Source organism: Alkalibacter saccharofermentans DSM 14828, from assembly GCF_900128885.1.
Taxonomy (GTDB): Bacteria; Bacillota; Clostridia; order Eubacteriales; family Alkalibacteraceae; genus Alkalibacter; species Alkalibacter saccharofermentans.
Genome location: NZ_FQTU01000001.1, coordinates 115344 through 230686, shown reverse-complemented (window position 1 = coordinate 230686; position 115343 = coordinate 115344). Strand labels below are relative to the sequence as shown.

105 protein-coding genes and 1 tRNA gene (2 of these 106 cut by a window edge) are annotated in these 115343 nt (G+C 41.2%); 30 read left to right on the top strand and 76 right to left on the bottom strand.

Annotation, left to right across the window (positions count from 1 at the left end; all coding sequences use genetic code 11):
• From rimO to purB, 9 genes are all read left to right on the top strand, one after another.
• Window positions 1–702 carry the 3' portion of a 30S ribosomal protein S12 methylthiotransferase RimO gene (rimO, locus tag BUB93_RS01125; RefSeq protein ID WP_242945267.1) on the top strand. Its footprint begins 669 nt before the window's first position, so only the last 702 of its 1371 coding nucleotides appear in the window; its start codon lies beyond the left edge, outside the window; its stop codon occupies window positions 700–702.
• Window positions 689–1231, top strand: a complete 543-nt coding sequence (gene pgsA, locus BUB93_RS01120) for a CDP-diacylglycerol--glycerol-3-phosphate 3-phosphatidyltransferase (RefSeq protein ID WP_073269217.1) — start codon at window positions 689–691, stop codon at window positions 1229–1231. The genes rimO and pgsA overlap by 14 nt, the downstream gene beginning before the upstream one ends.
• Before the next feature lie 11 nt (window positions 1232–1242).
• Window positions 1243–2478: a competence/damage-inducible protein A gene (locus BUB93_RS01115; protein WP_073269216.1), complete on the top strand. Its 1236-nt coding sequence runs from the start codon at window positions 1243–1245 to the stop codon at window positions 2476–2478.
• Window positions 2479–2586: 108 nt separating this feature from the next.
• Window positions 2587–3609 carry a recombinase RecA gene (recA, locus tag BUB93_RS01110; protein ID WP_073269215.1) on the top strand — a complete coding sequence of 341 codons (1023 nt, stop codon included), beginning with the start codon at window positions 2587–2589 and terminating at the stop codon, window positions 3607–3609.
• 217 nt (window positions 3610–3826) lie between these two features.
• Window positions 3827–5377: a ribonuclease Y gene (gene rny / locus BUB93_RS01105; RefSeq protein WP_073269214.1), complete on the top strand. Its 1551-nt coding sequence runs from the start codon at window positions 3827–3829 to the stop codon at window positions 5375–5377.
• Window positions 5378–5478: 101 nt separating this feature from the next.
• The gene (locus tag BUB93_RS01100) at window positions 5479–6255 is read left to right on the top strand and encodes a TIGR00282 family metallophosphoesterase (RefSeq protein ID WP_073269213.1); all 777 of its coding nucleotides are present in this window, start codon (window positions 5479–5481) and stop codon (window positions 6253–6255) included.
• A gap of 95 nt (window positions 6256–6350) precedes the next feature.
• Window positions 6351–7172: a PHP domain-containing protein gene (locus BUB93_RS01095; protein ID WP_073269212.1), complete on the top strand. Its 822-nt coding sequence runs from the start codon at window positions 6351–6353 to the stop codon at window positions 7170–7172.
• Window positions 7173–7207: 35 nt separating this feature from the next.
• Entirely contained in the window at window positions 7208–8407 is a 1200-nt protein-coding gene (locus tag BUB93_RS01090) for a pyridoxal phosphate-dependent aminotransferase (RefSeq protein ID WP_084116788.1), read from the top strand.
• Between the two features lie 4 nt (window positions 8408–8411).
• The gene (gene purB / locus BUB93_RS01085) at window positions 8412–9842 is read left to right on the top strand and encodes an adenylosuccinate lyase (RefSeq protein WP_073269353.1); all 1431 of its coding nucleotides are present in this window, start codon (window positions 8412–8414) and stop codon (window positions 9840–9842) included.
• 126 nt (window positions 9843–9968) lie between these two features.
• Here the strand turns inward: purB and BUB93_RS01080 are convergent.
• Window positions 9969–10044: transfer RNA gene (locus BUB93_RS01080), tRNA-Trp, on the bottom strand.
• 166 nt (window positions 10045–10210) lie between these two features.
• Here BUB93_RS01080 and BUB93_RS01075 point away from each other — a divergent pair.
• Both BUB93_RS01075 and BUB93_RS01070 read left to right on the top strand, forming a co-directional pair.
• Entirely contained in the window at window positions 10211–11113 is a 903-nt protein-coding gene (locus BUB93_RS01075; RefSeq protein WP_073269211.1) for a tyrosine-type recombinase/integrase, read from the top strand.
• A 631-nt stretch (window positions 11114–11744) separates the two neighbouring features.
• The gene (locus tag BUB93_RS01070) at window positions 11745–12827 is read left to right on the top strand and encodes a tyrosine-type recombinase/integrase (protein ID WP_073269210.1); all 1083 of its coding nucleotides are present in this window, start codon (window positions 11745–11747) and stop codon (window positions 12825–12827) included.
• Between the two features lie 64 nt (window positions 12828–12891).
• Here the strand turns inward: BUB93_RS01070 and BUB93_RS01065 are convergent, their stop codons facing one another.
• The 3 genes from BUB93_RS01065 to BUB93_RS01055 all read right to left on the bottom strand — a co-directional run bounded on the left by BUB93_RS01065 (window position 12892) and on the right by BUB93_RS01055 (window position 14913).
• Window positions 12892–13125 carry a hypothetical protein gene (locus BUB93_RS01065; RefSeq protein ID WP_073269209.1) on the bottom strand — a complete coding sequence of 78 codons (234 nt, stop codon included), beginning with the start codon at window positions 13123–13125 and terminating at the stop codon, window positions 12892–12894.
• A gap of 88 nt (window positions 13126–13213) precedes the next feature.
• Complete coding sequence (gene pfkB, locus BUB93_RS01060) at window positions 13214–14140, bottom strand: 1-phosphofructokinase (RefSeq protein ID WP_073269208.1); 927 nt, start codon at window positions 14138–14140, stop codon at window positions 13214–13216.
• Window positions 14137–14913, bottom strand: a complete 777-nt coding sequence (locus tag BUB93_RS01055) for a DeoR/GlpR family DNA-binding transcription regulator (RefSeq protein ID WP_073269207.1) — start codon at window positions 14911–14913, stop codon at window positions 14137–14139. Before BUB93_RS01055 ends, pfkB begins: the two co-directional genes overlap by 4 nt.
• 327 nt (window positions 14914–15240) lie before the next feature.
• On the opposite strand from BUB93_RS01055, the gene BUB93_RS01050 reads away from it, so the two are divergent.
• The 4 genes from BUB93_RS01050 to hydG are packed head-to-tail and all read left to right on the top strand — an operon-like array spanning window position 15241 to window position 19524.
• Complete coding sequence (locus BUB93_RS01050; protein WP_073269206.1) at window positions 15241–16641, top strand: aspartate ammonia-lyase; 1401 nt, start codon at window positions 15241–15243, stop codon at window positions 16639–16641.
• Window positions 16638–17876, top strand: a complete 1239-nt coding sequence (gene hydF / locus BUB93_RS01045; protein WP_073269205.1) for a [FeFe] hydrogenase H-cluster maturation GTPase HydF — start codon at window positions 16638–16640, stop codon at window positions 17874–17876. The genes BUB93_RS01050 and hydF overlap by 4 nt, the downstream gene beginning before the upstream one ends.
• Window positions 17877–17879: 3 nt before the next feature.
• On the top strand, window positions 17880–18134 hold the full coding sequence (locus BUB93_RS01040; protein WP_073269204.1) for a TM1266 family iron-only hydrogenase system putative regulator: 255 nt from the start codon (window positions 17880–17882) through the stop codon (window positions 18132–18134).
• A 13-nt stretch (window positions 18135–18147) separates the two neighbouring features.
• Window positions 18148–19524, top strand: a complete 1377-nt coding sequence (hydG, locus tag BUB93_RS01035) for a [FeFe] hydrogenase H-cluster radical SAM maturase HydG (protein ID WP_073269203.1) — start codon at window positions 18148–18150, stop codon at window positions 19522–19524.
• A 51-nt stretch (window positions 19525–19575) separates the two neighbouring features.
• Here hydG and BUB93_RS01030 read toward each other — a convergent pair whose 3' ends face one another.
• The 5 genes from BUB93_RS01030 to BUB93_RS01010 all read right to left on the bottom strand — a co-directional run bounded on the left by BUB93_RS01030 (window position 19576) and on the right by BUB93_RS01010 (window position 23791).
• A complete protein-coding gene (locus BUB93_RS01030; protein ID WP_073269202.1) occupies window positions 19576–19839 on the bottom strand; it encodes a TIGR03905 family TSCPD domain-containing protein in 264 nt (87 codons plus the stop codon).
• Window positions 19840–19869: 30 nt separating this feature from the next.
• Window positions 19870–21282 carry a peptidoglycan D,D-transpeptidase FtsI family protein gene (locus BUB93_RS01025; RefSeq protein ID WP_073269201.1) on the bottom strand — a complete coding sequence of 471 codons (1413 nt, stop codon included), beginning with the start codon at window positions 21280–21282 and terminating at the stop codon, window positions 19870–19872.
• The gene (locus tag BUB93_RS01020; protein WP_073269200.1) at window positions 21269–22546 is read right to left on the bottom strand and encodes an FtsW/RodA/SpoVE family cell cycle protein; all 1278 of its coding nucleotides are present in this window, start codon (window positions 22544–22546) and stop codon (window positions 21269–21271) included. Before BUB93_RS01020 ends, BUB93_RS01025 begins: the two co-directional genes overlap by 14 nt.
• Before the next feature lie 2 nt (window positions 22547–22548).
• Window positions 22549–22998, bottom strand: a complete 450-nt coding sequence (locus BUB93_RS01015) for an FHA domain-containing protein (protein WP_073269199.1) — start codon at window positions 22996–22998, stop codon at window positions 22549–22551.
• Between the two features lie 178 nt (window positions 22999–23176).
• Window positions 23177–23791: a Fe-only nitrogenase accessory AnfO family protein gene (locus tag BUB93_RS01010; RefSeq protein ID WP_073269198.1), complete on the bottom strand. Its 615-nt coding sequence runs from the start codon at window positions 23789–23791 to the stop codon at window positions 23177–23179.
• 186 nt (window positions 23792–23977) lie between these two features.
• Between BUB93_RS01010 and ytvI the strand changes: the two genes are divergently transcribed.
• Window positions 23978–25063, top strand: a complete 1086-nt coding sequence (gene ytvI, locus BUB93_RS01005; protein WP_159432046.1) for a sporulation integral membrane protein YtvI — start codon at window positions 23978–23980, stop codon at window positions 25061–25063.
• A gap of 521 nt (window positions 25064–25584) precedes the next feature.
• Here ytvI and BUB93_RS01000 read toward each other — a convergent pair.
• From BUB93_RS01000 to BUB93_RS00985, 4 genes are all read right to left on the bottom strand, one after another.
• Window positions 25585–27456 (bottom strand): ABC transporter ATP-binding protein, encoded by a 1872-nt coding sequence (locus BUB93_RS01000; protein WP_073269196.1) that lies wholly within the window; start codon window positions 27454–27456, stop codon window positions 25585–25587.
• A complete protein-coding gene (locus BUB93_RS00995) occupies window positions 27453–29180 on the bottom strand; it encodes an ABC transporter ATP-binding protein (protein ID WP_073269195.1) in 1728 nt (575 codons plus the stop codon). The genes BUB93_RS01000 and BUB93_RS00995 overlap by 4 nt, the downstream gene beginning before the upstream one ends.
• A gap of 18 nt (window positions 29181–29198) precedes the next feature.
• Entirely contained in the window at window positions 29199–29720 is a 522-nt protein-coding gene (locus tag BUB93_RS00990) for a hypothetical protein (protein ID WP_073269194.1), read from the bottom strand.
• A gap of 83 nt (window positions 29721–29803) precedes the next feature.
• Window positions 29804–30754, bottom strand: a complete 951-nt coding sequence (locus BUB93_RS00985; RefSeq protein ID WP_073269193.1) for an aromatic acid exporter family protein — start codon at window positions 30752–30754, stop codon at window positions 29804–29806.
• A gap of 180 nt (window positions 30755–30934) precedes the next feature.
• Here BUB93_RS00985 and BUB93_RS00980 point away from each other — a divergent pair, with 180 nt between their 5' ends.
• From BUB93_RS00980 to BUB93_RS00970, 3 genes are read left to right on the top strand one after another with little or no spacing between them, the layout of a single operon-like run.
• Window positions 30935–31825, top strand: coding sequence for an ABC transporter ATP-binding protein (locus BUB93_RS00980; RefSeq protein WP_242945266.1), 891 nt, complete (start codon window positions 30935–30937; stop codon window positions 31823–31825).
• Between the two features lie 4 nt (window positions 31826–31829).
• Window positions 31830–32606 carry an ABC transporter permease gene (locus tag BUB93_RS00975; protein ID WP_073269192.1) on the top strand — a complete coding sequence of 259 codons (777 nt, stop codon included), beginning with the start codon at window positions 31830–31832 and terminating at the stop codon, window positions 32604–32606.
• A 29-nt stretch (window positions 32607–32635) separates the two neighbouring features.
• Window positions 32636–33871: an aminopeptidase gene (locus BUB93_RS00970; RefSeq protein WP_073269351.1), complete on the top strand. Its 1236-nt coding sequence runs from the start codon at window positions 32636–32638 to the stop codon at window positions 33869–33871.
• A gap of 32 nt (window positions 33872–33903) precedes the next feature.
• Here the strand turns inward: BUB93_RS00970 and BUB93_RS00965 are convergent, their stop codons facing one another.
• The 9 genes from BUB93_RS00965 to modA all read right to left on the bottom strand — a co-directional run bounded on the left by BUB93_RS00965 (window position 33904) and on the right by modA (window position 40225).
• Window positions 33904–34653: an MBL fold metallo-hydrolase gene (locus BUB93_RS00965; RefSeq protein WP_073269191.1), complete on the bottom strand. Its 750-nt coding sequence runs from the start codon at window positions 34651–34653 to the stop codon at window positions 33904–33906.
• Between the two features lie 24 nt (window positions 34654–34677).
• Window positions 34678–35634: a D-2-hydroxyacid dehydrogenase gene (locus tag BUB93_RS00960; RefSeq protein WP_073269190.1), complete on the bottom strand. Its 957-nt coding sequence runs from the start codon at window positions 35632–35634 to the stop codon at window positions 34678–34680.
• A gap of 86 nt (window positions 35635–35720) precedes the next feature.
• Complete coding sequence (locus tag BUB93_RS00955) at window positions 35721–35960, bottom strand: AzlD domain-containing protein (RefSeq protein ID WP_341465265.1); 240 nt, start codon at window positions 35958–35960, stop codon at window positions 35721–35723.
• A gap of 70 nt (window positions 35961–36030) precedes the next feature.
• Entirely contained in the window at window positions 36031–36729 is a 699-nt protein-coding gene (locus BUB93_RS00950) for an AzlC family ABC transporter permease (protein ID WP_073269189.1), read from the bottom strand.
• 114 nt (window positions 36730–36843) lie between these two features.
• Window positions 36844–37227 (bottom strand): hypothetical protein, encoded by a 384-nt coding sequence (locus BUB93_RS00945; protein ID WP_073269188.1) that lies wholly within the window; start codon window positions 37225–37227, stop codon window positions 36844–36846.
• Between the two features lie 8 nt (window positions 37228–37235).
• Complete coding sequence (locus tag BUB93_RS00940; protein ID WP_242945264.1) at window positions 37236–37580, bottom strand: cytochrome b5 domain-containing protein; 345 nt, start codon at window positions 37578–37580, stop codon at window positions 37236–37238.
• Window positions 37581–37697: 117 nt separating this feature from the next.
• A complete protein-coding gene (locus BUB93_RS00935; RefSeq protein ID WP_073269187.1) occupies window positions 37698–38738 on the bottom strand; it encodes a sulfate/molybdate ABC transporter ATP-binding protein in 1041 nt (346 codons plus the stop codon).
• Window positions 38728–39423 (bottom strand): molybdate ABC transporter permease subunit, encoded by a 696-nt coding sequence (gene modB / locus BUB93_RS00930; RefSeq protein ID WP_073269186.1) that lies wholly within the window; start codon window positions 39421–39423, stop codon window positions 38728–38730. Before modB ends, BUB93_RS00935 begins: the two co-directional genes overlap by 11 nt.
• A 22-nt stretch (window positions 39424–39445) precedes the next feature.
• Complete coding sequence (gene modA, locus BUB93_RS00925; protein ID WP_073269185.1) at window positions 39446–40225, bottom strand: molybdate ABC transporter substrate-binding protein; 780 nt, start codon at window positions 40223–40225, stop codon at window positions 39446–39448.
• Window positions 40226–40416: 191 nt separating this feature from the next.
• On the opposite strand from modA, the gene BUB93_RS00920 reads away from it, so the two are divergent.
• From BUB93_RS00920 to BUB93_RS00890, 7 genes are all read left to right on the top strand, one after another.
• On the top strand, window positions 40417–41382 hold the full coding sequence (locus BUB93_RS00920) for a substrate-binding domain-containing protein (RefSeq protein ID WP_073269184.1): 966 nt from the start codon (window positions 40417–40419) through the stop codon (window positions 41380–41382).
• Between the two features lie 25 nt (window positions 41383–41407).
• Window positions 41408–43573 carry a DNA topoisomerase III gene (locus BUB93_RS00915; protein WP_073269183.1) on the top strand — a complete coding sequence of 722 codons (2166 nt, stop codon included), beginning with the start codon at window positions 41408–41410 and terminating at the stop codon, window positions 43571–43573.
• A gap of 176 nt (window positions 43574–43749) precedes the next feature.
• The gene (gene gnd / locus BUB93_RS00910; RefSeq protein ID WP_073269182.1) at window positions 43750–44655 is read left to right on the top strand and encodes a phosphogluconate dehydrogenase (NAD(+)-dependent, decarboxylating); all 906 of its coding nucleotides are present in this window, start codon (window positions 43750–43752) and stop codon (window positions 44653–44655) included.
• Window positions 44656–44668: 13 nt separating this feature from the next.
• Complete coding sequence (zwf, locus tag BUB93_RS00905; RefSeq protein ID WP_084116820.1) at window positions 44669–46150, top strand: glucose-6-phosphate dehydrogenase; 1482 nt, start codon at window positions 44669–44671, stop codon at window positions 46148–46150.
• Window positions 46147–46770: a cyclase family protein gene (locus BUB93_RS00900; protein WP_073269180.1), complete on the top strand. Its 624-nt coding sequence runs from the start codon at window positions 46147–46149 to the stop codon at window positions 46768–46770. The genes zwf and BUB93_RS00900 overlap by 4 nt, the downstream gene beginning before the upstream one ends.
• A 26-nt stretch (window positions 46771–46796) precedes the next feature.
• On the top strand, window positions 46797–47078 hold the full coding sequence (locus BUB93_RS00895; RefSeq protein WP_073269179.1) for a glutaredoxin family protein: 282 nt from the start codon (window positions 46797–46799) through the stop codon (window positions 47076–47078).
• Window positions 47078–47569, top strand: a complete 492-nt coding sequence (locus tag BUB93_RS00890; RefSeq protein ID WP_073269178.1) for a ferredoxin-thioredoxin reductase catalytic domain-containing protein — start codon at window positions 47078–47080, stop codon at window positions 47567–47569. The genes BUB93_RS00895 and BUB93_RS00890 overlap by 1 nt, the downstream gene beginning before the upstream one ends.
• A 1-nt stretch (window position 47570) precedes the next feature.
• Here BUB93_RS00890 and BUB93_RS00885 read toward each other — a convergent pair whose 3' ends face one another.
• A complete protein-coding gene (locus BUB93_RS00885; RefSeq protein ID WP_073269177.1) occupies window positions 47571–48608 on the bottom strand; it encodes an SIS domain-containing protein in 1038 nt (345 codons plus the stop codon).
• Between the two features lie 153 nt (window positions 48609–48761).
• On the opposite strand from BUB93_RS00885, the gene BUB93_RS00880 reads away from it, so the two are divergent.
• On the top strand, window positions 48762–49307 hold the full coding sequence (locus BUB93_RS00880) for a VanZ family protein (RefSeq protein WP_073269176.1): 546 nt from the start codon (window positions 48762–48764) through the stop codon (window positions 49305–49307).
• Window position 49308: 1 nt separating this feature from the next.
• Here BUB93_RS00880 and BUB93_RS00875 read toward each other — a convergent pair whose 3' ends face one another.
• Together BUB93_RS00875 and BUB93_RS00870 are read right to left on the bottom strand one after the other, a co-directional pair.
• Window positions 49309–50160 carry a Cof-type HAD-IIB family hydrolase gene (locus BUB93_RS00875; protein WP_073269175.1) on the bottom strand — a complete coding sequence of 284 codons (852 nt, stop codon included), beginning with the start codon at window positions 50158–50160 and terminating at the stop codon, window positions 49309–49311.
• A gap of 94 nt (window positions 50161–50254) precedes the next feature.
• Window positions 50255–50800, bottom strand: a complete 546-nt coding sequence (locus tag BUB93_RS00870; RefSeq protein ID WP_073269174.1) for a DJ-1 family glyoxalase III — start codon at window positions 50798–50800, stop codon at window positions 50255–50257.
• 146 nt (window positions 50801–50946) lie between these two features.
• Between BUB93_RS00870 and malQ the strand changes: the two genes are divergently transcribed.
• The gene (gene malQ / locus BUB93_RS00865) at window positions 50947–52401 is read left to right on the top strand and encodes a 4-alpha-glucanotransferase (RefSeq protein WP_073269173.1); all 1455 of its coding nucleotides are present in this window, start codon (window positions 50947–50949) and stop codon (window positions 52399–52401) included.
• A 35-nt stretch (window positions 52402–52436) separates the two neighbouring features.
• Here malQ and pulA read toward each other — a convergent pair whose 3' ends face one another.
• The 30 genes from pulA to BUB93_RS00715 form a co-directional block, all read right to left on the bottom strand.
• Window positions 52437–54392 carry a type I pullulanase gene (pulA, locus tag BUB93_RS00860; protein ID WP_073269172.1) on the bottom strand — a complete coding sequence of 652 codons (1956 nt, stop codon included), beginning with the start codon at window positions 54390–54392 and terminating at the stop codon, window positions 52437–52439.
• Window positions 54393–54397: 5 nt separating this feature from the next.
• Window positions 54398–56830, bottom strand: a complete 2433-nt coding sequence (locus BUB93_RS00855; RefSeq protein WP_073269171.1) for a glycogen/starch/alpha-glucan phosphorylase — start codon at window positions 56828–56830, stop codon at window positions 54398–54400.
• A gap of 13 nt (window positions 56831–56843) precedes the next feature.
• Window positions 56844–58274, bottom strand: coding sequence for a glycogen synthase GlgA (glgA, locus tag BUB93_RS00850; protein ID WP_073269170.1), 1431 nt, complete (start codon window positions 58272–58274; stop codon window positions 56844–56846).
• Complete coding sequence (gene glgD / locus BUB93_RS00845) at window positions 58274–59407, bottom strand: glucose-1-phosphate adenylyltransferase subunit GlgD (RefSeq protein WP_073269169.1); 1134 nt, start codon at window positions 59405–59407, stop codon at window positions 58274–58276. Before glgD ends, glgA begins: the two co-directional genes overlap by 1 nt.
• The gene (locus tag BUB93_RS00840; protein ID WP_143159038.1) at window positions 59386–60555 is read right to left on the bottom strand and encodes a glucose-1-phosphate adenylyltransferase; all 1170 of its coding nucleotides are present in this window, start codon (window positions 60553–60555) and stop codon (window positions 59386–59388) included. Before BUB93_RS00840 ends, glgD begins: the two co-directional genes overlap by 22 nt.
• A 35-nt stretch (window positions 60556–60590) precedes the next feature.
• Window positions 60591–62498, bottom strand: coding sequence for a 1,4-alpha-glucan branching protein GlgB (gene glgB / locus BUB93_RS00835; RefSeq protein WP_073269168.1), 1908 nt, complete (start codon window positions 62496–62498; stop codon window positions 60591–60593).
• Window positions 62499–62850: 352 nt separating this feature from the next.
• Window positions 62851–63324, bottom strand: a complete 474-nt coding sequence (locus tag BUB93_RS00830) for a CD1247 N-terminal domain-containing protein (RefSeq protein ID WP_073269167.1) — start codon at window positions 63322–63324, stop codon at window positions 62851–62853.
• Between the two features lie 60 nt (window positions 63325–63384).
• A complete protein-coding gene (efp, locus tag BUB93_RS00825) occupies window positions 63385–63942 on the bottom strand; it encodes an elongation factor P (RefSeq protein WP_073269166.1) in 558 nt (185 codons plus the stop codon).
• Window positions 63943–64019: 77 nt separating this feature from the next.
• Window positions 64020–65231: a 6-phosphofructokinase gene (locus BUB93_RS00820; protein ID WP_073269165.1), complete on the bottom strand. Its 1212-nt coding sequence runs from the start codon at window positions 65229–65231 to the stop codon at window positions 64020–64022.
• Between the two features lie 262 nt (window positions 65232–65493).
• Window positions 65494–66003: a shikimate kinase gene (locus BUB93_RS00815; RefSeq protein WP_073269164.1), complete on the bottom strand. Its 510-nt coding sequence runs from the start codon at window positions 66001–66003 to the stop codon at window positions 65494–65496.
• A gap of 6 nt (window positions 66004–66009) precedes the next feature.
• On the bottom strand, window positions 66010–66777 hold the full coding sequence (gene aroD, locus BUB93_RS00810; protein WP_073269163.1) for a type I 3-dehydroquinate dehydratase: 768 nt from the start codon (window positions 66775–66777) through the stop codon (window positions 66010–66012).
• Between the two features lie 275 nt (window positions 66778–67052).
• Window positions 67053–67586, bottom strand: a complete 534-nt coding sequence (locus BUB93_RS00805; RefSeq protein WP_159432045.1) for a prepilin-type N-terminal cleavage/methylation domain-containing protein — start codon at window positions 67584–67586, stop codon at window positions 67053–67055.
• A gap of 13 nt (window positions 67587–67599) precedes the next feature.
• Window positions 67600–67977, bottom strand: coding sequence for a prepilin-type N-terminal cleavage/methylation domain-containing protein (locus BUB93_RS00800; protein ID WP_073269161.1), 378 nt, complete (start codon window positions 67975–67977; stop codon window positions 67600–67602).
• A complete protein-coding gene (locus BUB93_RS00795; protein WP_073269160.1) occupies window positions 67955–69280 on the bottom strand; it encodes a DUF7305 domain-containing protein in 1326 nt (441 codons plus the stop codon). Before BUB93_RS00795 ends, BUB93_RS00800 begins: the two co-directional genes overlap by 23 nt.
• Before the next feature lie 216 nt (window positions 69281–69496).
• The gene (locus tag BUB93_RS00790; RefSeq protein ID WP_073269159.1) at window positions 69497–70165 is read right to left on the bottom strand and encodes a hypothetical protein; all 669 of its coding nucleotides are present in this window, start codon (window positions 70163–70165) and stop codon (window positions 69497–69499) included.
• Entirely contained in the window at window positions 70162–70695 is a 534-nt protein-coding gene (locus BUB93_RS00785; protein WP_073269158.1) for a PilN domain-containing protein, read from the bottom strand. Before BUB93_RS00785 ends, BUB93_RS00790 begins: the two co-directional genes overlap by 4 nt.
• 4 nt (window positions 70696–70699) lie before the next feature.
• On the bottom strand, window positions 70700–71788 hold the full coding sequence (gene pilM, locus BUB93_RS00780; protein WP_073269157.1) for a type IV pilus assembly protein PilM: 1089 nt from the start codon (window positions 71786–71788) through the stop codon (window positions 70700–70702).
• Between the two features lie 28 nt (window positions 71789–71816).
• Window positions 71817–72896, bottom strand: a complete 1080-nt coding sequence (locus BUB93_RS00775; protein ID WP_073269156.1) for a pilus assembly PilX N-terminal domain-containing protein — start codon at window positions 72894–72896, stop codon at window positions 71817–71819.
• Window positions 72889–73374 carry a prepilin-type N-terminal cleavage/methylation domain-containing protein gene (locus tag BUB93_RS00770; RefSeq protein ID WP_073269155.1) on the bottom strand — a complete coding sequence of 162 codons (486 nt, stop codon included), beginning with the start codon at window positions 73372–73374 and terminating at the stop codon, window positions 72889–72891. The genes BUB93_RS00775 and BUB93_RS00770 overlap by 8 nt, the downstream gene beginning before the upstream one ends.
• Complete coding sequence (locus tag BUB93_RS00765; protein ID WP_073269154.1) at window positions 73371–73751, bottom strand: hypothetical protein; 381 nt, start codon at window positions 73749–73751, stop codon at window positions 73371–73373. The genes BUB93_RS00770 and BUB93_RS00765 overlap by 4 nt, the downstream gene beginning before the upstream one ends.
• The gene (locus tag BUB93_RS00760) at window positions 73748–74203 is read right to left on the bottom strand and encodes a prepilin-type N-terminal cleavage/methylation domain-containing protein (protein ID WP_073269153.1); all 456 of its coding nucleotides are present in this window, start codon (window positions 74201–74203) and stop codon (window positions 73748–73750) included. Before BUB93_RS00760 ends, BUB93_RS00765 begins: the two co-directional genes overlap by 4 nt.
• Window positions 74200–74961, bottom strand: coding sequence for a prepilin peptidase (locus tag BUB93_RS00755; protein ID WP_073269152.1), 762 nt, complete (start codon window positions 74959–74961; stop codon window positions 74200–74202). The genes BUB93_RS00760 and BUB93_RS00755 overlap by 4 nt, the downstream gene beginning before the upstream one ends.
• 395 nt (window positions 74962–75356) lie before the next feature.
• On the bottom strand, window positions 75357–76421 hold the full coding sequence (locus BUB93_RS00750) for a Fic family protein (protein WP_073269151.1): 1065 nt from the start codon (window positions 76419–76421) through the stop codon (window positions 75357–75359).
• Window positions 76422–76638: 217 nt separating this feature from the next.
• A complete protein-coding gene (locus BUB93_RS00745; RefSeq protein ID WP_073269150.1) occupies window positions 76639–76962 on the bottom strand; it encodes a competence type IV pilus major pilin ComGC in 324 nt (107 codons plus the stop codon).
• Window positions 76963–77099: 137 nt separating this feature from the next.
• A complete protein-coding gene (locus BUB93_RS00740) occupies window positions 77100–77426 on the bottom strand; it encodes a competence type IV pilus major pilin ComGC (protein WP_073269149.1) in 327 nt (108 codons plus the stop codon).
• A gap of 110 nt (window positions 77427–77536) precedes the next feature.
• Window positions 77537–78748 carry a type II secretion system F family protein gene (locus BUB93_RS00735; protein WP_073269148.1) on the bottom strand — a complete coding sequence of 404 codons (1212 nt, stop codon included), beginning with the start codon at window positions 78746–78748 and terminating at the stop codon, window positions 77537–77539.
• 15 nt (window positions 78749–78763) lie between these two features.
• Window positions 78764–79825 (bottom strand): type IV pilus twitching motility protein PilT, encoded by a 1062-nt coding sequence (locus tag BUB93_RS00730; protein ID WP_073269147.1) that lies wholly within the window; start codon window positions 79823–79825, stop codon window positions 78764–78766.
• Between the two features lie 24 nt (window positions 79826–79849).
• The gene (locus BUB93_RS00725) at window positions 79850–81538 is read right to left on the bottom strand and encodes a GspE/PulE family protein (RefSeq protein WP_073269146.1); all 1689 of its coding nucleotides are present in this window, start codon (window positions 81536–81538) and stop codon (window positions 79850–79852) included.
• 449 nt (window positions 81539–81987) lie between these two features.
• Complete coding sequence (locus tag BUB93_RS00720) at window positions 81988–82404, bottom strand: methylglyoxal synthase (protein ID WP_073269145.1); 417 nt, start codon at window positions 82402–82404, stop codon at window positions 81988–81990.
• Between the two features lie 335 nt (window positions 82405–82739).
• Window positions 82740–83966 carry a peptidase U32 family protein gene (locus BUB93_RS00715; RefSeq protein WP_073269144.1) on the bottom strand — a complete coding sequence of 409 codons (1227 nt, stop codon included), beginning with the start codon at window positions 83964–83966 and terminating at the stop codon, window positions 82740–82742.
• 131 nt (window positions 83967–84097) lie between these two features.
• On the opposite strand from BUB93_RS00715, the gene BUB93_RS11495 reads away from it, so the two are divergent.
• Window positions 84098–84220: a hypothetical protein gene (locus tag BUB93_RS11495; RefSeq protein WP_278278360.1), complete on the top strand. Its 123-nt coding sequence runs from the start codon at window positions 84098–84100 to the stop codon at window positions 84218–84220.
• Between the two features lie 267 nt (window positions 84221–84487).
• Here the strand turns inward: BUB93_RS11495 and BUB93_RS00710 are convergent, their stop codons facing one another.
• The 9 genes from BUB93_RS00710 to BUB93_RS00670 form a co-directional block, all read right to left on the bottom strand.
• The gene (locus BUB93_RS00710; RefSeq protein WP_073269143.1) at window positions 84488–85132 is read right to left on the bottom strand and encodes an O-methyltransferase; all 645 of its coding nucleotides are present in this window, start codon (window positions 85130–85132) and stop codon (window positions 84488–84490) included.
• Between the two features lie 194 nt (window positions 85133–85326).
• Window positions 85327–86997 carry a ribonuclease J gene (locus BUB93_RS00705; protein ID WP_073269142.1) on the bottom strand — a complete coding sequence of 557 codons (1671 nt, stop codon included), beginning with the start codon at window positions 86995–86997 and terminating at the stop codon, window positions 85327–85329.
• Window positions 86998–87013: 16 nt separating this feature from the next.
• A complete protein-coding gene (locus BUB93_RS00700; RefSeq protein WP_073269141.1) occupies window positions 87014–87460 on the bottom strand; it encodes a Fur family transcriptional regulator in 447 nt (148 codons plus the stop codon).
• A gap of 268 nt (window positions 87461–87728) precedes the next feature.
• Window positions 87729–88022 carry a DUF1292 domain-containing protein gene (locus BUB93_RS00695; protein ID WP_073269140.1) on the bottom strand — a complete coding sequence of 98 codons (294 nt, stop codon included), beginning with the start codon at window positions 88020–88022 and terminating at the stop codon, window positions 87729–87731.
• Between the two features lie 19 nt (window positions 88023–88041).
• A complete protein-coding gene (gene ruvX, locus BUB93_RS00690; protein WP_341465269.1) occupies window positions 88042–88455 on the bottom strand; it encodes a Holliday junction resolvase RuvX in 414 nt (137 codons plus the stop codon).
• Window positions 88456–88459: 4 nt separating this feature from the next.
• Window positions 88460–89407: an aldo/keto reductase gene (locus BUB93_RS00685; RefSeq protein ID WP_073269138.1), complete on the bottom strand. Its 948-nt coding sequence runs from the start codon at window positions 89405–89407 to the stop codon at window positions 88460–88462.
• 437 nt (window positions 89408–89844) lie between these two features.
• Complete coding sequence (locus tag BUB93_RS00680; protein ID WP_073269137.1) at window positions 89845–90111, bottom strand: IreB family regulatory phosphoprotein; 267 nt, start codon at window positions 90109–90111, stop codon at window positions 89845–89847.
• 133 nt (window positions 90112–90244) lie between these two features.
• Complete coding sequence (gene alaS / locus BUB93_RS00675; protein ID WP_073269136.1) at window positions 90245–92881, bottom strand: alanine--tRNA ligase; 2637 nt, start codon at window positions 92879–92881, stop codon at window positions 90245–90247.
• Between the two features lie 322 nt (window positions 92882–93203).
• Window positions 93204–94295, bottom strand: coding sequence for an AI-2E family transporter (locus tag BUB93_RS00670; protein ID WP_073269135.1), 1092 nt, complete (start codon window positions 94293–94295; stop codon window positions 93204–93206).
• 244 nt (window positions 94296–94539) lie between these two features.
• Between BUB93_RS00670 and BUB93_RS00665 the strand changes: the two genes are divergently transcribed.
• Window positions 94540–97608, top strand: coding sequence for a transglycosylase domain-containing protein (locus tag BUB93_RS00665; RefSeq protein ID WP_073269134.1), 3069 nt, complete (start codon window positions 94540–94542; stop codon window positions 97606–97608).
• 40 nt (window positions 97609–97648) lie between these two features.
• Here the strand turns inward: BUB93_RS00665 and thiI are convergent, their stop codons facing one another.
• From thiI to BUB93_RS00605, 12 genes are all read right to left on the bottom strand, one after another.
• On the bottom strand, window positions 97649–98824 hold the full coding sequence (thiI, locus tag BUB93_RS00660; RefSeq protein ID WP_073269133.1) for a tRNA uracil 4-sulfurtransferase ThiI: 1176 nt from the start codon (window positions 98822–98824) through the stop codon (window positions 97649–97651).
• A 1-nt stretch (window position 98825) separates the two neighbouring features.
• Window positions 98826–99983, bottom strand: coding sequence for a cysteine desulfurase family protein (locus tag BUB93_RS00655; RefSeq protein WP_073269132.1), 1158 nt, complete (start codon window positions 99981–99983; stop codon window positions 98826–98828).
• An 18-nt stretch (window positions 99984–100001) separates the two neighbouring features.
• Entirely contained in the window at window positions 100002–101126 is a 1125-nt protein-coding gene (locus tag BUB93_RS00650; RefSeq protein ID WP_073269131.1) for an NHL repeat-containing protein, read from the bottom strand.
• Between the two features lie 48 nt (window positions 101127–101174).
• Complete coding sequence (locus BUB93_RS00645; RefSeq protein WP_073269130.1) at window positions 101175–101354, bottom strand: hypothetical protein; 180 nt, start codon at window positions 101352–101354, stop codon at window positions 101175–101177.
• Between the two features lie 5 nt (window positions 101355–101359).
• Window positions 101360–101902 (bottom strand): dCTP deaminase, encoded by a 543-nt coding sequence (gene dcd, locus BUB93_RS00640; protein WP_341465268.1) that lies wholly within the window; start codon window positions 101900–101902, stop codon window positions 101360–101362.
• Between the two features lie 76 nt (window positions 101903–101978).
• A complete protein-coding gene (locus tag BUB93_RS00635) occupies window positions 101979–104345 on the bottom strand; it encodes an endonuclease MutS2 (protein ID WP_073269129.1) in 2367 nt (788 codons plus the stop codon).
• A 2-nt stretch (window positions 104346–104347) separates the two neighbouring features.
• A complete protein-coding gene (locus BUB93_RS00630; protein WP_073269128.1) occupies window positions 104348–106735 on the bottom strand; it encodes a U32 family peptidase in 2388 nt (795 codons plus the stop codon).
• Complete coding sequence (locus tag BUB93_RS00625; RefSeq protein WP_159432044.1) at window positions 106732–107988, bottom strand: D-alanyl-D-alanine carboxypeptidase family protein; 1257 nt, start codon at window positions 107986–107988, stop codon at window positions 106732–106734. Before BUB93_RS00625 ends, BUB93_RS00630 begins: the two co-directional genes overlap by 4 nt.
• Window positions 107989–108040: 52 nt before the next feature.
• On the bottom strand, window positions 108041–110968 hold the full coding sequence (locus BUB93_RS00620; RefSeq protein WP_073269126.1) for an insulinase family protein: 2928 nt from the start codon (window positions 110966–110968) through the stop codon (window positions 108041–108043).
• Window positions 110969–110982: 14 nt separating this feature from the next.
• Window positions 110983–112314 (bottom strand): replication-associated recombination protein A, encoded by a 1332-nt coding sequence (locus BUB93_RS00615; protein WP_073269125.1) that lies wholly within the window; start codon window positions 112312–112314, stop codon window positions 110983–110985.
• Between the two features lie 13 nt (window positions 112315–112327).
• The gene (locus BUB93_RS00610; RefSeq protein ID WP_073269124.1) at window positions 112328–113365 is read right to left on the bottom strand and encodes a threonine aldolase family protein; all 1038 of its coding nucleotides are present in this window, start codon (window positions 113363–113365) and stop codon (window positions 112328–112330) included.
• On the bottom strand, window positions 113352–115343 hold the 3' portion of the coding sequence (locus BUB93_RS00605; RefSeq protein ID WP_073269123.1) for an Eco57I restriction-modification methylase domain-containing protein. The gene runs 9 nt beyond the window's last position; 1992 of the gene's 2001 nt are visible here — the last part of the coding sequence; its start codon lies beyond the right edge, outside the window; it ends in the stop codon at window positions 113352–113354. The genes BUB93_RS00610 and BUB93_RS00605 overlap by 14 nt, the downstream gene beginning before the upstream one ends.

Sequence of the window (115343 nt, the reverse complement as noted above, 5' to 3'; positions counted from 1 at the left end):
AAAAGAAAGCTTGCAGATCTTTTAAGTGAACTTGACAAAATTCAGGGATTAAGTTGGATAAGGGTTATGTATGCCTATCCTGAGAACATAGACGATGAACTTGTGAATGTAATAAGGGATGCAAAGCGGGTGCTTCATTATTTGGACATTCCGGTACAGCATACCGAAGATTCCGTTCTTAAGAGGATGGGAAGAAGAACGGATAGGAAGAAGATTTTTTCTTTGTTTGAAAAACTGAGAAGAGAAATTCCCGACATGGTCATCAGATCCACGATGATTGCAGGATTTCCCGGAGAAACCCAAGCAGATCACGAGGGGATGCTAAAATCGATAAAAGAGCTCAAAATCGATAAGCTGGGTGTTTTTGACTACTCAAAGGAAGAAGGGACTCCGGCTGCAAAAATGACAGATCAAATAGATGCTCAGACTAAAGGATACAGACAATTTGCTGCAATGGAGGCTCAAAGACCTATTTCTGAGGAAAGGATGCTGTCTCATGTAGGCGGCGTAATAGAATCCATAATAGAGGAAAAAACCGAAGAGGGCTACAGCGGCAGAACCTGGATGGACGCTCCTGAAATCGACGGAGTTGTGTGCATTGAAACGGACAGAGAATTGGAGATTGGATCTATCGTCGAAGTAAAAATTACAAGTGCTTCAGAATTTGATTTGATGGGAGTGTTGAGCGATGAATCTGCCTAATAAACTTACTATACTTAGAATGATCATGATTCCTTTTTTTATGTATTTCTTTTTATCCGATATGGAATACGGACGGATTATCGGTGCGGTCATCTTTGTGATAGCATCATTTACCGATACTCTTGACGGTTATATTGCCAGAAAATATAATCTGATAACGGTCTTTGGTAAATTCATGGATCCTCTGGCGGACAAGCTGCTTGTTTCTGCAGCGTTGATATGTCTGGTTGAAACCGGGCATATTTCTTCAGGGGTAGCTATAATCATCATAGCCAGGGAGTTTGCCGTTACAGGACTTAGGGTTTTAGCAGCTTCTGACGGAATAGTTATAGCCGCAAGCTGGTGGGGCAAAATCAAGACGGTAACTCAGATGGTCGCCATTGTCAGCATGCTATTTGACAACTATCCATTTAGCCTTGTGGGTTTTCCTTTCAGCGATATTGCTATGTATCTGGCGGTAGCATTTACTATTATTTCCGGCATTGATTACTTTAGATTGAATAAAGAGGTTTTTTCACAACTATCATAAAGAGGTGACCCATGAAAGGCGAAATTATAAATGTAGGAACAGAGATTTTAATAGGAGATATTCTAAACACAAATGCCCAGTATATTAGCAAGGAGCTGTCATCTGCAGGGGTAAGCGTTTTTTTTCAGACAACCGTTGGAGATAATCCTGACAGGCTGATGAGCGTCTTGAAAGAGTCGGTGGAAAGAAGTGATCTTATAATATTGACTGGAGGCTTGGGACCTACCCAAGATGATCTCACCAAAGAAACGGTAGCCAGGCTTTTAGGACTTGATATGGATATGCACACTGAAAGCTACGACAAGATGATGTCGTTTTTTCACAAGATATCTTCAAAAATGACTCAGAACAATTTAAAACAGGCATATATGCCAGTAGGAGCGCATATAATACCCAATGAAAATGGAACTGCTCCCGGTGTTTTAATTGAGCACGAGGGTAAGGTCATAATAATGCTTCCGGGACCTCCAAGAGAGCTTGTTCCCATGTTTAGAGATTTCGTAATGGTTTATCTTCAAGGCAAGAGCCAGGACAAGTTTTTTTCGAACTATTACAAGGTATCGGGAATTGGCGAGTCAGCCCTCGAAGATATGCTGATAGACATAATAGACAATCAGACAAACCCTACTATAGCGACATATGCGAAGCCGGATGAAGTATTGTTGAGAGTTACTGCCAATGCAAAGTCTGAAGATGAGGCAAAACTTCTCTTGGATAAAACTGACAAGATAATAGTCGACAGGTTAAAAGACAACCTCTTTGCCCGAGAGGATATTTCTCTGAATGGCCTTGTGGCCAAGCTTCTTATTGATACAAGCACAACGATTTCTTTGGCTGAATCATGTACAGGAGGTCTTATAACCAGCAGATTGACTGAAACTGCTGGAATATCAAAGTGCCTTCACAGCTCTATAATATGTTATTCCAACGATTCAAAGATACAGTACTTGGGAGTGAGGAAATCTACTCTTGAAAAATACGGCGCGGTAAGCCGGGAATGCGCAGAAGAGATGCTAAAGGGATTAATCAAAAACAATAATACAGATATGGCAGTTGCAACCACTGGAATAGCAGGTCCTACAGGAGGAACAGAAGACAAGCCCGTCGGTCTTGTTTATGTGGGAATAGCCTATAAAGGGAATATTCATGTGGAAGAGCATAACATAAGCGGAACCAGGCACAGGGTCCAGCTAAAATCTGCAAATATCGCCTTGAATCTGATAAGAAAACAACTCATAGGCTTGTAATATTCGTCAAAAACAATTGACTTTATAAAGGTCGTTAAGATATAATTAAGAACAGAACAGATGTTCTATTAATCGGCGAAAGGATGTGAACCGATAATTCGGGATAACATGATGGAAAAAGACAAGGCATTGCAAATGGCACTTACACAGATTGAAAAGCAATTTGGTAAAGGTTCTGTTATGAAGCTGGGAGAACAATCCGCAAATCAAAACATAGCGGCAATATCGACCACTTCTATCGGATTGGATATCGCACTCGGGATAGGGGGACTACCCAGAGGAAGAGTGGTGGAAATATATGGACCGGAGTCTTCCGGTAAGACTACTGTAGCATTACATGTAATAGCAGAGGCACAAAGAAACGGAGGAAATGCAGCATTCATAGATGCGGAGCATGCGTTAGATCCTGTTTATGCAAAGGCATTGGGGGTAGACATAGACAACTTGATTGTTTCCCAACCTGATACGGGAGAACAGGCTCTTGAAATCTGCGAAGCGCTTGTACGAAGCGGAGCTGTAGACATTGTGGTAGTGGATTCGGTGGCAGCTTTGGTACCAAGGGCAGAAATCGAAGGAGAGATGGGAGATACCCATGTTGGACTTCAGGCAAGACTTATGTCCCAGGCTTTAAGAAAACTTACTGGATCCATAAATAAATCCAAGACTACTGCCGTTTTCATAAATCAGTTGCGTGAAAAAGTAGGCATAATGTTTGGAAATCCTGAAACCACTTCCGGAGGAAGAGCTCTTAAATTTTATTCTTCAATAAGATTGGATGTCAGAAAAATAGACACTCTCAAGCAGGGTCAGGATATGATAGGAAATCGAACAAGGGTTAAAGTTGTTAAAAACAAATTGGCACCTCCCTTTAAAATAGCGGAATTTGATATCATGTATGGCAAGGGAATTTCCAAAGAAGGAGATCTCTTGGATGTAGGAAGCTCAGTGGACATAGTCAATAAATCTGGAGCTTGGTACTCATACAACAATGAAAAACTAGGTCAGGGAAGAGAAAACGCCAAACAGTTCCTGATAGAAAATCCAGAAATATGCAACGAGATAGAGCTTAAGATTAGGCGACATTTCAACCTTGTCAAAGGCGAAGATGAAGAAATTATAGAAGAAAAATAAGTCTTAAAAAGCAGACCATAACCGGTCTGCTTTTGTATATTCCCGGCTTTATACAAAATCAATCAGCTTGACACATGTTTAGAAAAAGTATAAAATTAGATTGTTATCTACAGGTTAATTATTAGAACCTGTCCATTAATGATTTTGGAAATACCATCGAAAAAGTGAAACAGTTTTATTTTTTTGTCAATAACATAATAAAGGAGGTGTAGGCAATATGATCGAGGCATTAGGCAATTACATCTTACCTGTTATTGTTGGTTTCACATTGATCGCTTTTGTTGCAGGATATTTCTATAGAAAAAATATCGCTGAGGGAAAAATCGCCAGCGCTGAAGAAACTGCAAATAAAATTGTAGAAGACGCAATTAAAGACGCGGACTCGCAAAAAAAAGAGATGCTTTTCAATGCAAAAGAAGAAGCACACAATATCAGGATGGAAGTGGAAAAGGAAAACCGGGAAAGAAGAAATGAAATTCAGCGGTTGGAACGAAGATTGATACAACGAGAAGAGAGTATCGATAAAAGAAGTGAACAAATTCAAGGCAAAGAAGAAAGCATAACAAATAAAATGAATGACCTGAAGAATAAAGAGGCGGAGTTAACTTCAATGATTGAAAAAGAAGTTGCAGAGCTTGAAAGGATATCGGGGCTTACATTTGACGAGGCAAAACAAATACTTCTTAATGACGTGGAAAAGAAAATCAGAAGAGAATCTGCTCTATTGATGAAACAGATCGAAAGCTCTGCCAAAGAGGAAGCGGACAAAAAAGCAAAGGAAATCCTTTCTTACGCAATTCAAAAGTGTGCTGCTGACCACGTGGCTGAGACTACAGTATCTGTTGTAAACCTTCCAAACGATGAGATGAAAGGTAGAATCATTGGACGTGAAGGAAGGAACATCAGAACGCTTGAAACCTTAACCGGGATCGATCTTATCATAGATGATACTCCGGAGGCAGTTATCCTTTCAGGGTTTGACCCAATCAGAAGAGAGGTTGCACGAATTGCGCTTGAAAAACTGATTATAGACGGAAGGATACATCCGGCGAGAATTGAAGAAATGGTGGACAAGGCTAAGAAGGAAGTCGAACAGAAAATCAAAGAAGATGGAGAACAAGCGAGCTTTGATACAGGCATTCACGGCCTTCATCCGGAAGTCATCAAGCTTCTGGGCAGGCTTAGATTCAGAACAAGCTATGGCCAGAATGTTCTAAAGCATTCAATTGAAGTAGCTCATCTTGCAGGGATTATGGCCGACGAGATTGGCGTAAATTCCAAAATTGCAAAAAGAGCTGGTTTACTCCATGACATAGGAAAAGCTGTGGACCATGAAGTGGAAGGGCCGCACATTGATATCGGAGTGGATATTCTTAAAAAATATAAGGAATCCCCACAGGTAATCCATGCTGTAGAAGCACATCACGGTGACATTGAAGCTAAATCTATTGAAGCTGTACTGGTTCAGGCTGCAGATGCGATATCAGCGGCAAGACCGGGAGCTAGAAGAGAAACCTTGGTTTCTTACATTAAACGACTGGAAAAACTTGAAGAGATTGCAAACTCATTCGATGGTATAGAGAAAACTTTTGCTATTCAAGCCGGTAGAGAAGTAAGAATCATGGTTAAACCAGATAAAATTGACGATATCGAAATGATACACGTAGCTAAAGAAATTGCCGAAAAAATCCAGAATGAAATGGACTATCCAGGACAAATCAAAGTTAACGTAATCAGAGAAACTAGAACAATTGAATACGCAAAATAAGGAGATTATATCTCCTTTTTTTTATATCAAATATCAGTAAACACACAACTGAATATGCTATACTAGAATATAACATGCAACAGAAAGGATAATGATGACAGATGAAGATTTTAGTGCTGGGAGATATAGTAGGTCGTCCGGGAAGAAATATAATCAAAGACAATTTAAAATCCATCCAAGATGAATTTGATATCGACTTTACTATAGCGAATGGAGAGAACGCTTCGTCAGGATTGGGCATAACCGAAAAGAACGCCTCGGATATGATTGACTGGGGAGTCGATGTAATTACTACAGGAAACCACGTATGGGACAAGAAAGAAACTGAAGGTTATATAGATAATTATGACTGGATACTGCGTCCGGCAAATTATCCGGATCCATGCCCAGGCAAGGGTTATATCATAAAAGAAAAAAATGGCGCTAAAATTGCGGTAATAAATACATCCGGACTGGTTTACCTTAAAAGCCTAGATTGCCCTTTTAAAAAAATAGATGAGATTCTTTTGGAAATACCATCTGATGTAAAGATTAGAATTTTAGACTTTCACGCAGAGGCAACTGCTGAAAAGATCAGTATGGGTTATTATTGTTCTCAAAGAGTTTCGTTGGTTTTTGGTACCCATACCCATGTTCAAACAGCAGATTGCAGAATATTGGATGATTATACAGGGTATATCACCGATGTAGGCATGACCGGACCTCTTGACGGTGTCATAGGGGTAGATAGGGATATAATTTTGAAAGGTTTTTTAAGCAAAAGACCTGGAAAATACTCAATTGCATACGGACCTGTTCAGATTAACGGATTGGTTGCAGATATTGACGAATCAGGCAAATGCAAGGAATTATTCAATTTTATAAAAATTTATGAGTGATTTCCGAGGGCATTGATTTGATTATATATAAGAAAAAACTTCTGTATAAACTGCACTTGTGCTATAATGTTTAAAGATTTTAAAAGGAGAAGCTTATGAATAAATATGCAGATTTACATATACATTCATCACACTCCGATGGAGTCTTGACCCCCAGAGAAATAATGGAAAGAGCACGACGGAGAAGACTAAAAGCCATCTCAATAACCGATCATGACACTTTAAACGGTTCGTTTGAAGCTTTGAAGATAGCAGATGAATACGACGTTGAGGTATTGCCGGGGATTGAATTCAGCTGTGAATTTGAAGGCCATGACATACATGTTATAGCTTATTTCAAAAATAAAGACCTGTCGGGCCTAGACGATGTGCTCAATCACCTCAGAAAAAAACGGATTGACAGGGCATATAAAATGGCTGAAAAATTCAAAGATATAGGAATAGATATTCCCATAAATGAAATAATAGAAAATAATGAAAGCATAGGAAGACCTCACTTTGCCCGAGAGCTTTTAAAACAGGGAATCGTAAAGAGTTTTGAAGAAGCATTTGAGAGGTATCTTACTCCTGGCATGCCCTGTTATGTGTCCAAGGAAAAGTTGACAGTTTCTGAAGGAATCCAGATGATACATTCTTTTAATGGAGCAGCTATATTGGCACATCCAGGCCTAATCGATGACGAATTGGTTATTGAGAAGCTGATTGTTGAGGAATTTGACGGATTCGAAGTTTACCATCCCAAACATACCCAAAAGGATAAGCTTCGATTTTACGGCATTTGCAAAAATAAAAACCTGCTGGTAACAGGAGGTTCTGATTTTCATCAAGAGGATACTTCAAAAAAGAATCAAATTGGTGGGGAAAAACTAACATATTCGTATGTAGAAAATATATATAAATTTCTTTCAAAGAAATAAAAATATTATTATATAATAAATCCGGAGGTAAAATGATGAAAAAAATGATTTCTGACAGAGTGGCGGAGACTAAACCGTCAATAACATTGGCGATAACTGCCAAAGCAAAAGAAATGGTAAAATCAGGAGAAGACGTTGTAGGATTTGGTGCAGGGGAACCTGATTTCGATACGCCGGAATTTATAAAAGAGGGTGCTATCCAAGCAATAAAAGACGGACATACAAAGTACACTCCTGCAACAGGGATATTGGAACTTAGGGAATTGATATGTGAAAAATTAAAAAATGACAACGGTCTGTCATATACACCAGATCAGATACTTGTAAATAGCGGAGCAAAACACAGTCTTTCAACTGCTTTTCAAAGCATCTTGAATGAAGGCGACGAGGTACTGGTTCCGGTTCCTTACTGGGTCAGCTATCCCGAAATAGTTAGAATAGCAGGAGGAATACCGGTTTTTGTCGAAACAAAAGAGGAAGATGACTTCAAATTGACAGGAGAGGCATTTGAAAAAAGCATCACTGATAAAACAAAGGCCATATATATAAATTCGCCGTCAAACCCTGTTGGTGCAATTTACTCAATAGAAGAACTTAAGGTAATCGCGGACATCGCAGTCAAACATCAGATATATGTGGTATCCGATGAGATATACGAAAAGCTTATATACGACGGAGATGAGCACGTCAGCATAGCATCGCTCAATGAAGATATCAAAAAACTTACTATCGTGGTAAACGGCATGTCGAAATCACATGCAATGACAGGTTGGAGGCTTGGTTATACTGCAGCAAATCCAGAGGTTGCCAAGGCAATGGGAACCATTCAAGGACATGCAGTTTCACATCCTTCGTCAATAACGCAATACGCTGGAATAGCAGCGCTTAAATGTCCTGAATGTGTTTTGGACGGAATGCTTTCAGAATATGACAGTAGACGAAAGTACTGCATAGAGAGACTTGATGAGATAGAAGAGTTAAGCTATATCTATCCGAAGGGCGCATTCTACGTCTTTATCAACGTATCATGGCTGTTTGGCAAAAAGTACAGAGGAACATTAATTAAAGGATCGATGGATTTCGCCAACTTAATATTGGACAACGAAAAAGTTGCATTGGTACCTGGTGTAGCTTTTGGAGCAGACAAGTTTGTTAGGATATCTTATGCTACAAGCATGGAAGAGATTGGAAAGGGAATAGACCGAATAGAAAAGTTTATCAAGGAGGTAGAGTGATTTGATGACTAACGAATATATAAGTCCGTTAATTGAAAGATACGCTTCAAAGGAAATGAGCTATGTTTTTTCTCATGACAACAAATTTGGAACATGGAGAAAACTGTGGGTTGCTTTAGCCAAAGGAGAAAAAGAACAGGGTCTTAATATAACCGATGAACAGATACGTGAACTTGAAGACAATGTCGACAATATAGATTACGAAGCAGCAAATAGATATGAAAAAGAGCTGAGACATGATGTAATGGCTCATGTGCATGCTTATGGAGACCAGTGTCCAAATGCAAAGGCCATAATCCACTTGGGAGCTACAAGCGCTTATGTAGGAGACAACACAGATGTTATAGTCTACACTCAGGGCCTGCTCAACGTAAGGAAAAAGCTTGTAAACTGCATCGACAAACTGTCTAAATTTGCCCTTGAGTACAAAGACCTGCCTACTTTGGGCTTTACTCACTTTCAGCCTGCTCAGTTAACTACTGTAGGTAAAAGAGCAAGCCTTTGGATTCAGGACCTATTGATGGACCTTGAAGAGCTCGACTTTGTATTAGACACTGTCAAGCTAAGAGGGGTTAAAGGTACTACCGGAACGCAAGCAAGCTTTATGGAGCTTTTTGAAGGTAACCACGAAAAGATACAAAAGCTGGATGAGTTCATAGCAAAGGAAATGGGTTTTAAAGCAAGCTATGCCGTTACAGGGCAAACGTATCCTAGGAAATTTGATTCCAGAGTATGCAACGTGCTAAGCAGCGTGGCACAGTCCCTTTACAAGTTCAGCAACGATATGAGATTGCTTCAACACTTAAAGGAAATAGAAGAGCCTTTCGAGAAAAAACAGATAGGATCATCTGCAATGGCGTATAAAAGAAATCCTATGAGAGCGGAAAGAATTGGGGCATTGGCCAGGTACGTCGTTATTTCTGCCCTCAATCCGGCAATAACTGCCTCGACCCAATGGTTCGAGAGGACTTTGGATGACTCAGCCAACAAAAGGATCGCTATTCCCGAATCTTTCCTTGCAGTAGATGCAATTTTAAATATCTGTTTAAATATATCAGAAGGAATGGTCGTATACGACAAGGTCATCAAGCAGCGAATTGAAAAAGAACTCCCTTTTATGGCTACAGAAAATATCATTATGCAGGGTGTTAAAAAAGGTGGAGATAGACAAGAGCTGCACGAAAGAATCAGGATTCACTCGATGGAAGCTGGTAAAATGGTAAAAGTTGAAGGCAAGGAAAATGATCTTATCGAGAGAATCAAAGGCGATCCTGCATTCAATTTAAGCGAGCAAGACTTGGAAAACGTATTGGATGCCAGCAAGTATATCGGTCGCGCCCCTGAGCAGGTTGTAGAACTGTTTGAAAACCATATAAAGCCTATTCTTGAAGCAAATGCGGATTTGCTAGGAGAAAAAGGGGAAGTCAACGTATAGATAAGTTTTTAAAGTAAATATATTTGATATAGGCAGAACAAAAAATCAGCACAATTTCCTAAAGTGCTGATTTTTTATATAAAAAAAGAAGATGATTATCAGTAATCATCTTCATAGATATCGATTTGGCAGGGGTAGAAGGACTTGAACCCTCGGCACGTGGTTTTGGAGACCACTGCTCTACCAACTGAGCTATACCCCTATAAATGAGACAAGTATTATTATACGGGTTAAATTAATATAAGTCAATATGTTTTTAGAATTGATTTGAAATTTCTAAGTTGTCTATGTTATAATGAATTTAAAGTAATTGCGCATATATTAAAATACGCGCAATTATCAAATGGTCTATGAGAGGAGTTTTTAAAGTGCAAAAAAGTGAAGAGCTTCTTGACAGCTACGCTACCCATTTAAAAGAGATTATGCAGCTTTCTGAAAAAACCATAAAGGCTTATATTTATGATTTACGAAAGTTTTTTGTATTTTTAATTAACAGATCAGATGTGGATTCTGTTGACTTTGATTCTGGGGATATGACATCATTATTAAAAAAAGTTCAGACTCAAGATATATATGCCTTTGCTTATCATGTTAAACATGTTGAAAACAAACGTGACGTAACAAGCAACCGAAGACTGACTTCATTGAGATCTTTTTTTGATTATTTGGGATACGTCAATCTTATAGATAAAAAAAATCCTGTGGAAAGTGTAGAAAGATATAAAACAGTATCTGCAGCGCCCAACTACCTTAACGAAGAGACACTGAACAAACTTTTTGATAAAATAAGATACAGGAATAAATATAGAGATATCGCTATTTTGATACTAATATCAAATTGTGCGCTTAAAGCTTCAGAAATTTCAGAAATAAAAATTTCCGATTACAACGGGTCAATTCTTATAACTCCAAAAAAAACTATTAAGCTTAATGATGATTGCAAAAGAGCCATTGATGATTATATTAATACGGAAAGATATAAAACAGGATCAGAATACCTTTTCTCAAGTCAAAAAAATGATAAAATAAGTGTTAGGACAATACAGCATATAATTAAGAATCTTAGAGTTGATTCAGAGCTTAAAGACAACGTAACCTCAAAGAGCATTCGAAACACATCCATACTCAGATTGATCGAAAGCAATATCAAACCGGAAGAAATTCACAAGTATTTAGGTTATAAAAAATCATTGTCCCTTGAAAAACATTTTAAAAGAGATATCAGTGATGATCCGGTTTATTTGGACTTGGATAAGATAAAAAAGAAATAACCTTTAAAAAACTAAGCCCATATTTGCGATTTAAGCCGTTTTTTTTGACAAGGCCTTATACGAATACCTGTGAAATTTAAAGAAGACAGCAGGAAAGGGAAAAGTGGAAAGTGATTCTCGCATATAGTTAAAGTTCGCCCAATATCAATTGAACTACCCAGCTTATATAAAGCAAGCGTTGTCCTTTAATTCTTAAATACAAATAAGCAAAGGGATGCACAGAATCTAATAATTATCATCAATTCAACAAATTGCTTGAGATAATCATTAGGTTATAGAGAAAGAGTATTCGAGTTTTTATAGAAAAAACTCTCATAGAAGGCTTCGCCGAATATTAAATTTTATTAATTCTTTAATACAAATAAGCAAATAAGCAAAGGGATGTATTCAAACTTTTACTTCAAAAAAGTTTTCATCATGGCTGCGCCATATACAGAACCTAATAATTATCATCAATTCAATAAATTGCTTGAGATAATCATTAGGTTCTGTGCATTTCTTTGCTTACTGTACCTTAAACTTGTGTTTAACGGAAAGTTGTGATACTATTGAATTGCGGTTTGCTACAAATAATTGCCTCATTGCCTTTTAAGGGCAGTGTCACAATTTAATCTGAAAGGATCTGTTCTCGATGTCGGATAAAAAAGAAACTTTTCAAAAAGAAGAAAACATGCGTCTTACTTTAAAGCTACGTGAGCTCGTCAATCAAATGCCGGTATTTTGCGAGACGTTTTTTCGTGGAATCGAACCAACCACTTCCATTAAAACCAGAATCGCCTATGCCTTTGATCTAAGGAGCTTCTTTCACTATTTGACTGAAGAGGTCTTTGATCCCGGCGAAAAGAAATCCATGAAGGAAATCATCATAGAAGAAGTAGAAAACCTCTCTCCTATCCAAATTGAAAAATTCATGGAGTATTTGTCCTTCTACTCTCTTCCCCACTATAAAAATTCGGATGAGTTCGTAACCTATACAAACAGCAATACGGGCAAAGCAAGAAAGCTCTCTACATTAAGGACTTTCTACAAGTATTTTTATAAAAAGGAGATAATCAAAAAAAACCCGGCACTTCTCGTTGACATACCAAAGATTCGTGAAAAGCCCATCGTGCGCCTTGAGGTTGACGAAGTTGCAAAACTCTTGGATATTATAGAGAATGCTCAACATCTTACCAAGGATCAAAAGAAGTACCATCAAATCAACAAGGAACGGGACATGGCAATGATCACTCTGCTTTTAGGTACCGGCATTCGTGTTAGCGAGTTTGTGGGACTTGACATTAATCACTTTGATTTCAACAACAACAGTTTTGTAATAACTCGAAAAGGCGGAAATCAGGTAGTTTTATACTTCAGCGATGAAGTGGCTAGAGTGCTTCTTGATTATCTTGAGATAAGAAATTCCATTACCCCCTACCCTGGACATGAAAGCGCTATGTTTTTGTCCTTGCAGAAAAAGAGAATTGGAGTTAGCGCCGTGCAGAAGCTGATCAAAAAATATACCGAGATAATAGCTCCCCTGAAGAATATATCTCCTCACAAGCTAAGGAGTACATTTGGAACAAACCTTTACAGAGAAAGCGGAGATATTTACTTGGTGGCAGATGTTTTGGGACATAAGGACGTAAATACGACCAAGAAGCATTATGCGGAAATCAGCGACGAACAAAGGCGCAAAGCGGCTAAAATGATAAAATTAAGGGATGACAGCTGAAAAGATGAAATCGTTAGAATTAATCAGCCGGTTGTTATGAGTCATACATAACAACCGGCTGATTTTAATGTTCTCTATGCATCCATCTTTCAAATTTGTGTTTCTTTTCCTGCTCAAACTCAACGGTGTCGTCTATATCAGGCAGACCGTCTATTTCAACGAACATGTAGTCTTCATCTGTTCCGATGAGGCAATCCATACAGTCATCGCATATCTTCATTACGTCAAGATCGCAAACCTTGCATTTTGCACAATCGTCACAAATTTTGCTCTCTTCCAATACGCACATTTTAAGCATATAAATCACCCGCCTTGTTCATACTTGTTTTGCCAGACTCTTTTTTGTCACCTTTATTTTAACATATATCGGTTATCCTATCAATCCATTAGACAGAGTAAACCGTTATTTGATCTAGATAGCCCTTTATCAAATCCAAATTACCCAAGGTAGTACCTTCACCCACGTGAACAGTTGCAGTAGCTACCGCATACTTAAATGCTTCTTCCAGATTTCCTGTCTGTTCGTATTTATATACAAATGAACCGACCATGGAATCACCGGCACCTACGGTATTTTTAACCTTTACCTTTATTCCGTCTATTTTTTTAACGAAGTCACGGGTTACTAAAAGGGCGCCCTCTCCACCCATAGACAATAGCACTACATTGACACCACTATCTATAAACTTATAGCATGCTTCCTTGATGCTTTCAATAGAATCCAAGGGATTGTCAAATATCTCTTCGAGCTCGTGTATGTTTGGCTTTATCATAAAAGGTTTCGCCCTTAGTGCAAGCTTTAAGGCCTCCTGTGTCGCATCCAGAACTACCTTTGCTCCTTTTTCCCTGCTCTTTAATATCATTGTCTCGTAAACGCTTTCTGACATGCCCCCGGGAAGACTTCCGGAAAGAACGACCATATCCCCCACATTAATCATGGAATAAAGACTTGATTCCAATGAGTCCAAGTACATGGAATCAAGCTCATCCCCCTTTTCATTTATATCAGTTACTTCTTCAGTTGCAGTGTCTACGATTTTAATGTTTGTCCGGGTGCTTTTGTCTGTAAATATAAATTTATCAATTATACCTGCATTTTTTAGTTCCCTTGATATCCATTCTCCTGTATTGCCCCCAAGAAATCCTGTTGCGGTTGTTTTGCCACCGGCATAGCTTATGGTTTTGGAGACGTTGATTCCCTTGCCGCCAGCTTTTTTATAGGTTTTAGAAGCCTTGTTGACTAATCCAGGTTTGAATCCATCCACTTCAATGCTGTGATCAACAGCCGGATTTAAAGTAACTGTTATTATCATTTTAAACACTCCCTATTTTCATTTATAATATCGCATCCAGCGTTTTTATATTTAATATGAACTTCTTTATCAATATTATTATCGGTAAGCAGGTAATCCGCAACGTCCAAGGAAGCAAATGAGTATCCGAACACTTGATCAAATTTGTCTGAATCTGCGACGATGAACTTATTTTTCGAATTTTTAAGCATTATTTCCTTGATCTTTCCCTCACCTATGTTGGGCGTGGTGAAACCTGCATTAAGATCGATTCCGTTGGCGCCTACAAAAGCCTTATCCACATGCAGTTTGACGATGCTGTCTAAAGCTATGGCTCCGGTTATGCTTTTGGTGCTTTTTCTAAGCTCTCCCCCCAGCATGACCAACTCAACTGTATCAGAGAAAGACAATTCCCAGGCTATCTGAATGGAATTTGTAATTATCTTAACCTGTTTGTCCATTATTGCCCTAGCTATCTCCAAGGTAGTTGAGCCCGAATCTAAAAATATAGTTTCGTCAGTATGAATATACCCTGATGCCAACCTGCCAATCGATTTTTTGCTTTCAGGATTTTCAGTTTCTTTAGCTGCGATATTCGGCTCATAGCTTGCTCTTTTCAAGATTACTGCTCCTCCATGAGTCCTGGCCAATAGTCCCCTGCGCTCCATTTCCTGCAAATCCCGTCTTGCAGTGGAATCGGATACTTCAAATTCAGATGTTATGTCGCCTATGCTTATTCGCTTTTCAACCTGAAGTTTTATAAAAATCTTTTCTTGACGCTCCTCGGTAAACATATTTATTCCCCTTCTCAAATACGATTGTTTGTGGCTGATAATGAATACATATGACTGATTATGATTATATCATTATTAAAATAAGCGGTCAAACAAAATATCTTGACAAGAACACAAATAGAGTATATCCTAATAGTTAATTATATAACAATATCTAAACTCAAGGATTGATTCTGAGAGCAAGGATGGTAAAAATAAACGATAAGATACGTTGACCTGACTATAAAAAAGAAGGGTTGGCATGAATATTTGTATTTTTATGCCTTGTTTCAGTTGAGACAAGGTTTTATTTTATTGTTTTGAATATTAAAAAAGGATGCAGATAATATGAATGATTACCGAATAGAAAAAGATTCTCTAGGTGAAGCAGAAATCAATAATGCTGCCTACTATGGCATAAATTCTTTTAGAGCATATAAAAACTTCGCCTTAACGGAGGAAAAGTCAAACATATCATTGATACGAAGCATTGTCAGGATCAAAAAAGCATCTGCGAAGGTTAACAAGATCCTAGGGTATCTGGGTAAAGATAAGGCTGAAGCCATAATAAAAAGCTGTGATGGAATACTTTCCGGAGATTATGATGACGAGTTTATAGTTCATCCCCTTCAGGGCGGTGCAGGAACTTCTCTAAATATGAACGTGAATGAAGTAATCGCAAATTTAGCTATCGAAAGCCTCGGAGGAACCAAAGGCGAATACGGCATTATTAACCCTCTTGACGACGTTAATTTAAGCCAAAGCACAAACGACGTATTCCCCACTGCAATGAGAATAGCCTGCATAGAAAAAACCAGGCTTTTGGCAGAACGCCTTGCAGAGCTTCAATCAAGCCTTCAGAAAAAGGAAGAGGAATTTGCAACAGTCCTAAAGCTTGGAAGAACCCAGCTTATGGATGCCCTCCCCATCACTTTAGGGCAGGAATTCGGCGCTTATGCAAGAGCCATATCGAGAGATAGATGGCGCATATATAAAGTTGAGGAACGGCTCAGAGAAACAAACCTGGGCGGGACAGCTATAGGAACTGGGCTTAATGCTTCATTGGAGTACATATACCGAATCACAGAAGAAATAAAAAATGAAACGGGTTACGGACTTTCCAGAAGTGATTTATTGGTAGACACTACCCAGAACATGGATGTTTTTGTTGAAGCTAGCGGTCTATTGAAAGCTTGTGCCGCTAATTTAATAAAAATATCAAACGATTTGAGGCTTATGGCTTCAGGTCCCAAAGGCGGTTTGGGAGAAATCAAGATGAAGGCATTGCAACAGGGCTCCACAATTATGCCTGGAAAGGTGAACCCTGTAATCTGCGAGATGGTTTTGCAGGTGTCTTATAAAGTGATTTCAAACGACCTTGCCATAACCATGGCAGCAGGCGCAGGTCAGCTGGAGCTCAACGCATTTTCACCGTTGATAGCCCACTCCATACTTGAATCTTTTGAGCTTCTGATAAAGGCTGTAGAGAAGTTTGATAAGCTGTGCATAAGGACTCTGGAGGCTGACGAAGAAAGATGCAGGGAATACCTGGAAAGGTCCACTTCCCTGTCGGCAGTATTGATTGACATTTTAGGGTATGAAAAGGCATCGGAGATAGCAATAGAGGCTTTCGAATCAGATATCACAATAAAGGATTATCTGACTGCTGAAGGTATCTTGCCTGAAGATCAAGTAGAAAAATTATTTGACGGTTACAGGATAACAAATCCGGGAAGGAGCAAAAAATGAGCTTAAACAGCACCCCAAAGGCGAACCGCGTTCATATAGCGTTTTTTGGCAAGACAAATGCAGGAAAATCAAGTCTTATAAATGCGGTTACAAATCAAAATCTGGCCATAGTATCCAAGGTTAGAGGAACCACCACAGATCCTGTCTACAAGTCCATGGAACTTTTGCCTATCGGTCCGGTTACCATGATAGACACAGCAGGATTGTGCGATGAAGGAGAACTTGGAACGCTTAGAGAAGAAAAGACCCTTGAAGTACTGAACAAGACGGATATTGCAGTCGTGGTATTTGAATGCAGCGAAGAAGCAGATTTTTCTTTCGAAGTGAACCTTGTGGAGAAAATTAAAAATAGAAAAATACCTGTAGTCCCGGTATTAAATAAAAATGATTTAGTGGATGATCATTCAACTATTAAGAAAAATATAGAAAAATCTATAGGTATGAAGCTACACAGCGTTTCGGCCTTAAAAAAGCAAGGGATAGAGGAGCTTAAAAACTTTATCGGAAAGCTAGCGCCTGAGGATGAAGACAAGTTCAAAATAATTGGCGATCTTATCTCACCGGGAGACTTCGTAGTATTGGTTACCCCCATCGACAAGGCCGCGCCAAAAGGAAGGTTGATATTGCCGCAGCAGCAGACCATCAGAGACATCCTGGAAAGCGATGCCATGGCTATAGTGACCAAAGAGCACGAACTAAGAGATACGCTTAATAAGCTTGGAACCAAGCCCAAAATGGTAGTTACAGATTCACAGGCTTTTTTAAAGGTCAGCGCCGATACCCCTGACGATATTCTTATGACTTCATTTTCCATACTCTTTGCAAGACACAAGGGGGATTTGAATGTTTTGGTGAAGGGAGCTAGAAAAATCGATGATCTTGAGGACGGAGATAAGATATTGATAGCTGAAGGATGTACCCACCACCGTCAGACGGATGACATTGGCACTGTAAAGATTCCAAGGTGGCTTAGACAGATGACGGGGAAAGACCTGGAATTTCATCATGTATCAGGAGTGGAATTTACAAAAGACGTAGAGCAGTATGGGCTGATCGTTCACTGTGGAGGCTGCATGCTAAACCACAGGGCGATGGGACATAGAATAGACTCGGCAGACGGCTTTGAGGTTCCCATAGTCAACTACGGAGTATTAATCGCATACGTTCACGGCATTCTAGACAGGGCACTTGAGCCCTTCCCCCTTGCCAAGATGATATGGGAAAAGGAGGCGTGATTTATGAATAACAGAATCGGAGTTGTAGGCATTGTTATAGAAGATTCACAACAGGTGGATAAAATAAACGACATACTCCATGTTCATGCCGGAGTCATTGCCGGAAGAATGGGAATTCCCCACCCCAATGGACGGGATGTAAATGTGATATCGATAGTCGTAGATGGAACAACAGACGATATCGGAAGCTTGACGGGAAAACTTGGAGTATTAAATGGAGTTAGCGTAAAAAGCGCATTGTCCAAAAAAACATATTAATCGGAGGAAAATTATGAAAAAATTTATAGATGACCTGAAAATCCACACACTCCTTGAAGAGGGCAAAAAAGCTTCAAGGGAGGATATCTTAAGGATTCTAGATAAATCAAGGAAGCTTCAGACCCTTTCAATAGAGGAAACCGCATGCCTGTTGCAATGCGAGGACGATGAACTCGTAGACGAGATGAAAAACACGGCAAATTATATAAAAGAAACTATCTACGGAAACAGAATAGTGATGTTCGCCCCTCTTTACGTTTCAAACCACTGCGTAAATCAGTGTGGATACTGTGGATTTAAATGTGAAAATGATTTCGGAAGAAGAAAACTAAGGGATGAGGAAATAGAAAAGGAAGTAAGGATAATCGAGAATATGGGTCACAAGAGAATCGCTCTGGAAGCAGGAGAAGATGATGAGAACTGTCCTATTGACTACATACTTCATGCAATGGATGTCATATATAAAACCAAGCTGGACAACGGCAGCATCAGAAGAATCAACGTAAATATAGCGGCGACTACTGTAGAAAACTACAAAAAGCTAAAAGAGGCGGGCATAGGAACGTACATCTTGTTTCAAGAGACTTATCATGAGGATACTTATAAAAAATATCATATTTCCGGTCCTAAGTCCGACTATCTCTACCACCTTACAGCCATGGACAGGGCTATGGAGGGTGGCGTTGACGATGTAGGCATAGGAGCTCTATTTGGCCTTTACGACCATAAATTCGAGGCATTGGGGCTGTTGATGCACAGGGATCACCTTGAAGAAAAGTACGGAGTAGGTCCACACACTATTTCAGTGCCGAGGATAAAAAAAGCCAAAGGCGTCGCTGCAGAAAAATTCCCTTACGGGGTTAATGACGAGGACTTTAAAAAACTGGTAGCCATATTGAGATGCGCTGTTCCATATACGGGGATAATCCTTTCAACAAGAGAGAACTCTAAAATGAGAGAAGAGCTTATTCAAATGGGAGTTTCACAGCTTAGCTCAGGCTCGCGAACTGAGGTTGGAGGATACAGTGACAAGGATAATGTAGAGGATCAATTTGAAAAGGCGGATAAAAGACCTTCCGCCGATGTTATTGATTCACTATTAAGGCAAGGGTTTTTACCCAGCTACTGTACCGCATGCTACAGGGCGGGACGAACTGGAGATCGGTTCATGCAGGTAGCTAAAAGCGGCAATATCCACAATTTATGCCATCCAAATGCAATGCTGACCCTTAAAGAATATTTGATGGATTATGCGGATGAAGATTTGAGAAGGCTTGGAGAAGATGTAATAAAAAAGAACATTCAAATAGTGCCAAGCGAAAAAATGCGGGAAATTACATTGGATAGGCTGGCTAGGATAGAAGACGGGGAAAGAGATTTGTTTTTTTAATATAAAATTCAGACTGATAAAAGGGACTATCTCATTGGATAGTCCCTTTTATCAGTCCATTGCATTATTGAATTCTTCTAAAGCTATTGAAAGTTGATCTGGGCAGGATGTAGGTCTTCCGCTGCAACCTATGCCTTTAAGCCTTTCTATAACAGCAGCTATATCCATCCCTACCAACAGGCTGGAAATACCACTTGCATTGCCTTCACAGCCTCCTACGAATTCGATGCATTTTATGGTGTTTCCTTTCAATGAGATGTTTATTTCCCCTGAGCATACGCCCGTTGTTTTGTAAGTGAAGTTTTTAGTATCCAATATGAAGTCTCCTGTTCTATTAATTATTATTTATTTCAGCCATGCTTCCATAACACTTTTGGCTATTGGAGCTGCTGCGCTTCCACCCGATGAACCGCTATACTCGAGAATAACAGCTACAGCAATTTGAGGGTCATCTGCAGGAGCGAATCCCATAAACCAAGCGTGTTCGTTCCCTCCCTCAGAAGAGGATTTTTCGTTTTGAGCCGTTCCGGTCTTTCCGGCAGTCAGTACGCCGGAAATTTTGGCATTTTTACCGGTTCCGCTATTGACAGCTTCCACCATCATGTCAGTCAGCTTCTCGGCAGTTTGAATAGATACCGATGTGCTGTATTCTTTAGGTGTCGCACTGAATAATATATTCCTGTTGATATCGGTTATATTGCTGACTAAATAAGGCTCCATCATGACTCCATCATTGGCGATTGCCGATGCGGCCATTGCCATCTGGATGGGAGTAACCAGTATCTGTCCCTGCCCTATTGCGGAGGCGGCAAGCTCAGTCTGAGCCATCTTTTTATATGGGAAAGTGCTCTGCCTAACCGATAGGTTAAAGGGCAGATTCTTATTCAGCCCAAAATTTTCAGCACCGGATTTCATTATGCTTTCTCCGAGCTCTACCCCCAAGGTGGCAAAGTAGGTATTGCTGGATAGGGAAAATGCCTTTGTAATATCAAGAGCCCCATATGCTCTAGATCCAGAATTCCTGATGGTCATTCCATCAATTGCCACACTTCCGGAATCTTCAAAAGTGTAATTTTCATACCCGTTTTCCAGCGCAGCCGCTGCAGTTACCAGCTTGAAGGTAGATCCTGGTGCGTATAATCCCTGTAGGGATCTTGATAGAAATGGCGAATCTTGAGATTCTAGCATAGAGGACCAATTTTTAACCAAATTTGATTCATTAGGATTAAATATCGGGTTGCCGGCCATTGCCAAGATCTCTCCTGTTTTGGGATTGACGGCTACAATAGCTCCATTTCGGCCTTTCAACAAATTTAGAGCTTTCCTTTGAAGGTCATGATCGATAGTAAGGTGGAGGTTGTTTCCAAAGCCGTCCTCCCCTGTCAATTTATTTTTTATATCCAAGACATTTCCTAAAGGAGTGTTTCCGCTTAATTCCTTTTGATAAACAGACTCGAGAAATGAGTTGCCATATATTATTGAATGATAACCAATCACATGGCTGTAAAGTCCATTGTGGGGATAAATCCTCACTTGGTCAGTTCCCTCTCCCTCGCTATAGGCTAAGGTTTCGCCGTCTCTGTCGAATATGGAACCTCTCAGTTTGTTGTTAGCGTATTCCCACTGGCGTTTGTTGTAAGAATTTGCCACCACAGATTCTTTTAAAAATATCTCGAAGTATGTCAGATATCCTATGAGGGAAAGAAAAAGTATACATACTATTGCCAAAACTCTAAGAGCCTTTTTATTTTCCTTCATGATTGTCCTCCACGTGAAATGATTTTCCACTTGAAATTGCCTGTAGCACGCCCAGGGCTATAAAGCTTGAAATCAGTGAGCTTCCTCCATAACTAATAAACGGAAGGGTAATGCCTGTGAGGGGAATCATCTTAATCACGCCACCTATTATTATAAAGGTTTGAAAACCCACCATGACAGTAATGCCAAGAGCGAGAGCCTTGTAAAAAACATCTTCGATTTTTAGAGAAATCTTTATCCCCCTGTATACCATAAGAAAATAAAGTAAAATTACGCCAGCACCTCCGAAAATGCCCATTTCCTCACATATTGCTGAAAAGATAAAATCAGTGTGGACTGCGGGTATAAGTTCCGGTCTTCCAAGGCCAATTCCGGTACCAAAAAATCCTCCGCTGCCTATGGCAAAAAGAGATTGTGTAATTTGATATCCTTTTCCGGATATATCAGCCCAGGGATCCAGCCATATATCAATTCTTGTCTGTATATGGCTAAGAAAAAGAATTCCGGATAATCCGCCGAGAGCCGCTAAAATCACATTGGCAATCATGAACTTGACATTGCTTTCAAAAATATACAACAGAGTGAAGTAAATTGAAAAGAACAAAAGGGCGCCTCCCCACTCTCTTTGCAAAATCAGAAAACCCATGTGCATATACGAGAGGATTCCGTAAATATATATGCTTTTCACTTGAATATCGTGTCCCTTAACAGTGAAATTTAGGCTTTCAAGGCTATCTCTGTGCTTATAGTAGCTTGCAGAAAAAAATACGAATAGAAGCTTTATAATCTCCCAAGGCTGTATGGTGATGCCGGCTATGCTGATCCAGTTGATGGCCCCTCCTATTCTTCTGCCAAAAAACAATGTCAGGGAAAAAAGAATAAAAGATAATAAGGGATAAATATAGTAAAGCCTTTTAGAGCTCCAAACCGGGAGTGCATTGAACAACAGATAGATGAAAAAAAACAGGCAGGTACCGCCTAAAAACCAGATTATTTGTTTCTGTCCAATTTCAGGATTCAGCCTGTAAATCATCACAAGCCCTATGCTAACAAGCATTGAGGCTATAAGAAATAGATACTCGTCTCCCCAGCTCTTCCATTTGATCAAAGTATAAACCAGATAAATCAACATGATAATGCCAAGGCCCCATAAAAGCGTGGAATAGTCATTATTACCCTCGTAAAAAAAGATAAGGATAAAGGCCAAGACGTTGAAAAGCATGACCATTCTGACGGGCTTGTAAATACTATATATGTTGTCCATAATCAAACCTCTCTGACATCAACGAAAATAAAATTAAGCTGACCCAGATGCACAGTATCCCCGTCAGTCAGCTCATATGGTTGAGAATCAATTTGTTCATCGTTGACAAATGTTCCGTTTTTGCTGCCTAAATCGTACACGTACCATGCGCCTTTCTTGTTGTGAAAAGCAGCGTGTTCTCCTGATAGAAAAGGGTCCTTGATGCATATCTCGTTTTTGTTGGATCTTCCCAAAGATGTTGCCCCATCAAGAAAATAACTCTCTTCAACTCTAAAGTTCAAGCTTTCTCTCCTGTTTATGAGCTTTAAATATGGATCTTTACCGCTGAGCTTTTTGCCGGTATGGGTCGTAGTTGATATGTCTAGGTATATGAGCCGGATAATCCCATAAACAAAATAATATATTATGACTATAAAAATATATCTAAAAACAGTTGAAAGTATCTCAAACATTTTGTCCACTCCTTTTCAAGCATGACACGCCTAAGAAATATTATATAGATTAATCCAGCTTCTTGCAATTAAAGGTTTTGTAAACATTAGCCCACAAATAAAGATACCCTGACGCACAATGCAATCAGGGTATCTTATCTCTATATAATAGAGGGATAATATGGCCGATTTTAAAAAACTAACTGCTGCAAACCTTCTTTTCAATAACCGCTTTGACTAGCTTGTTTTCCAGTTCTACCGCCTTATAATCGAAGCCCATGTTTTTTAAAGTGGTTTCAAACCAGGGCGGTATGTGCCCGCATAAAACATTAAGCTGAAAAAAGGGTGTTTCTTCAAGTAGCGGAAGTAATAATTTCTTAGATGAAGCGTCAGGGAATTGAATTAGAGCCTCTTTAAGGTTAAAGGTCAATATGCCTTCATCCTTTTTTAAAAGACCGGTTTGTGTGGCAGAAGGATTTTTCGGCGTGGTATCATCCATCATTGGTATAAAGCTGTTTAATATATCTGAAAGATCTCCATCGACTTCCCAAAGCTCAAATCCTGCACTTTCAAGTAAATTATAGAAAATACCTGTTATTTTTGAGGCTAAAAGTATTTTACAATCTCCAAGTGAGGAAAGAACGTAATTGGCAAAATTTCGCCTATCACTTAAGGAATCAGAACTAGATCGGCTTGAAAATATTTCTTGAACCTGCCTGGTTTTAAAGTTGTCGATTTCAAATATTTTCAGGGCGGACCAATCGTTTATAGAGACGATTTTGTCGTTTTTATCCAAGCAGCATGCGATTTTCATCAAGTCACTTCCTTATCAACAAAAAAAACGACACATCTATTTAAAAATAAATGCGCCGTTGCCTTTGACTTTTTTACAATTATAGCACAAGTGTTACAAGATAGCAATTACTTATTGAATAAAAATTTAGATTTTATGGTAATATAGATATATAAGCTAAAAATGTGCATAAAGGAGGTGTGGCTCGTGAACGTTCATTTTGATAAGAAGAAAGTCATAAGATTTTTTATTAACCTAGCTGCAATTATTGGTGGAACTTGGTTGGTATTTAAAACATTTCAATATATAGCTCCTTTTATATTTGCCGCGTTATTGGCTTTTTTGATCGAGCCTATTGTGGGGTTTTTAATCCGGAAAAAGATACCAAGGAAAATCGCCTCCTTTGTAGCGGTTATATTCCTTTTGGGAGTGCTTTCATTTGTGGCCACTTTTATTGTCTTAAGAATCGTCTCAGAAGCAAGGGATTTATTTGAGGTAATCCCTGGTCTGTTTAATGAGGTTTACCTAAAGGTGATGGAAATAAGTGAAGGCAGCAATAATCTCTTTGCCGGATTGCCTGATGAAGTAGCAGCCATTTTGAGAGATGTCTTGGAGGGTATCATAGCATCTGCAGGAGAAATAATAAACGACCTTGTGAGAAGGGTATTGAACACAGCCATATCCATACCTTCAGCTGTAATATTTTTATTTGTGATGATTCTTTCCACATATTTTATTTCCAGCGACAGGGATAAAATAACAAATTTTATACACAAACAGGCACCCCAAATTTGGATAAACAGATTTGAAGACATAAAGATAAGTATACTTAATTCAGTAGTTAGACTGCTCAGGGCTTACATGATCATAATGAGCATTACTTTTACAGAACTTCTCATAGGATTTACAATAATAGGAGTGCAATATGGACTGGCATTAGCGGCAATAATCGCAGTGGTTGATATTTTGCCGGTCATAGGTACAGGAGGATTTTTAATACCCTGGTCCATAATTTCATTTATCAATGATGACTTCAAGACAGGAATTTCCTTATTGGTCCTTTACGGCATCGTTATGATCGTAAGGCAGTTGATCGAACCAAAGATAGTAGGCTCTCAGATTGGCGTACATCCTGTTTTGACCTTGGGGGCTATGTTTGTAGGAATTAAGACCCTTGGTGGCATAGGTATCATTATGGGTCCTATTATCTTTCTCATATTGAAAAGCGTAGTACAAGTTGTTTTCAGGCACCAGTCCCTCAAGGAGCTGCTCCTTTCAGAGGACAAAAAATGACTTAAGGATCGGTTTCATCAACTTGATTACTTCCGACCCTTAAGCCCTTCGCGCATTAGTCATCTTTGTTCCTTCCCTGTGGCTAATGTGGATTCAAAGGCTATCGATTCTATCCTTTAAGGCTTTACCCTTTTAAGATTTGAACCTTATTCCTTTGTACTTCTCTTATACCCGCCAATATATTTTTTAAACACAAAATAAGCTTTTTTATAAGAACACGCATAAAAAGCCTTAAGGATCGGTTTCGTCTTTTATTGACTACTCCCGATCCCTAAGACATTTCCTCATTAGTCATTCCTTCATTCCTTTCAGGTGGCTAATGTATTTTATCAAAGTACCGATGATCTTCTTGGGACTGCCTGCTCTTCTATCACTCGTAAGTTTCCTTTATTCGACATTTGCCGCAGCTGTCGGTTAGTCGATTTGAAAGGCTTTTGACTAATTTTTTGGGCTCCCATTCTTCAATCATTTTCCTTTGTCACTTATAATATACCCAGTGTAATAAGGTATAAACACCGGGTTCATATCTCATAACCTGCGAACTGGCTCTTGTACAAATCTGCATAGAAGCCGTTTTCTTCCATTAATTCATAGTGATTTCCCATCTCAATTATGCTCCCCTTGTCCATTACAAGTATTGTTTCTGCGTTTTTTATGGTGGAAAGCCTGTGGGCAATGACAAAATTGGTCCTGTTTTTCATCAAGGTTCCCATAGCCTCTTGTATGAGAAGCTCCGTTCTAGTGTCTACGCTGCTGGTAGCCTCATCCAAGATCAAAATCTGGGGGTCTGCCAACAGTGCCCGGGCTATTGTAATCAGCTGCTTTTGTCCCTGGGAAAGATTGCTTGCCTCTTCGTTGAGAACCGTGTCGTAACCATCCTGCAAAGTCCTGATGAAGTGGTCAGCTCTTGCTGCAGTCGCTGCGCTGATCATCTCATCTTCTGTCGCTTTTTCCCTTCCATAGAGAATATTGTCACGAATGGTTCCGTTAAAAAGCCAGGTGTCCTGCAAGACCATCCCAAAATGTCTTCTAAGCCTGCTTCTGCTTAGGTTTCTTATATCCACCCCTCCGAGAGTTATTGCACCTGAATCGATTTCGTAAAACCGCATCAATAGGTTCACCAGCGTGGTCTTTCCTGCCCCTGTAGGACCAACGATTGCCACTGTGTGTCCTCGTTCCACCTTTAAGTTCATGTCATTGATCAATGGGACTTCCGGGGTGTAGCTGAAATTTACTTTCTTGAATTCAACAGAGCCTTCAAGCTTATCGTTAAAGTCATCTTCTTTATTATCGGAGACTTCTTCAGTTTCGTCTAAAACCTGGAACACCCTCTCGGCGCAAGCGATGGTTGACTGCAGGATGTTTGCGATATTTGAAGTTTGTACGATGGGCATTGTAAATGACCTTGAGTATTGGATAAATGCGAGTATATCTCCAATCTTGAGTATGTCTCCCGTTATCCATATGCCTCCGATAACGCTTATGAACACGTAGCCAACGTTACTTATGATATTCATAAGGGGGAACATGATGCCAGAGACGAATTGAGCCTTCCAACCCTGGTTGTAGAGCCTTTCGTTGACTTCTTTGAATTTTTTAATGGAATCCGATTCCATGTTGTAGGCTTTGACGATCTTATGGCCAGAAAACATCTCCTCCACATGGGCGCTTAAGTCACCAAGTTCCTTTTGCTGAGCCGCAAAGTACTTTTGAGCCCTCTTTGCCACGTTGGCGGTAACGATAACGTAAAATGGCAAGGTGGCTATTACAATTAGTGTCAGCACAGGGCTTATCGTAAGCATCATTACTATGTAGCCTATAATCGAGACTGTTGAAGTTATCATCTGGGTTAAGCTTTGCTGCAAGGTGTTCGCTATTGTATCAACATCATTGGTCACACGGCTTAACATGTCTCCGTGAGGATGCTTGTCGTAATAGCTTAGGGGAAGCTTTGAAAACTTAAGATCAACCTCCCTTCTAAGATCTCGAACAGTCTTTTGGGATACTCCAGACATTACAAGTCCCATGGATAAATTGAAAAGGGAGCTTAAAACGTACATTGCCGTCAGAATAACAAGTATCTTGGCGATATAATCGAAGTCGATGCCAAGGGAAGACACAAAGCCCTCCTGCAGCTTGTTGACTGCAAGTGCCATCACCCTGGGTGCCCCGATATTGAAGGTAGTGCTTGCCAGTGCAAGAAAAAACACTGTGACCAGGTGAATTTTGTATGGCTTCAGATACAATAAAAGCCTTCTGAATGTTCCTTTGAAATCCTTTGGCTTTTCAACTGGCATCTGCATGGCCCGCATGGGACCTCCCCCCGGGCGCAAAGGATTTCCACCGGGTTTATGGTCTTGGTGACTTCTGCTTTTAAATTGATTTTCACTCATGAGACTCCCTCCTTTTCCATCTGGGAGGAAACGATTTCCTGATAAACGCTGCAGCTTTTTAGAAGGTCTTCATGCTTTCCTGTACCCGTTATTTTTCCCTTGTCAAGTACGATGATTCTGTCTGCATCCATTACAGTGCCTACCCTCTGAGCGATTATTATTACTGTGGCATCTTTTGTTTCGTCTTTAAGAGCCTTTCGCACCTTGTAGTCTGTCTTAAAATCAAGGGCTGAAAAGCTATCGTCAAAAATATATATATCAGGTCTTTTAACCAGTGCCCTGGCAATTGACAACCTTTGTTTTTGTCCTCCGCTTAAGTTGCTGCCTCCCTGGGTTATAAGGTGTTCGTACTTGTCGTTGAATCCGAGGATAAATTCTTCAGCTTGTGCAATGGCTGCCGCTTTTTTGATTTCATCCGTGTCAGCTTCCGGGTTTCCCACAGCTATATTTTCACGGACGGTACCTGAGAATAATACGGCTTTTTGCGGAACAAACCCTATCTTGTTTCTGATATCTCTCATAGCCGCTGATTTTACGTCAACTCCGTCTATTAAAATCTCTCCGGTAGTCGTGTCGTAAAACCGAGGCAACAGGTTTGCAATTGTAGATTTGCCGGAACCGGTGCTTCCGATTATTGCGGTGACTTCTCCCGGTTTAGCACAGAATGATATATCCTTTAAAATAGGATTTTGAGCTCCCGGATAGGAAAAGGACACACTCTTAAACTGCACCGATCCCCTTTTTTGAAAATTATTATTTGCTATCCTTGGGTCTACTATCCCAGGCCTTGCCTCGAGAACTTCATTTATTCTATTTGCTGCAGCTTGAGCTCTGGGCACCATGACGAACATCATGGAAAGCATTAACATGGACATCATTATATGCATAGCGTATTGGGTAAATGCGCTTAGATCTCCCAAATTCATGTTCCCTCCGGCAATCCTGTGGGAGCCCAGCCAAAGAATAGATACTGAGCTTAAGTTCATTATCAGCATGATTACAGGCATCATGAAAGCCATTATGCGGTTAACCTTGATATAAGTTTCTGTTAAATCAGTGTTTGCATCATCAAATCTTTTCTCTTCCAGCTTGCCGGTGTCAAAGGCTCTTATGACCCTGACCCCGGTTAGCTTTTCCCTGGTGACGCGGTTGAGCTTGTCCACCTTGCGCTGTATCTGGGTAAAGAGTGGAATTACTTGTCTTGATACTATCAATATGAAGAGAGCGAGAAATAATATGGCAATCCCAAGCATTCCCGTTAAAGGAACATCCCTTGAAAGAGCCATGATTACTCCACCCACAGCCATCATGGGAGCTGAAATCATCATGCGCATGATCATTACCGTCACATGTTGGATTTGGTTTATGTCGTTTGTATTTCTTGTAATCAAGGTAGATGTGCCAAATAAATCGAATTCCTCCAATGAAAAGCTCTCTACGTTCTCAAAGACCATTTCCCTTAAAGACCTTCCAAGACCCACAGACACCTTTGAAGAGAGATAGGCGGCTGTGATGGCGCTTATGCCTGAAATAACGGCAATAACCATCATCTGAGCGCCTGTTGTGAATATAAAGCCCGTGTCGCCCTTCATCACGCCTTCGTTTATGATGCCTGCCATCAAAGTAGGCAAAAAGAGATCTCCGATTGTCTGGAGAAAGATTAGAGAAAGTATGAATACAATTTGAAGTTTGAACGGTTTTAGATATATTGCAAGTTTAATCATTAAGACACCTTCTTTTCCCTATTCCACAGCAATCACCCTATATATGCCAGTCAAGTTTTCGTGGAGATGCAATATTTGGCTTCTTCGTCTTTCGTATTCGCCATCGATGCCTACAAAATCTCCTCTCTTTTTATTTGCCCTCTCAAACTGCTCCGGTACGGATGAGTAGAATTCCGAAAGCGGTATTAGCTTGTCAATCAATGGGATGTACTTGTAGGCATAAGTCCTAAGCTTTTCTTCCAGCTTGATGAAGTTTTTCACCTTGATGTCGTTTTCTATGGTGTACAAAAAGTTTTTGATCTCCAAGAACTCCCTGTTCAGATCGTCGACGCTTAGACCTGTGGATTGGGCAAATGCTTTTTTGACTTTTGAGCGTGAAAAATAAGGAAGAGATTTGATTTCTGATTCTGTAAGTCGTATAATTTCCAAGTATTCCAAAATATCCGAATAAACCAATGCGAACATATCTTCCAGGTACTTATTATCCTCCTCTGATTCCATTGCTTGCTTGTTATTTTTATTCCACGGAAATATTCTCACTTTATGTCTCCCTTTCTGATATGGCTATAATAGCTATTTTACAAATTATATTTTAGCTAATCAAGTAATATTTTGCCTATTTGCTAGGATGCCAAAAATTCAACCTTGATCCTGATAAATTCCTCAAGGTCATTTAGAAACTGAAATAGAATTGCCCGGCTTTCAAACTCTTCCCTAGTTGTTGGAAGAGGTGAAATTCTGTATTTGTTTCTAAGGTCCTCTATCCGCGTTATAAGCTCCGTTGCAGGATTTTCTTCATCGAATTCCCTTGACACCGCATATGTAAATTCTGCCAGTGGCTTTGCCTCTTCCAGGGTAGTAAAGACGTTTTTACAATGTTCCTGCATATAGCGCATCCTTCCGACCTGGCTTTTTCTCATAGAGAAGTACCTGGAATAATAGTCATCTGTCTTGAAATAGTAGCTGTTGATATATTCGTAGGACTTTTCAAGACCATCTGCGATGAGTCCACGCAACTTGGCAATATTTGAGCTGACCCCTTCTATTTTACACCTGCTCTCCAGGCATGAGGCCATCATGTTCAAAGTCTCCTTGAAGGTTTCGTCAGTGTCTTTCATAATTTTTCTTATCTTGTCTTCATAAACAGGGACATGGAGATTTAATAACAGGGCTATTGTTATTCCGATGGCAAGAAGAGAAAGCTCGTTTAAAATGACGTAGAAGTCAACTTTTCCTATGTCGTAAATATGGCTGACCAGCACGGTATTGACAACAAGTCCCGCCTTGGCATCAAGCTTTAATACAACCGGGATGAAGATGATAAGATAAAGTCCAAAGCCCCAAAGGGTAAAGGATGTGAGATGGAGAAACAAAGACGCTATGCTGATGGCTATGACGCCGGTGTAGAGTCTCTGGAATCCGAAAAACAGCGACTTTCTCTTAATCTCCAGAAGACTGAGCATCGTTATAACTCCTGCAGACATATAGTAATCCAGTCCCAGAAGCTTTCCTGTGATTGAAGCTAACAAAACTCCTACAGTTATTTTTAAAGTTAGATAAAGAGTGTTTTTCATTCTTGTGACCTCCCTCTAGTCAAATAGATCTTCTTAATGATATATTATGGATACCCAAACTCGTTGACACTAAAAGTACTTTTAAATAAATGTGTAAATTCCCAGGCTTTCGGGTATAATAGTTGTTGTTGAAAAATTGTGAGGAATGTGATGAGGATGTTAATAACAGAAGGATTGAACATGATTTATAAAAAGGATGGAAAAATCGCTCTTAAAGACGTAAACATCAATATAGAAAAAGGTGAATTTGCAGCTCTTCTCGGGCAAAACGGAGCTGGCAAGACCACGCTTATAAACATATTGTCCGGAAACGTAAAAAAAACCTCCGGCAAGATATACATAGGTGGATATGACTTAGACAAAAACGAACTTGAAACAAAAAAGCTGTTGGGAGTCGTTCCCCAGGAAAGTGGATTTGACAATTTCTTTTCTGTCGAGGAAGTTTTAAAAAAACAATCCGGCTATTTTGGAATCAAGAGGAATAAGGAATATATCCATCATCTTCTCAATCAGCTAAATCTGTTTGAAAAGCGAAACAACTATATAAGGGAACTGTCAGGAGGCATGAAAAGAAGGTTTCAGATGGCCAAGGCTCTGGTTCACAAGCCTGAAATCTTCATACTTGACGAGCCTACAGCCGGAGTGGATATCGAAATGCGCCATAATATGTACGACTTCCTCCTCGAGCTTCACAAGTCAGGCTTGACGATAATACTGACTACTCATTATATAGAGGAGGCAGAAAGACTTTGCGACAGGATAATGGTAATCAATTCAGGAGAGATCGTTGCCGACGAGCCCAAAGAAATCTTAATGGATAGATTCGGCCGGGAGGTTAGAGTGTCGATTTGCTTTGATGGTCCGGTGGATGCGCAGGAGTGGGAATCCTTAAAAAAGTTTCACGCAGAGGTTACTCATCATAACCAAATTGACTTCAAGGTTGACAAAGCCAAGCTTCCGGTCCTCTTAAACGCCATAGCCCTTAAAAGAGGAGATTTTGTCGATATATCAATTGAGAGAGAAAAGCTTGAAGATGTATACCTTCAGCTTATAAAAAGCAGAAAGGAATAATGAAATGAAGATATTTTACAATAGAACTGGATTTTTAACATTGCTGTTTCGCGAGATACACAGGTTTTCCAGAGTGTCCATTCAAACTATATTGGCTCCGTTGATATCAAATATCCTTTATCTTGGGATATTCAGCGGAATACTGAGCACCAGGTCTATTGCCTTTGAAGGATTCAACTACCTGCAGTTTCTAGTTCCTGGTCTTGCTACGATGGGTGCTATTTTTGCATCATTTCAAAACCCGTCTTTTTCACTGATATCGCAAAAGTACATGAATACGGTTCAAGATCTAAACAGCTACCCCATATCAGATATAGAAAAGACTACAGCTTTCATATTGGGGGGCATGGTGAGGGGAACTCTTATAGGGACGTTGACCTACGTCGCCACTCTACCCTTTGTTAGAAGCGGGATCTACTCCCCTGTTTTCTTCTTCTTCTCATTGATGCTTACCTCTTTTGTGTTTTCTTCAATAGGATTCATATCCGGTTTGGCACTTGATGGATTCGAGAAGATGAACTTCGTTTTATCTATAGTGATAACTCCGATGTCATACCTTGGAGGGGTGTTTTTTGAGATATCCAAGCTGAGCGGCATACTTTCTGCAATTAGATTCATAAACCCGATATATCCCCTGGTCAATATCACCAGATACGCATACCTGGGAGTCTATGAGGACAATATCTATGTACATGGCGCTTTGGCATTGATCTTTATGATAATCAGCTTTACAGCATCTCTGACCGTGTTCAAGCGTGGAACGGGAATTAAAATACAATGACATATAAAATTAAGGAAAAGGGTGATAATATGCAAAACATCGACAATTTAAAAGAGGCATATGCCAAGCTCTGTATTACCACGGGAATAAACCTGGAGGCGGGACAGACTTTGGTTATATCCGCTTCTGTTGACGGAGCAGAATTTGTTCGGATGGCTGCAAGGCATGCCTACGAAGAGGGTGCTAAAGAGGTACACGTGAATTGGAATGACGGGAAAATTTCAAAAATGAAATATCACTATGCTCCAATGGAGGTATTCGAAAAATTCCCTCAGTGGTATGCGGAAGGGATGGTTTCCTACGCTAAAGAAGGTGCAGCATTTTTGTCGATAATAAATCAGGATCCGGAGCTTCTAAAGAATGCAGATCCTAAAAAAATAGCCGCGAGCAACAAGGCCTCCTCAATCGCCATGAAGGAGTTCAGAAAATATACAATGAACAACATTAATTCCTGGTGCGTGGCGGCCATACCCGGTAAAGAATGGGCTAAGTCTCTATTCCCTGAACAAGAGGAAGAAGAAGGAATGGACATGCTTTGGGAAGCGATTCTTAAAGCAAATAGAATAGATTGGGATGATCCTGAAAAGGCTTGGAATGAGCATATGGAAAATTTAAGCAAAAGAATCAACTTTTTAAACGAGAGATCCTTTGACAAGCTGGTCTATTCTTCCAATAATGGAACGGAACTTGTTGTAAGTCTTCCAAAGGGACATGTGTGGACAGGTGGAGGAGAATACAACAGTAAAAGTAGATTTTTTATTGCAAACATGCCTACTGAAGAGGTATTTACCCTTCCCGATAAACATGGAGTGGAGGGAGTCGTCTATGGTACGAAGCCGCTGTTTTACAGCGGGAATATGATAGATGGATTTTACTTCAGGTTCGAAAAGGGTAAAATCGTTGATTTTGGAGCAGATACAGGGGAAGATGTTCTAAAGGGGCTTTTGTCCATAGATGATGGTGCAAGATATTTGGGAGAAGTGGCATTGGTTCCATACGACTCCCCAATATCAAACACAGGCCTGCTATTTAAAAACACCTTGTTTGACGAAAATGCGTCCTGCCACCTTGCATTGGGAAAAGCTTATCCCACGTGCATAAAAGACGGAGAAAAAATGAGCGATGAGGAACTGGAAAAGGCAGGTGTCAACGATTCTCTAACCCATGTAGATTTCATGATAGGTTCTGAGGATATGAAGATTACCGGCATTGACAAAAGCGGTAAAGAAACCCCTGTTTTCATAAATGGGAATTGGGCAATATAAAAATAAGATCAGCCAAAGAGCTGATCTTATTTTTATATGTTGTTATTGACGATTTCTCTTATAGCACCGTTGCAGTCGCCTTCATAGAGACCTCCGTGATAGCAAATGACTCTTTCGATATCGTAAGATGTAAGTAGCTCAAGAGACTTTGCTGCCTGATCTATATCTGGAGTAAATAAGGGATTGGCTCCAGTGAGCTTCCCGTGAGAGATGTTAAGGGTATCGCCTGCAATCAAGGTCTTGCTTTCTAAATGATACAAGCAGATGTTGCCCGGCGTATGTCCCGGAGTATGTATGACACGTACCCCTCCTGCAAAGTCCAGTAAGTCGTCGTGGTGAAGCAGTCTTATTATTTTTATGTCGGAGTTGTCTTCGTTGGCGTGGCTCTTATCCTTATGGAGCTTTTTCATGAGAAGCTTAACAAGTGAGGGCATCGTCTTTCCACTGCTTTTAATCAGTTCCCTATCTCCGGTTATATAACCTTTTTCCGCTTCGTGAAAGTAAACCTCTACGCTTTTTTCAACGGATTCCAAGATGCCGTGAAGTCCGCCTATATGGTCAAAGTCCTGATGAGTAAGTATAATGGTATCCAAGTCGCTGTATATTACTCCGTTGTCCGTGAATTGTTCTATGATGTTTTCGAGATGCTCGTTTCCTTCCAGTCCCGTGTCTACAAGAACAGTGCTTGACTCATCACTTATTACAGTCGGATATAAAAACCCTTCCTCCCCTGACATAAAGACCGGGAGCTTAAGCATGTATATCCCTTTGTATATCTTCACTAGTTTCACCTGACTTTCTTATTATCACACCAAATTTACAGGTTTCCCCTCCAAAAATGATTTGAGATTTTCATATGCAATCTTCATCAGCCTCTCCCTGGATTCCTTTGCAGCCCAAGCTATATGGGGAGTGATCAATACATTATCGAGACTGAACAAAGGACTGTCTTCCCTAGGAGGCTCTTTGCTTAATACGTCTAGTCCTGCTCCGGCGATTTTTTTATCCTTAAGTGCCTGGTAAAGAGCTTTCTCATCAACTAAAGGACCTCTGGCTGTATTTATCAGAAAAGAGGTTTCTTTCATGATATCAAGCACAGGCTCGTCTATGATACCCCTTGTCTCTTCAGTCAATGGACAATGAAGGCTTATGACGTCAGATTCTCTGGCAAGCTGATGAATGTCTCCACACCACTCAAGCTCATCAAACTCGTTGGTTTGAGGCATGCTTCTGCTGTGAACGGCGATTTTCATACCCAAAGCCTTTGCAATTCTAGCCGTCTGCCGGCCTATCCTTCCAAAGCCTACGATACCCATGGTTTTTCCTGAAAGCTCTGTCAAAGGATTATTGAAGAAGCAAAAATCCGTGCTACTGGACCATTGTCCGGACTTTACCGCATCGCTGTGCAGCTGCACGCGGTGGCATAGCTCCAGCAGAAGTGCAAATGTAAACTGGGCTACCGCGTGGGTGCCGTAATCCGGTATGTTTGAAACCACCGCACCTGCGTCTTTGGCTGCAGCTATATCTACAACGTTATAGCCTGTAGCCAATACTCCGACGTATTTTATATTTTTGTTGTTTTTAAACAAGTCTTTATCGATGGACGTCTTGTTTGTAAGAACTATTTCAGCATCGCCTATGTGATTGGAGATTTCATCTCTGGAAGTTCTGTCATAGACAATAAGTTCACCTAGTTTTAAAAAATCATTCCAAGATAAATCCCCTGGATTTAATGTATATCCGTCAAGTACTACTATTTTCATTTCATCACCTCTGTAATTCATATGATAGCATATTATGCTAAAACTTTCTAGGAATCTCACTCTTCTATTGACAGAGAGGAGCTTGATTACTTGAAAATTAATTCCATAATAAAAACTGTTGTAACTGAGCTTAGTGCCACAGTCAAAAGACTTTTTTCCATATATGCAAGTAGTATCGCCACTGTCATCCCGGCAGATGCAAAAATGGGATTACCTGTTGAAAACAGTATTGCAGGAAAAGTCATGGAACCCAGAACTGCATAAGGCAGATAAAACAAAAATGACTGAACCCTATGTGATTTTATCCTCTTGCTAAATAAAACCATGGGTAGGACTCTGACGGCGTATGTGATTAAAGCCATGAGTGATACGTATAATATAATATTGCCGTTTATATCAGTTCCTCTCCTCTCTCTGTGGGAATATGAACGCTCCTGCAAGAGACGCCAAGACCGCTGAAATTATCATGCTCCATCCCTGGGACAAGAAGCCAAATGCAGTATTCCAGTAAAACAAAGAGCTTATAAATACAGCGATTCCGGTAACCGCCAAAGCTGGCATTGATTTTTTCGAAGCGGGCACGATAATAGCGATGAACATCCCGTATAGGGCTATGCCCATTGCGTTTTGAAGCATTTCCGGTATGAAAGTTCCTGTGGCTGCTCCTATGAGTGTTCCCCCAGACCAACCTATATAGGGCATAGATACCAGCCCCATCATATACTGGAAGGATATTTTTTTATCTTCCAGGGATGCTATGGCAAAAATTTCATCCGTTATCCCAAAGCTCATTATGGCTCTTTCCAGCTTGGATATCTTTTCATCTAATTTTTGAGAAAGGGAAAGCCCCATTAGGGCATACCTGATATTTATCACAAACATCGCCGCGGCCATCTCCACATATGTGGCCTGGGCGGCAATGAGCCGTATCCCCGCAAACTGTCCTGCCGAAGTCAGGTTGGTCATGGATATGGCCAATGCAGTCAAGGGAGACAGCCCTGATGTAACCGCAAGGAGTCCAAAAGTAAAAGAAACGGGAAAGTATCCCATTCCTACTGCTGTTCCCCGTTTTAAACCGTATTTGAATTCATTCATTATGCTTCCACCTGTATCTTTGATAGTAGCGAATCAACCGCCAATAGAATTATAACATATTTTATATTTAGGGGACATAAAAGCCACGTTTTTTACGTGGCTTTGCAGACTATGCTATATGATATTTCGAGCAAATACATGGAACAGTAAAGCTATAAAAACGAGTATGTCTATGACCCTGTGTACCTTGACCCAGTTTTTGTTTTTCGTTACCGCCCCATAGACTCTGATAAGCCCCATTACTACGATTAAGCCCCAGAGGATATATCCGGTGTTTAATCTCACCGTCCTTATAGCCATATATCCATGGACAATCCCCGATAGTATGAGGGATATCCCCAAATAGGGATGAAGCTTTCCCATAATTTTAAGCGCCTTGTTGTATCCTGGACCGGTCTCTATGCTTGTGTATTTTTTTATTCGTCTCAAAATGAAGCTGGATGCCAATAGGATCAACAATATCACGTTTATATAAGCGAGAATTCTGACTGTACTCATAGGCACACCTACTCGACTATCTCGCCAATCATGGGAACTCTATCAAGCACTGAAGTCCCATGTGGTGAGTCGTTTAGGATTTCCTGTGTAAGGTCTTGCCCTGCCTGGTGTGAATTATGAACTCCCCCGTCCCACAATGAAGAATTTGTTACATCGTAAATCTTTCCTTCCACCGCTACATAAGCGGGATTGCCATCTTGTCCATCATATTCAGCCAGTTCCTCCAGAGTAAGGTATATCATCTCATCATCGCCGTTGTCATTATCGCTTCCTCTAGAGCATCCTACAACAACCAGTGAAAATGCTAAAAGAAGAATCATAATCAACAATAGTGTTTTATTGGACTTTTTCATAGTCTTGCCTCCTCGTTCATGATTTTATATTAACCTTATACCCTGTCACAGATTATTTACGCTAAAAAACAGCAAAAGCAACCTTGGGCTTTTGCTGTTTGTAAAATACTGAATGATTCAGTCAAGATAGATAATCTCGCTGGTATCTATCCCTATATGAAGTGTTTCCATGAGATCCTTTTTTTCAAAGCCATCCCATAGGCTTCGCTTTATATCCCACTCCAAGGGAACCAATCCGTTTTCAAATTCCAGTGAAACAACTACGCTAAATGGAGATTCCTTTATATCGGATATAAAAGCCTTGAATGTCCCAGGTTCCTGCTCGCTGCATAGGGACAATCCCCTTCCCGGCAAAATGGCATAGGGTTTGAAGGCTGCGTCACGTTCAACATCTATTCCGTAGTTTAATAGCCTTGACTTGCCCCCTTGGAGATTTGCTGTCGGGGTGATGTTTCTGTATCCGGCTAGCTTTGCAGCTGTTCTCGTTGGCGGATTTGAAAACATCTCTTCTCTTTTGCCGATAGAGTCCACCCTTCCCTTGCTTATGACTACTACCTCGTCGCATAATCTGTAGGCTTCCTCCATATTATGGGTAACGAACAGAATGATTCCCTGGTAATCCTCCAGATAATCGACGAACCTGTCAATTGTCTGTCTCCTTAAATGGTTATCCAATGCTGAAAATGGCTCATCCAGCATGAGAATATCCGGATCAATGGCCAGTGCCCTTGCAAGGGCGGCTCTTTGCCTTTGACCGCCGGACAATTGGGAGGGATATCTGTTCCTAAGCTTATCAAGACCAAGCATATCTATGAGGGAAGATATTTTTTCGGGAATCTGAAGGCTTTTTTTATCCAAAGAAAATATTATGTTTTCTTCCAAAGTCATATTGGGGAAAAGCGCATAATTCTGAAATAAAAATCCTGTTTTCCGATCTCTTGCAGGCAGGTTTATAGACCTTGCGGAATCGTAAAGGCAGGTATCATTAACCATGATAACCCCTTCATCCGGTGTAGAAAGCCCGGATAACATCCGCAGCATCATGCTTTTTCCTGAGCCGGAAGAACCAATTATTCCTATGCGTTTTGATGATGATTCTATTTTTAAATCCAGTAAGAAGTCTCCAAGATTTTTTCTGGCATCGATTCTAAGGCTCATCTTCGGCCAACTCCTTCCTTTTGTCGTAATTCCCCATTGATTTTCCTTCATTGTTGTTTATCAACGTCATGATGAAAAGAGATATGGAGAAAATCACCGCCACCCATATCAATGCCTCCTTGGTATTGCCGCTTTCTGATGCGAAAAAAATGGCAACGGGTACTGTCAATGTTCTACCGGGGATGCTTCCCCCTACCATCAAAGTTGCGCCGAACTCGCCTAGAGCCCTGGCAAAGGAAAGCACTGCACCTGCCAGAATGCCAGGCAGTGCATTAGGTATCATCAACTTAATAAATATCTTAAATTCACCCGCACCGAGGGTTCTTGCCACATCCAGAATGTCTCTGTCAATCTGCTCAAAGGCAGCCTTCGAGGTCTTGTACATCAGTGGAAATGCCACTACGGACGCAGCCAAAACCAGTGCAGGCCAAGTAAATATGAGGTTTAGATCAAATAAGCTTAAAAATTTTCCCACTGGTGAATTTCTTCCTATGGCAATAAGAAGAATGAAGCCTACTACTGTTGGAGGCAAGACCATTGGAAGCAGAAATACGCTGTCGATAAGGGATTTGAGCTTTCCGTCGTATCTGCACATGAACCATGCTGCAAAAATGCCGAAAATAAATGTAATTACAGTTGCAGTCATCGCTGTTTTAAGGGATATGAACAAAGGCGCATAATCCATTGACTTTTTCCTCCTCGGTTTGCTATTTTGCAGTCTGAAAACCAAAATATTCAAAAATTTCAGATGCTTCTTCTCCTCTAAGGTAATCTAAAAACACTTTTGCCACATCTTCTGAAGAACTGTCTTTTATGACAGCTGCCGGATAAGTTATAGGAGCATGGCTCTCAGGTGGAATTGTAAAGGAAATTTCAACTTTATCGCTTATGGATGCATCGGATGAATAGACGATTCCACCCTGGACGTTGTTGGATTCGACCCATCTTAGTACCGTGCGGACGTCTTTAGCAAACAAGAGCTTGTCCTCCATATCTTCGTACAAACCCAACTTTTCAAAGGCTTCCTTTGCATACTGTCCCGCCGGAACGCTGTTGGTTTCGCCTATGGCGATTGTCTCTAAGTCTTCGGTCTTTATGTCATCCAAGGTTATAGTTGGTTTCCCTTTTGCAATTATAAAAACCAGTGAATTCTGGAGTATGTTTGATCTTGTTTCTTCTAGGAGCAACCCTCTATCGTGAAGTGCGTCCATTTGGCTTTGGGCTGCGGATATGAACAGGTCCACTTTGGCCCCTTCATTTATCTGGCTCATCAGTGAACCGCTGGACCCATAATTAGCAATGATATTTACATCGTCATGTATAGCTTTATAGCTATCTATGACCTCATCTAGGGCATCCTTTAAGCTGGATGCTGCCGATATAGTCAAATTGATATCCCCATTAGATCCGTTAGTCGCAGATGTACATCCGAATGATAAGATTGCAAACAGCACCGGTACAATGAAAAAAGATATTTTAAACTTCATGGTGATCCCTCCTCGAGCAGATACAAGCGTATATAGTGATTTAAACAAATTATAGACCTGTTTAGGGTTGGTGTCAACATCTTTATGTAATGTTATGAGATGTTATGTATCTTTTAGACATGTTATGATGCATAATGTATTGTTTTATCTAGCAAGTTGATTTATAATAAATTGAGATTGGAGATGATAGTATGGCAGAGGAACAAACACTCACTCCTCAAGAGGTAGCAGATCTATTGAAAATAACTAAAAATACGGTGTATCAGCTCATCAAACGGGGAGATCTAAATTCCTACAAAGTCGGTAAAAAAATAAGAATAGACATGTCGGATGTAGAAGCGTATAAAAACAAGGACAGAAACATTGCCCATGTCTCCCCCGGTCCCATCCAGAGCCAAATAGTACAAGGCTTGGTGAAGGATCTCGGAAATTATCAGGAATCCATAAAAGAGGACGCATTGGTGATATGTGGCCAGGACATCTGTCTTGATATTTTGTCTAGGTATCTTCAGCTACATCCCCAGGGAGCGAGGTCTTTGAGAAGCTACGTTGGCAGCTATGCCGGTCTCTACGAGCTATACAACGGCAATGCGCAAATGGCTACTGTTCATCTATGGGATGGAGAAACCGATAGTTACAATATACCTTACGTAAAATATATGCTGCCTGCCACAAGCGCAGTAATCGTGCATCTGGCAAAGCGAAATCAGGGTTTTTACGTTAAAAGGGGAAATCCTAAAAATGTAACAAAGTGGCAGGATCTTGCCGGAAAAGACATAACCCTTATAAACCGGGAAAAAGGCAGCGGCTCAAGGGTTCTTTTAGATCAGCATCTTAAAAGGCTTGGACTTGACAAAAGGAACATCAACGGCTATCAAAGGGAATCGATCTCTCATCTTGCTGTTGCCAGCACGGTATCCAGAGGAGGTGCTGATGTGGGCATAGGCAATGAAAAGGCTGCTCAACAGGTCAAAGGGATAGATTTCGTCTTTCTCCAAGAGGAGCGCTACGAGCTCGTATTCAAAAAAGAAGACATGGAAAAACCTCCATTTCAAGCGGTTTTAAGCATATTAAGATCTGAGGATTTCCGTTTGGAGCTTGAAGGAATAGGTGGATATGATCTAAGTGAGCTTGGAAGCGTAACAGCCATAACTTAAAAACTTGTAAACGAAAGGATATGTCATGAGTAAAAAAATTGTATTGGCAGAGAAGCCTTCAGTAGGCAGAGATATTGCCAAAGTACTAAAATGCGATAAAAAGGAAAACGGATATTTTGAAGGAAAGACCCACATAGTCACCTGGGCTATGGGCCATTTGGTGGAGCTTGCCTCTCCTGAGCATTACGACAAGGAATACGGAGTCTGGAATCTAAGCCATTTGCCGATCATACCTAAAAAGATGGATATCCAGGTCATAAAAAAGACTTCGAAACAGTTTGGCACCGTCAAGAAGCTCCTATTTAGAAAAGACGTAGATGAAATAATAATAGCAACGGATGCGGGGAGAGAAGGCGAGCTTGTTGCAAGGTGGATCATCGAAAAATCCGGGATCACCAAGCCAATAAAGAGGCTTTGGATTTCATCAGTGACTGACAAGGCGATAAGAGACGGCTTTGCATCATTGAAAGATGGAAAATTATACGTAAACCTCTATAAGAGTGCTTTGGCAAGGGCTGAGTCGGATTGGATCGTTGGAATTAACGCTACCAGAGCTCTAACCACAAAGTATAATGCCCAGCTATCCTGCGGCAGGGTTCAAACTCCTACGCTGAATCTCATATCCCTTCGGGATGAAGAGATAAAAAGCTTTAAAGCCAGGGACTATTGGGAAATAATATTACAGGCGGGAGGCAACACCTACAAATGGGTGGACAGAACAACCGCCTCGGGGAGGATTTTTGACAAGGATTTAAAAGACAGACTGATGGATAAGCTGAAAAACGGCGAGACTGGAAAGGTAATCGAAGTAGATACAAAGGAAAAGAGCTCTCCACCTCCCCTGCTATACGATTTGACGGAACTGCAAAGGGAGGCTAATAAGAGATTTGGCTACTCCGCAAAAGAAACCTTGTCAATAGTACAGCGTTTATATGAAAATCATAAGATATTAACATATCCCCGTACGGATTCTAAGCATATCACATCGGATATGGTGCCTACATTAAAAGAAAGGCTTCAAGCAATCAATTTTGGAGAGTATGCTCCGGCAGTTAAGATGCTTACAACCGGCAGTTTGAATCCGGGAAGGCACGTGGTAAACGACAGTAAGGTAACAGATCACCACGCAATAATACCTACTGAAGAAAAAGTGAAAAGAGGAAACTTATCAGACTCCGAGGAGAAAATATTTGATCTGGTGGCAAGGAGGTTTATCTCTTCCCTTTTGCCGGCATACAGGTACAATCAAACCAAGGTGGTCGTCGAATGCAATGGTGAAATCTTTACAGTATCAGGATCAGTTACCCTATCCAAGGGCTGGAAATCTGTTTCAGGTACGGATGAAGAAGAAAACACGCTGAAATTTAAAAATCTAAGGGTTGGAGACATAATCAATATTTCACAAATTGCTCCTAAGGCGGATAAAACAAAGCCCCCGAAGCTGTTTACTGAAGGGACATTGCTATCAGCCATGGAAAACCCTTCGAAATACATGGTTAAAAAGGACAAAAAGCTTGCCAGACTTTTGGAGGACACAGGAGGCTTGGGAACTGTAGCCACTCGGGGAGACATAATCGAGAAGCTGTTTTCAAAATTCTATGTAGAAAAAGACGGACAGTATCTAAGGCCTACTCAAAAGGGGCTTCAGCTATTAAAGCTGGTGCCTGATGATTTGAAAGAACCGGACCTTACTGCATTGTGGGAAGCAAAGCTTGAAAAGATTAAGGAAGGCAAACTTAATATAGATGAATTCTTATCCGAAATAAAAGATTACAGCCAAAGGATCATAAATGAAATAAAAAGAGATGAGACCAGATATGTGCATACGAACAGGACTGGCGATAAATGCCCGGATTGCGGCAATTACATGCTCAAGGAAAAAGACAGAAACGGCACGGTTTTAATATGCTCTGATCCTGAGTGCGGAAAGCGGATAAGGGTAGCCAAAACCACCAACGCCAGATGCCCTCAATGCAAAAAGAAAATGACATTGACCGGTCAGGGTGATGGGCAAACCTTTATATGCAAATGTGGCTATCGGGAAAAGATGAGCGCCTTCAATAAAAGAAAGTCTCAGGAGAAAAGCGGCGTATCTAAACGGGATGTACAAAAATACCTTAAAGGCCAAGATGACAGCGAAGCATTCAATTCTCCTTTTGCCGAGGCACTGAAGGATTTGAAATTGAAATAGGAACAATTCTATAAATATGTTTTTTAAAGAATCTCATGTATTTTCGCATCAGATTCTTTTTTTTGGGTATCTTAATTTTATATGGTTATTGTAGCGTTAGAATATTTAAAGTTAAAAATAAATAAGAATATAGCTGTGATCATTAGCTGTAATCTTATTATACAAGGAGAATTACGATGAAAATAGGATTGATTGGTTTGGGAAAGATGGGCTACCCTCTGGCGCTGAATCTTAGAGACAATGGATACGAAGTCGTAGCATACAATAGAAGTCCTGAAAAAACCGAAAATATAATTAACGAAGGCGTGGAAGGGGCGTTTTCTTTGAGCGAGCTTGCAGAAAAGCTGGAGGATAAAAAGATTTTCTGGATGATGCTTCCTGCGGGAGATCCCATTGATGACATGATAGAGCAGCTGATTCCCTATGTCTCTAAAGGTGATATTTTGATTGACGGAGGAAACAGCCATTTTGAAGATACAAAAATAAGGCATTCATATTTAAAGGAAAAAGGCATAAGCTATATAGATATCGGAACCAGCGGCGGCGTCGAGGGTGCAAGGAATGGAGCCTGCATGATGGTTGGTGGTGATTTTGAGACTGTATCAGCTTTGGAAAAAGCTTTTACAGATATATGCGTAACTGATGGCTACGCATATGTCGGAGCTTCCGGCTCTGGGCATTATGTAAAAATGGTACATAACGGCATAGAATACGGCATGATGCAGGCTATCGGCGAAGGCTTTGAGGTTCTGTCGGAAAGCGAATACGATATCGACTTTGCAAAGGTGGCAAAATTATGGCAAAATGGATCCGTCATTAGAGGATGGCTGATGGAACTGACAGAGCAGGTTTTTTTAGATCACAAGGAAAATCTTGAAGATATAGAGGGCATAATCAACGCCTCGGGAGAAGGGCTCTGGACAGTAGAGGAAGCACTCAGGCTAGGGGTGCCGGTTCCCGTTATAGCCTCTTCCCTTTTTACAAGATACAGAAGTCAGCAAAAAGACACTTTTTCTGGAAAGCTTCTTGCCGGTCTCAGGTTTCAGTTCGGTGGGCATGCGATGAAAACTAAAGATGATTGAACAGGGTGATCATATGAATACGAATTCTTGCACCATGATTATATTCGGAGCTACCGGGGACTTGACTTTAAGAAAGCTCATCCCTGCCATTCACCAGCTAAAATGGGGTGGGTACCTCCCTGAAGACTTTAACCTGGTTGCCATAGGCAGGAAGCCTAAAGATGATGCTGAATACAGGGAAAATCTTCTTGATGGGATGAAAACACTTACCAATATCCTGGTGGAACAAAGCACATGGGATTACATATCTGAGAGGATTCATTATTTTAAGATGGATTTTTCAGAGGATGGGGAATATGAAAGGCTACATGCGTATTTGGAGAAGAATAAAAAAGAAAATAACTTTTCATCCAATTACCTGTTTTACCTAGCCGTAGCTCCAGATAAATTTGGTTTCATAGTAAAAAACCTCAAAGAAAAAAACATATCTTCAGAAAATGGCAACTGGAGCAGGCTGGTTATCGAAAAACCATTTGGAGAAAATCTTCAGACTGCTTATGATCTAAATGACGAGATAGCCAAAGCATTCAATGAGGAAAACATTTATAGGATAGATCATTACCTAGCAAAGGAAATGATACAAAACATCACCATGCTCAGGTTTCAAAATACGATATTTGAGCCCCTTTGGAGAAACACCTATATCGACAATATTCAAATAAGCGTATTGGAAAAAGACGGTGTTGGAAGCCGCGGTGGTTACTACGATCAAACGGGAGCACTAAGGGACATGGTACAAAACCACCTCCTTCAAACACTTGCCATAACGGCCATGGAACCACCTGCAAGTCTTGGGGCTGATGACATGAGGGATTCAAAGGTCAAGCTTATGAGTGAACTGGTGCTTTTCGACCCTGGTAAATCTAAGACCGATGTGATATTTGGACAATACGAGGGTTATCACAATGAAACAGGAATTGCTGAGGATTCCGAAACAGAAACATTTGCCGCTCTAAAACTCTTTATAGATAATCCCAGATGGAAGGGCGTCCCCTTCTATCTGGTTACCGGCAAGAAGCTTTCGGAAAAGTCTGCCCAGGTTACGATACAGTTTAAAAATCCGGCGGTTTGCAATGCCTCAGGCAAGTCGAATCCCATTTATGAACTTACCCCAAACTCATGTGCCAATATCCTTGAGATAAAGATCCAACCTAGAGAAGGAATACATTTAAGGCTTAATACGAAAAAGCCTGCGGTTGAAGATCAATCGGTGGTAGCGGAAATGGAATACTGTCAAAGCTGTCAGTACAGTTTCAATACCCCTGACGCTTACGAGAAGCTTATATTAGACGTAATCAAAGGTGACTCGACCCGTTTTACCAGATGGGACGAATTGGCCTTGTCCTGGTACTTTATAGACAGTATAGATAAAAAATCAGTGCCATTGGTAAGCTACAAGGATGAGAGCGAAGGCCCCCAGGAGGCTGACTTGCTCTTAAAAAGAGATGATCGAACATGGTGGTTCAAAGAAAAAATCAAACGAGGTGAATCATGAAGATTTATGATGTGTCCATGACTATAGATAAGCAGATGCAGGTATATAAAAACAAAGATGAAAAGCGTCCCTTGATCGAGACCACTCGTGATTTTGATACTTCCACGGCAATGGAATCTAGAATTTCCATGGATATGCACACCGGAACCCATCTGGATATGCCTCTCCACTTTGTTGAAGGCGGCAAGACATTGGATGATTTGGATTTAAACCGAGTTTTTACAAAGTGCAGAGTCTTGGATTTTAGCGACATTGATGATAAAATTACTGTTAAGGATCTTGAAAAAAAAGACTTTGGGGACAACAGATTTATTATATTGAAGACTAAGAATTCATATACGGAAGAATTTGATTTCAAATTCGTGTACCTTGCAGAAGATGGAGCAAAGTTTTTAGAAAAAAAGAAGATTGAAGGCGTAGGTATCGATGCATTGGGAATCGAGAGAGATCAACCTAATTACGGCACTCACAAGACCCTGCTTGGCGCAGGAATTTTAATAATTGAGGGCTTAAGACTTAAGGATATCACTGAAGGAGATTATATTCTCGCAGCTCTACCCCTTAAGATCAAAGGAGTTGAAGCTGCCCCTTTAAGGGCTGTATTGATTGATGAAATTTAACGACAAAAACACTAGGAGGAAATCATATGGCAAACAGAATACATGTAGATGGAACAGATAAAGGGGATATATTGCTCTACGCTTTAAGCACCTGTGTTTGGTGTAAAAGGACAAAGAAGCTTTTAGATACACTGGGCATAGCCTACGATTACATAGATATGGACAATGAGGACAAAGAAGAAAGAGCCAGGCTGGAAGAAATCGTGGAAAAGCACAACCCGGCGGTGAGCTACCCTACTATAACTATAGGCGAGGATGAATGCATAATAGGCTACAAACCAACTGAAATAAAAAGGAGATTCGAATAATGGATAGCAAGAGATTACATGAGTATTTGGATACTTTACAGAAAGATGCTGAACAATCAGGCTATTTCCTTAATCCAGATCAAGAATTTCTAGAGGATTTGGGTATAGGACTCCTTACCAACATAGATAGATATGGTTATCAGGCATGTCCCTGCAGGTTGAGCGAAGGAGATATGAAAAAGGATTTAGATATCATCTGTCCATGCGACTACAGGGACGACGACCTGGATGAATATGGAGCATGTTACTGCGCGCTGTATGTCAACAAAGAAATTGTAGAGGGTAAAAAGGAAGCCGAGCCCATACCGGATAGAAGAAAAGCGGAAAAGGCAAAAAAAGAAAAGACAGGGAAAGTCTTAAATCCCCTGTCATCATCAAAGTATCCGGTGTGGAGGTGCAAGGTCTGCGGGTACCTTTGTGCTCGCAACAACCCTCCCCAGATCTGCCCTATATGCAAAGCACAAAAAGAGCGGTTTGAAAGATTTGAATAAGCTATCCTATAGTAGTTATCTTGGTATTCCATCTGAATTTTCCCGGTTCGAAGCCCCTGTTTCTTGCTAGCTGGTCGGCATACAGCTGAACAGGAACTATCTGTAGCACCGGAGACAGCAGCGGGTCGATCTTGTCTATTACCAACGGAAGGAAGTTTTCGCTTTCTTCCGTTTCTTTATCTGTCACAAAAACTATCTTTCCGCCTCTTGATGCCCCGTCCTTGGCCAAAAACAAGTCGAGATCCCAGGTATGGCTGTCTTGGGCAAAAATAAACCCTGCAAAGTTTTCATCCACCATTTCAAAGGGACCGTGTCTGAATTCTCCGCTGTCGAAATCAAGAGCGGGAAACTTGGATACTTCCCTTACAAATAAAGCACCAGCTCTGGCAGTAGTAAGAGCATCTCCCCTTCCTATCAGGCACAAGTATGATGGATTTGGAATAAAGTCCATCAGCTTTGTTTTTATCCCTTCCCATTGATCAGTAAGATTTTTCAAGGAATCTGCAGCAGATAAAAGATCTTCGATGTCTTCATCGTTTAAATCTTTGGTCAATGACTTTCCTATAAGGCCGACAGCCATTATCGAAGAAAGGTAGGTTCTGGTGGTAACGGACTCCTCCTCTTCCACATTAAGGACAACGGTAATCTGGGCCCTCTTGCCAAGGGTGCTTTGAGGATCGTTTGTTACCCCCACTACAAAAATATCTTCAGGCAGCTGGCTTATGAGCTTGACTATTTCAACGCTTTCTCCTGATTGGGAAATCAGGACCAGGAGAGTATCTTTTTTGATTGAATCCATTTCATAATATAGAATTTGGCTGGCAGATTCCACTTTGGCATCTATTCCATTTTTTATTAGGAGATTTTTTGCCGGTATGGAGCAAAAATTAGAGCTGCCCATCCCTGTGAACAGAACACGATTAAAACCCATAGATTTTAAGGTGTTTAGCTTTTCAAGAGTTTCCTTGGAAGCAAAAGACTTCATGCCTTCCTTCAAGCTTTCGGACTGTCCCGTTACATCCTTTATAAAATTGTTCATTCTGCACACTCCCTTTATTTTTGGAATTTATGTTTTAAGATTTACAATATTATGTTATCATCAATAAGTAACATAAACAAGAATCGGATAAGTAAATAAACTGAAATTATAATAAATGCAAAAATCAACTAACTTGAAAAGGACTGATTCTCCATGAAAAAAAAATACGCATTCTTAATCGTATTTCTTACAGGTGGAACTATATTTTTTCTCTCTTCCATACCAGGATTGAGAGTGCTGCCGGTATTAAAACATATATATGAACTGATGAGAAGAGCAGATTCGGTATTTGCAAAAGCCGCAGAATTTATCGCATATCATATTCCCGAATCTTCTGGCTATTTCAACCCGGTCAGATCGGCAGGCTATGACTTTTACTCCTATGCTAGATCAAATCCCGCAATTATAGAGTTCTTGCTCAGAAAGGCTGCCCATATTACGGTGTTTTTCTTCTTGACCTTGGGTGTTTTTCTGCTCGTCAGCCAGTTTCTAAAAAGCGCTTCGACACGAACCATATCTACCCTGATGATATCCCTATCTTTGGCGTTTTTAGATGAATACAGACAGTCTTTTGTTCCTGGCAGAACCGGATCCTTGCTGGATGTGATGGTGGACAGCATAGGTATATTATTAGCGATGTTCTTTATAATTTTTGCCCTGATTTACGCAAAATGGGTAAATCAGAAGCCATACTCCTGAATTACAGGAGTATGTGCCTTTCTATGACTTTTGCTACTCCATCCAAATCGTTTGTGTCTGTTATAAAGTCTGCATGCCTTTTGACTTCGTCAGAGGCATTGCCCATGGCAATTCCCAGTCCGGCCCTTTTTATCATCTCGATATCGTTGTAGCTGTCTCCCACCGCGATTATTTCCTCCCGCTTGATATTTAAGCTTTTTTCTAAAACTTCAATCCCCACCGCCTTTGACATTCCTACAGGCAGTATTTCAAAATTTTTGCCTCCGGAATAGGATATCTTCACTATTTTCGAATAATTCTCTATTATAATTCTTGAGGCCTCCGCCATTTCCTTCGATCCCGGTTTATTTGCGAACATGGATAGCTTAAATGGTGATTTAAATTCATTTCCTAAAGCCTTTACGATTTTTCCGTGAGCCATGGAGAATCTGTTGTCCTTTTCGTTTAAACCTATGAATATGGCTTTAAGCCCCAAAGCCTTTACAAAGCTCAGATAACTGAGGCCTTTGTTGGATAAGGTCTTGTCGTCGAGATGCATGGTATATGTGAGATTTAACCGATCCAAGGTGCCCAATATCTCTTTCAAAGCTTCTATTTCCAGTCGCAAGCTATGATATACTTTGTTGCTTACAGGCTCTTTTATATATGCACCGTCATTCGATACAACGGGTTCAATTATTTTTAATTTTTTGATTATATGTTCCATATTGGAATAATTTCTGCCGCTGGCCAGAGTGACTTTAACACCCCTTTTTCTTGCCTTCTCAATAAGCTTGATATTTCTTTGAGATAAGCTGTGGTTTGATCTTATCAAAGTTCCGTCAATATCTAAAACTAGCAGTTTATAATTCATAATCTTCTCCCAAGTTATTCTCTGTAAAAGGTCTAGAAGACAGATTGTCATCCATCCCCTAGACCTGAAGCATTTTAAATTTATTATATTGAATTTATACGACTATCATTTTTTCCTTAAGCTCGTCTGCAGTTTCCTTGTTTTTTAATACTTCAACTAATTTCAGGCCGAACAGCACCGCTGTACCCGCTCCTCTGGACGTTATCAAATTAGAGGATAAAACAACGCTTTCGTCAGATAATATCGCTCCCTCAAGATCCTTTTCAAACCCTGGATAACAGGTGGCGATTTGTCCTTTTAAAAGCCCCAATTTTCCAAGGATTTTAGGTGCGGCACATATCGCAGCTATCCATTTTTTATCGTTGTGGAATTTTTTAATAAGCTCTATCAATCCCTTATGCTTCTCAAGATTTCTGGTGCCGGGCATTCCCCCTGGAAGTATCAATATATCTACACCGTGGAAGTCTGTATCCTCGAAGAGAATATCTGCGAGAACGGTTATTCCATGCGCCCCTTCCACATCGAATTTTTCCGTAACCGATACCGTCTTTACACTTATGCCTCCTCTTCTTAAAACATCGACTGTAGCCAAGGCTTCTATTTCTTCAAAGCCCTCAGCTAAAAATATTGCTGCTTTCATAGTACTCGCCCCTTTCGTTGAAATTCCAGTGATTTCTTCCTATACTTATATTGTAAAGATTTTTTACAAAAATCTCAAGTTAAACGTTAATAAAGTTTGGATTCGTGTTATCATTAGTGGTAATGTACTTTAATGGAGGCGATTAGATGCTAGAGAGAGGCAGCGGCGTTTTGCTGCACGTGTCATCCCTGCCCGGATATGGTCCGGTAGGAAATATAGGATACGATTCATACAGGTTCATCGAATTTTTAAACAGATCAAAGCAAGACTATTGGCAGATACTCCCCCTTAATCCAATAGACGATTGTAATTCACCCTATGCTCCAAAATCAGCATTTGCCGGTGAAATTTCACTTATCGACCCTGAGCTTATAAATAATAAAGGAGAGTACAAGGGTGACGGCTCAGTTTACTTAAAAGCGGATTTTAAAAGAGCGAAGGAAATCAATCATAGATTCCTAAAGATGGAATACAAAAAATGTCGCCACAGCTTGGCACAGGACTTATCAGACTTTAAAAAGGATAACTTCTGGCTGGAGGATTATGCGCTTTTTACAGCCTTAAAAAATCATTTCAAATATGAAAAATGGACAAATTGGCCCATTGACATAATGCGTAGAGATGAAGAAGCTCTACAGCGTTACAAAGATCTTTTACATGAAGAAATAGATTTTATCACATTTTCCCAGTATATCTTTTTCAAGCAGTGGAAACAGCTAAAACAAAAAGCGGTTAAAGAAGGTATTAAGATAATTGGCGACATACCCATATATGTTCCTTTAGACTCTGCGGACGTCTGGGCAAATCCAGAGTTGTTTCAGCTTGATGATAGCTTAAAACCCGGTTTTGTGGCAGGAGCGCCTCCTGATTTTTTCTCAGAGGGAGGTCAAAAATGGGATATGCCTTTATACAATTGGGGTATTCACGAAAAGTCAGGCTATGATTGGTGGAAAAAAAGGATAAGCCACTCCTTTAAGCTTTTCGATGTTGTCCGTTTGGATCATTTCAGGGGATTTGAAGCTTATTGGAGCATTCCGGCTGGGGACAAAGATGCCAGAAATGGCCACTGGGAAAAGGGACCAGACAAAAAGCTTATGAAAGTCTTTAAGGAAGTCTTTTCCGATAAAGGGTTCATAGTAGAAGATCTGGGAGACATCACTGATAAAGTCCGGAAATTAAGAGAGTACTTCGGTTATCCCGGGATGAGCATTTTGCAATTTGCCTTTGACGGCGATGATAAAAACATTCATCTGCCTTCCAACGCACCTGTAAACACGGTGGTATATACCGGGACCCACGACAATGCTCCACTTCCTTTGTGGCTTGAGGAACTTAAAAAAAGTGAATTTGAAACATTGACAGATCAATTAAAATTAAAGTCTCCTGAGGACATCCTAGAAAAGATCATGGAGATAGGGTTTAAATCTCATTGTTTGGTCGCCATGCTTCAGCTTCAGGATATACTTCCTTTCGACAAAGATAGCAGGGTGAACATGCCGGGCATAGCAAAAGGCAACTGGGTTTATAAGGCTCCCTTGGACTTGGACTACGATGATATCACAAATAAGCTTGTTAAGCTTGCATATTACAGGGAATGTTAAACAAAAATCAGGGTAGATTTCTCCACCCTGATTTTTTATTTAACACATCTTTCAGCCAATGAGAAGACCATGATGGAATACCCAGGTATTTCAACCCCGTGTGGATCCAGTTCTCCCCTGCTGTTCTTTGAGGTTACCAACCCATCCATGTTCAGTATTTCTATAATGCAAAGGTGATCTTCGGTGAGACCATATTGTTTTTCAATGTGATTACGTACCATCGACAGAGTAATAAGACAGCTTTCATGATGGCCGTTTATTGCAACCAGTGTATACTTTCCTTCTTCTACGTTCTTATTGTCAAGTTTTATGGTATAACCTATGCAATTGCATCCTTCTCTTTCGACATCAAAAAACTTTAAGCTTTCCCGTATTTTATCACCCGTTTTCAACCTGAATTCGGGATGTTTTTTTCTTAGTTGGATGAGATCCTTGAAAAAATTATAAAAGCCGTTGTTTCTGCTTTTTAAAGACCAGTTAAGAGCATTTACGTTGAATGAAGAATTATAGGTGTTGTCTAACATGTTCTTGCTTCTCAAAAACTCATTGCCGGAGTGTATGAACGGTATGCCCTGGGATACAAAAAGTATTCCAAATGCAAGCTTGTTCAGCCTTACGATGAATGATTCGTCGCTTTGGCTAAAGATTTTTTTCATTTTATCGTAGATTATGAGGTTGTCGTGGGAATTAATATAGTTTATTGTCTCGTTGGGAGCAATACCAAAACCTATCCGTCCCTTGTCGTAAAATATAGAGCCTGCCAAACCTATTTCGGTTTCTCTTTTCATATCGCAGTTTCCGTGCACGAACCCTCTTCCCTCTCCGTTGCTGTCTCCTTTGATGGCATTGCGGAAATTGTCATTTAAAAAAGCAAAGGACAATCCCTGCTGTTTGCCTTTCGTAGTAGTTAGCTTGTCGGAAAGGGTTGTCATCCCTGCAGTCCAGGGCTCCCCATAAATGAATATGCTTTCATTTGCGAGCCTAAGGATATTTACGGCCTTTCTTACGGTCTCGATGTCGATGAGCGCCATCAAATCGAACCTGAACCCATCTATTTTAAATTCGTTTACCCAGTACATCAAAGAATCCAGGATGAACTTTCTGACCATTGGCCTTTCTGTTGCAAGTTCATTTCCACAGCCTGATCCGTCGGAATAAGATCCATCTGTCCTTGTCCTGTAATAATACTCAGGAGCAAGAAGGTTGAAATTAGAATTTCGACCTCTGTATGTGTGATTGTAGACCACATCCACTATAACTTTGAAGCCTTCTTCATGAAGCTTTTGAATCATCTGTCTAAGCTCGTATATCCTGCACCCCGGATCTGAAGGATCCGTAGAGTAAGAGCCTTCAGGCACATTGTAATGCTCGGGATCATATCCCCAGTTGTAATTGGAGTCATCGTTGAACCTATCCGGATTTTCATCTACTGTCAGAAAGTCATATACGGGCATCAAGTGCACATGTGTTATCCCAAGCTCTTTTAGATGATCCAAGCCTGTGGCAAATCCCAAGTGGGTTGTTCCCGGCTCTATGACTCCCAGGTATTTTCCCTTATTGATCGCGCCGGAGTTTTTGTGTCCTGTGAAGTCTTTAATGTGCATTTCGTATATGATGGCATCAGTTTCTGCTATTGCGCCAGGCAACTTATGTTCTTCCCAACCGGGTGGCTTTAAGTTTTCCATATCCACGATTGCAGATCTGAGGCTATTTAGAGACACCGCTGTTGAGTATGGATCAGTAACCTCAAATTCATGATCTAGGATGTAAGTGTAGTAAGGAGTCACCTCATCCTTGGCTAGCGTGATTTCAAATACCTTGTCCTCGTCGGGAATCATGTAGTGCAGAGTCCTTCTTATATCTAACGGGTCGTCATAGAGAGCCAGAGTTACCGTTTCTCTACCCGGTGCCCAAACCCTGAAGATTATATCCTCCCCTTCTAAGGAATAACCTAGCTTTTTTTCTGAGTAGCTGTATTCGTACTGCTTCATGTTTCTCAATCCTTCCTCGGAGTTAAAGTCTTGACGCCCCAAATTTCATTGGCGTACCTTCCAATTGTATAATCAGATGAAAAAGCTCCTGAGCAAGCTGTATTGCTAAGAGACATCTCAGCCCATTGGTACTTGTTCCTGTACATGTTGCCGATTTTTCTCTGCGCCTGCATGTAGGATTCGAAGTCCTTCAATATAAAGTATCGATCGCCATATTTCACAAGAGAATCGTAGATAGGCTGAAATTCTCCATAAGGAACCCTGAAATATCCGTTGACCAGCTTGTCAATCGTTTCTTTGATTACCGGATTTCCGAAATATAGGCTTTGAGGATCGTAGTTGCCTCTTTGGTAGAAGTCATAAACCTCGTAGTCCTTCAAACCGAAGACTACTATATTGTTTTCCCCTACTTCCTTCATGATTTCGATATTAGCCCCATCCAAAGTAGCCAGGGTAATTGCCCCGTTCATCATGTACTTCATGTTGCTGGTTCCTGATGCTTCCTTGGTGGCTGTAGAAATCTGCTCACTAACATCTGCGGCAGGAATCATCTTAGTAGCCAGGCTGACGCTGTAGTCTTCAAGGAAAACAATTTTCAATTTGTCTTTGATGGTAAGGTCGCTATTAACGACTCTTGCAACTGTATTTATGAGCTTAATGATTTCCTTGGCGATATAATAGCCGGGAGCGGCTTTCCCTGCAAAAATGAAGGTGCGAGGGACCATATCCATGTTCGGATTGGTTTTAAGCTTGTCATACAGATACATCACGTGCAGTATGTTCATCAGTTGTCTTTTATACTCATGAATCCTCTTGGCTTGTATGTCAAAGATTCCATGTGGGTTTGTTTTTATCCCTGTTGTATCGTAAATGTACTTGGAAAGATTCTTCTTGTTTTCGTGCTTGATTTCCATTATCCTGTCTAAAACCTGTTTGTCATTGGAATGCTTAAGGAGTTCCCTCATTTGAATCGGATTTGTTTTAAATCCGGGACCTATAAGATCTTCAGTCAGGTCTGCAAGATTTTTATTCGCGCTAAGCAGCCAATGCCTGTGGATTATGCCGTTGGTCTTGTTGTTGAATTTCTGGGGATATATATTGTAAAAGTGCCTAAGCTCTCTTTCTTTTAGTAAATCTGAATGAAGCTTTGCCACTCCGTTTATGCTATGGCTTCCTACGATAGACAGGTTGACCATTCGGACGGTGTTCTGGTGTATAATAGACAATTTGTCCATGGCTTCTGCAGATGTTATCCTATGGACGTTTCTAAGCTCAGCCAGAAATCTGTTGTTGATTTCCTCTGTGATCTGCCAAATCCTTGGCAAAAGATCCCTGTATAAGCTTATATCCCATTTTTCCATGGCTTCTTCCAAAAGCGTGTGGTTTGTAAAAGCACATGTCTTCACAGTAATTTTCCAAGCCTGCTCCCACTCCATATAGTATTCATCCATGAGAATCCGCATCAGTTCCGGAACTGCCATCGCCGGATGGGTATCATTTATGTGTATGGCTGTATATTTGTGAAGCTCTTCTAATGGTATGCCATTATTAACGGACTTTCTTACTACGTCCTGTACTCCAGCAGAAACTAAAAAGTACTCCTGTTTAAGCCTGAGTCTTTTGCCGTCATAGTAGCTGTCATCCGGATATAGAACCTGACATATGCTCTTCACTTCGTCTATTTTATTGAAGGCACCACATAGATTTCCTTTGGAAAATTCTTTTAAATTCAGATCCTCCGTGCTCTCTGCAGACCATAGCCTTAGTGTATTGACATTGTGATTTTTATAGCCTATGAAAGGGGTATCGTATGGAACTGCTTTAACTATGCTATAGTCCACGTGCCTAAAGGTAAATTTCTTGCCTATGGGAATTACTTGAATGCCTCCTCCGTATCTTACTTCAACAGCCTCTGAGGGACGCTTAAATTCCCATATGTTTTGCTCCTTCAGCCAGTTCTGTGGTTCTTCCTTTTGGTAGCCGTTTTCTATGCTCTGTTTAAATAGTCCTTTTTCATAACGTAGCCCGTATCCGTGACCTGGCATGCTCATGGAGCTCAGAGAGTCGAGAAAAGCTACGGCAAGCCTTCCCAGGCCGCCGTTTCCCAGTCCTGGCTCTGCTTCAATGTCAAAAAGGTCTCCAAGGCATATGTCATGATCCTCAAAGAAATCCTTAACGACTTCATAGATGCCGAGATATTCAAGGTTTTTCTCCATAAACTTTCCTGTGAGATACTCCATTGAAAAATAATACACGGTTTTGGCTTTGGAAGCTCTCTGATTCTTGCCGGTTTCGCTCCATATCTTTCCTGTATGTTTTCTGACTACATTTCCCAAAGCATAATACTTGTCAGTCAAATCGCTCTCTGCAAAGCTTTTACCAGCGGTGGAATATAGGGCTTCTTCGATTTCCTTTTTTAGTGTTTCCTTTGTTAGCATTCTTTCACCTCGTCTATTTGATCAAGCTTTCGTAAAGAGATTTATATTTTTTCGATGACTCGGACCAGTCGTTTTTGGACTTCATGCCGTTTTTAATGATTTCTCTCCAAACCTCATTATCCTGATACGTTTCCAGAGCCTCTCTTATCTTAAAGAGCATGTCGTGGGCATTGTAATTTTCAAAGGTGAATCCGTTACCTTCACCGGTGGCTTTGTCAAAGTTAACGACTGTGTCCTTAAGTCCCCCTACTTCTCTGACTATAGGGACAGTTCCATATCTAAGAGAGATCATTTGGCTTATTCCGCAAGGTTCAAATTTTGAAGGCATCAAAAACATGTCAGCAGATGCGTAAATCTCATGTGCTTCACCTTCATTAAAGTATATTCTTGCTGAAACCTTGTCAGGATATTTATCTTGGAAATACCTGAACATATCTTCGTACTTTTTGTCTCCCGTTCCCAAGACTACAAACTGCAGATCATCCGATAACAGCTCGTCAAATATGTGTGCCACAAGGTCTAAACCTTTCATATCTACCAATCTGCTTACCATTGCTATCATGGGCTTGTCTCCATCAACGGGGAGTCCGAATTTTTCCTGTAAAGCCGTTTTGTTTTCTTTCTTTCTCTTTAAGCTTCTAAGATCGTAATTTACGGCTATATGTGGGTCTTTACCCGGATTGTACTCATTATAATCAATTCCGTTTAAAATACCTGAAAGTTTATGTTCGTGCTTTCGGATTATTCCGTCCATATATTCTCCGAAATAAGGATTTTTCATCTCATCTGCATAACTCTCAGAAACTGTGGTGATGGCGTCGCTATATACGATTCCCGCCTTTAAGAAATTTACGGAATCAAAGAACTTGAGTCCATCCTCGTGAAAATAATCTTGAGAAACGCCCATTACTTCACCCAGCATTACTGGATTGAAGGTCCCCTGATATTTTAGATTATGAATGGTATAGACAGTTTTGATATCCTGGAACCAATCGTCTCCCAGGGCAAAATCTTTGACATAAAGGTTTATAAGAGCGGAATGCCAATCATTTGAGTGGATCAAATCCGGCTTGAAATCAACGTGCTTGCCCAGGAGGGTCGCAGCTTTTGCAAACCATGTGAACCTTTCACCATCGTCGTAGTATCCGTAAAGGCCGTGACGCTTGAAGTAGAATTCGTTGTCAAGAAAATAATGAACCACACCGTTGTGGGTGAGGCTATGTACCCCCACATACTGCCTTCTCCAACCTAGATCTACATCGAACTCTGCTATCTTTTTCATCTTGGCCTTGTATTCTTCTTTTATTGAAGAATATAGGGGCATCACAACTCTTATATCCACCCTTTGTCCCTTGAGAGCGGGAGGAAGAGATCCTGCAACGTCTGCAAGACCTCCCGTTTTTATAAATGGAACAGCCTCTGAAGCTGCAAATAGTACTTTCATCATTTATCCTCCTTGCCGATTTTTAGACTCTTCTCTACTACGTAGGGCACAGTCTGATTGCCTATAACTTCTACTCCCTTTTCTATTCGGGTGAATTTGTCTACTATGGCGTTTACTATGACCGCATTATCTTCAATGACCGCCTTTTGCATGATGATGGAGTTTTTTACTATTGCATTCTTGCCCACCTTGACTCCCCTGAATATAATGCTGTTTTGAATATTTCCATCGAGTATGCATCCGTTGGCAACCAGGGAATTCGACACTTTTGCATCATCCTTGTAGAATGTTGAAGGTTCGTCCTTGGTCTTCGTGTATACCGTGCCGTGAGAAGCAAAAATCTCCTTGTATACATCACTGTCCAGAAGGCTCATGTTGGCATCAAAATAGTTTTTGATGTTTCGTATGGATTCTACATGTCCCTCGTGTTCGAAGGTATTGAACTTGAATTTTCTTCTGTTGTTCATCAAGGCCTCTTTGAGATAATTAGCCGTTCCCTTCTCTATTGCATCTCGTACGATTTTTAAGTAAACGCTTTTTTTGATAAATACGCTGCCTAAAAACAGGTTGAAATTTTCTTCTGTGCCAAGATTGGTGCCAAGATGATCCAATCGGCCGTCTTCCTTGATTGATATCTTGTCGCAATTTATGAATCTTCCACCAGGGTCATTTACCTTTTTATATATCAGTGTCACGTCTGCATCAGTTTCCTTGAAGTAATCGTAGGCTTCTTCAAGATCCGTTCTATAGAGCATGCTGGTGTTGCAAATGAATATATTTTCTTCTGAGGAATTCCTGAAAAATGACTCGTTGCTGTGAAACAAGTGTATATTTCCAACGGATTTTGCCGTGTGATCATCATATAAGGGAGGAAAAACAAACAAGCCTTTAAATCTTCTGTTTAAATCCCAAGGCTTTCCACTTCCTATATGGTCCATTACCGAGCGTATCTTTGTACCCGTAAAGACGCCGATGGTGCTTATTTCATGATTTACCATATTTGAAAGGAAGAAATCTATCAATCGGTACCTTCCTCCTATAGGGAGCATCGACGCAGGTCTGTGGTTGCACAATGTCCCAAAATTTTTGTCCAAATCGTTGCTAAAGCTTATTATTCCCATGCAGTTATCCATAATATTTGCCCCCTAGTCCTTAATGATTTCTTCTTTAGATACGAGATAGACGTGTTCGCCGTTTTCTTCTCCGATGACATCGCCTTTTTTACCCTTACGCCTTCCATGACCACTGCGTTGCAGACTTTTGCCCCTTCTTCTATAATAGCTCCTGAAAGAATTACGCTGTTGTAAACTTTTGCGCCTTTGTCCACCCTTACTTCACTGAACAATATGGATTTTTCCAGGTGTCCATCAATGATACAGCCTTCATTTATCATGGAGTTTTTAACTACTGCCTGGTCTGTTACGTATTGAGGAGGAAGATTCCTGTTTTTCGTAAAGATTCGCCATTCTCTGCAATAAAGATCCAGCTCATTATCATCTGAGAGAAGATCCATATTTGCTTCCCAATAACTTCTTACAGTTCCAACATCCTTCCAATATCCTTCAAAAGTGTATGCATACATGTTGTTTTTGTCTGCAAGCATCGTAGGGATTATGTCTTTGCCAAAGTCATTGCTTGAATCAGGATTTTTAACATCCATTTCAAGATAAGCTTTAAGAGCGTCCCAATTGAATATGTATATACCCATAGACGCCAGATTGCTTTTTGGTTTCTCAGGCTTTTCAGCAAATTCAGTGATTCTGCCAAATTCGTCAGTATCCATAATACCAAAACGCGAAGCTTCATCCCAAGGCACTTGTATTACTGAAATGGTGCAATGGGCCTGTTTTTCTATGTGATAGTCCAGCATTTTCTTGTAATCCATTTTGTAGATGTGATCACCGGAAAGTATCAAGACGTAATTTGGGTTCACGTGATTTATGAAATTCATATTCTCGTAGATAGCATTAGCTGTTCCTTGATACCATCTTCCTCCTGCTTCACCTGCAAATGGGGACAATATCCTTAGTCCACCGGAACTTCTGTCAAAATCCCAATGAGAGCCAATTCCGATGTGTTCGTTCAAAAGGAAGGGTTTATACTGCGTAAGTATTCCTATATCTGTTATCCCTGAATTTGCTGCATTGCTCAAGGGGAAATCGATGATCCTGTATTTGCCCCCAAACGGGACTGCTGGTTTAGCGACATTTTTTGTCAGCGATTTTAGCCTTGTACCTTGTCCTCCTGCTAGAAGCATGGCGACAACTTTCTCTTTCTTCATGTAAAGCCCTCCTTTTAATGTTGTTTATATTTGATTTATTTCTTTGGCTTGATGTGTTTTAAGACTATTCCCCCTAAAGCAGGAATGTCCACCCTTACTGCATAAGGTCTGCCGTGTATCGGCTCATTTAAAGATTGATAAGTCTTGACTCTTGGAAGATTCCCGCCATATCGCTTCTTGTCGGTATTCATAACAGTTTTATAGCTGCCCTCTTCACTGACGCCGATTGGATAAATAGGTCTGTCTACAGGGGTGAAGTTAAAAGCGGCAATCAGCCTGTCTCCATTTTTATCTATTCTCTCAAATGATATTATGCTTTCCCTGTGGTTTTCATGTTCAATCCACTCAAATCCTTCATAGCTGGTATCCTGCTGGAAAAGCGCAGGCTCAGAAACATAGAATTTATTTAAATCCGACATGAAGTCGCTCATTTTACCGTGTAGTTCGTAATCAAGCAAGAACCAGTCCAGCTCCTGCCATTCGTTCCATTCGATGAACTGTGCAAATTCACCACCCATGAATATGAGCTTTTTGCCGGGATGCATGTACATATATAGATACAAGAGCCTTAGATTGGCAAATTTTTCTTCGTAGGTGCCAGGCATTTTATCTAGCAGAGATTTCTTGCCGTGGGCCACTTCATCGTGGCTTAGCGGGAGCACGAAATTTTCGGAAAAAGCATAGCTTATAGAAAAGGTCAGTGCATTTTGATTGCCGCATCTGAAAAACGGGTCTGTTTCCATGTACTTTAGCATGTCGTTCATCCAGCCCATATTCCATTTGTAGTTAAAGCCCAAGCCTCCGTCGTCGATTGGGCGGGTGACCATAGGCCAGGCTGTAGACTCCTCGGCAATCATCATAGTTCCCGGATAATGCTGGAATACCACGGTATTAAGCTTTCGTATGAAGTTAATAGCCTCCAGGTTTTCGTATCCGCCGTTTTCGTTCATAAGATCTTTGCCCGAAAAATTCAGGTAAAGCATGTACGCGACTGCATCTATTCGAATACCGTCTATATGGTAGTATTCGTGCCAGTACATGGCATTTGATATCAAAAAGCTCATGACTTCAGGTTTAGAAAAATCAAAGTTGCTGGTTCCCCACTGCTCGTTGTCAGCTTTTTGGGAATCGGAGGATTCGAAGCATCCGGTGCCGTCGAACATCCTAAGCCCATGATCGTCCCGGCAGAAATGAGCAGGAGCCCAGTCCAGTATGACGCCAATACCGTTTTCATGGCATTTATCTACAAAGTACATAAAATCCTTTGGAGTTCCGAATCTGCTGGTGGGAGCGAAATAACCCGTGGTCTGATATCCCCATGAACCATCGAAAGGATGTTCCATTACAGGCATTAGCTCTATATGGGTAAAGCCCATTTTCTTCACATACCGCACCATTTCAGTTGCCAGCTCCCTATATGAATAGACGCTGCCGTCAGGCTTTCTCTTCCATGACATGAAGTTTGCTTCATATATTGAAACGGGCTTGTCGTAGGTTGCTGTTTTATTCCTGTTTTTCATCCAGGAATTGTCCTTCCAGTTGTAACCGCCGATATCAAAATACTTCGATGCCGTTGCCGGTCTCTCCTCGGCGTGAAATGCATATGGATCCGCCTTGTATTTTTCTTGGCCCTTGCTAGTGATGATTCTGTACTTGTACGTGTCGTATTCGAGTACGCCCTTAACGCAGATTTCCCAGAGACCGCTTCCGTGAATACGCTGCATTGGAAGAGAAAATTCATCCCAATTATTGAAATCCCCTGTTAAAAAAACAAGCTCTGCTCTTGGCGCCCACACTACGAACCTTACAGCATCCTTGTAGGGGTGCGCTCCTAAAAATTCATAGCTTCTGTAGAATGTGCCTTCGTGAAAAAGATGGGCATCAAAGGAACCTTCTCCGCTATAGTAATGATCTGGATTATTTCTGATACTTTTGTTGGACATGAGACCCTCCTAGAATCTATTTATTATTGATATTATGTAACCACAACTTACATTTGAACATAAATATTACATATTTGTTAATGTGGGTTAACTTTGATTTAGAACATATAATCTATTATAAAGTATTATACCCTGTGAAGTCTATGTCAAAACCCTATGTAAACGATAGTCAGATTTGCAGAAATTGTTATTAATGACAACTCATGAACAGATGTTCAACAATTTACTTAAACTTAACGAAATGATGAACTTATATTGAATTTAATCTCATATATTAAAAAAAATCTGTTTCCAATAAAAAAGACCCCGGACTTTGTAATCCGAAGCCAATTATTTTAAATCTAAAGTTTTTTTAAAGTTCTTCGTCCTCTTCAGGAATCTGTCCACACTCACAGTCATCGTCACACTCGCACATAAGGTCCATGATATCCAAAACATATCCGCATTCAGGACACTCTATCTGAAAATCCTCGTCCTCCATGTCGTCGAAATCGGTAATGAACTCGCTTCCGCAATTAGGACATTCAATTTCGTAAATGTCGTCATCGTCTAAAAAGTCTAAGTCTTCATCATCGTCTTCATCCTCTTCGTCGAGGATATCAAGTTCGTAAATCTCGTCTTCAACCTCCATAAGGTCTTCATCGATAAGCTCTACGTAATCCTCTAGATCGTCATAAGCTTCTTGAAGGCCGTCTACAGCATCCGTCAGATCTTCGAGGATGTCGATGATCTTTACAAGAACCTTCCCTTCTTTAGTAGAGTCGTCGATTTCCAATCCATCACACAAACCCTTCAAATAAGATACTTTTTCATTAATGTAGTCCATCACGCTAACCTCCTTTTGTATATTATACCCCATTAGTTTTATTTAATCATCAGCTTTCGATTAAACTCTCTCCATGTATTCGCCGGTTCTGGTGTCAATTCTGATTACATCTCCAATTTCGACGAAAAGCGGCACGTTTATCTGAGCTCCCGTTTCTACTATAGCCGGCTTATTAGCCCCGGTTGCAGTATCTCCCTTAAAGCCCGGATCTGTTTCAGTTACTTCAAGTTCTACAAAGAATGGAGCTTCAACCGAAAACGCCTGACCCTTTATGAATTTGATGGTGGCGTTCATGTTCTCCTTAAGGAACTTAAGGGCATCCTCTACTTGGTTGTAGTTTAAAGGAATTTGCTCATAGGTTTCCTGATCCATGAAGTAGTGTAGATCTCCGTCGCTGTAAAGGTACTGCATTTCCTTTGTCTCGATATGAGATTTTGGGAATTTTTCAGACGGGTTGAAGGTTCTCTCCACAACGCTGCCTGTCTTTACGTTTTTAATCTTTGCCCTTACAAAGGCAGCTCCCTTGCCCGGTTTAACGTGTTGAAAGTCGATTATTACAAATACATCGTTATCCATTTCAAATGTGATGCCTTTTCTAAAATCTCCTGCTGAAATCATATTATCCCTCCGTAAAATAATTGCGTTATTTATCCTTATAATATTACCACAGGAATAATAAGAAAAGCAACTTCCACTTACTTCAAAAGCTTTGGCGCATAACATGCCCTCAAATAATGGGCATCCTGGAATCCTGCTCCTAAAAGTGGCCTTAAATAAAACTTAAAGTTGTCGGTTACGCCGTTACCTGTGCTGTTTATAAAATTATCAGGCATGTATCTGGTTTTACCGGCAATTCTTTCGAGGGGCACAAACTCAAAGTCTACAGAATAATATCCTGTCCTCTTTATGGTAATGGACCCGTCTGCATCGTTCCACATTGCGTATTGTGCAGCCTTTTCCCCTACTTCTCTGGCTTCCCTTGCGTCTACGTCTGATACGCAGCCCATGAACGATCTTTGCAGATACCCAAAAGTGTCCGCCCTGACCCTTCCTATATTGAGTTTTTGCTTTATCACATCTGCCAGCATATCTCCAAGAGCGCTATTATCTGAAAGCTGGACGTTGCCATGCTCATCTGCTTGTAATTCCCCTTTTAATGCCTTTAGAATCGGCTGACCGTCCTTGTCTACTATCCCTTCGGAAATGGCGATTACGCACCTTCCAAGGCGTGTATGGACTTCGTCTACGTCCTTTACGAACTGATCGATGTCAAAGGCTCTTTCAGGCATGTAGATAAGGTGTGGACCATCCCCGGGATATTTTTGAGCTATGGATGATGCAGCAGTCAAAAACCCGGAATGCCTTCCCATGACGACGCCGATGTACACACCATTCATTGCCCTGTTGTCAAGATTGGCGCCGATAAACGCGGAAGCCACGAATCTGGCTGCAGAGCCGTAACCAGGGGTATGGTCATTTTCTACCAGATCGTTGTCTATGGTTTTGGGAATATGAACCGCCCTGAAATCGTAATTGGCTATGGCAGCGTTTTCATTTAGAAGCCTCAATGTTTCAGAGGAATCGTTTCCACCAATGTAGAAGAAATACCTGATATCATGGGCTTTCATAACCTTGAAAAGCTCAGCGCAGTATTTTGCATCCGGTTTTATCCTTGTTGAAAGAAGCGCAGATGATGGGGTCTTTGCCACCAGCTCTAGATTGTTGGTCGTTTCCTGGGTCAGGTCTATAAAATCCTCGTTCATTATGCCTTCAACACCGTGCATTGCTCCGTAAACTTTAGATATATGGGGAAATTTTCTGGATTCCAATACAGCTCCTACCATGGACTGGTTAATTACTGCTGTAGGGCCTCCACCCTGAGCGACTAATACTTTACCGTTTAACATGACAGCACCTCCAATTATTATGATGTAAGCCTTTTCATACATTTTAATACAAAACAGTCGGGCTGTAAACATGGGTTAATGCTATCAGTTGCGGGACAAAAAAACAATCATACATTATACTGTATGATTTGTGTTGGTTTCATTTAGTTTTACCACTAAATTGTATGTCACATAGGCAGATTAGCATACTGACGACTTCGTTTAAACCGGGATAATTTATAAAATGTATGCTATAAAGGCACAAAATGATTTTTAGCGTTTATTATTTGTTAATTTCTTTTATTATGATTTCCACCACTTCATCAACGGATAATTTGTCTGTTGCCACGCTCATGTGGTTTTTGTTGTAAAATTGGTACCTCTTGTGCAGAAGGGTGCGTATGGTCTTTTCGGGATGGGCTCCCTTTAAAAGAGGCCTTTCGTCACAGTCTTTAAGCCTGAAGTAGATATTTCTGGGAGAAGCCTTTAAAGCCACCACAAATGAACCTTCCAGCAGAGCTCTTCTGTTTTCTTCTCTGAGTACCAATCCGCCGCCTGTGGAAATCACTTGGTTCTTTCCTTCAAGGATTTTATGTAATGCATTTGTCTCAATATCTCTGAAATACTCTTCCCCTTCTTCAATAAAAATGTCGTTTATAGATCTTCCTTCGGATTTTACTATGAATTCGTCCACGTCGACAAAATCATATCCCATCTTTTCAGCCAGTATCTTTCCGATGGTGGTCTTTCCGGTGCCCATAAAACCTATTAAAGAAATATTATGCTTGTTCATTAAAAATCACTCCTCAAGGCAATTAAGAATAACTCTCATCTCTTGTATGCTGATTTGTCCCGGTGCCGAAGGGTTGTGGTCCGCTTGAGCGAATGTTATCGCCGATCCAAACACCCCGGCTCCCATCCTGCTGATTTTTCCCTTTTTCCCCATGGATATGGCTACGAATGGTATGGATAGCTCTGTTTTAGCTGCATAAGTGGCATTTAAGAGCTTTAACACGTCTTTTCCGTTATTTGGCATCAATGCTATTTTAGATATGTCCCCCCCTAGCCTCTCGCCTTCCTTGAGGATAGATAATATCTCGGGCTCGTCAGGGGTATCCTCGAAATTATGGTGGGAAAACATTACCTTGACTCCCTTTTGCCTGCATAGCTGCTGAAGCTCCATAACGACTTTTCTGTCCATGGACATTTCGATATCCAGAATGTCTATGTCGCTTTCTTCTATTATCTCTTTGTAAAGCTCGTAAATTTCTCTGGGGGGCATATTGCCCCATCCGCCTTCGGTGACGCTTCTGTAGGTTGCAATTAGTGGCTTGTCTCCAAGCAATTTGCGCATATTTAAAAGCATAGAGGGTATGATGTCCTTGTCGGTGTCTACGATCTTGTCGATTCTAGCCTCCACCACGTCAGGGTTGAATAAAGCCGCTCGTTCACAGGCAAGTATGGATTCTCTGATGGTATCTTCCATTATTGGGACGCATATGAGGGTGTGTTTGCCGCCTAGTTTTGTATTTCTGATCATTATAGAGCTTTTGTTTGAATTGTTCATATTGCCTCCTGTTTCTTCGTTAGTAGTTGTTGCCATGCATTGTTTAACAAAGTTGTTCCTGAGATTTCTCGCTATGCTCGAAATGACAGATGTTCGTATTTGCCGCGCTTTCTTATTCTTTTTATTATGCTACATAAAAAAAAAAACTGCAAGTAAGTCCCGCAGTTTTTTTCATATGGTTATATTTTAATTCCTATTCTTCGCCCTCATCTTCAGGCTCAGCCTGTTGAGCTTGTCCTCCGGTCGTGAAGTATGCTACCGACACCAAAGGTCGATTATTCGTATAATGTATAGTAGATTGTAGTTGTACCATTTGGTATATTAGCAAATACATTCATCAATTTAACTGACGACTCTACGGGAAAGCTCTGATTTCCCGTAGTGGCATTTATAGTAAAATCGATAACATTTTTACTTGTTCCACCTGTAGTGTACGTTACACCATCTTGAATTACATAGTTTCCCACATAAGATGTGGATTCAATATTTCCTGCTGCTGAATACTCAGTAATTTTTACTCTATACAAGTTATTTGTTACATCATGTTGATCCAAGTCAAGCCTGAAATGCTTTTCTCCTGCTATCGTGCTAGTAGAGACTTCTTTTGCAAATCGTAACTCGTTTGCTATCCTATTTCCTATAAACCTAGCATCTTGTTGCACAGCCGATTTATCAACACCTGTTATGAATGTTTGTCTTGATACAAAAAATATATTGAAAGCTACTACCAATGCTAAGCTCAACAAAGCTAATGCAACCAATAGTTCAACAAGCGTTATGCCTCTATTGCTTCTTAATTCTCTGTTCATAAGCATCCCTCCCTTATGACGTGGAAACAGGCACAAACGATTTAAGGATCTCATTTGATGTTCCATTTTCATAAATAATATATAATGTCCCAGGTATATTAACAACAACCCCTCCAGGACCCTCCATAGGCAATGTTGCTGATGAATCTTTTAACAAATACAAGTTTGGATACGAAGAAACATCAACGATTGTACCGCTGACCAGCTTTTCCATTGCTTCTTGAGCTTCATATAAAAGTCGCGTATCTTCACCTTTATTAGCTATTGTTGTAAGGCTGCCGGATAAGATATACATGCCAGCTATCAGCAATATCGATATTATAGCAATCGATACTATAACTTCCACTATGGTAAAGCCTTCATTTTTTTTATTTCCAGTATCCTTTAACATAGTTTGTTTCCCCCTCAATTATAACCCCAGGTATAGAGGTATTGCCGTATCCCCCGTAGATAATTGTTCCACCACCGCCTATCTTGACAGTATCAGCAACTACAGCTCCTTTTAATTGTGCAGTTCCTGTTAACTCGATTTCTGCCAAGGGTGCATAAAGAATTAAATCCATTGAACTATTGTTACCTGAAAATTTAATATTTTTAGTTGAACTGCTTACAATTGTTCCTGTCAGATTTCCTGAACCGTTTAGATCCATCTCTGCATTATTTACCTGGAGATGACCACAAAACTTTGTTGTAGCATTGATCGTCAGCTTACTGGATCCATAATAGTAAATTTCCAATTTCTCAGGTTCTTTGGGATCGTTATTCCAATTGGTTTCGGAACTAGAATTAAGGTTAAGAGTATTATCTACGTATAACTTTAAAGTTCCTGTTCCATTTATAATCAGTGTACCATTCGTTACAAAACTACCCATTCTTATTTCTCTTGTATTGCTACCTATGTTTATTGTTAAAGTTGAACCGTTTCCTATGCTCATTGAAGTTAAACTATAACTATCATCAAGTGTAATAGTATGGATACTGTTATTAGGTACGCTCAATACGCCATTGGAAACTATTGGCCCGTTTGGCATTACAGTTAATCCCTCAGGAGCTTCAGGCATAGAAGGTGTGGGATAATCTCTTGGTTCAGGCAAAACACCTGTAGGGCCCTCGTATTCTTTATTCCCTCCAAGTTTGATGACATTTTCAGGGTCTCCGCCAGCCCCTACCCAAACTGTTCCTGTTATTGTCGAGTTATTTGAAAGGCTAATTTGTTCATCCGTAGTAGAGTTTGTTCCTACGCTTCCCTCAATAGAGGCTCCTCCAATTAATGTTATCATCGTGTCTGAAAATACAGCCATGTCTAAGGGTATTTCTGTTTGATCTGTTTGTATGCTCTCTTCAACGTAAAGAGTGGCTGTTTCCGAAACATTATCATACTGTCCTGTAGATTCTAACACAAGGAAGTTACCAGATTTTGTCACTGTTATGTCATATGTGCTATCACCAAGACTTCCGGTAAAGTTGGCGGGAAAAGTTGTTAATTCAACATCTCCGTCAACAATTTGTGTGCCCAAAGAGTCTGCTGCCGATTTTGCAGTTTGGTATGCTTGAGCATTTCTTTCAACGAACAATCCACCTTTTACGTCGACAACTCCAGTGCTTAGCAACACCACCCCAGTCATTATTACAATCGCACCGATTATAATAACCGTAGGAAGAACCATTCCTTTGTTACTCCATATTTTTTTCATAATACATCCCCCGTTATCCAATTTTAGTTGGATTTAAATTATTTAATTAAATTTTATCATATATTCGAATTTTGTAAACTACAAGTGCCTACTATATATCTACCCACTGTCAATAGTAGTAAACTTCAGCGTCAATACAATATTGCAGATGTCCCAAAAACAAAACACTTAAAAAACTGCAAGTAAATCCTGCAGTTTTTTAAGTGTTTTGTAATTTTATTCTTCTTCATCGTCAGGTTCAGTTTGTTGGGCTTGTCCTCCAGTCGTGAAAGGATCCGGCCTGCCAAAGGGCTTACCTTCAATGAATTCGTAATCAGTATAGCTAGTGAAATTTTCACCATCCCTTAGGAAAGCATATGCCTTGAGGTTTACATTACTTCTTAAGGAATCTTCGCTTCTTTCGTATGATATCCAAACTACATCCATCTTGCGAGTATTCTCATAAACGGAACCTATAAATCTATCCAAACTACCATAATCACCCATCAGATTTATCCTAAATTGGATGTTGTTGAGGAACAAACCTTCGTAACCCGGATCGTCTTCCTTGGAGGGAACGTTGAAATCGACGCCTTCCAAAACTGAACCGGAATCCTGTACAAGCTTCAAGATGTCTAAGTATAACAGGGGCAGCATGGTATCGTTTGGGATCTGCTCGTCCATTTGTGAAACCAGCTCATCCACCCTAGTCTCCTCATTGGCCAAGTTGTCGCCGATGCTAAGTTGCTGCAGCTCATCTAGTACAGCCTGTCTTTGGCTTAATGTCTGCCTATTTGCCATCAGCTGGTCATACAGCGGAAATATAAGATAGTTTATATATAAAACTCCTATTCCAACCACCAGCAGCAGGGTTATAAGCATCTTTTCTCTTTTGTTTAAGCTCATTGCTGGCCACCTCCTTCGTATACGAATGTAATTTCAAAGGAGAAATCCTCACCGGCTCTTACAGAATTGATCCAGACGTTTTCCACGTCTTCGAGTTGGTTAAGCTTAGCAGCAAAATCTGCGACTTCGGCTCTAGACCCGGCAAATCCTGAAATCCTCATCACTCCACCATCGGCTTCCTGCCTATTGAATACGACTGTTGGAGGCAAGCTTTTCTCTACGGAAGCAAGCAGGTCGAAGAAATTGGTCTTGCCTGAATCCATTGTAGAAAGAACGTTTTCCCTGTGTGCCAGTTCTGCTACTTTTCTGTCCATGACTTCTTTTCTGGCTCTTATATCAGCAAGTTCATTGATTTGATCTTCAACTCTGTTTATCCTGTTCTTAGTCTGCATGTCCAGGCTGTATACTGCCCCGTATAATACTGCAAGTATTCCTATAAAGATTAAAACCCTTACAAGAAGAAACGCCTTTTTCTTTTGATTGTCCTTTTGGCGGTAAATCTCCTCAGGGAGCATGTTAATATCTCTCATATCCTCACACCCTCCTTATTACCCCTCCGACGCAGTCCGCCAAAAAAGCAATGTGTGTAGGATCCTTAAGACCTTTTATATTCACATTGTTTAAAGTGGATACCACTTCGGTGGGTATATTAATGTAACGCTGGATGTATTCGCTTATTCCCGGAATCAATGAACCTCCTCCTAGGAGGTAGATTTGATCGAGTTTTTTGCGTTTGGACATGGAAATGAAAAATTCTATTACCTGGTTGATTTCCATCGTGATGTCATGGAATACCTTTGTAATCTCATCGTAGAGTATAGACTCCACTTCATTCATAGCATTCTTTTGAAGGAAGGCGAAATCATTATTGTGCTTCCAGCTTTCAGCCTCGTCCCAGGGAAGATCAAGTGCTTCAGAAATTATGTTTGTTATATCCCTGCCTCCTTGATGGAGGGTTCTGTGAAGAAACAGCTTCTTGTCCTCCAAAATAGTGACGCTGGTCTTTTGATGACCAAAATCTATGATAGCTAGATTTTCAGCCTTGGCTCCATTATCGATATCCAAAGGAACATACGCTCCCGGACCGGTAAATAGCTTGATCTCCGCATTGGGCTGTACGTCTACGATTGCCACCTTTAAATTGTGCTTGCTGAAAATATCAAGATAATCGTTCACAAGCTTTTTAGAAACGGCAACGCCTTGTAGCTGGTACATCTTAACTTCTTTTCCTTCTTCGTCGATTTTGTCGTATTCGTCTATTATGCTGCAATCAACGACATAGTTTTCCACCCTTTCAGGCAGCAAAACCGACATCTCATACTTTATGGCTTCTTTAAGCTCGCCATGTTCCATTTTTGGAAGATCGAAAGTCCTAAGTACTACCTCGCTTGATGCGAGGAGCAATCTTCCGTCTTTTGTCTTTGCCTTCTTTAAAAAGTTGGCAATTACATTGCCCATCTTGTTGGCATCGGCAATCTTGCCGTCCTTGACGGCATCTTCAGGCGTAGGCAAAATTTCGTAATTTTCCACATGTACGGTTTTATCCTTCATGTGGGCTTGAATCATTTTCGAATTTTTGCTACCGAAGTCAAACACTGTAATTAAATGATTATTGCCAAACAAATTGCATCCCCCCGGCCTTGTTTAGATTTTACTCAACCTCTTTATATTCCAACACATCCAAACCGTAAAAGCTAGATGCCTTTCCCCCCAGATCCTCTGACAGATAAACTTCATAGGGACTTAGAGCTTCCCTATCGTGATTAACCTTAATATCCAGGGGATCTTTGATCTCACAGCCCAAAAACGAAACCGAACCGTTAACTGTGAAATTGCGGGCAGAAACGGAACCGGGTCCCAAGACAATCAGCATGCCGTCAAGGCCTGCATTGGATATTTCCAATGTAGAGACACCGCTGATTATAAGCAACCCTTTGAAGTTGATGTCCCTTATGGTCACCTTTTGAGATGCCTCAATGAACATAACTTCCTGTCCCTTGTCAAAATTTAATGTTTCAAGCGTAAAAAAATGAAGATTTCCTTCTGTTTTTATTTTACCATCAAACTTACTTTTTAGTAAGGCTATAAATTGGTTTATGCCATAAATATCATAAATAGGCAGTAAACTATCAACAACAGGATAACCTTCGATAAAACTTTGTACATTACCACTATTGATATATATATTGCCATTTACAGCAAGGTTTAAACCATTTGGATTTTGAATATTTTCAATATAGAGATTTTTTCCTGTTCCAAGGGGATATTCTGTGCTATTTGAGTTAATACGGTCAAGACATGCAACCTTTAAATCCTTTGATGAGTATACCGGGTAGTCTGCTAGCTTGGTTAGATTCTTTTCATAGTACCTTCTGACAATCTTACAGCTGTAGGTTCGTTGGATGGAGTCATTCTTGACTGTTATTGTGATTTTCTTTGACAAGTCACCGGATTTATCGATTTTGTACTTATACATTCCGGCATGTTTTTCTTCATGCCAAGCCGACTCGGCATTTGTATCCCAGTTATCTTCCAGGATCCAAATCACCTCATCCAAAGCGCCTTTAGCCAGATATTCCAGCTTGGTATAATCCCGGTAGTTCAAAACAGCTTTATACTGGGTTACAGACATAGGCATCAGGGACAAAACCAGAACTTCAAGTAAAAATATAACGATTAATGTAAGTATCAATACGCCGCCGGACTCTTCTTTTTTAAATTTTCTAATCAATACTGTACACCGGGCATCTGGCTTTTATGAGTTTTTCTCTGTAGTATGTCCTGCCATGAAGCTCGCTTTCAATTTTAACCAAAATGCCATCTTCACCCACAGGTCCCATTGAAAAATTGATTATGTCCGATGCAAACTGGGATCTTGCCCCAAGTCCTATGGAATTTAAGTTTCCCCTGTGCTTGTTCTTATATAACATTTTTCCTCCGAGTGAATAGGTGTTAAAGTAGTCTCTATTCTCCATGTCACGTATATATACTTTCTCGGAGGCTATGTATATAATGTCAGAGGATTTTATTTGCTTTTCAAGCACGGTCAATGGGTATCTTACGCTGTTTTCACCGATTATGCTGTTTTTCAAGGTGTCGATGGATAAGGTTTGGGCGCTGACAAGCTGCATCGTGCAGGTTAATACCACTAGCGTGAGAAAAATGCAGATGATGGTTTCTAATAGAGTAAATCCATTTTGGTTTTTCATTTAAGATATACCTTTGTGAGTAAAAAGTCTGAAGTGTTTAGATTTGGTGCCTTGTAGTATATTTTGACTGTGTACAGACCTTCGGCTCCCTTTCTTGAATTGATTTCGGCGACAATAGCATCCGAGGTGTACTTACCCTCCATATATGCTGCTGTTTCATCCGTCATCTCTTCCCTGCCAAAGGTTCTAAGTTCACCTGTAAGCTCATTTAAGGTCTGTTCGCTCTCCATTATCAGTCCATAGCCTTTTGATGCCTTCTCCAAAGAGGAGATCGCAAAGCCCAGACTTCCCATGAAGGTTATTGAAATCAGCCCGATTATGAATAAAGATATGATGATTTCGATGTATGTTGAAGCTTTTTGACTTTTGAGATTCATGTCCCACCTTCTTTCAGATAGATTCTTCCTGCGCCTATCTGAACCACTATGGTAAGCTTATCCCCTCCCTTGCTCTGAAATGTTATTTGACCACCCCTGTTGACAGTTCCCACCGGATTAAATACCAGGGTAGAGCCAAAATAGGTGTTCGTGACCACTCTCATGCCGTTGTTAAAGTCTATCTTCTCAGTTTTCGTCCCACTGGGAGACAAAGTCTGAAAGTATATCTTGTCGCCAAATATATAAGCCTGGCGCCTTCTGCCGTCAAGTATCCCCTGCTGTTTTTCTTCCACGAACAGGTGATAAACGGCGTGAACCTGGTTTTTAAAATCCTGCTTTTCCTTGTATCTTGCAATAGCTCCTGAATTTATCATCACCATTGAAAACAGGATGCCTATAAGAGATATGGTGACTATGAGCTCTACTAGGGTAAAACCTCTTCGGTCGTTCATTTAAACATCATCCCAAAGTACCAGTTGATGATCTGATTGCCGAAAAACAAAACAGTTACAGCTGCTATAGCTATCCAAGGGCCAAATGGTATGGCGTCCTTTCGCTTCTTTATGCCTGTGGCAAGTAGCAAGACCCCGAATACTCCCCCGTAGATGAATGATAAGAACAATGTAAGAAGGGTTGACCATAGACCTAGATATAGGCCCAGTACGAACATAAGCTTTACATCCCCAAAGCCCATACCGGCTCCCCCGGTCAATACCACCAGTAAAAACAGAGGCAATGAGCCTGCAAGAGCGCCGAAAATGGCATCTTTACAGGGAATGTAGGAAGCTATTAAGTTTATGGCAATAAAGAATAGGAAAAGAAAGATATTAAGCTCATCAGGGATTATCTGATGGTCCATATCTATAAAGGTATCTGCTATGAGCACGGATAATAAGACCAAAAGGACTAACAGCTGCCATGTAATGCCGGCATACAGGTATGATATTAGGAAAGACACCCCTGTAAGAAGCTCTATAAGGGCGTACCTTGGGGAGATCGCAACCTTGCAATATCTGCACCTGCCCTTAAGAAAAAGCCAGCTAAAAACCGGAATAAGGTCTATTGGCTTTAAAGGAGTATTGCAGCTTGGACAATGAGAAGGGGGATTTGCAATGGACTCCCCTTCCGGAAGCCGGTATATGACTACATTTAAAAAGCTGCCTATCAATAGGCCTAGTATTAAAAATACGATTGCGAAGTATAAGTCCATATGAAAAGTCCTTTCGTTGGTTGGTTGCGCCTTCGGCACGTTGAACGGTGTGGATCCGTCATTTCGAATACAATGAGAAATCTCAGGTGATGCTTGGTCCGGCATGGAAACCGGACCCTACTACTTTCCAACTTTCTTAATATTCCTTTGTTAATAATTTATTTATCCATAAAAATACAAATTCCTCTTTTTTGATTATTATATTTAATTTGTAAGGTGTAAGTAAAAGCAAAAGCACATGCTAAAACTGTCATCCAGAGAACTCGGCTATGCCGAGTCGTAGGGATCTCAGAAATCACTGTAACCAGTAATGCATGGGCGTCAGATGCTATTGCAAATTTTAGAATCGCCTGAGATTTCTCGCTTGGCTCGAAATGACAGATTTAGTCACCTGACTATTGCCTGACCAAATCGTATAACCGTTTATTTTGATAAATTCGTTCCTTGCCTATCTTTTCTGAAACGAGAAAACCCTCTTTTTCAAGAGCCGACAAGTAATTAACCGCAGTCTTTCTTGTTACAGACAAACCCTTTTCAATATATATTGTTTTCGTATAGAATTCATAAAATAGCAAATCAATTAATTCTTTTGAATATATTTTCGGCAGCCTTTCTTTAATCTCGCCGCTCATTGTTTCAACTTCAGCTTTAATTTTTTTTACCAATCGTAATGTCTCTTCTGCTGTTTCTTTAATGCCTTTAAGAATATAAATAATCCAATCCTCCCAGTTTTCATGGGTTCGCACTTCTTGAATAAGTCTGTAATATTCTGACTTGTTTCTGATTATATAACTGCTCAAATAAAGGATAGGACTATCGAGTAGTTCCTTTAAAACCAAATAAAGCACATTGATGATTCGACCTGTCCTGCCATTACCGTCGTAAAAAGGATGAATGCTCTCGAATTGATAATGGATCACTGCCAGTTTTATCAATGGGTCAATATCATCATTGTCTTCATTGATATATTTTTCGAAATTGTTTAGAAGCACTCTAATTTCAGTCTCTCCTACAGGTGGCGTATAAACCGTTTCACCGGTTTTTTCATTTCTAAGGATGGTGCCGGGCAATTTTCTTATTCCTGCACGATTCCTTTCAATAACTCCTTGAATCTCAACAATCATATTTGTTGTAAGCATCTTGCGAGCCTTAATAGACTCATATCCTTGCCACAAAGCTGTCCTGTAGCTGACAACTTCCTTTGCAGCAAGACTTGCTCCACTTGCATCACTTATTGCTTTATATAGGTCGTCATGAGTTGTTATAATATTTTCAATTGCAGAGCTATCTTTGGCTTCATTAATCATGACCGCATTTATCAAAATATGCTTATTTGGAATCGTATCTGCATATCCTTTAAGCTCAGCCAACGCACGGTTGGCACTTGCCAATTGTTTTAGCACTGATTTCGTTTCTAGTTCAGCATTTGGCGGCAACATAGGTAATTTTTGCTCACTCATTACACACACCTCCATTACATAGGTATTATATCGCTATATTTTACCTATGTCAATCCAAACGTGACCCTAAATATTAGTTATTGGTAGTTAGTGCTAGGTAGTTTGCTTTCAACTTTCCTGTATTCCCTGTTAATAATTTATTTATCCATAAAAATACAAATTCCTCTTTTTTTATTATTATATTTAATTTGTAAGGTGTAAGTTTTCAGACAATCATCTATTCCGGAGCCACGTAAACAAACTCATTATTGGCAACGTCGTACTCGTAAGTTCCGCCGGTTGGCGAAACAGGTATCTTGTCAATATAATTAGGTACAAGCTCCCCTGCCTCCCCCGGCCAGTCTCCCATTTCAACTTGGTAGACCCTTGTAGCACTGTTAAGGTAGGACACATTTGAAATATCTAAACGCTGATTTGCAGTATCGATGATTTGTGTCATTTTGATAACGGCCATAAGGGTCAATGCGGCCAAGATTGCAAGAACCACTAAAAGCTCAATTAGTGTAAAGCCCTTTTGCTTGTACTTTGATTTTCGGTGCATAAAATTCCTCCCAAAAACATTTACTTCAATTTTATTTATAATATAATTTAAAGAAAATTGATACAATTGAATAGGATATAAATAGAGAGTGGAATTATCCACTCTCTATTTATATCCAAAATTCTAGATATGAATTTTTACTCGGGAACTACTTTACCATTAGCTTGCAATGCAAAACCTGTATATGTCTCAGATTGAGTTGCAGGAACAACATCAATATAATCTGAAACCAAATCATCCAAACTATCAGGATATTCTAAATGTTCAGCATAATACAATTGCACAGCACTTTCCAAAGTTCTAGCATTAGCCTCATCAGTACTTACTCTAGCAGCTTCTAACGTTGTTAAAAATCTTGGAACAGCCAATAATGCAATAATTGCCAAAATAGCTAATACCACAATCAACTCGATAAGGGTAAAGCCCTTACGGTTCCTCTTCAACATCTTTCTCAGTTTTAACATAATGAATCCCCCTCGTTAAAATTTATTTGTACCTCATTGCTAATTATATATCCATATTATACTTATATCAATCACCAATTTTAGAATATTTTAAGATTTATAAAAATTTCTTATGATATTACACCGTAAAGATCGAACATAGGAAGCAGCATGCTGACCATTATAAAAGCAACTATAAACCCTAAGACAACTATTATCAACGGTTCTATGATTGTAGTAAGTTGACTAATGGCAGTATCCACCTCGGATTCGTAAAAGTCGGATACCTTCTCAAGTACATAGTCCAATGTACCTGAACTCTCACCAACATCAACCATCTGATAAACTAGTGGAGGGAAGGCCCCGTTTTGCTCCATGCTCATCCCTAGGCCGTATCCCTTTCGGATGCCATCTTTCACATCATCAAGACGAGTCCTTAAGAACTCATTGCCCAATACCTTTTGCACAACTTCCACAGCTTGGATTATATCTACCCCGGAGTTAAGCATTACGGATAGATTGCTTGCAAACCGGCTCATGGAAATCTTAGTATTAAGGTCCCCAAATATGGGCATCTTAAGCTTAAATTGGTCCACCCTTAGCCTGCCATCCGGGGTAGAGGCATATTTCTTTGTTGAATAGACTATCAGTACAATTACCCCTATATAGATATACCAAAAATTTTGTATGCTGTCGCTTATCGCTATCAATATTTTCGTAGGCAGTGGCAATTCTGCATTAAATGAAGCAAACATCTGCACGAATGTAGGTATAACGAATGTCAGAAGCATTACCACGACGGATACTGCTACCACTGAAACTACTATCGGGTATGTTATTGCACTTTTAATCTTTTGGTTTATTTTATACTCCTTCTCAAAATGGGTAGCCATCTTATCCATTACATCGTCCAGAGTACCGCTTACCTCCCCGGTCTCCACCATGTTTGTAAGAAGTGGCGGAAAAATCTTTGGCTCCTTGGAAAAGGCGTAGGACAGGGCGTTGCCCTTTTGCACGTCCTCGTGGATCTTTTCTACCACCTCTTTAAGCTTCTTGTTGGTGGACTGCTTTTTAAGTATATCCAGGCTATCCACTACTGTAATGCCTGAACGAAGGGTGGTTGCAAACTGCCTGCAAAACAGCGCCAAGTCTCTAAGCTTAACCTTTTGCTTTAGCAGTTCTATATTTTTATTTAACCTGTAGCTTCTTTCTTCCTCTATGCTTATGGGTATGTATTTCTTTTCACGTATAAGTGTCACTACCTCGTCCCTGCTTGCCGCATCGAAGGAGCCTTTTATAGTGTTGCCGCTTAAATCCTTTGCTGTGTATGAATATGTAGCCATAATGATCCCCCTTTGCTACATGAATTTTTTCTTCATGTTTTCCTGGTCCAGACTATAAAACAGTGCGTTGTCCATGGTTATAAGCCCCTTGTTGTAAAGGTCAAACAGGTAGTTGTCCATGGTGACCATGCCTGTCTTGGCGCTCATCTGTATGATGGAGTTTACCTGGTGGGTCTTTCCCTCCCTTATAAGGTTCCTGATTGCAGGGTTCGCAAGCATTATCTCAAGGGCTACGATACGCCCGGGCTGGTCCTTCTTTGAAATAAGCTGCTGGCTGATTACTCCTTGTAGCACTGTAGAAAGCTGTACCTTTACCTGCTGCTGTTGATGTGGCGGAAATACGTCTATTACCCTGTCAATGGTCTTTGCCGAGCCTACGGTATGCAGGGTGGATAAAACCAAGTGACCGGTTTCTGCAGCAGTAAGGGCAATTGATATGGAATCCAGGTCACGCATCTCCCCTACAAGGATAACGTCCGGGTCTTCCCTAAGTGCAGCCCTTAGCCCTGAGGAATAGCTGTCTGTATCGTGGCCGACCTCACGCTGGTTTACCATTGAGTTTTTATGCCTGTGAAGGTACTCTATTGGATCCTCCAAGGTGAGTATATGGCTCTTTCTCTCCTCATTGATTATGTCGATCATCGATGCTAGTGTGGTGGACTTTCCGCTTCCCGTAGGTCCGGTAACCAGGATAAGCCCCTTGTTAAGCCTGGTAAGGTCTCTTAAGGTCTCCGGCAAGCTAAGATCCTCCAAGGTAGGAATTTTAGCTGCAACTACCCTGCAGGCCATAGAGTAGCTGTTTCTCTGCATATAGGCGTTTACCCTAAAGCGTCCCCATCCGGGAATGGAGTAGGAATAATCCACCTGGCCTTTTTCCTCTAAAACAGATATCTGATGCTTGTCCATAAGAGAAAAGATAAGCTTCTGTGACTCCTCAGGCGTGTAAGGATCCTCCATGACCAGTGGACGAAGTGCTCCGTCTACTCTAATCATAGGAGGCAGACCTACTGTGATATGAAGGTCTGAAGCCTTTTTGTCCGATGTTGCTTTCAACATTTCAAAAATGTCATTTTTCATAATGCATCCCCCCAAAATTAATATCTATTCACTTGTAAAGAAAGTTATTTCCAGTGTCTCTTCTATTGTCGTGATGCCCTCCAGTATAAGGTCTTTGGCGTTTTGCATAAGAGGTACCATTCCGTCAAGCTTTGCCTGGTCGGCAAGCTCGTCGTAGGTGGCCCCGGCGGATATCTTTTCACGCATGTGTCTGTTGATCTTAAGCACCTCGTGAATGCCCATCCTGCCCTTGTATCCCGTATTGTTACAGCTTATGCAACCTTTGGCACTGTATAAAATAAGCTCCTCATCTGGATTTATACCCAGCAGTTCCTTCTCAGGAACAGAAGCTTGGTATTTTTCTTTACATCTTGGGCATAATTTTCGGATAAGCCTTTGAGATATTATGCCGTATATTGATGAAGACACTAGATAGGGCGGTATGCCCATGTCTATAAGACGGGAAATCGTGGATACCGCGTCGTTTGTATGGATAGTGCTAAATACCAAGTGGCCTGTTATAGATGACCTTATGGCGATTTCTGCAGTCTCTACGTCACGTATCTCACCAATCATTATTATGTCAGGGTCCTGCCTAAGTATGGACCTTAAGCCTGCCACAAATGTTAGGCCTGCCTTTGTATTTACCTGCACCTGGTTTATTCCGTCAAGCTTGTACTCTACAGGATCTTCTACGGTAATTATATTGTCCGATGCGGTATTTAAGTTTCTGAGCAAGGTATAAAGGGTGGTGGACTTTCCGCTTCCCGTAGGTCCCGTAGCAAGGATTATCCCGTGTGGGGCGGCTAAAAAGTCCTGTATATGCTTCATTTCAAAGTCTGTAAAGCCAAGGTCCTCCATGCGCATCTGAAATTGGGCCTGGTCAAGGATACGTATAACTACCTTCTCACCGTATATCGTAGGAAGAATGGATACACGGAAATCTATGTCCCTGTTGTCAATCTTTAAGACTATGGCCCCGTCCTGGGGGAGCCTTCTTTCTGCGATATTAAGGTCGCTTAGGATCTTGATACGGCTTACGATTGCATTGTGGGTTCTGATATCAAGCTTCATCATTTCAATAAGCACGCCGTCAACCCTCATGCGAACACGTATTCTGTCCTCGTAGGGCTCGATGTGGATATCGCTCGCCTGGCTTCTTACGCCGGTCTCTATGATGTTGTTAACCAGCCTTACCACAGGGGCGTTGTTTATCTGCTCCATGTTGTCCTGTGAAGTCTGCTCTACTTCGTCCAGGCTTTGAGATTTGTTGAACTCTTCAACGGCTCTGGCAGCATCATCCGTATTGTAGAACCTTTCGATAAGGTCTATGATTTCCTTCTTTGTGGCGATAAAGGGGATTATGTTTTTCTTGGTAACAAGCTTAAGGTTGTCAAGAGCGATTATATCAAGAGGATCGTTTATTGCAACGATTAAGTTGTCGCTGTTATCGTAAAACAAGGGTACCGTTATGTGCTTCTTGGCAAGTACGTAGGGTATGGATTTTACAGCGTCCTTGTCAACATATGTGTTTTCAAAATCAACCCGCTGTATGCCAAGCTGAAACTTAAGAACGTTTATTATATCCTCTTCGTCTACTATGCCTTCTGTTACGAGAAGTTCTCCTAACTTTTGCTTTTTAACCTGTTGAAGCTGTATGGCTTCTGCCAATTGCTCCTGGGTTATCTTGCCGCTGGCAACCAGCAGATCACCGATTCTTTTTGCATGCCTCATGTTATCACCTGCAATCGTTTATTTTGTGAATAAAATGTATATGGTATGTATACCCTTGAATTTGAAAATTAATTTGAAATTTTGAACGAATTATTAATTTATATTTATTATAGCATTTTTTTTGGAAAAGAAAAGAAATTAAGAAAAAGGAAACAAGTTGTAAAGTTGTAGGTTATAAGTTGTAAGTATGCAGGGATTCCTGTGGGGTCAAAACAAATACCTAAATCCGTCATTTCGAATGCAATGAGAAATCTTAGGTGATTCTATAATTTGCAATGGTATTTGACGCCCATGCATTACTGGTTACAGTAATTACTGAGATCCCTACGTCCCGGCTAAGCCGGTCCTCTGGATGACAGATGTTTGCATGAGTCGGGGAATACAGGTCAATAATTGTTTTAAAAAATGCAGACATTTTGTAGACTATAAAGCCCACATGTCTGCATTTTTCATTTCTGCATATCATGTCTTTCGTATTCTTTGTCTATAAGCCCGCTTTGAAGAAGATAGTCTGCTCCAGTCTTATTCATGGCAGTTGGAATATCATAAAGAACAGCTATTCTTAAAAGCGCCTTTACATCAGGGTCGTGGGGCTGTGAAGTAAGAGGATCCCAAAAGAAGATTAATAGGTCTATTCCGTTGTCGGAAATAAGGGCTCCGATTTCCTGGTCCCCCCCAAGAGGGCCGCTTTTGTATGCCTTGACCTTAAGTCCGGTGTTTTTTGCTATGATAGATGAAGTTGTTCCCGTGCCACATAGCTCGTGGTTAATAAGAGAGTCGGCATTTTCCTTGACCCATTCCAACAGGTCTTTTTTTCTGTTGTCGTGGGCAATTAGTGCGATACGTTTCTTTGTGGGTGAAATCATATTTTCAGCTCCTTTTTTTAGTTATAGTTAAAAATCGGTTAAGCGGTCGTGGGGCAGTTGTTTAGTCGCTGAGCGACTGTGAAATGCAGGGCTTCGCCCTACGGGAAACAAGTTGTAAGATGTAGGTTATAAGTTGTAAGTATGCAGGGATTCCTTTGGGGTCAAAAACAAATACCTAAATCCGTCATTTCGAATGCAATGAGAAATCTTAGGTGATTCTATAATTTGCAATGGTATTTGAAGCCCATGCATTACTGGTTACAGTAATTTCTGAGATCCCTACGTCCCGGCTAAGCCGGTCCTCTGGATGACAGAAATTAGCATGTGCTTTTGCTTCAAACTATTTCTCTTCTTAGAAGATCCCATTTAGTCGTCTCTTCTTCACAAGGCACATATATTATCTGCTTAGGATGGGGAGCATCCTCTAAGGTGCTGCCCTCCTCATCGATTATCTGATTGATTATAAATTCTCTAGGCTCTTTACCAGGTGACATGATCTCCATAGTCTCCCCGGAAAATATCTTGTTGCGGACTTCGATTTTCGCCAGCTTCTTTTCCTTGTCGTAACCAAGGACAGAGCCTGTGAAATCGTAATTTCTGATGTATGAGCTGGTGGAGTAGTTGTGCTCCTCCTGTCCCGGCTTCTCAAAGGCGAATCCTTCCGTGTAGCCTCTGTGGCTAACCTTTTGAACCTCTTCGAACCACTCAGGGTTGAAGCTATAGCCCTCAGGATCGTTGAAGTAGGCGTCTATTGCCCTTCTGTATACTCCTACAACTGTTGCCACGTAATAAAGGCTTTTCATACGGCCCTCGATTTTAAAGCTGTCGATTCCTGCGCCTACAAGCTCGGGGATTCTTTTTATCATGCAAAGGTCCTTGGAATTAAATATATAGGTTCCCCTGGCATCCTCGTACACAGGAAAATGCTCTCCCTGTCGCTTCTCCTCCATAAGGGTGTAGTTCCATCTGCAAGGCTGGGCACAGTCTCCCCTGTTAGCATCTCTGTTTGCCATGTAGTTGCTTAATAAGCATCTGCCTGAGTAAGACATGCACATTGCTCCGTGGACGAAGGCTTCAAGCTCCAAATCCGAGGGAGTGTTTGCCCTTATCTGGCTTATCTCCTCAATGCTCATCTCTCTTGCGAGCACGATCCTTTTTACGCCGTTTTGATACCAGAAATTTGCGCTATGGTAGTTAGTGTTGTTTGCCTGGGTGCTTAGGGATATCCTTAGGTCTGGCGCAGCAGCTTTAGCTACGCTTATGATGCCTGGATCAGCGGCGATTGCGCCGTCGATATTTAAATCCATCAGGGTCTTTATATATTCTTCTAAACCTGCAAAGTCTTGATTGTGGGCAAATATGTTAAGGGTGGCATATACCTTTTTCCCGTTAGAATGGGCGAATTCTATGCCCTTTTTCATTTCCGCCGCAGTGAAGTTTCCTGCCTTTGCACGTAGGCCGTAGGCTTGTCCTGCAAGGTAAACAGCATCGGCGCCGTATGAAATTGCGTATTTTAATTTTTCGAGATTGCCGGCAGGTGCCAGCAGTTCAGGTTTTTTCATAGTTTATTCCTCACTATATGTTATCAGTTGGTTTGTTGGCCAGAAAAAGATTAAATTAAATATATTTAACCACTCAGGGAAATGCCCGTCATCGGTGAGTCGGTGAATCGGGAATTAGTCGCGAAGCGACTGTGGATCAAACAGTTGTGGGGCTATTGTTAAGCGATTGGGAAGCAGTCGTATTAGTCGCAAAGCGACTGTGGGACGCAGGGCTTCGCCCTACGGGAAATGACTGCTGCGCAGTCGAGAAATGAGACTCCGTCTCGTAAAAACTGTCTCTAAAAGCAAGATTTCAACACGCGCGTTGCGCTTTTCTCGCGAGTAAAACGAGCTTTCCCCGCGACCAAAGGGAGCCATCCCACGTGAACGCAGTGAACCTTTAACCATTGTTTACCCATGTTTAACGATTACCCAGCATATACTATCACTAAACAACGTTATTCCTGAGATTTCTCGCAATGCTCTAAATGACAGCATTTTTTCATTCACTTTCAACTTTCCACTTTCAAACTTATTCCCAATTACCTAACAAGCCTGCTTATGGCCAATCCATCCCCTATGGGTATGATGCTTGTATCCAGCCTTGGGTGATCGCTTAAAGCTTCAAGGTATTTTCTCATGCGCTTTACGATTGTAATCTTTCTGCGCTTCACCAGCTCATCGCTAGCAACCATTCCTCTGAATAGGACATTATCGGATATTATCATGCCTCCGGGATTTAAAAGCCTCAAACAGTCTTCAAGCATATGGATGTAGTGCCCCTTTGCTCCGTCTAAAAAAATTACATCGTATTTTTTCTCAAGCTCCGGTACTACCTTGGAAGCGTCACCGTAAATAATTTTAATTCGGTCGTCATACCCGGCTTTTTCGATATTTTCTCCCGCTAATTTTACCATATCTTCGTTAAGTTCTATAGTATCCACGGTTATGTTTTCATTTTTTTTTACAAATGAAAGAGCGGAATAGCCTATGGCTGTTCCGATCTCAAGTATTTTTTCATATCCTCCCGTTTGAAGCAAGATGCCGATAAGCTGCCTTACCTCAGGATGGATGATAGGTACATTATTCTTTTCTGCATAGCCTTCAAGTTCCAAAAGGAGTTTGTCTTCGTTGTTGAGCAAACCTCTAATGTAGGTTTCTATATATTCATGATTGATTTTACTCATAGTCCTATTTTATGAGCCTCCTTTGTGCCATACTGGAAATGACTGTTCAAAAAATAAAATACAAATTCTTTGACCCTACCCTACAACTTTACTGAAAAGTTAAGCAATCGTTGGGCAGTTGGTAAACAGTCGCATAAGTCGCTGAAGCTCCTTTGAAATGCACGGCTTTCTACTTTCCACTTTCAACTTATATTTTATTGCTTTACTTCCATAAGTATGGGAAGGATCATTGGTCTTCTCTTTGTCTTTTCATACAAGAACTGATCAAGAGCGTCTCTTACAGCTCCTTTTATCTTGTTCCAATCGGTGATTTTTTTATCTTCGCATTTTTGAAGAGCCGCTTTTACCACGTTTCTGGCTTCATTTATAAGCTCCTCGGATTCTCTTACATAAACAAATCCTCTTGATATTACATCAGGACCGGCTACAGTCTTTCCTTTGCTCATTGTTACCATTACGATAAAAATGCCGTCTTCTGACAAGTGCTTTCTGTCTCTAAGCACTATATTTCCAACGTCTCCTACTCCAAGACCGTCTACCAGCGTAACCCCTGACGGAGCTTTGCCGATTTCTCGACAGCTGTTTTTATCAAGTTCGATTATTGAACCGGTGCTTGCTATAAGAGCATTCTCTTCAGGCATACCAAGGGTCTGTGCAAGCTCTGCGTGATGTTTAAGCATCCTGTACTCCCCATGGACAGGTATGAAGAACTTTGGTTTTACAAGGGTGTGCATCAGTTTTAGCTCTTCCTGTCTCGCATGGCCTGATACGTGAACCTCTGCAAGTTTTTCGTAGACTACCTCTGCCCCAAGCTTAAACAGGTTGTTTATTACCTGCATGACCATTTTTTCATTGCCGGGTATAGGTGAAGCAGAAAGTATTACAAGGTCTCCTGCAGTAATAGAGAATTGTCTATATTCACCGACGGCCATTCTGCTAAGAGCCGCCATGGGCTCTCCCTGGCTTCCTGTAGAGATTACTACAATTTCATGGTCATCGTATTTGTTTATTTCCTTGATATCTATTAGTGTTCCTTTTGGAATGTTCAGATAACCCAGCTCGTGGGCAGTAGTGGTTACATTTATCATGCTTCGTCCGCTTACTGCTACTTTCCTGCCGTGCACTACAGCGGCATCGATTATCTGTTGAACCCTATGTACGTTTGAAGCGAATGTCGCCACGACTATACGGCTCTGAACTCCGTCAAAAAGCTCTATGAACCGCTTTCCTACTGATTTCTCAGAAAGGGTAAAGCCTGTAAGCTCCACGTTGGTGCTGTCAGCCATTAAAAGGTCTACCCCTTCATTGCCTATTTCGGCAAATCTCGGAAGGTCTATAACCTCTTCGTCGATAGGGGTGTAGTCGATCTTAAAGTCTCCCGTATGTACTACTGTTGCCGCATCACATCTGATGCAAAGGGCAACCGAGTCTGCGATGCTGTGATTTACCCTGATAAACTCGATATTGAACCCTCCAAGGTCAATTCGGTCCTTAGGTTTAATTATATTTCTCTCAGTGCTTCTAAGCAGACCATGTTCATTCAGCTTGTTGTCTATAAGGCCGACAGTCAGCTTTGTTGCGTAAATGGGAAGGTTCATTTCCTTCAATAAATAAGGTATCGCACCGATGTGGTCCTCGTGTCCGTGGGTTACCACGATTCCTTTGATTCTGTCCTTGTTGTTCACCAGGTAGGTGAAATCAGGCAATACAATATCAATGCCGTACATCGTTTCGTCCGGAAACGTTATACCGCAGTCCACTATGATTATATCCTTTTTGTACTCAAAAACTGTCAGGTTCTTTCCGACTTCTCCTAGTCCTCCTAAAGGTATAATCTTCAATTTATTATTTTTTTTCGTTGCCAAAATATTGCTCCTTTCGTTAATTATCTCCGCTCTTGTTGATGCATTTTTCGCATAGTCCAAAAAATGTTACATTGTGATTGGTTATTTTGAATTTTTTTTCTTTTTCGATATGTTGTTCCAATGCGTCGAAATATTCATCTTGAATTTCGATTACCGATCCGCAACTGTTGCATATGAGATGGTGGTGATTGTGAGTCCTTTCGCCATCGGATATCTCGTATCTGTGGCATCCGTCATCAAAATACTGTTTAGATAGTATGCCTACATCTTCGAACAGTTGAACTGTACGGTAAATGGTGGCTATACCTATTTCCGGGCATGTATTTTTTACCTCTCGGTATATCTCGTCAATACTTAAATGATGTTCTTTGTTGTTTAACATCACATCAATTATATGTCTTCTTTGTGGAGTAAGCTTGTATCCTTGCTCCTTCAATTTGTTTTTAAATTCTTCTACGGGCATCTGATCACCATCTTATCAATTAATAATAATTATCAATTAACATTCTACCTGTTTTTAGGGTTTTTGTCAAGGATCATTAGTTGTTGGTCGTTAGCGCTAGGGTATTTCTCTGGGGTCACGGTAGGGCACTGAAAAGTTAAGCAAACGTTGGGCAGTTGGTAAACGGTCGCATTAGTCGCTTTACTCCTGTAAGAAGTACGGCTTTACAACTACCTTAGTGCCCCTTCGTGTTCTTTGTAGTGAAAAAGTTTTATTTTTCTGTATCGTCTTACTCTTCGTCTTCGTCAGCCAGTTCGTTGTAAATCTTTTGGATCATCTCAATTTCTTTGTCTTCTTCTACGGGTATAAGAAGCTCTCCATCTTCGTCTTCTTCGATTCTAAATGCGAACATGTCATCGGAATCGTCCTCAGGTTTTTTCAAAAGGGCATATTCCTTTCCTTCGTGCTCCAAAGTTATGATGATCTCAAACTTCATCTCTTCTCCGCTGTCATCCACCAATACAATAGAATTGTCGTGATCGTGGTCGTGGTTGCAGTTTTCATCGTGTACGTGTTTGCTCATAGTTGTTACCTCCTGTAATTTAAATATTTTTAGAATCCATGTAGCTTTGCAGAATATTTTGCGCTGCCATCATATCAATCTTTTCTTTTCGTTTTTTTCTTTTTACGTCCCCTTCGAGCATGAGGTTGTCGGCAAATTTACTGGTAAGCCTCTCATCCCAGTGAACTATTTCCACTTTTAGACGTTTCTTAAGATAATTTGAAAATCCAATCACCTTTTCTCCCTGGGAACCAATGGAGCCGTTCATGTTCTTGGGTATACCGATAACCAGTACGGTCACGGATTTTTCTTCAATAATACTTTTTAGTTCTTCCAGGTCTTTGTCCAGGCTTGCCCTTTTTATGGTCTTTAGGCTTTGTGCCGTGAGCCCCAGAAGATCGGATACGGCAACACCTATAGTTCTATCGCCTACATCCAGTCCCATATATCTTATCATGTTATACCACCTTGATGCAAAATTGCGGACATGAAGCACTGCAATATCCGCATAAAATGCATTTTCTTTTATTTACAACGGCTTTACCCGCTATTATATTCAGAGCGTTTTGACCGCATACATCTACACAGCTTTTGCATCCATTGCACCATGAATCGATGTGCAGGTGCCTGGTTCTATCTGCTGTTGCCTTTGATATGCTTTCTGGTATGTTTTCTCCAATAATCATGGAGCAGTTGTACTCCAGCTCCTCTGCCGACTGCATGCCGATTGCAACAGAGTGTATATAGGTTTTTCTTTTTATATAATCAAAGGCTCTAATTCGTGAGCTAATAAGGTTTCCACCCCCTAAAGGCTTCATTGCAAATATGCCTTTACCCACCGAGCTGGCTGACTTTAAGGCTTTTTCCATCTGAACTGCATCACCGTCTTCTATGCCGAGGCCTTTATAATTAAAGATTGGGTGTATAACTTCCACCTCCCGGTATTTGCAGGCCCCTTCGACTCCCTCGATTCTGTGGGTTGAAACTCCAACTGCTTTTATCTTGCCTTTGATTTTTTCTTCAAGCAAATATTCAACGGCTTCCCAGTGTCCACGGATGGTATGCTCGCTTTCTGTTTCGTGGAGCATGAATATATCGATGACATCCCTGTCCATTTCTTTTCTTGCTTTTTCGATGCTCGCCTTCATTCCCTGCTTATCGTAGTCATAGGACTTTGATGCAATGACCCAGTCCTTTTTGCTGCGCTTTAAGCCTTCTTTGATATGTGGGTAGTTCCCATAAAGATCTGCTGTATCAATGAAGTTGATTCCCTTTTCGCTGGCCAAGGCGATAAGGTCTCCGGCTTCTTCAACAGACAGGTTTGCCTGCAGGGGACCAAGGGTAAGGCTTCCGAAACACAATTTTGAGACCTTTAGGCCTGTTTTTCCTAATATATTGTATATCATATCTACCTCATAAAGGTTTAAATTGTTAGTCGGTACTCGGTGAGTCGAGAAATACAGGTCAAACGATTGTGGGGCAATCGGGAAACGGTTGGCAAACAGTCGTTTAGTCGCTGATGCGACTGTTTATTGTCCGGCTCTGCCGCACGGGAAATGACTGCTGCGCAGTCGAGAAATGAGACTCCGTCTCGTAAAAACTGTCTCTAAAAGCAAGATTGAAACACGCGCGTTGCGCTTTTCTCGCGAGTAAAACGAGCTTTTTCCGCGACCAAAGGGAGCATCCCACGTGAGCGAAGCGAACCATTAACCATTGTCCCACCATGTTTAACGATTATCCAGCATATACTATTACTAAACAACGTTATTCCTGAGATATCTCGCTTAGGTCAAAATGATTTCCTCTAGAAAAAGAAAGGCCCTTTAAAAAAGGGCCTTTAAATTTAATCCAGATGATTGAAGTACTCCTTGATCAACTCTTCCAAAAGCTCGTCTCTTTCGACTTTTTTAATTAGATTACGTGCATTTTTGTAACTGGTTATATATGTAGGATCTCCGGACATTATATATCCTACAAGTTGATTCACAGGCGTATAGCCCTTTTCTGTTAGAGCGGAGTATACCTCTTTAACCAAATCCTTGATCTGCTGAGATTTGTCCTGTTCGATATCAAACTTCACGGTGTAGTCTTTATTATTGTCATTGTCCATATACTTTCGCTCCTTCTTGTAAACTTCATCAAAATACTTTCGGTCAATTGCAAATCCTTAATATGAGTTTAAATCATAATGCTAAAAATTACAAGCTATTTTTTAGGGTCTGCCAGACATTTGAGAATGTTTATCAACCCAGCTGATTTTGCATAACTTCTTTGGCTTTTTCAAGGGCTTCCTTGATTTTAGAAGAATCTTTTCCTCCGGCTTGAGCCATGTCAGGCCTTCCGCCACCGCCGCCACCGGTTACTGATGCGGCTTCTTTAACAAGCTTGCCGGCATGGAATCCCTTGGCTACGGCGTCCTTTGTGCCCATCACTACGATGTTGACCTTTCCATCCTTATCACCTGCGGCAACTACCACGCCTTGGATCTTGTCTCTTAATCCGTCAGCAAGATTTCTAAGGTCTTCCATCTCATAGCCGGATGCTTCTATAGCCAGGAACCTGACAGTGTTTATTTCCTCTACCTTGTTTACATACTCATCAGCGGCATTTTTGTTAAGCTGCTGCTTCAGGGCGCTTAATTCTTTTTCCAATGTCTTGTTAGCCCCATAGATGTCTTCTATCCTTTGAATCATGTTCTCCGGTGTCGCTTTAAGGGCGGCTGCAGTCTGCTTCAAGGTATTTTCCAGTTTGTCCACATACTTAAGTGTATTTATCCCAGTGACTCCCTCTATCCTTCTGACTCCTGATGCCACTCCGTTTTCAGATACGATTTTGAATAAGCCTATCTGGCTGACGTTGTCTAAGTGGGTTCCTCCACAAAGCTCCATGCTGTAGTCATCTATTTTTACCACTCTTACCGTATCGCCGTACTTTTCACCAAAAAGTGCAGTAGCTCCCAGCTTTTGCGCAGATTCGATATCGGTTTCGAACTTTTCTATCTCCATTGACTTTTGTATAGCCTGGTTTATCCTCTTCTCCACCTTGGAGATTTCTTCTGCAGTCATCTTTTCAAAGTGATTAAAGTCAAACCTGAATTTATATGGATCTACAAGGGAGCCAGCCTGCTCTACGTGAGAACCCAATACGTCTTTTAGCGTTTTGTGAAGAAGGTGCGTCGCAGTGTGGTTTCTCGCTATGGACATCCTATTGGTCCTATCCACTACGCAGTGAACCTTTTCTCCCACCTTTAAGCTTCCCCTTGTGATTTTACCGTAATGAATGTGTCTGCCAAGGCTTCCCTTTTTACAGTCAGTGATCTTGATGTCACAATCTCCGGTGCTTATGCTTCCGATATCACCTACCTGACCTCCGCTTTCTGCATAAAAGGGCGTCTTATCAAGAACCAGCAATATTTCACTGCCTTCAGCAGCAGATATGGCTTCGGAACCTTCAACCACTAGGCCTAAAACTGTACTGTGGCTGTCCATAAAGTCATATCCTAGGAATTCAGTAAGGGCGTTTGATCCGAGAAATGCAAAGGGATCTTCTCCCCATGCGCCGATTTCTTTTTCCAGCCTTGCCTTCCTTGCCCTATCCTTTTGCTTTTGCATCTCTTCGTGGAACTTGTCCTCATCAACATCCATGCCGGATTCTTCCAGGATATCTCTGGTTAGATCCAGGGGGAATCCAAAGGTGTCATATAACTTGAAGGCAGCTTCTCCTGAGAGGATATTTTCCTCCCTGGATTTTAGATTTTTTATTTCCTCTTCCAAGATCGATAATCCTTGATCTATGGTTTCTTGGAATTTTTCTTCTTCTATTCTTATTACCTTTGCTATATAGTCCTTCTTTTCTGAAAGCTCGGGATAAGCTTCTCCGGACATTTTTTCAACTTCCTTTGAAAGCTCGGATAAAAACGCTCCTTCGATTCCTAAAAGCTTCCCGTGTCTTGCAGCTCGCCTTAAGAGCCTTCTGAGCACGTAGCCTCTTCCCTCGTTGCTTGGAAGCACTCCGTCACCTACCATGAAGCTAACGCTTCGAATATGATCGGTTATGACACGCACAGATATGTCCATCTTTTCATCCTTATTGTAGGAGATGCCTGCCAATGAGCAAATGGTGTCCAATACATGCTTTATGGTGTCCACTTCGAATATAGTATCGACGCTTTGCATTATTGTGGCCATTCTCTCAAGTCCCATGCCGGTATCGATGTTTGGGTTTTCAAGAGGGTTGTAATTACCGCCTTCGTCCTTGTCAAATTGGGTGAATACGAGGTTCCAGAACTCTATGTATCTATCGCATTCGCAGCCAACGGCGCAGTTCGGATCGTCGCAGCCGTATTTTTCACCTCTGTCAAAATAGATCTCAGAGCATGGTCCACAGGGCCCGAGACCATGCTCCCAAAAGTTGTCTGCCTTTCCCAGCCTAACGATTTTTTCCGGCTTTAGGCCGACTTCATTATGCCATATATCGAAAGCTTCGTCGTCATCTTCGTATATTGAAACAAACAAAAGCTCCTCTGGTATCTTCATCACTTCTGTAACGAATTCCCACGCCCATGCTATAGCTTCCTTTTTAAAATAGTCTCCAAATGAAAAGTTGCCGAGCATCTCGAAAAAAGTGCCATGCCTGGCTGTCTTTCCTACGTTTTCTATATCCGGAGTACGGATGCACTTTTGGCAAGTAGTCATCCTTTTGCTTGGGGGCATTTCCTCCCCTGTAAAATAAGGCTTCAGCGGGGCCATCCCTGAGTTTATCAACAATAGGCTGTCGTCATTTATCGGAACCAATGGCGCGCTTTTTTTGCGCAGGTGCCCCTTGCTTTCAAAGTAGCTTAAATACATTTCCCTGATTTCGTTAAGTCCAAGCTGTTTCATTGTTTTATCTTCCTCCTATTAAAATGAGATTCTTTTATTTTCACACAAAAAAATCCGCCTCTTGCATGCGCAAGGGACGGACATATCCGCGGTACCACCCTAATTAATCCTTGGGATTCACTTTGACAGGCTTATCGCGCCCTACGGGGATATTTCTAACCCTTGCTCCGGAAGAGCACATCGCATGCCGTTAATTAAAACCTCTCAGCCTGGGGTTTTATCTCTGGGTATTCTGCACAAGCGAAGCATGTTTCCTTCATTGCAATTATTTAAACAATAACTAATTATAAATAAATTTTTGGCGTATGTCAATACGGCCAGATTATTGGCTGTCGCTGTCGAGTATATCATTTGTCCTTACTTCACGCCTGAACTCCAGAAAATAATTGTACATCACTTTTATGGTTCCGGTTATGGGAACACCCAGTATCATCCCTGGTATACCCATGGCGTTTCCAAAGAGCAATACAGAAAACATTACTGAAAGAGGATGCAGTCCCACGCTGTGGGACATTACTTGAGGCGAGATGAATGCTGATTCCACCTGCTGTATTACTACTATGAGCAAGACAACCCATAAAGCGGTCAAAGGTGCGTTCATAAGGGCTAGTATCACTGGGAGGATGCCTCCAAGCCAAGGACCGAAGTAGGGTATTATATTGGTCACCCCTGCAACCAGACCGATTGTCAATGAATAGGGCACCCCTATAAGCCTGCATCCGATTCCGGTCAATATGCCGACAAATGCGGCTATCAGGACCTGCCCCTTTATGAATCCGCCAAACACCTTGTCGATTCTTGAACCTATATCTGTTAACCTGAGTTTTGTATTTTCACTTAACCGCCCCATAGCTCCCCCAAAGAATTTTTCCTTGTCTTTAAGATAGTAAAAGGTAATCAGTGGAGTCATTATGATATTTAAAAGGCTCTTGGTTGACTCCACCAAAGCAGAAGTAAACTGGGACAGGGAGTTGCTAAGCCAGGTTGATATCCTTTCAAACTGGGAATCCAAGTCTAAAAAATCGTATAAACCTTCCGGCATGAGTGCCGGAAAGAAATCCGACTCTCCACTTTTAATATCCGCTACGAACTGCTCCACAAAGGAGAATATACCGGGTATCTCCCTAACAAGAACGGTCACATCCTCCACAAGCTGGGGTATAAAGCTCATGAAAAGCAGGGATATGATGACTATCATGGATAGGAATATTATTATTATGGCCCAGATTCTTTTTATCTTTCTCTTTTCCATGAATTTGACAACCGGGTCCAGCAAATATGACAAGACCAAGGCGTATACGAATGGAGCCATCACATTAATGATAAACCTGCCCAGAATCAAAAACAAGCCTACAGCCAAGACTGCAAATGTGAGGTCTATGGCCAAATATTTTTTGTTTTGCATTATTTTCATCAAATCACCTTTTGTACAATATTTTAGTAATAGTCTAAAAAAATAGTCTAAAAAGATTTTATCACACATAAATCTAAAATACGATTAAAATCAGATTAACCCAACCTTTAGAAAATCTTAATTTATATGTACAAATTATGTCCAAGGATTAGCCAAAAAGTAATAAAAGATTAAAATGATTGATATTTGCGGTCTAATAATATTATAATTATACTTGATAATTTCTAACCAAGGAGGCACAAACATGTCACAAAACTCAAATTCGAAAGACAAGGTTCCCCAGGGTTCTACCAATAATAAAAGAAAAAAGAGAAGCAAAAAACCCCTTACCGGAAAGCAGAAAGCCTTTAAAGCATTGAAATGGTTTGGGATAATCCTGTTGGCATTGATTCTTGTGGGAGGCATAGTGGGTGGAGCTGTAGCCTACTCGTGGATTCAGGATGCGCCTGAGCTTGACATGAGCAGGTTTGAATATATCGAGCCATCGAGAATTTTGGATAAAAACGGAGATTTTTACCAGGAGCTTCAAGGAACTGAAAAACGAGAGATCGTTTCTATTGACGAGATACCCGAAATGGTTCAGTATGCTTTCATATCCATTGAGGATGAACGCTTCAAAACTCATAACGGCGTAGATTTAAGAGGTCTGACCCGAGCCGGCCTGGAAGTATTCAGAACCGGTTCACTAAGCGGGCCAGGAGGCAGCACCATTACCCAGCAGCTTATAAAGCTGACCCATCTGACTCCTGACAAAGCTCTCGAGCGAAAAGTCGTGGAGATGCATCTGGCTAGAGAACTGGAGAAGGTTTATACCAAAGAGCAGATCTTGGAGGCTTATTTAAATAAAATAAACTTCTCTTACGCTTGGGGCGTACAGTCTGCCTCGGAAGTATACTATGGGAAAGACGTTTCAGAAATCACCATAGCCCAGGCGGCTACACTCGCTTCGATAATAGTAAGTCCTGCAAACTACAGGCCTTATATAATAGAAGAACTCGAGGACGGTTCCTTTGGCATAAAGAAGGATGAAGACGGAAAAGTCGCTTACAACGAGCGCAACCAGTCCAGGGCTCTGGCGGTAGTAGCCAAGATGAGAGAGCTTGGCCACATAAGTCAGGAAGAATACGAAATTGCTGTTGAGCAACTGAAAAACAATGATTTCGGCCTTCAAGAACCACCTAAAACCGAAATATATTCTTATTTTACCGATACACTTTATGATCAGATAACCCGGGACCTGCTGGAGTCTGACAATTTCAACTTCACTACAAGAGAAGAAGCTCAAACCTACCTGCTGAATTCAGGCCTTACGATATACTCGACTATAGATCCTGATGTTCAGAAGGTCCTGGATGATAAGTTCAGCGATGACTCCCTGTTCCCAAGACAGTCATCTGTGGCAAGACAGGCTTCTGAAGCAAGGAGCAAGGAGCTTGATGAGGAAATCAACTATACTCCTGAGGCAGCCATGACCATCATCGACAACCAAACCGGCTATGTGGTAGGTCTCATCGGAGGAAGAAGCAAGGAAAGCAGCCGTTCTTTAAACAGGGCTACTCAGAGATTCCAAGTGGGATCATCTACTAAGCCACTGACAGTTTATGCTCCCGGAATAGACAGCAAAAAACTGACCCTTGCCAAAACATATGACGACGTTCCTATACAGATAGGCAGTTGGACGCCCGGCAATGCAGGAGAAAGCAGCTATGCAGGGATGACGACCATCAGAGAAGGCTTGAGAAGATCTAAAAATACGATTGCAGTTCAGGCTCTTTACGATGTAGGAATTGAAACCTCTATTAAATACGCAGAGCTTTTGGGACTGACCATCGAGGAAGATGACAAAAACGCTGCAGCCTTGTCACTTGGAGGATACACCTACGGACAGTCCACTTTGGCCATGGCCAGCGCTTTTAGCACATTCCCCGGTGAAGGAGTGCGAAACGAGCCTATACTTTACACCAAGGTTGAAGATCAAGGAGGAAACGTGGTTCTGGACAACCCACAGGAGAAGATAAGGGTGTTTTCTGAACAGACAGCCTACCTTTTGACAGACGTAATGATGTCAGGAGTGCGAGGGGGCACCACTTCCCTCTCGGTTTCAGGCATGCAGATAGCAGGCAAGACCGGTACCACCAACGACCAGATGCACGCCTGGTTTGCAGGCTATTCCCCTTATTACTCAGCTGCAGTATGGTATGGATACGACCAGAACAAAGTTGTAGCCGGAGGAAGGACATACAACCTTAACATAGGAATATACGGCGGAAGCAAGCCCGGTCCCGCGTCCATGTGGGAACAGGTAATGCGGGAGATACATCAGGGACTTGAAAATAAAAACTTTCCAAGCGCCCCGAGCGGCATAGTCACTGCAAGCGTGGATAGAGTTTCCGGACTTCTCCCTACTGAGCTGACTGCCCAGGACCCAAGGGGTTCTACAGTTATCAGCGAGAAGTTTATATCCGGAACAGTGCCTACAGAATCGGACAACTACCATATTTTAGTTAGGATTGACGTCTCAACCGGGAAGATTGCATCAGATTTTTGTCCTGAACATCTTATTCAGAGCACCGTAAGGATTCTGAAACCGGAAGACAGGTTCCCCGGCAACGTTCAAGCATTAAGAGCTGACTATGTCCCGTCTCCTGAACAAGGGGTTTTAGCTCCGAATATGGACAATATATGCGACGTGCACACGGGCAATACCATAATAGACATCGCCATACTCGGCAACAACGGGGGGACGGTAGACAAGATAGAACTTGATCAGGGAGACAGCACTACGATCAGAGTGCGAGGAGTTACACAAAACGGAGATTATGTAGATGTGCCTGAAGGTCTAAGCGTCAGTGCCGACAGCGGCAGGGTATCAATAGCTTCATCTGGTCAAGGCAACTACACGATTACCGGAATGTCAGGTGGAAGCGGAACCATAACTGCCACTCTCACCTACCAGTACAACGTGACTACAGGCAGCAGGACCGAGACAAAAACATACAGCTATTCGGACACCCTGGGCTATACTGTGAATGAAACAAACCAGCCACCTGAAATTTCTTTTCAGTACAACGGAAGGTCAACTCAAGGGATAGAAATAAACGTGGGCGATAATTTTTCAAGAAACAGCTTAAAGGTTATCGCCACCGACCCCAACGACCATAAGGTTAGCGTATCCGGGCCTGTCATCACTTACAATAACTCCACGGTAAACAACGTAGATACCAGCCAAGCAGGCAGGTACACCCTTACCTATAAAGCCACGGATGCTCTGGGGGCCAGCTCCACCGGTGCATTTACAGTAACAGTCAGATAGTGACTTTAAATAAAAACAGTACCCTCGAGGGGTACTGTTTTTATTTTCCGAAGATCTCCAGCATTTCTGTTTCATCTATAGCCTTGTTCATAAGTTCATTTGCATTTTCAACGAAGGACTCTTCCCTGATTACATTTTCAAGCTTGGGCTTAGTCTGAGGATGCTTTGGAACAAATATCGTGCAGCAATCCTCATAAGGAAGGATAGAAGTCTCAAAGGTTTCGATTTCTTCAGCTATTGCTATTATCTCGTTTTTATCCATCCCGATGACAGGCCTGAATACGGGAAGATCAGTTGCCGAATCAGTAACCATCAAGCTCTCTAAAGTCTGGCTGGCAACCTGTCCTACGCTTTCCCCTGTTATTAAAGCCATTGCCTTGTTTCTCTTCGCTATTTCAGTGGCTATCTTCATCATGTACCTTCTCATGATAAGGGTTGAGTAGCGTTCGTTGCAATGCTCCCCTATGGCAAGCTGCAGGTCTGTAAAGGGCACTATGTAGAGCTTTACCCTGCCGGAGTACCTTGCCACTATTTCCATAAGCCTTATTACCTTATCTCTGGCACGTTCGCTGGTATATGGATACGAATGAAAGTGGACTGCAATCAGGTTTACTCCTCTTTTAGCGATCATATATCCTGCAACAGGACTGTCTATTCCCCCGGATATCAAAAGTGCCGCTTTGCCTCCCGTACCCACGGGCAGGCCTCCCTTACCCTGCATAATGCTTGTGTACATATAAGTCTTTTCCCTAACCTCCAGGTACAAGACCATATCCGGATTATGTACGTCAACGTCAAGCTCGGGAAACTCACTCAAGATAAATCCGCCTAGCTCTCCGTTTATCTGTGGAGATGTCAAGGGAAATTTCTTGTCCCCTCTCCTGGCGTTTACCTTGAATGTCTTGGGTTCGCTTAAGTCGATCTCATTTTTTACCAGGATATTTGCTGTGCTCTTGATTGTCTCCATATCGCTTTCAACCCTGGTAGCCACGCTTATGGAGGCTATGCCGAATATCCTCAAAAGGGATTTGCATGCTCTGTCGATGTCCTTTTCTTCCACTCTAAGAACAAATCTTCCCTGGATTTTTTCCATCTTCTTGTACTCTAAATACTTCAAGCTGTCCTTTATATTTCGTATCAATGTATCTACAAAAAAGGATTTGTTGAGGCCTTTCAAACTAATTTCTCCGTATCTGATCAATATGATTTTTTCCAAATTATTTCCTCCTGGTAAACCTTCTGATTTTTTCTGCTCCTGACTTTATGGCACTAAGGCAAATATCTACTTCCTCCAAGGTGTTGTGCTTTGAAAAGCTGACCCTCAATGTGCCATCGATATACTCTTTTTCAACCCCCATTGCTTTTAGCACATGGCTTGCAGTATTTTTCTTGGATGAGCATGCAGAGCCTGTAGAGATGAAAATGCCCTGCTTTTCCAAGGAATGAAGGAGTATTTCCGATTTGACGTCCTTAAAAGAGATGCTGATTATATTAGCAATGAAGTTTTCGCCTGCAGGGCTGTTTACTATAGTATCCGGGATGTCCTTTAGCGCTCTTTTTATAAACGACTTTTTAAGCTTATTAAAATGCTCCAGTCCTTCATGGACTGAAAAAGTTTCTGCCACATTTCCGAAGCCGGCAATTCCCGGAACATTTTCAGTACCGGATCTTAATGCCTTTTCTTGTCCTCCCCCTTTAATCAATGGGTTTATAGACAGTCCTTTTTTTATGTAAACTCCCCCAACACCTTTCGGCCCGTGCATTTTATGGGCACTAAAGGTGATCATATCCAGATTTGAATCCGTGGGATTGATATCCATCTTTCCAAATGCCTGTACACAGTCCGAATGGTACAGCGCATATCTTGACTTCTTTCTGATCAACCTGCCGACAGCCTTCATATCCTGGATGCTTCCGACTTCGTTGTTAACCATCATGATGCTCACCAGTATGGTTTCCTGGGTTAAAGCCTCTTCCAACTGATCTGTTATGATCTGGCCCTTTCTGTCAACGTCTAAAAACACTACATCCATTCCCATTGCCTGGTAATTTTTAAAAAGCTCCAGAACCGAAGGATGTTCAATTTTTGTAGTTATTATCCTGTTTCCTTTTTTTCTGCCCTTTTCCACTGCGCCTCTGATTAAAAAGTTGTTTCCTTCACTTCCTCCTGAAGTAAAGAAAATTTCGTTTTTATTTACGCCAAGCCTCCCGGCGATTATTTCACGGCTATTTTCAACAGCTTTTTCCGCTTCCACCCCCATGGAATGCAGGGAGGATGGGTTTCCATAGGATTCTCTGTGGTAGCGGTTCATGATTTCAATGGCAGAATCATCCACTTTCGTGGTGGCGCTGTTGTCAAAATAAATTATTTTCATTTTTTCACTCCAATTACGTTAATTCTTTTTGTCTATAATATAAGTATCGCCGTTAGAATTGAATACTATGGTATCTTCGTAAAGGTATATCTGGGAGGGTGAACCTGTAAATATGGTAGCTATGGTATCCTCTCTGCTTCCAGCGTAATGCTTTAACTCCACTAGCTTTGGATATCTTTGGTCAGGCTCAGGCGGATTTTCAACGGTTATGAAATCCCTGTCGTCATTGATGCTCTTAAAGAGAATTATATCCCTGTTTTTAATCCTGGAAGTGTATATATATTCCGTAGATGTGTTGAAGGTCCTGTATGTCTTTGTCTCTACCAGCCCTTCTTCGTTTGTCGACCGTTTTATATGCCTAAGTATGATATTGCCTGTATTGGACTGATCCACGTATTCTACAGTATCTCCATAATCATTAGATGTTATGTTTCGTATGCGTCCGTTTGAGAGGTCCACATAGACAAAATCTATGCTGCTTGCAGACACGCTGCCCTCTTCGCCTTGAATCGCCTCTGAGCTCTCAGCCAGGGCGTAAAGCCTGAACCTAGTTAAATAAAGTGGTCGGGTCACTACAAAGCCTTCGTTCTCATCAAAAGGTACCACCCTAGTATTTAAGCTTGAATCCACCAGAACCGTTTTGTATTCATCTTCGTCAATCAGGCTTATAAGGATGCTGCCCCCATCTCTTGATAGTATATAGCTTCTTATTATTTCGTCACTTTCTCTTTCATACACAAGCACCTCCCCATCCCCTGATGGAGATACTTTATAAATGCCGTTGTCGTTTTCGTATGCTATAATGGATTTGTTTTGAGATACTTGGGGATTCCACCCTTGTTGGGCGATAACGTTGACCTCTTCCGTTTCCATATCGTATACCATTAGCTGATTTTCTCCCGATAAGAGCACCGTGGAGGAATTGATTATTTCAGCTATGTCTCCATGCATCGTCTTTCTTTCCACCACGTAATTATCCCCATCTACGATATCCACGCTTTCGAAAGCGCTTTCAAGGCTTTGCACTTCATCCTCGGTCATGTCGACTTCTTCCCCATCGATTTGATCTGCCGATGGGGAGCAGGCAGCTAAAACAATAATCAGGCTAGCTGACAAAAGGCAGAGGGTAAATTTTTTAATCATATCTATTCAATCCCTTACTTCGTATTTAAGTCAGATTATCCAAAAGGTCTATCTGCTTTTTTTCATTTTTTTCTGTATTTTTTTATACTGGTAGTATGTTCCCTTAACCCCGTTTCGCTTAAGGCTCATGGTTATTTTATGATTGGTCTCTATATAGAATTTAACGAACACTCCCACTACCACCAGAGAAAACCCCGCCAAGAAAATCGTGCCCACTATATTAGTCATCTTTTTTAAATATCCTTATCCAAATAAACTCGACTGCCTACAGGCTTTGTCTGTCCCTGGTATTTTCCTTTGTACGGATTAAGGGCGTACTGATCCATTGATGCAAATACCAGCTGGCAGACTCTCCTGTCGCTTTGCAGCTTGATGGGCAGGCGATTTGCGTTGTAGAGCTCCAGAGTTATCTCACCTTCAAAACCCGGATCGACCCAGCCCGCATTTTGTATGAAAAGTCCCATTCTTCCTATGGAGCTGCGTCCTTCAACGAAGGCCGTTAGATTTCCGGGAAGCTTAATGTATTCCTTGGTGGTCGCCAGCAAAAAAGAATGGGGCGGTATTACTACCTCGTCGCATTCAAATGAGATATATTTTATTTCATCTGTCATGCTCATATGCTCGATTCTGTTCTCGTCGAGCTTTAAGAAGTGGTTGCCCAGCCTGATGTCAACTGAGGCCGGTTGTATCTGCTCAGGGGTTATAGGGTCTATAACAAGCTCTCTCGTACTTAGAAGCTCTAATATTTTTTTATCTGATAAGATCATTTTCATCATGCCTTTCAAAATATTTTCCAGTATATTATACTATATTTTTCTTTCTTTATACCTTAATGGCTTAAGTTAATTCAAATTATTTCAAATTGACGATGGTGGCTCCGTCTCCTCCTTCGCCATAGCCTCCATATCGGAAATCCTCTACGTGCTTGTTTCTCTTTAAAAGCTGTTGTATGGCGTTTCTTAAAACTCCTGTCCCCTTGCCGTGGACTATGGTTACCATCTTCAGGTTGGCAAGAGATGCATCATCCAGGTACTTTTCTACATCGAGTATAGCCTCTTCTGCAGTAGTTCCCCTTATATCTATTGAGGATTTAATTCCAGCAGCTTTTCTCGCTATGCTCTTGGTGCTATAGCTTTTCTTCTCCTCTTCCACTTCGATAGGAATGAGGTCTCTTTGATTTACTCTAAGCTTCATTATTCCTGCTTCTACCATTATGTTTCCGTCCTTGTCCGCTTCAGACAAGGCACTGGCTTTTTGGTTCATGCTTTTTATCAGCACCCAGTCACCCGGGCGTATCTTTTTAGCAGCCTTTTTATTGGTAAAACTGCCGGATTTTTCGATGCCACTGTAAAGGGAGTCCTCTTTTTCCTTGAGGCTTTTCCTCATGGCTTCCAGATCCTTGAAAGAAGATTTAGCAGCATCAGACTTAATTCGCTGCATTTCCTTGATTATCTCGCCTGCTTCTTCCTTTGCATCCCTGATGATGTCTGCAGCTTCCTGCCTGGCTTGATTTTTAATAAGTTGCCTGTTTTCGTCCAAGAGTATTTTCTCTTGCTTGTTAAGCTCCAAGAGCCTCTCGTTTTCCAGTTTCATGGAATTTATCCTGGCGAGCTCCTCTTCAGACTTTTTCTTGTTGTCTTGAATCTCCTTTATTATGTCTTCAAAGTGCAGCGCTTCTTCGCTTAAATACTTGCCTGCATTTTCTATTATCCTTTGGTTCAATCCAAGTCTTTTTGAGATTTCAAAGGCGTTGCTCTTTCCCGGTATCCCAATTGTCAGCCTGTAAGTGGGGCTTAGGGTATTAACATCGAATTCAACGCTGGCATTTTCCATCCCTTCAGCGGAAATGGCATATTGCTTAAGCTCGCTGTAATGAGTAGTAACCAGTGCATAAACATTTTTTTGATGCAGATGATCCAATATCGACATGGCAAGGGCGGCGCCTTCAACAGGATCCGTTCCTGCTCCTAGCTCGTCGAAGAGGACCAGGCTGTTATCGTCAGCCTTATCCACGATTTCCACAATATTAGTCATATGAGATGAAAATGTGCTCAGGCTCTGTTCGATGCTCTGTTCGTCTCCTATATCCGCATAGACGCTTTTAAAGACGCATATCTCGCTGTTGTCCTTTACCGGGATGAACATTCCTGCCTGAGTCATCAGACACAAAAGACCGGTAGTCTTCAGCGCTACGGTCTTGCCTCCTGTATTTGGACCGGTCACTATGAGTATATTGAAATCCCCACCCAACCTTATATCTGAAGCTACCACTTCTTCCTTTGGTATCAAAGGATGCCTGCAGCCTTTTAAATCTAGTACCTTTCCGTCGCTGAGGGTTGGCCTGGTTGCATTTATGTCCAAAGCATACCTGCTTTTGGCTATAATGACATCCAGCCTGGTCATGATATCGTAGTCAAATGCCAGGGACGTCTCGTTTTCTCCAACCTTTAAAGTCAGCTCCAGAAGTATCTTCTCTATTTCCCGTCCTTCTTCTATCCTCAAGGTTCGTATGGAATTATTAAGCTCGACTATGGCCATGGGCTCTATAAAAAGCGTTGCGCCGCTTGATGACTGGTCATGGACTATGCCTGGTACAGCTCCTCTGGATTCCTGCTTTACAGGTATCACGAACCTGTCCTGTCTGATGGTCACGATGCTTTCTTGTAGATGCTTCTGGTAACTGGGAGAAGATATCATTGAATTGAGCTTTTCTCTTATCTGATGGTTCTTTCTGTTTATCTCTTTTCTTATCCTGAACAAATCAGGACTCGCGCTATCGCTTATTTCTTCTTCGGATATCACAGTCTTTTCGATATCTCGCCTAAGACCACTTAGACTGTCTATGGAAGAGACCATCTGGTACAGATCAGGCAATATCTGTTCCCAGTTTTCTATTTCTTCAAAATACCTTTTAACTTCCCACATGATCTTTAAAAAATCCCTGATTCTAATGAACTCTTTAAGAGTCAATATGGATTGCATCCTTGACTTCTTCAAGGAATATCTGATGTCCGCAAAAGGGGCGATGGGAGCATTTCCATTTTTTAAAAGAGCTATCGTTCCCTGATCCGTAAGCTCAAGCATGTCCTGGATCTCTTCCTTGTCTATTGAAGGAAGAATGCTTTTGATCTCATTTTTTCCCGTTTCACTTGCGGCGTAGGTAGACAATATATCAGTAATCTTGTTAAATTCAAGGACTCTCAATGTCTTTTGATTCATTCTTATAATACACCTCGTTTAAAATGACCTTTTGTCAGATCTGATCTATACTTGCCATAGTACTCTCCGTGAGAGTATTTTCCATTCATAGCTTGTGAATAGGCGTCAGCAAGATCATGGATCTCATCCGGATTTTCTAAAATTCCGTCAATTCTTAGTTTCTTCATCATGCCGAGCTCAGAAATTTCATCTGCTAGAAACAGCCTCTTAGAATTAAAGACATGGGTTCTGCCAAAATCGTCGATTACTGCAGGAAATCTAAAACCCATTGAATCTTCCAGTACCAGGGATCTTTCTTTGCCGTCTCCCACCAGATCATACTGGAGTATCATAAGCTCCTTGTTGCCGTGAACCACAAGACTTATGTCCATTCCCTTTGGAGGAGTAAACCCCGACAGCTCCCCAAGGTTGAGCTCAGGTGAAAGGTATGCATTTTTTACATTCCACTTTTTAAGCTGATCAAGTGCAAAGGAATTAAAGATATTGAAGGTGTCGTCAGCTTCAATAGGCAAGCCTGATTCCTTAAAAAGTCCAATTCCTTCATAAGAGCTCACCAAAATCCCATCCGGTGCAAGATCTATTATTTTATTCAGGTCTCTTCTTATAATGTCTGCCTGGTTTTTTCTTAGAATCCTGGGGAAGGCAAGCACTATTTCTTTACCGGCGTTTTTGGCCGTATCTATTGCCTTTTCGTATTCCTTAATATCTATTTTCTTGTCCCAACCGTATATAATCTCGTCAACACTGGATAAAGACGCCGCCTTAAGTCCATTCATGTGGGCAACTCTTATGGATAAAGTCTGACGTGAGATCGGTTCTTCCTTCTCATGCCTTTTCAAAGCACAAGGGAAATCAATTTTAACAGTGGGTCTTTTGTAAGAATCAAGTACCTTTTCCATAAGGATATCCATTGCACTTCGTCTAAGCTCATTGATTGATTTTACAGGCATAAATATGTTTTCGTCAATCACCGTTTGGATAGATGAAGGGTAAAAAAACGTATCCTTTATCTTTGAGAGCTGTTCTTCTATCCGTTCCCTTGACAGAGGAGCGTTTTTGGCTGTCTGCACAATTTCCTCCCCTTCTACTCTTATGCATATGTCCCTAAATGAAATACTAAGCCTAGGTTTTTCCCCTTCCCTAAACTCCCCTTTTATTTCAACAGGCTGCTTCCTTTCACCGGCCTTTTCCATCATATCCGCCAATGCCTGTTTTTTAGCCTTATCCCAAGTCTTGTATACCAAGTCCAAAGCTTCAGCTTTTTTCCTAAGACCGATGTAACCTGTTTCTCCTGAGGAGAGTCTTTGGGACTTATTCTTCCGCATATCGTAAAGATCTGACAGTACCTCTCCGAAGGAACCATTTTTTGATTTTATGAAGATTCCATCACCGACTGACATGTCTAAATCTGCTTTTATCTTGTATAGATAACCTTCCTTAGATATTATCCTTGCTGCCTGAACATGTTCCAATCCCTCGTTATCAGAGGTTATCAGCTCCTTTTCATCCGGGCTTTCCTTATAGAGATAACCGAAAGTGAACTTTCTGTTAAATACTTCATTAACACTCAAAGTCTCTTGGCTGATTCTGTTTTCATTTAAAGAATCTATCCGTTTCCTATATGCATCTACCACGGTAAACACATAATCAGGATTTTTTAGCCTCCCCTCAATCTTTAGAGAGTCAACACCCAAAGTCATGATATCCTCCAGGGCATCAAGGGTGTTAAGATCCTTGGGACTGATTATCCTTCCCTTTTTTATTGGGATGTTCTTTTCGTCGTATAGGGCATATTCCTTTCTGCAAGGCTGTGCGCACCTGCCTCTGTTACCGCTTCTTTGCCCTATCATGCTGCTCATGTAACATTGTCCTGAATATGATATGCACATGGCGCCGTGGCAGAATATCTTTATTTCGCAATTTGCGTCTTTTTTTATCCCGCCTATCTCCTCCAGGGTAAGCTCTCTCGCAAGCACCACCCTGTCAAATCCCTCTTCACACAACAGGCTGACACCTGACTGCTCGTGAACAAACATCTGAGTGCTGCTGTGGATGCTCAAGGCGGGAAGATTGTCCTGTAATAGCCTGAAAAGGCCCAAATCCTGTACGATAAGACCGTCTATTCCCTCATTGTATAAAAAAGCGGCTAATTCCAAGGCATCCTTGATTTCAGTTTCCTTTAAAGCTATATTAAGTGCAACGTAGAGCTTGACCCCGTGAATGTGACACAGGGCCAGGCTTTTTTTGATTTCATCGTTATCAAAGTTTTCTCCTCGTTGCCTTGCATTGAATTTCTTGGCTCCTATATATACTCCATCAGCCCCACCACTCACGGCTGCTGTCAAAGCCTCGTATGTACCGGCAGGTGCCAGTATCTCAGGTTTTTTCATCTTTTCTCCATTCTTCTTACAATTACGGCTGCAATTAACAGCGTTAAAAACGCCGCTGCAGCTATAGACAATATTAATGGCAATATTTTTATTTCTTTAAAGCCTTCACTTGCGTAAATAGGTTTTTCAAAGAGAACTTCTCCATCGTAGATGGTGCTAACAGTTCCGATTTCATCACCAGGATCGATCATAGTCTGTACATGGTAAATGCCGTCGACTTCCTTCAGTTTGCTTTCATCAACATTTATTTCAAATGTCACATCAGAGAGGCTTTCCTTTGGAAGAAGATAATAAACTTTTTCTGCATTTACCAACGCAGCTGTCTGAGTCTTTCCGAAATATCCGGTTTTCACCTCTATAACAGCTACCTTTTCTCCCTCATCAAAGGTATCGATATAATCCGTTTCCTCAAAAACAGAGTCCATTAGAAGGAACCCTTCTCTGTAAAGGTTGTTTAAATCACTCCCTAATACTATTCCCACAAGCTCCTTGTCATCCTTAGCTGCGCTGAAAACCAGGCATCTGCCTGCCATGCTGGTAAAACCGGTCTTAACTCCGGTCACGTAGGGGCTGTAATTGGGATTAGTTCCGGAAGAGTACAGATACCATATGTCCTCAAGCCTCTCATGAAGAAATACGTTCGTATTGTAAAATTCGTAAGTGCCATCCTCGCTTCTATAATGTGCCTTAGATACCAAGCTGGCAAGATAATCATTCTCAAGAAACTTCATGGTTATCTTAAGCAAGTCGTAAGCAGTCGTATAGTGCTGATCATGGTGCAAACCATGCGGGTTGACAAAATTCGACCCTTCCAGCCCTAGTTTTTCAGCCTTTTTATTCATCAGCTCTAAAAAATCTTCTAAAGCCCTTTGAGCATCCAGGTTTTCATCACCTGTGGCTATCCTGCCCACATGAACGGCTAGAGCGTTTGCAGCGTCGTTTCCTGAGGGAAGGAGAGTTGCGGCAAGGAGATCCCTTGTGGATATCTCACTTCCCGAAGCTAGGTCTGCCCTGCTGCTGTCAGCTGATATAAAAAGGACTTCCCTTCCCGGAACAACTTTTTCATCCAGATCAACATAATCCATTGCCACCAGCGCTGTCATAAGCTTAGTGGTGCTTGCAGGGTACATCCGAACATGGCTATTTTGACTATACATTATCTCATCTGACTTTACGTCGTATACCAGAGCAGCCCTATCTTGTGGAATATCTACATTTAGACGCCCTTCCCCGAAGGCCACAGATGTCAGCATCAGGGAAGCTATCCATATGAATATTAACTGTCTTATCGTTTTTTTCATCATTTTATTCGAATATGTTTATTATCGTGCCGAAAATTTCTTTCTCGGATTTGATTTTACCTTCATCACCTAAAACGCAGAGATAATTCTTATCCATGGCCGCTTTGATCATATCAGCTGCTGCTTTTACGTCTTTTATATTACACGAGAGGATTTCCTCTCTCTCCTTTTGTATCATTTCATCAGTGACTTTTCTAAAGTAATTCCCTGTTGAATATGAGCCTTTCATGCCTGGAGTCATGGGGGTGTCTACTCCGCTCATGGTTCCAATTATGTATTTGTTCATATCCCCCTCGCTTCCTTCAAAGCTTCTTAAGTACTCGTGTGCCTTGTCGAAAACATTAAGTGTAGCTGACAGGTTCGGGTCTCGATATGATCCCATAAACAAGGATCCATTCCTTCCGATTGAGAAGAAGGCTCCATATGCCCCTCCCTGTACTCTGACCTTGTTCCATAGATAGTCTGTGCTCATGATGAGCTTGACCACCTGCATGGCTCCGGAATAGTCAAATCCAAGTTTTTTGATGTTGTAAGCCTTCCCCACGTACATGACTTTACCGGGGGTGGCGATTCCCTCGTTGAGAGGTCCTTTATTAAAAGTAAGATCCGCCTTTTCCTTGGGAACATCAGAAAGTTTTTCGTAGAAGCTGCTGAGACAATCGGCGAACCTAGAGTATCCTTCATCTCCTCCGGTAATGCTGACGGTCATGCCGTTTACATCCAATATCAACCGGGCAAGCTGCTTCAGCTTATCCATGGCATCTTCCCATTTCTGTTCAAAATCTTTGAACAGTTGAGATATGAATTTGTAAAACTCCAGTCCTGCCATATATTCAACGTACTGGCCGGTATCGCTAAGGTATGACATAACCCTTCCCGATACCACCTTGTGCCCAACGGTCATAAAATCCATCTCCATTTTGGACTTGATGCTTTGAACGACTTCCTTAAGCCGCTGCTTCTCATCAAATCTAGTAAAGAGGGCCATTTCCTCGATCAAGTCAAAAGTTTCTTTCGTCTTGGTCTCAAGAGCTCTCGATTTAACAGAAAATTTGGGGTTGAAATCATCGGGATCATCAACATTGCCGTAGATGTCAAGATCGAAGTCGATGCCTCCCGTGTGTATCTCTATAGCATTGTTGAGCTTTACATAATCGTAGCTTTTTGTCCCCGCTTCTCCCAAATACCTGGTAAGCAGAGAAAGGTATGGTACGTCCTCTTTTGACACATGGGAAACATCAAAATACATGTCCATATAATTTATTCCGTTGGTCTCGAGTTGATGGTACAGTATTTCCGCTTTTTTATGATTCCTCACTTCTAGAGGGACCTTTTCGTGTTCTTTCTTAATGGCCGATACCGGAAGGACCGGGATTTTATCCACGTCTTCTTTTTTATCCGGTGCATTTTGTATATCAATTAGCCAGTTTGTTTCCTCTACCAGCTTGTCAAGGGTCTTCTCATCAAGGCTCTTTTTCACATCTTCAAGGTGGTTTTTGACTTCTTCATCCCTCTTGATTGCCAAAGCCTTCTCAGGCTTTAAGACGACCAAGCTTGAGTGGGGATTGTCCAGGAAGTACTCTTGGATGAGCCTTTCAAAGTATCCGTTTTTAGCTTCCCTTTTCATTTTATCTATATAACCTTGATATTTAAGGTGTATTGATGGATCTTGATCGTGGAGCCAGCTTTCCATGATTTCTATGCCGAAAATCAGACCCTTAGGATAGCTGCCGTGGTCTGCCTCTCTTAGCTTAAATTCTGTAATATTGATGGCTCCTTCCACTACTTCTTCTTCGAGGCCATCTCTAACCAGTTTTTCCAGGGTTTCTTTGACTACTGCTTTGAACTTGTCTTTTTTATCTTCATCTGAGTTCTTCACAACCACGCTGAAAACAGGCTGTAGTATGCTGCCGTCATAGTATCCCCCAACATCTTGACCAATTTGTGCATCCAGCAGAGCCTTGTTAAGGGGCGACGATTGTGCATCCGTCAAGATATGTGTGAGTATGTCAAGAGCCAGGTGCAGTTCGCCGTCTGTGCACCTGTCGGTAACATAATTCAAGGAAAGGAATGTCTTTTCCTTTAGATCTTCAGATTCACCCACCGGATAATTAAACGCAAATTCCTTTTGTCCTTCAAAAGGCTCCTGAACAGAGATTTTCGAATCTATTTCCATGTGGTCAAAATCTGACAGGTAGCTCTCGTCAAGGTACTTAAGATGTGCAAGCACGTCCCCGTCTCCATAGAGGTAAATGAAGCTGTTTGACGGGTGGTAGTACTTTTTATGGAACTCAATGAAATCTTCGTATTTCAAATTGGGAATCTCATCAGGATCCCCACCGGATTCCTTGCCGTAGGGCGTGTCGGGAAACAGCGTCTCCTGGACCTTTCGTCCCAGAACATCTTCCGGGTTTGAGAAAGCTCCTTTCATCTCGTTGTAAACAACGCCATTGTAGGTTATTTCATCATCCTTGTCTTCTATATGGTAGTGCCAGCCTTCCTGCAAAAATATCTCCTTGTGGTCGTAGATCCTTGGATAAAACACAGCATCAAGATATACGTCCATAAGGTTTTCGAAATCCTTGTCGTTCTTGCTGGCCACTGGATACATAGTCTTGTCCGGGAAAGTCATGGCATTTAAAAAAGTATTCAAAGAACCTTTGATAAGCTCTACGAAAGGCTCCTTAACAGGATATTTTCTTGATCCGCACAAAACCGAATGTTCCAAAATATGGGGAAGACCCGTGCTGTCTGCAGGAGGCGTCTTGAAGGTTATGGAAAAAACCTTGTTGTCGTCCTCGTTTGAGAGATAATATAACCTTGCTCCTGTCTTTTCGTGACGAAAGAGTCTCCCTGTTGAATTGCTTTCTTCTATATGCTTTTCATCTACCAGCTTGAAGCCGTGGTATGTCTCGTTGATTTTTAAATTCATGTACTCACTTCCCTCTATTTATTTTTGTTCTTGGTGCTATCTAAATAATCCTTAAGCACCTTTTCGTAGCCAAGCTCAGTGGGCTCATAATATATCACGTCCTCCATGCCTGGAGGCATATAGCTTTGCTTTACATAATGCTGTTCATAATCATGGGGATACTTATAGCCTTTTCCGTGCCCCAGTGACTTCGCGCCCTTGTAGTGGGCATCCCTCAAGTGCATGGGCACTTCCCCCGTACGCTTGTTTTGGATGTCTGACAGCGCCTTGTTCACTCCTATGTAAGATGCGTTGCTCTTGGGAGAGCAGGCAAGATAGGTAACAGCCTGTGCCAATGTCAACCTCGCTTCAGGCATGCCTATAATCTCCAGTGCCCTAAAAGCGCTAACCGCTATATTAAGCGCATTTGGATCTGCGTTGCCTATATCTTCAGAAGCAGATATTATTATCCTTCTTGCTATGAATTTGGGGTCTTCCCCTGCCCAGAGCATTTTGGACATCCAGTAAAGAGCACCATCCGGATCCGAGCCCCTGATGCTCTTTATAAAGGCGGATATGTTGTCGTAATGGTTGTCGCCGTCCTTGTCGTAGTGGATCACCCTTTTTTGGATGCATTCCTGGGCAGTGTCGATGTCTATTGCTATTATTCCATTTTCATCCTCATCCGTTGTCAGCACTGCAAGCTCCAGGGCATTTAAGGCGTTTCTTGCGTCTCCGTTGGATACCTGGGCTATATGTCTTAGAGCATCCGGCGATATGTCTACATTCAGGCTTCCCAGACCATTTTCCTTATCCCTTAGCGCTTTGAGCATGATGTCTCGGATTTCATCCGGTGAAAGCCTGTTGAGCCTAAATATCCTGGACCTGGATACCAAGGGCGCATTTACCTCGAAATAAGGATTTTCTGTCGTCGCGCCGATCAACACTACGGTACCTTCTTCCACTGCAGGTAGCAGGGCGTCCTGCTGGCTCTTATTGAACCTGTGGATCTCGTCTATGAAAAGTATGGTCTTGGCGCTGTACATTCCCAAGTCTTCCTTGGCTTTTCCGATAACCTCTCTCAGCTCTTTAACCCCGGATGTAACCGCATTGAGCTGAATGAAATTAGACTTGGTCTTGTTTGCTATGATCCTGGCCAGTGTTGTTTTTCCTGTGCCAGGAGGACCATACAAAATTATAGATGTTATCCTGTCTGCCTCTATCATCCTAAATAATAGCTTGTCAGGGGCTAGAATATGCTTCTGGCCGTAAAAGCCCTCCAGAGTCGTAGGCCTAACCCTGCTTGCCAAAGGTCCGGATTTTTTTAGATTATCTTTTAAATTATTGGTGAAAAAGTCCTGCTGCATTTATAAACTCCCCTTAAAGGTTAACAGTGGTTTTTTTGACTATTTCAATAGTCTCTGTAACGTCTGATTTGCTTATATGATAGTGAAGCACGAACCTAAGCCTTTTATCAGTGATTACGGTTGAATAGACACCTGATTTTTCGAGTTCTTCTCTTAACCTGTATGAATCTAAATCATCTCTTATCACATCACACATCACTATGTTTGTCTGAACTGTATCCATTTCTACCTTTAATCCTTTAATCCTATCAAGCCCTTGTGCAAGAATCCTGGCATTTTCGTGGTCTTCTCTTAATCTTTCTGTCATTTCCTCCAAGGCTATTATGCCTGCAGCCGCAAGTATTCCGGCCTGCCTCATTCCTCCGCCCAGCATTTTCCTTATTTTTCTAGCTCTCTTTATAAAATCTTCATCCCCGGCCAATATGCTGCCTACAGGTGCGCACAGGCCTTTGGAAAGGCAAAACATAACAGAATCGCTCTCCATCATAAGCATCTTAGGAGATACGCCCAGATATGCGGCGGCATTGAATATTCTAGCTCCATCCAGATGAACCTTTATGCCATTCTTTTTGGCAAGTGAATATACCTCTTTCATGGAGTTAAGGTCCATTACAGTTCCCCCGCATTTATTGTTGGTGTTTTCCATGCATATAAGTGAAGTATGGGGAAAGTGAATATCATCGGCTCTGATAGACCTTTCTATTTGATCTATATCCATTATCCCATTTTTTGATTTTATCAGCTTGCTCACGACTCCGCTGATTGCACCTATGCCCCCTCCTTCATACCAGTGTATGTGGCAGTTTTCCTCTAGAAGGATTTCATCTGCGGGAGATGTGTGCACCTTAACAGCTATTTGATTTCCCATAGTCCCACTTGGAACGAACATGGCAGCTTCCTTGCCAGATATTTTGCAGGACAGCTCTTCAAGCCTTTTTACTGTGGGATCCTCTCCGTAGACATCGTCCCCCACCTGGGCTTCATACATCGCTTTTCTCATTTTATCCGTGGGCTTTGTGATGGTGTCGCTTCTATAATCATAACTTTTCAAGTTTTATTCTCCTTTCAATAAGGTCTTTCTCTGCCTTGCCGATACTGAAGTAATCAAATATGTAGTTATCTATATCTTCTTTTAGACTAAGTGAAGCTTCTTCATTCTCCGAATTTTGTATGGATTCGTGGTAATAATGAAGACTCTTGAAAAATTCAGGATCGTACTTTGGCAGCCTCAACCTTCCCACTGTATTGGGATAGTACTCGTAGAGGTTCTCCCCCAGCTTTTTTGCTATAGCCTTAAAGTAAAACTCGTACAGGCTTGAATTTAACAGTGCCGTAACAGCTTGCAGAGTATAAAATTCACGGGAAGCAAAAGTGTTTTGCTTTAATCTGAAGCTGTAGACATCTGCGCTGAAATAACAGCCCTTGGTGTCTACAGCAAACCTGTTTTTGTGAGATTTATAAGGATATACAACCTTATCTCCCGTGAAGTTTTCATGACTTCTGCCCCATTGAAGGTGGTGCCAAGGTCTTATTCCTTTTTTGCACTCCCTCCTGTTCTTTAGCCTTGCTTCGTATGGCAATAGCCTTTTCATTAACTGGGGATGATCACTTGCATCCTCTAATAGATCTGTATATAAAAGATATTTATTATTTTGTCTTATTTCATACTGAGTTATGTCGCTGTTTTTTATCCAAGGCTTGACTATCACCTTGTCGTATAAGCGACTTTCCAAATTATCGACAACAAAAGCCTTGTCGCAGCCTGTTATTATCCCTTGTCTACTGTCCCAAACATCTGATATTGTGGTGTCAGTTTTTGATGTGATCTTTAAGATAACATCCCTGCTTGCTCTATCTATGAGGCTCCAGCCTTTTTTATCCAGATCCTGTTGCAATATGTTGAAAATCTCAAAGTTTTCTGTTGAATCACCATCATTGCTTCGTTGATGGATCAGCCTGCTTATTCTTTCACCCTTGTATTTGTGTACGCTGAATGAATTGCCATTAGGCGAACCTTTGGCCAAAACAGATATTAGGGGATCGACTTTTGCCCCTGGCATGACTCTATATCCGTTATAGTCTATGATTTTTTCGATTTTGAAATTATTTGCAATAAAACCCCTTAATCCTTTTCCGTTGTGGGCTTCCAAGAAATAACGGGACGTGATGAATATCAACAATCCACCCTCTGACAAGACTTCCCATCCTCTTTTGAAGAAACAGTAGGATATATCAGCCTTGTCGTAATAAACGTCGTGATACTTGTCTTTTAGGACCTTGAAATACTCTCTGTTCATCTGTTTATGCCCAATGTAGGGAGGATTTCCCACAATGAGGTCAAAGCCCTTCCATGATGAATTGTCGGTGAGAAAATCCCCTGCAATGAGATTCTTGGGCTGTACGTATATCTTAGATTTAAGGCTTAAGACTAGGGAGGATATGAAGATGCCTTTTTCGTCTAAGTCCATTCCATAAATCATGTCCTGGAGCAAGTTGTGGTGAACCTTGTCTTTTTCAAAGCCTTGTCTCAGCCCCGACTCCATCATCTTGTCATATGCCTTTGACAAAAAAAAGCCGCTTCCGCATGCAGGATCCAATACCTTGCAGGGATAACTCCACTTTTGAGGGTAAAAGCCTATCATCAAGTCGATTATAGCGCCAGGAGTGTAAAACCTGCCGCTCTTTTTCTTTATTTCCGTCTCTGATAATTCTTCGTATACCAGTCCTATTAGTGCCGGATCGCAGTTTTTCAGACTGGGTCCATTTAAAATATAATCTGTGCAAAATTTTATTTCTGTAACATTTGCTTTGTTTGTTAATTCCTCAAGTGAACAATGAGCTTCTATTTCCCATCTTGCGAGTATGTTTTTGTAGGTAAAATCATTAAAAATGTTTTTGCTGAATCCTTTTGTTAAATACCCATTTTCCAACAGAAATTTATACAGCATGGATTTTATAAGCAGATCTGGAGAAAATTCATCAGACCTACTCTTGCCCAGATAATCAAAAAGCTCTTTTACAGCATCAAA

Excerpts from the sequence above, each read along its gene's own strand:
- BUB93_RS01010 (WP_073269198.1), bottom strand. The coding sequence starts at position 23,791 with ATGAAAATCGCATGCTGCTTGGATAAAAACGACAAAATCGTCTCTATA.
- BUB93_RS00740 (WP_073269149.1), bottom strand. The coding sequence starts at position 77,426 with ATGTTAAAACTGAGAAAGATGTTGAAGAGGAACCGTAAGGGCTTTACC.
- BUB93_RS00720 (WP_073269145.1), bottom strand. The coding sequence starts at position 82,404 with ATGATTTCACCCACAAAGAAACGTATCGCACTAATTGCCCACGACAAC.
- BUB93_RS00955 (WP_341465265.1), bottom strand. The coding sequence starts at position 35,960 with ATGGTTTTATTTAGCAAGAGGATAAAATCACATAGGGTTCAGTCATTT.
- BUB93_RS00650 (WP_073269131.1), bottom strand. The coding sequence starts at position 101,126 with ATGATTAAAAAATTTACCCTCTGCCTTTTGTCAGCTAGCCTGATTATT.
- BUB93_RS00630 (WP_073269128.1), bottom strand. The coding sequence starts at position 106,735 with ATGAAAAAACCTGAGATACTGGCACCTGCCGGTACATACGAGGCTTTG.
- recA (WP_073269215.1), top strand. The coding sequence starts at position 2,587 with ATGATGGAAAAAGACAAGGCATTGCAAATGGCACTTACACAGATTGAA.
- BUB93_RS00815 (WP_073269164.1), bottom strand. The coding sequence starts at position 66,003 with ATGAACAAGCATAATATTTCTTTAATAGGTTTTATGGGCACCGGAAAG.
- efp (WP_073269166.1), bottom strand. The coding sequence starts at position 63,942 with ATGATTTCAGCAGGAGATTTTAGAAAAGGCATCACATTTGAAATGGAT.
- pulA (WP_073269172.1), bottom strand. The coding sequence starts at position 54,392 with ATGAAGCAGTACGAATACAGCTACTCAGAAAAAAAGCTAGGTTATTCC.
- BUB93_RS00880 (WP_073269176.1), top strand. The coding sequence starts at position 48,762 with ATGAAAAAAAAATACGCATTCTTAATCGTATTTCTTACAGGTGGAACT.
- BUB93_RS01000 (WP_073269196.1), bottom strand. The coding sequence starts at position 27,456 with ATGAGTGAAAATCAATTTAAAAGCAGAAGTCACCAAGACCATAAACCC.
- BUB93_RS00830 (WP_073269167.1), bottom strand. The coding sequence starts at position 63,324 with ATGGACTACATTAATGAAAAAGTATCTTATTTGAAGGGTTTGTGTGAT.
- BUB93_RS01025 (WP_073269201.1), bottom strand. The coding sequence starts at position 21,282 with ATGAAGGAAAATAAAAAGGCTCTTAGAGTTTTGGCAATAGTATGTATA.
- BUB93_RS00785 (WP_073269158.1), bottom strand. The coding sequence starts at position 70,695 with ATGAGAGATATTAACATGCTCCCTGAGGAGATTTACCGCCAAAAGGAC.
- BUB93_RS00615 (WP_073269125.1), bottom strand. The coding sequence starts at position 112,314 with ATGCAGCAGGACTTTTTCACCAATAATTTAAAAGATAATCTAAAAAAA.
- BUB93_RS01055 (WP_073269207.1), bottom strand. The coding sequence starts at position 14,913 with ATGTTTACCGAGGAGCGTCAAGAAAAGATTTTTATAAAACTTCAGGTT.
- BUB93_RS00750 (WP_073269151.1), bottom strand. The coding sequence starts at position 76,421 with ATGAGTGAGCAAAAATTACCTATGTTGCCGCCAAATGCTGAACTAGAA.
- BUB93_RS00935 (WP_073269187.1), bottom strand. The coding sequence starts at position 38,738 with ATGAGCCTTAGAATCGATGCCAGAAAAAATCTTGGAGACTTCTTACTG.
- BUB93_RS00725 (WP_073269146.1), bottom strand. The coding sequence starts at position 81,538 with ATGAGGCATGCAAAAAGAATCGGTGATCTGCTGGTTGCCAGCGGCAAG.
- BUB93_RS00700 (WP_073269141.1), bottom strand. The coding sequence starts at position 87,460 with ATGCCCGTAGAAGAATTTAAAAACAAATTGAAGGAGCAAGGATACAAG.
- aroD (WP_073269163.1), bottom strand. The coding sequence starts at position 66,777 with ATGAACAATTCAAACAAAAGCTCTATAATGATCAGAAATACAAAACTA.
- BUB93_RS00620 (WP_073269126.1), bottom strand. The coding sequence starts at position 110,968 with ATGAATTTAAAAATCAACGAGACATACCACGGCTTCAAGCTGGTAGAT.
- BUB93_RS00980 (WP_242945266.1), top strand. The coding sequence starts at position 30,935 with ATGATTTATAAAAAGGATGGAAAAATCGCTCTTAAAGACGTAAACATC.
- BUB93_RS00920 (WP_073269184.1), top strand. The coding sequence starts at position 40,417 with ATGGCAGAGGAACAAACACTCACTCCTCAAGAGGTAGCAGATCTATTG.
- BUB93_RS00890 (WP_073269178.1), top strand. The coding sequence starts at position 47,078 with ATGGATAGCAAGAGATTACATGAGTATTTGGATACTTTACAGAAAGAT.
- rny (WP_073269214.1), top strand. The coding sequence starts at position 3,827 with ATGATCGAGGCATTAGGCAATTACATCTTACCTGTTATTGTTGGTTTC.
- modB (WP_073269186.1), bottom strand. The coding sequence starts at position 39,423 with ATGGATTATGCGCCTTTGTTCATATCCCTTAAAACAGCGATGACTGCA.
- BUB93_RS00895 (WP_073269179.1), top strand. The coding sequence starts at position 46,797 with ATGGCAAACAGAATACATGTAGATGGAACAGATAAAGGGGATATATTG.
- BUB93_RS00655 (WP_073269132.1), bottom strand. The coding sequence starts at position 99,983 with ATGAAAATAATTTATTTTGACAACAGCGCCACCACGAAAGTGGATGAT.
- BUB93_RS00645 (WP_073269130.1), bottom strand. The coding sequence starts at position 101,354 with ATGACTAATATAGTGGGCACGATTTTCTTGGCGGGGTTTTCTCTGGTG.
- BUB93_RS00940 (WP_242945264.1), bottom strand. The coding sequence starts at position 37,580 with ATGAAAAAGTCCAATAAAACACTATTGTTGATTATGATTCTTCTTTTA.
- BUB93_RS01040 (WP_073269204.1), top strand. The coding sequence starts at position 17,880 with ATGAATAACAGAATCGGAGTTGTAGGCATTGTTATAGAAGATTCACAA.
- BUB93_RS00985 (WP_073269193.1), bottom strand. The coding sequence starts at position 30,754 with ATGAAAAACACTCTTTATCTAACTTTAAAAATAACTGTAGGAGTTTTG.
- BUB93_RS00840 (WP_143159038.1), bottom strand. The coding sequence starts at position 60,555 with ATGAAGAAAGAGAAAGTTGTCGCCATGCTTCTAGCAGGAGGACAAGGT.
- BUB93_RS00755 (WP_073269152.1), bottom strand. The coding sequence starts at position 74,961 with ATGGACTTATACTTCGCAATCGTATTTTTAATACTAGGCCTATTGATA.
- BUB93_RS00995 (WP_073269195.1), bottom strand. The coding sequence starts at position 29,180 with ATGATTAAACTTGCAATATATCTAAAACCGTTCAAACTTCAAATTGTA.
- pgsA (WP_073269217.1), top strand. The coding sequence starts at position 689 with ATGAATCTGCCTAATAAACTTACTATACTTAGAATGATCATGATTCCT.
- BUB93_RS00635 (WP_073269129.1), bottom strand. The coding sequence starts at position 104,345 with ATGAATCAAAAGACATTGAGAGTCCTTGAATTTAACAAGATTACTGAT.
- BUB93_RS00805 (WP_159432045.1), bottom strand. The coding sequence starts at position 67,586 with ATGAACAGAGAATTAAGAAGCAATAGAGGCATAACGCTTGTTGAACTA.
- glgD (WP_073269169.1), bottom strand. The coding sequence starts at position 59,407 with ATGGATAACTGCATGGGAATAATAAGCTTTAGCAACGATTTGGACAAA.
- BUB93_RS00875 (WP_073269175.1), bottom strand. The coding sequence starts at position 50,160 with ATGAATTATAAACTGCTAGTTTTAGATATTGACGGAACTTTGATAAGA.
- BUB93_RS00770 (WP_073269155.1), bottom strand. The coding sequence starts at position 73,374 with ATGAAAAACCAAAATGGATTTACTCTATTAGAAACCATCATCTGCATT.
- BUB93_RS01070 (WP_073269210.1), top strand. The coding sequence starts at position 11,745 with ATGTCGGATAAAAAAGAAACTTTTCAAAAAGAAGAAAACATGCGTCTT.
- BUB93_RS00745 (WP_073269150.1), bottom strand. The coding sequence starts at position 76,962 with ATGCACCGAAAATCAAAGTACAAGCAAAAGGGCTTTACACTAATTGAG.
- BUB93_RS00790 (WP_073269159.1), bottom strand. The coding sequence starts at position 70,165 with ATGAGCTTAAACAAAAGAGAAAAGATGCTTATAACCCTGCTGCTGGTG.
- BUB93_RS00855 (WP_073269171.1), bottom strand. The coding sequence starts at position 56,830 with ATGCTAACAAAGGAAACACTAAAAAAGGAAATCGAAGAAGCCCTATAT.
- BUB93_RS01015 (WP_073269199.1), bottom strand. The coding sequence starts at position 22,998 with ATGTTTGAGATACTTTCAACTGTTTTTAGATATATTTTTATAGTCATA.
- BUB93_RS00680 (WP_073269137.1), bottom strand. The coding sequence starts at position 90,111 with ATGGACAATGACAATAATAAAGACTACACCGTGAAGTTTGATATCGAA.
- BUB93_RS00945 (WP_073269188.1), bottom strand. The coding sequence starts at position 37,227 with ATGAGTACAGTCAGAATTCTCGCTTATATAAACGTGATATTGTTGATC.
- malQ (WP_073269173.1), top strand. The coding sequence starts at position 50,947 with ATGCTAGAGAGAGGCAGCGGCGTTTTGCTGCACGTGTCATCCCTGCCC.
- BUB93_RS01100 (WP_073269213.1), top strand. The coding sequence starts at position 5,479 with ATGAAGATTTTAGTGCTGGGAGATATAGTAGGTCGTCCGGGAAGAAAT.
- BUB93_RS00765 (WP_073269154.1), bottom strand. The coding sequence starts at position 73,751 with ATGAATCTCAAAAGTCAAAAAGCTTCAACATACATCGAAATCATCATA.
- BUB93_RS00715 (WP_073269144.1), bottom strand. The coding sequence starts at position 83,966 with ATGAAAAAACCTGAACTGCTGGCACCTGCCGGCAATCTCGAAAAATTA.
- BUB93_RS01020 (WP_073269200.1), bottom strand. The coding sequence starts at position 22,546 with ATGGACAACATATATAGTATTTACAAGCCCGTCAGAATGGTCATGCTT.
- BUB93_RS00975 (WP_073269192.1), top strand. The coding sequence starts at position 31,830 with ATGAAGATATTTTACAATAGAACTGGATTTTTAACATTGCTGTTTCGC.
- BUB93_RS01065 (WP_073269209.1), bottom strand. The coding sequence starts at position 13,125 with ATGCTTAAAATGTGCGTATTGGAAGAGAGCAAAATTTGTGACGATTGT.
- BUB93_RS00730 (WP_073269147.1), bottom strand. The coding sequence starts at position 79,825 with ATGAAAAATGACATTTTTGAAATGTTGAAAGCAACATCGGACAAAAAG.
- pfkB (WP_073269208.1), bottom strand. The coding sequence starts at position 14,140 with ATGATAATAACAGTTACTTTAAATCCGGCTGTTGATCACAGCATTGAA.
- BUB93_RS00800 (WP_073269161.1), bottom strand. The coding sequence starts at position 67,977 with ATGTTAAAGGATACTGGAAATAAAAAAAATGAAGGCTTTACCATAGTG.
- BUB93_RS00870 (WP_073269174.1), bottom strand. The coding sequence starts at position 50,800 with ATGAAAGCAGCAATATTTTTAGCTGAGGGCTTTGAAGAAATAGAAGCC.
- BUB93_RS01050 (WP_073269206.1), top strand. The coding sequence starts at position 15,241 with ATGAATGATTACCGAATAGAAAAAGATTCTCTAGGTGAAGCAGAAATC.
- BUB93_RS00735 (WP_073269148.1), bottom strand. The coding sequence starts at position 78,748 with ATGGCTACATATTCATACACAGCAAAGGATTTAAGCGGCAACACTATA.
- hydF (WP_073269205.1), top strand. The coding sequence starts at position 16,638 with ATGAGCTTAAACAGCACCCCAAAGGCGAACCGCGTTCATATAGCGTTT.
- BUB93_RS00915 (WP_073269183.1), top strand. The coding sequence starts at position 41,408 with ATGAGTAAAAAAATTGTATTGGCAGAGAAGCCTTCAGTAGGCAGAGAT.
- dcd (WP_341465268.1), bottom strand. The coding sequence starts at position 101,902 with ATGATGAAAATGATCTTATCAGATAAAAAAATATTAGAGCTTCTAAGT.
- alaS (WP_073269136.1), bottom strand. The coding sequence starts at position 92,881 with ATGAAACAGCTTGGACTTAACGAAATCAGGGAAATGTATTTAAGCTAC.
- glgB (WP_073269168.1), bottom strand. The coding sequence starts at position 62,498 with ATGTCCAACAAAAGTATCAGAAATAATCCAGATCATTACTATAGCGGA.
- BUB93_RS00760 (WP_073269153.1), bottom strand. The coding sequence starts at position 74,203 with ATGAACGACCGAAGAGGTTTTACCCTAGTAGAGCTCATAGTCACCATA.
- BUB93_RS00795 (WP_073269160.1), bottom strand. The coding sequence starts at position 69,280 with ATGAAAAAAATATGGAGTAACAAAGGAATGGTTCTTCCTACGGTTATT.
- glgA (WP_073269170.1), bottom strand. The coding sequence starts at position 58,274 with ATGAAAGTACTATTTGCAGCTTCAGAGGCTGTTCCATTTATAAAAACG.
- BUB93_RS00710 (WP_073269143.1), bottom strand. The coding sequence starts at position 85,132 with ATGAGTAAAATCAATCATGAATATATAGAAACCTACATTAGAGGTTTG.
- BUB93_RS00625 (WP_159432044.1), bottom strand. The coding sequence starts at position 107,988 with ATGCTGACATCTGTGGCCTTCGGGGAAGGGCGTCTAAATGTAGATATT.
- zwf (WP_084116820.1), top strand. The coding sequence starts at position 44,669 with ATGAATACGAATTCTTGCACCATGATTATATTCGGAGCTACCGGGGAC.
- BUB93_RS00695 (WP_073269140.1), bottom strand. The coding sequence starts at position 88,022 with ATGAGCAAACACGTACACGATGAAAACTGCAACCACGACCACGATCAC.
- BUB93_RS00885 (WP_073269177.1), bottom strand. The coding sequence starts at position 48,608 with ATGAACAATTTTATAAAGGATGTAACGGGACAGTCCGAAAGCTTGAAG.
- BUB93_RS00820 (WP_073269165.1), bottom strand. The coding sequence starts at position 65,231 with ATGTTAAACGGTAAAGTATTAGTCGCTCAGGGTGGAGGCCCTACAGCA.
- BUB93_RS00960 (WP_073269190.1), bottom strand. The coding sequence starts at position 35,634 with ATGAAAATAGTAGTACTTGACGGATATACATTAAATCCAGGGGATTTA.
- purB (WP_073269353.1), top strand. The coding sequence starts at position 8,412 with ATGACTAACGAATATATAAGTCCGTTAATTGAAAGATACGCTTCAAAG.
- BUB93_RS01095 (WP_073269212.1), top strand. The coding sequence starts at position 6,351 with ATGAATAAATATGCAGATTTACATATACATTCATCACACTCCGATGGA.
- BUB93_RS01115 (WP_073269216.1), top strand. The coding sequence starts at position 1,243 with ATGAAAGGCGAAATTATAAATGTAGGAACAGAGATTTTAATAGGAGAT.
- BUB93_RS00900 (WP_073269180.1), top strand. The coding sequence starts at position 46,147 with ATGAAGATTTATGATGTGTCCATGACTATAGATAAGCAGATGCAGGTA.
- gnd (WP_073269182.1), top strand. The coding sequence starts at position 43,750 with ATGAAAATAGGATTGATTGGTTTGGGAAAGATGGGCTACCCTCTGGCG.
- BUB93_RS00950 (WP_073269189.1), bottom strand. The coding sequence starts at position 36,729 with ATGAATGAATTCAAATACGGTTTAAAACGGGGAACAGCAGTAGGAATG.
- BUB93_RS00970 (WP_073269351.1), top strand. The coding sequence starts at position 32,636 with ATGCAAAACATCGACAATTTAAAAGAGGCATATGCCAAGCTCTGTATT.
- BUB93_RS00685 (WP_073269138.1), bottom strand. The coding sequence starts at position 89,407 with ATGATATACAATATATTAGGAAAAACAGGCCTAAAGGTCTCAAAATTG.
- BUB93_RS00670 (WP_073269135.1), bottom strand. The coding sequence starts at position 94,295 with ATGAAAATAATGCAAAACAAAAAATATTTGGCCATAGACCTCACATTT.
- modA (WP_073269185.1), bottom strand. The coding sequence starts at position 40,225 with ATGAAGTTTAAAATATCTTTTTTCATTGTACCGGTGCTGTTTGCAATC.
- BUB93_RS01090 (WP_084116788.1), top strand. The coding sequence starts at position 7,208 with ATGAAAAAAATGATTTCTGACAGAGTGGCGGAGACTAAACCGTCAATA.
- hydG (WP_073269203.1), top strand. The coding sequence starts at position 18,148 with ATGAAAAAATTTATAGATGACCTGAAAATCCACACACTCCTTGAAGAG.
- BUB93_RS00665 (WP_073269134.1), top strand. The coding sequence starts at position 94,540 with ATGTCACAAAACTCAAATTCGAAAGACAAGGTTCCCCAGGGTTCTACC.